This is a genomic window from Niastella caeni (assembly GCF_004834005.1).
Lineage (GTDB): Bacteria > Bacteroidota > Bacteroidia > Chitinophagales > Chitinophagaceae > Niastella > Niastella caeni.
Map to the genome: position 1 here is coordinate 708,718 of NZ_STFF01000001.1, position 115,343 is coordinate 824,060.

Sequence of the window (115,343 nt, forward strand, 5' to 3'; positions counted from 1 at the left end):
ACGAAATGCCATAATGCCTGATCTTACCCTGTTGCTTCAACTGTTCAAACGCTTCAATGGTTTCATCGATGGGATCGTCGATGGTACCGCCATGCAATTGATACAGGTCGATATAATCGGTTTGCAGGCGCTGCAAGCTGCCTTCTACCTGAGAAAGGATGTATGCTTTACGTGGATTCCAGTTCCACCCACTGCCATCAGCCCGCCATTGGTTGCCCACCTTGGAAGCGATGTATACTTTATTGCGGTTTGGTTTAAGCGCTTTGCCTACTGAGATTTCATTCATCCCTTTCGCATACAAGTCGGCAGTATCAAAGAAATTAATCCCGAGGTCAATAGCCCGGTGTAAGATGGTTTCATTAACGGCATCATCATCGCCGAGCGACATACAACCAAAGCCTATGCGGCTGATAAGCAGATCTGATTTTCCTAAAGGCGCATATTCCATGGCCTAAAGTTCGTACAAAAGCATATAAAAAAACCCCGACGGTGTCGTCGGGGTCATCTTATTTAACGTAGTACTATATTACCATCTGAAGTCGAAATAAATGGTACCAGACAACTGTTCGTTCGCGCTTTTCAGGCTTTTGGAAGCCACTTCTTTTTCACCGGGTTTGGTACCTAGGCCGCTGATCTGATGCATGAACCCGATGTTACCATTATCAGGGAATGGCTCTTTGCTGAACTCGTTCAACAGGGCAGCGCCTTGTTTCAATGGGCTGAACATTTGCAGGAACATGTTTTGCTGATCGGTATAGAAAGTAAAGTTACCCATGTTTGTCTGGAACTGGATCCAGTAGATATCGGCATGCCAGCCTTTGAACTCAGCATTGTTGCGGTTGGCTTTCTCCCATACACCCAATTGCTGACCTTTCAGGCGGTTTTTCCAAACCTGGAAGGGACCACGGCCCATCCACTTCATGCCTACGATCTTCTCTTCGGGATATTTGAAAGTAATACCTACATATTCACCGGGAGATTTCATTGAATATTGGTACTCCATCTTAGGCAGGTCGCCTGTGTGGAACGTCCATTTTACCGAAAGGGAGTTCTCTCCTTTGTAGATAGCCTCCACGGTGTGGGTGTTATCTTTTACCAGGTGTTTAAAGTCGGCCAGGGAATAACCATTATTGATACCTGCCAGGAACGGACCGTTGAAAGGCAGATCACGTTTACCTACGTATACCTTGGTTATATTGCCGCTCTTTTTGTCGAAAATATAGTTAATACCATCGCATACCAGCGACAGGAAGGCGTCATCTTCAGTAAGCATGATGGTGGAAATGGAAGCTACTTCAGGGCTGGTTTTAACAACATCTTCCGGTTTGCGGATGGGGAAAGTCCAGGTGAAGATCTCTTTGTCATTTCTATCCACTGCAGTGAGCACCAGGGCATCTGCATGGATAAAAGGATTCTGGAAATTGAACTTCAACTGACCTTTTTCGCCAGGACCTGTATAAGGTGAAGCTACCGTTCCTTCTTCAATGATCAATGGATCCAGTGTTTTCTGGGTTGCTTTAGGAAACAGTGCGAGCTTATAGGTGAATTTTAATCTGCTCAGGTTGGTATACAGGAATTTGTTTTCAACATTCAGCGTACCATTAAAGGAAGAACTGATGCTGCTGATATCAAAACTCATGGGCGCCCATATTTCCTTAATAGTGTAATAGCTTGCCCATTTTTCTTTCGATTTGGGATCGAATCCGCTTACAGATTCAATGCCATTTTCATCTTTGTAAGAAGTCAAGAAGCTACCAGAAAATTTAGACGACTTGCTTGCTTCTGCCCAGAACTCTTCTAAACCGGCCGCGCGACCGCCATTATATATACCGTTGCCTATTTCTGTAGGTATAAATGCCTCTGTACCGTACAGGATCGAATTGGCAACTGAATTGAAATCGGAATTCTTTTTATCACCGCTTTTATTCACGGGGTGCATAACGTAGCGGTTTTGCACATCATAAGTAGCAAATTCTTTATCCAGTTCTTTATTGCTTGCATGTTCAACACCGGTTGACCAGCACACAACGGAAGGATGGTTCAAACCACTGAACACAACATCTTTTATCATCTTCTTTGGATCGGGACCGGTCAACTCGCTGATAACGAACAAGCCGATTGAATCACAAAGGTCGAAGTAATGAGGATCTACCGGATAGTAAGACAACCGAACGGCATTCATGTTCAGGTCCTTCATGGTGTTGATATCAGCCAGGTAAGCTTCTTCAGATGTACGGGCATTACCCAGATCTGCGCTCTTCCGGTTGATACCTTTGAAGATGACCTTTACGCCATTAACATAGATACCGTCAGGCTTTGATTCAACAGTTCTGAATCCGAATTTTTTAGTAAAAGTGTATAATACTTGATGAGATGCGTCTTTTAAGGTTAATACTGCAGTGTATAGGTGCGGGTTCTCCGGGTTCCATGTTCTGATCATGGAAAACTCCTTTTTAACTTCCGCATTGTCTGCGGCTGTTACCGGTACAGGATCAGCCAACGGTTTTCCGTTTGGATCCAATACCTGGAACTCGATGGATTGACCGGATTGTATATTCTTGCTAAACACCTGCATGGTGAAATTACCAGATGCTTTAGCGTCAATAGTTACCCGTTCTATATAAGAATCGAATACTCTATTGTTAGCGACCGTGCCGGCATAATTATTACCAAGCCCCTGCTGTCCCAGCGAGCCAGGCAGCGGTATCTTGGTCTTAAAATTATTATTAGCACGATCATTGGAACCATATAGACCCCACAAACTGGAGTGGTCTTTATCAGTCCCTAAATGTTGGGGAGTTGCACTTCCCTGTGCAAGCGCCTGGGCTAAAATCCCATGCATGATTAAAAAATGCAGGATAGTCTTTTTCATTTCAGGTGTATGGATAAGTAGCTACTAAATAAGATATCAGACCTAACCGTATAAAAACTACTGACCAGATCTATATAACCAGCCGGCAAGTAAGAATACCTCAACGGTTATTCTTCTCTGCGGTTTTTGGTGGCGGGGTTATACGTGCTTCTTGCAGGAGTAATGTGGTTTGCGGTACGGCTTCTTTGAATAGGATTGGTACTTTCCCTTTCAACAAAAGCCACGCACACATTGCTTTACAGGAAACATCTTTAGGTAGTCTTTACGAACGGTGCAATATAATACTAAATTTTGTTTTGTCTAAGCGTTTTAAAGCCTTTCAATGTTCTTATATTTTACTGATCGTATTACTAACAAATGTTGCTTTGTCTTGCCTTTCTTAGCCCTTCAATATCAACTCTATCTCTTCCAGTTCTGCCTTATTGAACTGCGTGTTGCCCAGGCAGGCAAGGTTATTGTCTAACTGTTCTGTTGAACTTACGCCTATCAAAACAGTGGTTACTCTTTTATCTTTCAACAACCAGCTCAGGGCCATTTGCGCCAGCGTTTGATCACGTCGTTTGGCAACCTCATTCAGTTGCTGTATTTTCTGCACCTTCTCAGGTGTAATATCATTGGCCTTTAAAAAACCATGCGCCTTCGATGCTCTTGAATTATCGGGTATGCCTTTCAGATAGCGGTCTGTTAACAACCCCTGAGCCAACGGTGAAAACGGAATACAACCTACACCATATTCTTCCAGCACATCTAACAACCCGTTCTCAACCCACCTTTCAAACATCGAATATTTTGGTTGATGTATGAGGCAAGGTGTTCCCGCCTTTTTCAAGATCTCCAGCGCTTTTTTTGCTTCGGGCGCTTTGTAATTCGATATGCCGGCATACAGTGCTTTTCCGCTTTTCACAATGTCATGTAAGGCCATCATAGTTTCTTCCAGCGGCGTATCAGGATCAGGCCGATGCGAATAAAAAATATCAACATAACTTATTCGCATCCTTTTTAAACTTTGATCGAGGCTCGCCATCAGATATTTCCTCGATCCCCAATTGCCGTATGGTCCCGGCCACATTACATAACCTGCCTTGGTTGAAATGATCAGCTCATCGCGCAGGTTACCGGAAAAATCCTTCTTCAACATGGCCCCGAAGTTCTCTTCAGCCGAACCGGGCGGCGGCCCGTAATTATTGGCCAGGTCGAAGTGCGTGATCCCCTTATCGAAAGCATGTCGTACGATCCGACGTGCGATCTTGAAATCGTCTACACCTCCGAAATTATGCCACAACCCTAACGATAAAGCAGGCAATAATAAACCGCTATTGCCGCAACGATTATACGTCATGGAGTCATAACGGGCCGAAGACGGGGTATATGCCATCTTAAGTTATTGATTAATGCAATTTGAAAAGTTGAAAAGTACTTGATCCTGAAGCCTCATTAGCATTGATTTCTCTGCACATAACCGGTGTGTTCAATGCGTAATATATATAACGCTTATTACTACTAATTAAGTACGTATAGATATAGAATAATACTTAGTTGCCGGGATTTGACAGTATGCCTCCATACAAGATCACGCCCTGGTTTAATGGTTGAATCTATACATATTGTTAAACGCTACATCCCTTATTTAATTATGTAGTTCAACAAACTAACAACTGTTCTTTCTACAATTTATAACAGGCGCAGCAAGCATTTGGCGAGATAACTGATTGCACAACAAGGAATAAGCCACTTACAAAGGAAGGACTTACGAGCCGGGGAGATTGGACCGTAAAATTTGCAGAAAGCTGCAAAAAAATCCAGGTTGCAGACAGGCTGACAACCTGGAAAAAGGAAAAGGCATGGATAGCAATCGTTTTTCAACAAAGGGTTTGCCAAAACACAGCGGAATAAAAATTATATCCCGTATTGCCGGCAATTCCTGTGAACCAGGCGGCTAAAGTACCTTTTGAACTATAATGTGAGGGTAGTGAAATGTTATTTTCAGGGTATTGAAATGTTAACATGCGCAAATAGGTATTGGATAATAAAAAAAATAATATTATAATTGTTTTTTATAAATGCCTCATTTTAAAAAATTCAATAACCTGATAGATGAACTATTTAGTTTATGTGTTGGCAATGATTGTAATATTTGGCAGCAGTTGTCATCGCAAAGTTGTAGTAGTAAAGTCAACACCCAAAACACACCGGCTTCCGCCCGGACAAGCTAAAAAAATTACCGGATCGAAATCAGCCAAAGCATATGCACCGGGGCAGCAAAAGAAACACTAAACACAGGATTCTTTATATACAAAAGGTCGTCGAACAGGCGGCCTTTATTTTACCCCCTAGCCCCTAAAGGGGGAATTTTTAAACTTCAGAACTCGTTATAAAATACAGCTCCCACTACTTTAAAAAATGAAAGGATTTTTTTTTGTCGCTAACTGGCGGACTGTGGGGTATTGCTCCCCCTTCAGGGGGTTGGGGGGTTTGCAGTATACTCCGATGGCAGCACCCCAAATTCCTTCTTGAAAGTACGCGCAAAGTATTTGGGATTGTTAAAGCCCACTTCATAGGCAATTTCTGAAATGGTATACTGGCTTTTTTCCAGCAACTGGACGGCCCTTTTCAGGCGAATGGTCTTAATAAAATCCAACGGCGATTTACCGGTCAATGCCAATAGCTTTTTATACAGGGCCACACGGCTCATATGCAATGCGCGACTCAGGTCTTCAACCGAAAACTCAGGTTCGGAAATATGCTGTTCTACCGTTTCTATCGATTGCCGGATGAATTGCTCATCTACTGAAGTAATGCTTATTTCGGAAGGGTTTACCTCTACCTGTTTTTGAAATAACTTTCGCATGGATTCCTGCTGCGCCAGCAGGTTCCTGATGCGCGATTGCAGCATTTCAAAACTAAACGGCTTGGTCACATAATCGTTGGCGCCTACCTGGAATGCTTCGAGCTTGGGTTCTGCCGCTGACCGCGCCGTTAACAGGATAACAGGGATATGTGATGTATTTTTATCATGCTTTATGGTGCGGCACAGTTTCATGCCATCCATTACCGGCATCATAACATCACTCACGATCAGGTCGGGTTGAACCTGTTTTGTTTTTTCCCAGCCTTCCGCGCCATTCACAGCCTCATACACGGTGTAATTCCGGCGCAGGTTATCTTTCAGGTAGAACCGGATGTCTTCATTATCATCCACAATAAGTATAACCGGTTTCTTACGGCCGCCTTTTCCGGAAAGTTCCGTTTGCTCTTCGGTAGCGGGCGTTACTACTTCCTCACTGACAGCCACAACCGGTTCTGTTGCTGGTGCTGCAACCGGCAACAACACAGTAAAACAAGTTCCCTTACCGGGTTCGCTTGCCACCGAAATAATTCCCTGGTGCAGCCGCACAAACTCTTTGGAAATGGCCAACCCGATACCACTGCCCTGGTTCAGGATGCTGCCGGGTACATCGTGCTGGAAGAACCGTTCGAATATTTTGTCCTGGTCTTCTGCCGGAATACCGATACCACTATCCTTTACCTGGATGGAAACATATTGCGTATTTTGGCTGTCGCCACTACCCTGTTGCAATCCGACCATTACCTCTATGTAACCATGCTCAGGCGTAAACTTAAATGCATTGGAAAGCAGGTTGAATAATATGCGTTCGAGCTTGTCGGAATCAAAAGAGATCTGCAACGACGGTATGTGTGTAGTAAAATTAAAAGTGATGTGCCGGGCGCCAGCCATATCGGTAAAAGAAAAAGCGACCTCTTTTACAAATGATACAACATCGCCCAATGATGGGTACAGCCGCAGTTCCCGCATTTCGAGCTTTCTGAAATCGAGCAGTTGGTTCACCAACGCCAGTAACCGCCGTGCATTGCGATAAATTAACTGGTACTGTTTTTTCTGTTCCGGTTCATTGGAATGTTTCAGCATCTTCTCTACCGGCGCCATGATCAATGATAAAGGCGTTCTGAACTCATGACTTACGTTGGTAAAGAATTTCAGTTTCAACAGGTCAAGTTCATGTACGCGTTCCGCTTCCCTTTTCTGTTGCGCCAGTTGAAAACGCATGTGCGCGCGTTGAATGGTCAACCGGCGGGCGGCAAATAAAATGGCGGCCACCAACAATGCATAGATAATAAAAGCCGGAATGGTTTTCCAGAAGGGCGGCAGAATGGTAACAACCAAAGCTGTGCCTTCTTCATTCCATACCCCATCGCCATTACTGGCCTTCACCCTGAAGGTGTATTTACCGGGATCCAGGTTCGTATACGTTACAGTGCGATGCGTTCCATCAGTTGTTAGCCAGTCATTATTAAATCCTTCCAGTTTGTACGCGTATTGATTTTTTTCAGGGTTCGAATAATTGAGCGCGGCAAATTCCAGCGAGAAAATATTCTCGTGATACTTCAGCGTAATTTCTTTTATTTCTGAAATAGCCGTTGTCAAGAGTACCCGGTTATTGATCACTTCGCCGGGTTGCGGACTTTTATCAAACACCCGCAGATCGGTAAGCACTACATCAGGTACAATGGTATTGTGGGCAATCGCTTCCGGATTGATGATATTGAACCCATTGGCGCCGCCAAATATCAATTCACCCCGCTTTGTTTTTAGCGCTGCATTTTCATTGAACTCGCGGCCCTGTAATCCATCGCGCTCATCATAATTCCTGAACTGCACCACCATGTCGCCTTTTGGTCTTATTTGTATCCAGGCCCTGGAAAGGCCATTGGTGGTGCCTAACCATAAGGCATGACCGTTATCCTCCATCAGCGTGAGGATATTATTTTCCGACAACCCATCTGCCTGGTTAAAATGACGGAAGGAGTTGCTGGCCCTATCAAAATAATTCAATCCATCGCGCGTAGCTACCCACATCTGACCCCTGGCGTCTTTCAGCAAAGCCGTTATGTTACTGTTACTCAGGCTACGGGGATCTTTTGAATCATGCGCATAATACGTAAACCCGCCTGTTTGTTTATTCATTACACTAATGCCTGACTCGGTACCTATCCACAAATTGCCTTCCTGGTCTTCGGCCAATGCAGCAATGTAATTTGAATTCAACCCACGCGGGCTTTTGCGGTAATGATAGAATTTTTTTGAATTAGGGTCAAAGCGGTTCAACCCACCGCTCAGGGTGCCGATCCATAATTGTTGTTGCGCATCTTCATAAATTTCCCAGATGCTGTTATCAGAAATGCTGGTGGTATCGGCCGGATCATTTTTATAGTGAATAAAGTTTTTCCCGTCGTAGCAATCCAGTCCGCCATAATACGACCCGATCCATAGTTTTTTATTATGGTCAATGCATAAACTTACAATTACATCATTGCTGATGCTGTTTACATTGCCCGGGTTGTGTTTATACGTGCGAAAACCGCCGGTGGTGCGATCGTAATAAATAAGCCCGCCTCCATTGGTGCCGATCCACAGGTTGCCTTTATCATCTTCTACAAAACGATTCACATCATCAAAAGGCAAACTATGTTTATCAGTTAACAAGTGCCGGTAAACCGGAAACTTGATGATGTTCTCGTGGTAATAGCTAATGCCCTTTTTATATGTACCGAGCCAGATGATACCGGTATTATCGCGATAAATAGCATTGATGCTGTTCTGGCTAATGCTCTTTATATCTTCCGGTTTATTCTCCAGGTACCAGATTGACCCCGCTTTTTTACTCAGCAGGTTAACGCCACCATGGTCGGTGATGATCCAGATCATACCGTTATTATCCTGTTGAATGCCGGTGACCAGGTTGTTGTTTAACCGGGTGGTTGCTGCTTCGCGCTGATAATGTATAAGGCTGTTATTTTTGTTGCTGTAACAAAAAACTCCCTGCGGATAACCATAGGTATATACCCACAGATCGCTTTCTGCATCGGCAAATAACCGGTATCGCAGGTCGTCACGCGGTTTAAATAAACCGGTTTTACTATAGATCATTTTTGCCGAGGCCGTATTATATGCTTCCAGCAGGCCATCGCTGTAAATGACCCACACATTTCCCGCTTTATCTTCCGCTAAATCGGCAATATCGGGCGTATTCTTTCCTGGCTGGCGTGCGAACCGGTTCACCGTATGTGCCGCCGGGTTATACCGGCTGAGCCCATATCCTGTTTGGGCAAACCAGAAACAACCTTGTTTATCTTTTACAATATCGGTAACAGGCGCGGCAGGCAACAACAATTGCCGGCACCAGGCAAGGGTATTATTGCTGGCTTTTTCTGAAACGGGGTCAAAAATGCTTTGGCCATTCCGGGTGTCGATCCAGAATTTATTATGCGGCCCTTCCTGGATCTTTACGACCAGGTCGTCATTGATAGAGGTGGAATCGTTCTCTTTATGGCGGAAGACTTTAAAGGTATACCCATCATACCGGTTCAACCCCGAAGCGGTGCCAAACCACATAAAACCTTTAGCGTCTTTTATAATGGTGGTAACCTGGTTATGTGACAAACCGTCGGAAACGTCGAGGTGAGAAAAAGGATATTGCGCGGGTTGTGCATATGCAAATACAGGAAAAAGGATTACTAAGCAGGCAATTATTGTTATCAGCAAGCGGTTAGTCATTGTAAAAAGGCAGTCGCAGTCCTAATGATAATAGGTAATTTTAAACAATAAATTTACACAAAAAAGGCAGTCACCGGGTACCAGTTTCCGGTTTCCGGGGCTATAATTCGAAAACTCGGCATAACAGCATACTTCCCTGAGCCGCGGCTGTCACCTGGTAACAGGCACCTGGTAACTATCTTACCTGTCCATTTCCCTGTAACAACCATTTTTCAGTAACCAGCTTTTCCAATGCAAAAGGGCCGCGGGCATGTAACTTCTGGGTTGAAATACCGATCTCGGCGCCTAAGCCCATTTCTTCGCCATCGGTAAAACGGGTAGAGGCATTGGTATATACCGTGGCCGCATCTACTTCCTGTAAAAAGCGGGCGCAGTGTTTTTTATTGTTGGAAACAATGGCTTCAGAGTGTTTGGTTGAATGTTCGCGAATATGTTCCAGGGCCTCATCAATATTCTTTACCACTTTTACAGCACACTTCAGGCTCAGGAATTCGCGGTTGAAGTCTTCCGGTGTTGCTTTCTGCAAGTGCGGATAGCCTTTTAATAATTTATGGGCTTTGGCATCGGCAAACACTTCTACCTGGTGCTCGCTGAACATTGGCTGCAACTGTTTCAGAAATGCAGCCGCCACCGGTTCATCAACCAGTATTGTATCCATAGCATTGCACACAGAAGGACGCGATACTTTGGCGTTCACCACAATATTCACTGCTTTTTTTATCGCCGCTTCTTTTTCTACATACACGTGACAAACGCCCGCTCCTGTTTCAATCACCGGCACCAGGCTGTTCTTTCTTACAAATTGTATCAGCGAATCTGATCCGCGCGGAATCAGCACATCAACGTATTTGGTTGCAGTAAACAATTCCTGCACGGTTTCGCGATCTGCTGGCAACAGGGTTACACAATCCGGATCGATATCGTTTGCCCTCAATACTTTTTTAATGAGGCGAACAGCCACCTGGTTGGTGTTATCGGCTTCGCTGCTTCCTTTCAATACACAACCATTTTGGCTGCGCAAGCAAAGCGCGGCAATATCAAAGGTTACATTTGGTCTTGATTCATAGATAGCGCCCACTACGCCCAATGGCACGGAGACCTTTTCCAGCAACAACCCATTATCGAGGCGGCGCTTTTCCAGCGTTTTACCGGAAGGGTTAGGTAACCTGCTGATCTTACGAATACTGTTGGCAATGCCGGCAATGCGTTGTTTGTTTAACAACAGCCTGTCGACCCGCGGATTATTGGGGTCTTGTTTCTCTACATCCAGTTGATTGGCTTTCAGGATCGCCGCACTGTTCTTTTCCAATGCATCTGCCAGTTGCAATAAGGTTGCTTTGAGTTGTTTATCTGATGCCTGCCGCAGGTTGATAGCGGCTTTCCAGGTTTTAACTATTAATGGTTGTATCGAGCTCATGTTATTCAGGCCTTTTTAGAAAATTACAATATCATCAGCATGCGCTGCCAGTACATTCTTTTGCGAAATGCCGTCGCGGATAGCAGCCGTATCCAGCTTTACTTTGGCAACGCCAATGATGTTCTCTTCCTCATCTTTAATTTGCACTACTTCACCCGCAGCAAATTTTCCCTGCACATTGGTAACGCCTACGGTGAGCAAACTCCGGCGCTGACGCAACGCTTTCACCGCGCCCTTGTCGACCGAAATAGTGCCCAGCGTTATAGAACCACTGGCCAGCCATTTTTGACGGGTCTTTAAATTAGACGCCTGCGATACAAAGGTAGTTCCGTTTTCGCCAGCCAGCGCATCGGCAAAAGGCGCTTTTCCATTCAGTCCGCAAATGATCACCTGTATCCCCAGCGAAGTGGCCAGCCGGGTAAAGGTGAGTTTGGAGGTCATGCCGCCCAAACCCAGACTGCTTTTACCGGTTTGCACATAGCCCATCACTTTGCCATCGATTTTTTCAACGCGGGGAATGATGTTCTTTGCATCATCCATAAATCCGCCAACGGAGGTGCAGATAATGAGCGTTTCTGCATCAAAGCCTACGGCAATGAGGGTCGCCAGTTCATCGTTATCGGAGAACTTCAGCTCCACATTGCTCACCAGGTCATTTTCATTTACAATGGGCAAAATGCCGTTCTGCCAAAAAGCCTCAAAAGTTTCTTTTAACTGAACGAACTGAAAACGGTTGCTGAAGTGATGCCGTTCGCACAAAGCCTGTGCAACGGGTATGTCGTATTTGGAAAAATGTTTCTGGTATAATTGTATCAGTAAGGGGTTGCCCACTGCTGCGGCCGCCTTGCGTTCGGTGATGCTGCCTTTATAATTTTGAATAAATACTTTTCCACTCCCCACGGCGCCACTGGATACCAGCACCACGCGATGACTGGAAAACAATTCGGCAATGCCAGCCGCAACTTTTTTAATAATGGAATGACTAATAACGCCTTCTTCATTGGTTATGACCGCTGTGCCAAGCTTAATTACAATAACCGGTTTTTGCATGCGGCAAAATTAAGGCAACGAGGCATAAAGGCAACGAGGCAACAAGGAAAATGCAGCAAAGCATTACGCTTTAAGCCATAAGCCTTAAGCTGTATTTGCTTACTGCCTGCAGCTTGCAGCTTATAGCTGTATTCAGCATCTTCGGGTAATAAATTCTACACAAAACGCAGAAAACAAAATGAATATCAATATTTTACAACAGGCACATCCTTTTAGATAGTATAGGCAAAACAGGATATATGAAAAAGTATTATGGATTTATCTTCCTGCTGATGACGATATTTTATGGTAGTTGCGCGGCCATTGAAACCATCTTTAAAGCGGGTATGTGGTGGGGGATCATTTTAGTAGTGGGGGTGATTGCCCTGATATTCTTTGTGGTTAGTAAATTGTTTGGGAGAAAGTAAAACCATTGTTACAGGTTACAGGTTGCCAATTACAGGGAAAATCATCTGCCCGGCATGCATGCTGCACTGAGGACCCTGGAACCTGAACCCTGGAACCTGAAACTAATTCCTAAACTCCTGCGAGATCATTAATCCGTACTTTCCGCCATCTACGATGCCGATACCCAGACGGCCAAATTCGGGTCGAAGAATATTGGCGCGGTGACCCGGCGAATGCATCAATCCACTATGTGCAATATCGAGCGTAGGCGCCAGGGCAATATTCTCTCCCGCATTGGTAAACTTCACCCCATCATTATGCATGCGATCGAACGGCCCTTTGCCATCGGGCGAAACATGCGAAAAGTATCCCTGCCTGAACATATCTGTCGAATGCTTGCGGGCAACAAATGTCAACTCCGGATCGGCTTTCAGTATGTTCAACCCCGCTTTTATGCGCTCGGCATTTACCCAGCTTAACATGCGCGCTTCCAGATCGGCCCGCGGCGGTACCACCGTCACCTTAAAAGGAAGTATCACCGTTTCATTTGAACCTGGCTTTACGGTCAACCGGTTCATGGTCCTCTCCACTTCATCAAATATCAGCGATAATTTTGTTTCTATCCATTCGGCAGGCACCGACAACATTACCACAAACTTGCTTTCGCGTGTTTTTTGGGAAATATTATTGCTGATCGGTAATGCCAGTATCAAAGCCGCCCCGATCACCGCATGGGCAACGCCATTAACAAAACCGGGAAGAATACCAAGGAACCTATTATCCCAGCGACCATGGGCATCTACGGGTATGTTGTGCAATGTTCTATTGATAAGCAAATTTGTTAACACCCGCATAAGCACATAGGTGACTATAAATGCAAGGGGCAACGCCCAGGAGCCAAGGTAGGGTATGTATTTGTTGATAAAAACAGTAGGGTATGGATACAATAAAAAAGTTGCTGCAATGCTGACAATCAGTCCCAGCAAATAAAGCAATTCCAGGATAAAACCTTTTTGCCAGCCATCCCAAACGCCGTATGCCACTATTAAAAGTATCAAGATGTCAATCCAGTTCATACCTGCCTTTGCATTTACCAGTAAAAAACCATGCTACCAGAACGAATTGTATTTTCTCGGGTTCTCAGGTAAGATTCACATCGGGCGGGATAGTATTGTTGCTAAAATTCTACACTTTTTGTTGGGAGAGCGTATAAAATGATAAAGGCCCGGATAGAAATCCAGGCCTGTTAAAAATCCAATATCCTATGAAAAACCGATATACTAACGGTGTTCGTGCTTCGTAAATTGTTTTGCGGAGAAAAATATTTTTTCCAGGTAGCAATTTTCGCCTCTTTCAATCTGAAAATGTGTTGTTTATACCTATTAATTTAAATCTCAAAAGCCTACCTGATGTGTGGAAAAATAGCTTTTTCGGGATACCTGCTAAAACGAGGTATTTTACTTCATTATGCCTGAATCAACAACACGTCCTACATATTTATTATCCTGTAAAATCCAGGTCACTTCATATTTACCCATGGCTTCGCTATTCACCATATAGATATACATTCTATGCTTATCTGCCGACAGGTAAACTGCATTGTGAGTACGTACAGTTCCGGAGCCATCTACGTATGTAAAATCAGGATGGAACAAGTCAGCATACGCAGTTGGTGGAATGGCCACGGTATCTTTGTTATTAACAATAACAACAACCGAAGATATGGTTGTTGTAGGTACGGTACCATAATCGCCGTAATAAGGCTTACCATCTATCTTAACTAAATACTTTTTTTCGTAGTAATAGAACAGCTTGTGTTTGGAAGCTTCGAATGTGCCGCTGGTAATAATTACTTTCACATTGGGGGCTTCAAATGTTATTGAACGCAGGTTGTAATCTGTAGCCGGTAATTTTTCGAGTGGTTTTTTCCCGATACGTTCGTCGATGCCGCCTATGGTAAAAGTGGCCAGGTCATCGCGGATCTCGCCTTTGGGATATTTTGCAAAGCTCTCTCTTTTGTTACGTAGATCGGGCAGGACTTCGTCCTGCGCCTGAACGGCAATACTCAGCATCAGCAAACACAGGCCAAAAAAAGATCGCATAGAATGAAGTTGTATGGTTGACAAATTTGCAATTTGATCAGGGCGAAAATAAAGACAAATATTGTTTTTTGAGCCAAAGGTTTGTTAACATGGTGAATGGTCAATGGTGAAAGGCAGGTTGCCAGTTACCAGTCGCCGGGTTATGGGCCGTAAATTCATAACTCAAAATAATATATAAGCCTTCCTGCCTGGCAACTGGAAACCGGTAACTGGTAACTAAAGCAACATAAGTACTATTTAGCTTCTTCCAAAACAGGCTTTAATTTGTCAGGAAATGCAGCACCTCCCTGCAGGTTAAACACAGAGAAACTATCAACGGCGTGCGCTTCTGCGGCATGCGCAAAATATTCAGGCCGGTTACTACCCCATTGCACCGAACAATTCCGAAGCCGGATGTTCTGTGCCTGGTCGATATAAAAAGCAGAAGTACGTCCCTTTACAAAGCCTTCCACATTCGCCGGGCGACGGTCGTATAAACCACCGGGGAAGTTGGTGCTCTTATTGATCATTACATCTACATTATCGAAACTGATATTGGCAATTTTATCGGGCGATTCGCCACTTACATAAATGCCGTTCTCGCTGCTGCATTTAATATTGCTGAAAGAAATATTAAATACCATGCCTACCCTGCCTTCGGTGGCGTCTTTGGGAAACCGCCAGTTGGCATCTTTGTGCGTGATCCTTGCCCGGCGATAAGCAGTTACATAAATAGGTTCTGCTTTCCCCCACCATACATCGGAGAACAAATGACTTTCGATGATCATATTTGAAAAGATCACGTCATGTACCACGCCTTCATCACGATTTTGAATACCCAAACCGCGGTTGCTGTTCCTGATGATGCAATTATTAAAGACCACGTGCCGGATCGTATCCATATTTTCGGAACCGATCTTGATGGCACAGCTTCTCGACGTTATGCTACAGTTACTTACTGTGATGTTCTCACAATTGCCCAAATCTTCGTACTCGCGGCGATTCTTTAAACAGATGCCATCATCTCCGCTTTCAATGTAACAATCGCTGATGCGTACGTTCCTGCTATGGTCAACATCGATGCCATCGCCGTTGCGCACCTTCAGTGAATTCAATATGGTAATACCGGAGATCACCACATCATCGCACCCCACCAGGTGAACGGTCCAGTAGGCAGCGTTACCGATATGCACATCTTTTATTCGGATATTCTTGCCGTTTATGATGGTGAGCACATGCGGACGAGGGTCGAGCACAAAGAATGGCTTTAAAACATAGGAATCGTCCAGCTCCTTTCCCATAAAAGAGACGCCATTGCCGTCAATTTCGCCCAGGCCACTGATCGATACATTCTGAATATTCTCGCCGCCGATCCAGACGGTGCCTTCACCGGGATTTTGCCGGAAAGCACTATTAGAGTAGACATTTTCATTGGGATTGGCGAGCACCTTCGCGCCGGCTTCCACATGCAGGTCGATCCCTGATTTCAGGTTAAACGGACTGGCCATGAAAACGTAGCCTGTGGGAAACAACACCCGACCACTGCCGTTCTTTGAGCAGGCATCGATCGCTTTTTGAATAGCCGGGGCATCATTTGTTTTTCCATCGCCTTTGGCGCCAAATGTCATTACATTATAGATCCGTTGTGCCGAACCGGTTACTGTCATTAACAATGCCATACCGGCAACTATCAATTTTTGTATCATTCCTGAATTGTTTAATTGTTGATTATTTTATAAGGGTTAATCCTGATGGACGCGCTTTAACCGCAGTGCCCCATGCAGAAGGTTGTGACTGTAAATAAATATCAAGCACGCCGCCTTTCATGATATTGGCATAAGGAACAAAGCTCTTTTGATAGGTTTTACCATTCAACCGAACCTGTTGAATGTAGGCATCGCCGGCCGATCTCTTATGACATACAATTTGCAGTTTTTTATTACCTGCCAGTTGCAAGGTTACCTTATCAAAGATGGGCGAACAAAGGAGATGCTCACCCGAAACCGGATCAACGGGATACAACCCGATGGCGGCAAATATGTACCAGGCGCTCATTTGGCCGGCATCGTCATTACCGCTTAATCCGCCGGGGCCGTCGCTGTATTCTTCACTTAAAATATTACGCACCACCTGTTGTGTTTTCCAGGGCGAGGCCGTGTAGTTGTACATAAAGGGGATCTGGTGACCGGGTTCATTCCCATGCCAGTATTCATTTTTGGCAAACAATGTATCCAGCGAATTCTCCAATGCTTTGGCGCCACCCATCAGGCTGGCCAGGCCGGCTACGTCCTGCGGCACATAAAAAGTATATTGGCGTGGGGTTCCTTCCGTTATATAGGGTTCGCGTTTGTCGGGGTTAAACGGTTCATACCAACGGCCATCGCTGTATTTTCCCCGTACCAGGCCCACGGTGGTATCAAATATATTTTTATAATTAAAGGCGCGCTTGTGCAACACCGTATAATCTGCTGTTTTGTTCAAGCCTTTGGCCACAATTGCCAGGGCATAATCATCATACGCATATTCAAGGGTGCGGCTTACCTGTTCTTTTTTATGGAAAGCTTCAGGCACACTGTCTTCCATGGGAATGTAACCATATTGCAGATACGATTGCAGGGCACGACGGCCTTTTCCGTTTACATAATCGTTGTTATTGGGACTATCGAATGCATTCTGGCGCATCAGGCGGTAAGCAGCTTCTATATCATAATTCCGAATGCCCTTTGCCCAGGACGAGGCAATGAAAGCCGTTACATGATCGCCTATCATAGCGGCAGTGAAGCTGTTCCAGCAAGGGAAAATTGGCAGCCAGCCGCCCTGCTCCCCTTTCAGGATCATGGAAGACACAAACTGGTTTACGCGCGCCGGTTGCAGGATCTGTAATAAGGGCAATTGAGCGCGGTAAATATCCCACATCGAAAAATCATCGTAGTACTGCCCATCGGCTAACTTCTTTAAAGGCCAGCCACCGGCAAATGAGGGATATACACCATCCACATCACTAAACAGGCGTGGGTGCTGCAATGCATGGTACATGGCTGTATAAAAGATGCGCTTGTCTTTTTCACTATTGCCCTGCACCTGAACTTGTGAAAGAGCTTCCTCCCAGCTTTGTTTGGCGCTTTCCCAAACCGGGTTAAAATTCCAGGTAGTTATTTCTGCCCGCAGGTTCCTTTTGGCTTCGTTAACACTGCTGAAAGAAGTACCGATGCGGATACGCAGTTGTTCCCCCTTCTTAAAATTAAAACCGGCAAACACACCGATGTTCTTTTGATTGCCGATGCTGTCGGCAGAGAACACGGCCGCTTCGCTGAACGAGCCCGTGCGTACAGGTACTTTTTCAAATTGTATAAAGAAATAACCGCTGAAACCGGCCTTGTTGCCCCAGCCCTGGTAAATACGATGTACCGGGTTATAGCCCCACACTTCGCCTTTGGCAGCATCAATATGAAGGGCGCCTTCGCCGCGGTCGCTGTTAGGCATAACCAGCAGGTATAAACTATCATCCTGTTGCAGGGTGAACTGCATCATACCGCAACGGGCGGTGGAAGTTATTTCTGTAACGCAATGGTAAGCGGGCAACTCCACTTTATAATACGCCGGAGTAGCGATCTCCTGTTGATGCGAAAACGGCGTGGCGAAGTTGGTGGTTCGCAGGGCGCCGGTTACCGGCATAATGGTCACACTGCCGTAATCCTGCATACAGGAACCGCTGATCCAGTGCGTACCGCGAAAACCATTGATCAGGCTGTCTTTATAAAAATAAGGTGGAATGCATTTCGTTTCGGAGGTTCTTGTTTGCGGTGTCCATTGCGTCATGCCGAATGGCAGGCCAACAGCCGGAATGGTATTGGCATTTTTTTCGGAGCCCGCTTCACTGTGTTTTTGTGCGGCGGTGGTTGTTGAGGGGGCGGTTCCTGCCAGCGGCTGCACGTATTGTACCAGGTCCTGGCTGTTTACACGAATGAAACTGCCCGTTAAAATGGTAATAATAGCGTATGGTAAAAACTTTTTCATTTCGAGAGTATGTTCTTTTACATTTTCTGGATCAACACCGGTTAGGCATTGCAAGAAAAAAAAACTCCAGGCTAGAAAGCCCGGAGGTCAGTATTTACTGCTACATGATTATGAAAAAAAAATTATTAGCATTTAAAAAGGGTCTAGGGATCACTGGATTTTAAAAGCGGTATATCTGACATGTTAAAAATACCGGGCCCCAGAGAGCAGGCCCGGCGCTCTAGTCATCGCCTTTCCTAAAACTAAGGTTTATGTATTCGGGCCATTTGCCCTGTAACTTGAACATGAGCATTTAAGGATTTTGGATTAAACGGGGCTTTCATTAATAACCTGGGTTTTGGGTCAATTTGTTATTAGTTGCTAAAGCTCTTGTAGGTATCGGGAAGATCCGGCGGTACGAATCGGAATTGGTTTTAAATCCATACGTACTTTCATATTTACCAAACCGGATCATATCATTCCGTCGCCAGCATTCCCAGGTGAATTCACGGCCTCTTTCGGCATACAGATCATCCAGGGTAACTGCGGTCCACGCCGGGGAAGTAGTACGATTGTTACGCACCATATTTACCAATGATAAAGCAGTTTGGCCGTTGGTGGCATTACCGCCGCGCAGGATCGCTTCCGCTTTCATCAAAAGCACATCTGAATAACGTAACAGGGGCGCATCATTATTCTGGTTACGGGAAGCAGAATTTGCATCAGGAAAGAATTTAACATTCCGGATTCCCATATTCCAGGCTATTTCGTCGTTACCCAGGTCCATGGAAGCAACACTCTGGCGCAGTCTAATGACAGAGTCGATGTATAAATCATAAATATAGCTGGTGCTTCCATCAGATCCGGTGTAAAACTGATCATATCCTTTTTTGGTAGTTGCCACTTTAATAGGATTGCCATCTGGCCAATATTGGGTACCAACCAGCCATTGATCTTTTCGGATATCGTTAGCATCTGTAAAATATGCATTATAGAAGCCGGAAAGTGTAGCGCGGGGGCCGCTGGGTTTGGTATTTACCAAACCACTTCCGCTGGTTTGGTTCATTATGATACTGCTCAAAGTATGACTCCCGGGCGTAGCGCCTGAATAACGATATTTAATACCCAGGTTCCTGTTCAGGTCATAACGTCCATGGAAAAGGTACCCGTTGCTGGTGGTAGGGTCAAAAGGTATGGCAAATATATTCTCCTTGAAAGAAGGACCATTATTCGGATAAAACATGGTTAAATAAGTGCCGCGTGCTTCAATGGCGAACTTTCCGGAAGCAATAATATCGTCGCAAGCCGCAATACACTCGTTGTATTTAGTAGTACCGGCATATACCGGTGCATTGAGGTATAGTTTAGCCAGCAACCCCTGGGCCATCCATCTTGTAACTTTTCCATAAGTAGCGCTACCCGTAGCTGTTTTCAGTAAAGGAAGAGCTGCTTTCAATTCAGATTCCACAAAATTGAATACCTGCGCACGGTCGGCTTTGGCCTGTACACCCGGGCTGGGGTAAATGGTATCTAAAGGTACATTGCCAAACATGTCGAGCAACTCCCAATAGGCCCATGCTCTCAGTGTTTTGATCTCTGCCATGGCGGCATTCTTAGTATCGCCTTCAGGAGCCGTTCTGAATGTATAAATGGTTTGATTACAAAGCCCTATTATGCTATATACATCAGACCAGGCCGTGCCTATCCAGCCATGATCTTTTGTCCAGGTATGCCGGTGCAGGTCAATATATCCGGAGCCATCATACCAGTTACCTCCGTATGCAGGCAGAATAGCTTCATCGGAGGTAAGCTCCTGCGTAAACCAGAAAGTAAGCGGATAATGCCCGCGCAAATTGGTATAAATGGTACCGATAACAGACTGGTATTGCTCATCAGTTTGAGGAAATTGGTCTGCTGTTATCATAGAATTGGGAGTAACCGAAATCTTATGACAGGCAGTAACCGAAGCTGCTACTGTCAGGATCATCGTATATAATCGCAAATGCTTTTTCATAATTCTTGTTTTTATCGTTAGAAACCAACTGAAACGCCTAACAAAATAGTTCTGGTCTTGGGATAGAAATTATTATAATCAATACCCAGCGACGCACCACCCTGATTGATCTCAGGATCTACACCCTTATACTTCGTAATTACAAATGCGTTATTTATAGTTGTATATAACCGCAGTGATTTAATATAAGGGCTGTTTGGTTTAATGTGATAACCGAGTGTAGCATTATCCAACCGGATGTAAGTACCATCTTCCACAAAGCGGGATGAATAGTTATTATTCTTGGCATCGCTCTTAGCATCATTCATTGCATCAGGCGAAATGTTTGTTACACCTGCTGTTGTCACATAAAACAGATCGGCACGGGTAGCATTGAAAATTTTATTACCGGCTACACCACGTATAAACAGATTAAGATCAAAGTTTTTATACCGGAAATTATTTATCCAGCCAAACATCAATTTTGGATGCGGGCTACCCAACGGGTGATAATCGGTTCTTTGAATCGGGTTATCTGTTTCAACACCTTTCCCTGTTATAAACAAAGATTTACCAGTAGCATCTTTTCCTGCATATTTAAAGGAATAGAACTGACCTAAAGGACCTCCTACAATGAACATCTGCAAAGTACTACCTGTAGTTCCCGGGCCATCCAGTTGAGTATAGGTACTGGAATCGGCATTCACGCCGAATCTATCTGGACCTTTTAAATTCAGGATCTCGTTCTTATTGCTGGCCATGTTCAAACTGGTATTCCAGCCGAAATCTTTTGTGTTTACGGCATTTACATTCACACTGAACTCAATTCCGCGGTTCCTGAGCTTACCCACATTCATATTTACAAAACCACTGGGGTCTACCGTATTGGGAACGGCGAAACCGAAGATCATACCGGTGGTCAATTTTTCATACACGTCAATAGAACCAGAGATCCTTCCCTTCAGGAAGCCATAATCAAGGCCTATATTTTTGGTGGACGTTACTTCCCATTTCAAATCGGGGTTGTTGCCCTGTACAGGACTGAATGAAGAGGCAAAAGGACCACCGTTGTAATAGGTACCGGATTTACTGTATAATGCCTGCGCAGTATAAGCTCCTAAACCAAAGGCATTACCGGTCTCCCCATAACTGGCCCTTAATTTCAGGTCACTGATCACTGCTACTTCCCGCAGAAAATCTTCCTGGGAAATACGCCAGGCTACACCCACAGAGGGGAAATAACCCCATTCATTATTTTTTCCAAACACAGAACTACCATCTCTTCTGACAGAAGCCTGCAACAAATACTTTTCGTTATAATCGTAATTAACCCTGGCGAAATCAGAGATAAAATTGGTTTCCTGGTATACTGTACCGCCGAAATCCACAGCAAAGCCATTTACTGTTTGATAGTTACCTAAACCCATGTTATAATAGGTGGTATAATCAGAGATAAAATTGGTTTGGCTGTTTTGCAAACCATCACCGCTGGTATTCTTTTGCCAGCTATAACCCACTACCGCTTTGATATTATGCAGCCCCAGATGTTTAGCCCAGGTTAAATAAGACTCCAGCGTTTTAGAGGTGCTTTGGTAATAAGCCCTGTAAGCCAAACCGCTGGAATAGAAATTACGAAGCGAGCGACCGCCACCTGGGTCTCCGTTGGTATAAAAATTACTACTATTATAATATTGTGAATAATACTTGCCGTAATATTCACCATGCAGCCAGGTACCTCTTTGATAAGCCAGGTTCGAATTAAAGGTAAAACCAAAGGGCAGTTTGGCTTCTATAGTAAATGCACCCTGTAATGATCCGTATTTGGTATCATCCTTGGCATTTTTAATAATAGAAACCGGGTTAAAATAGCCGGTATTGTTCAGGTTCTCAAAAAAAGTACCATTGCTGTTATATACCGGAGAAGTGGGATTGTATTTCACAGCCTGTTGAAAAACCATGTTCTGGAAAGGCACGTTCGATGCTTTACTGTTGCTGCTCATCACATTCAACCCAAAGATCAAATGATCGTTCAAAGCACGATGCTCGGCAGAAACACGGGCAATCACTCTTTCCAAACTACTTTGCATAATAATACCATCCTTCTTCAGGTAGTTCAGGCTGGCGCTGTAGGTACTTTTATCGGTACCGCCGCTAAATGAAATGTTATGATTATGAGAATAAGCCTTATCTTTTTGAATGGCTTTCATCCAATCGGTACTGGCGCCCTTATCATCATTGGGGCTTATTGATGCGCTATTTTTGCGAACATATTCTCTTAATTGTGTGGTATCCATCAGGTCTAAACCGTTTGAAACCGCTTCCATACCCACATAACCATTGTAAGTAGCCTGTAAGCCGCCTTTCTTGCCTCTTTTGGTGGTAACCATAATTACCCCGTTACTGGCTTTATTACCATAAATAGCGGTAGCCGAAGCATCCTTCAGCACATCGATAGAAGCAATATCATCCGGTGCAACGGAATTGATATCGCCGCCAGGAATACCATCTATCACATAGAAAGGGCCCTGCGGGCTGTTAATAGTTGAAGCACCGCGCATAATCACTGCCGCAGGCCGGTTAGGGTCACCGCTTGCTGTAATGTTTAACCCCGGCACTTTACCCTGTAGTAATTGGCCTACATCGCCGATAGCTCCTCTATTGAGGTCATCGGGCTTTACAGAAGTGATAGCGCTCGCCAGGGTTTTGCGCGAACCTTTACCATAACCAACTACCACTACATCGGTCATAACAGTGGCCGATGAGCGCATAAATACATCGAAGCTTGTTTTGCTTCCAACTAAAACTTCCTGGTCTTCGAGTGAAATTCCACTAAATACCAATACATCACCTGTTTGGGCAGGGATGTTGAACGAACCATTTCCCTTAGTAATAGTAACAAGCGTTTTCCCTTTTACAGAAACCGAAACCCCAGCCATTGGGCGACCCGATGAGTCTTTTACTGTTCCGGTAATTTCCTGGGATTGTGCCAGCGTGTAGAGTGGCAATAAGAAAAGCAGCAGCAATAGGCGTTTACCCGCGCCTTTCGGGAGCGACCGACAGAGCAATCTCATAACAAAAGTTTTAGGTTAAAGTGTTAAATCCTTCTGGTTTTTTAAAATCAAAATAAATGAACTCGTTGGATTATATGCATGTTCTAAAAAAACACAACTTACCTGATCATTGCGTTTTCATTGCATAAATACACGGGTTGATACATAAACATAAACTACAGGTAATTACGTAGCTTAGGTTCTCATTTTATATAAAACAAGGAAAGGATAAAGTTTCGAGCAAGCTTTTACGTTACTAAAATTTTATGGTAGATGGTAGATATTTAGCCACCAGGTCTTCATAATAAGGTCGTAGCTGCTTCCAGTCTGGTGGTGTGGGACATTTTGAATACAAGTCGTATGGGTTGAATAATTTAACCCATTTCAACATTTCACGATCGTGATCATCTAACAGGTGGTCATAGGAGCCTTCGCGATGCCAGGCATAAAATGAATGGTACCTTAACATATATAGGCCGGGCTCAGGCAAATAATCTTTCAGCATCTGGTATACATACTCATCGTGCCCCCATGACATGCTCACATTGCGTAATCCACAATTGGGTGCATACACCCCGTATTTAGTACTATAAACGGGATCACTATAGTCTGCATTGTGTTTGAAAAACTCAGGATAAACAATTTTATCGGAATAAGCGCATCCTACCGGGAAAGTATCACCCACCACAGCCCATTGCGGTTCGCCAAATAAACACAGCACTTTACCCATATCATGCATCAGGCCGGTCAACACCATCCAATCAGGATGTCTGTCTGCACGAATTGCTTCTGATGCCTGTAATAAATGTTGAAACTGGTCGAGGTCGGTATCAGGATCAGAATCATCAACTAACTGGTTCAGGAAATTAAAAGCATCCCAAACCGTCATTTCTTTACGGTTGAATTGTAAGAAGTCCTTTCTTTTTTGTTGTACAAACTCGTAGGTCTGGTGTGTATGATTTAAACGATAGAACTCACGTACCGTGTCCCGGGAGGGTTCATCATAATTACGGTATTCTTCTTTCGATTTTTCCTTGGCGATGGTATCGGGATCTGGATAGCGTTGCAGTACATCTTCTTCCCATTCATCTAAACTTACCAGGGGGTTAATTTCCTTCTCAGTGAACTTTCCGGGAGCTGCCATTGCAATCGATTTTAATTAAGGTCTGGTTGTTAAATAAGACTGTTTGGTTGGATTTCCTGAACTAAGTTCTAAAAATTTGCTAAAGATTGTTAGCCATGAATTAACTTTATTTACGAAAACGGTTGCGCTAAAATGCAGCAATTTGCAAGATGAAATAGTCTGTATTACAAACATTTAAGTATTTAAATAAACCTATGAGCAAGGTAAACATAAAGGTTTTAGCAGACCAATTGCAACTGTCCGTTTCAACCATTTCAAAGGCGTTAAGGGATAGTTATGAGATCAGTGACGAGACAAAAAAGAAGGTAATGGAACTCGCTACCCAGTTGAATTACATTCCAAACCCTTATGCCAGCAGCCTTCGCAAAAAGAAAAGCAAGACCATAGCAGTGGTATTGCCTGAAGTAGCCGATAACTTTTTCTCCCTGGCTATCAATGGTATACAATCTATTGCAGAAACAAAAGGGTATCACGTACTTATTTATTTATCCCACGAAAGTTTCGCCAACGAAAAAACTATACTTGAAGATTGTCAAAGCGGCCGGGTCGATGGTGTATTAATTTCTATTTCCAGCGAAACCAATTCGGCAGACCATATCAATAAATTACCAGCCAATAATATTCCGGTTGTGTTTTTCGACCGGGAACAGGAAGGCATTGAAACCGCCCGGGTAACTACCAATGATTTTGACTGCGGTCTTATGGCTACCAATCATTTGTTGGAAAAAGGCGTACGCAAACCCGCCTTTCTTTCCATTTCCCAAAGCCTGCCTATTTGTTTAAACAGGTTGGAAGGTTTTAAGGCAGCGGTTAGGGAAGCCGGTATACCCGAAGAAGACATGCAGATCATTTACTGTACTGATAATGATAGCATGTACAGTCAAATAAAAAAAATACTGCAAAGCGAACACCGGCCAGACGGACTGATCGCTTCGGTTGAAAAAATTGTTACCCCTGTATACCTCGCCTGCCATGAGTTGAATATCAACATCCCCAAAGATGTTAAAGTGATTGCTTTTGCAACGCTCGATACAGCGCCTATTTTAAATCCCCCGCTTACCACCATTACCCAACCTGCGTTCGAGATCGGTAAAGCCGCCGCCACCCTGCTTTTCAAAGGAATTGAGAAAAGTACTTTTGATCTGAAGAAAGAAAGTATGGTGATACCTTCTGTGTTGATCGAGAGAGAGTCTACTTTATAAGAAGAAAGCTACAAGCTTCTAGCCGCAAGCTACAAGCAAAATGCAGCTTTATCTGTATTGCTTGCAGCGTGTAGCTTGTGGCTTACAGCTGTATTCGCAACCGTATTCGTTACTTTTTTTGGTTATTAGCCGGGAAGTGTAATAATAATGAAATGAAAGAAATATATTGTGGTTTACTAAATAATCACACTCTCAACAACGATTGCACATGCGCTTACATTTCGCCGACTACCTGATCATTCTTGTATATTTCATTTTCGTTATAGGTGTTGGATTCCTCATTAAAAAGAAAATTAAATCAAGTAATGATTTCTTAACCAGCAGCCGTAGCATTCCCCTTTGGATCACCAGCCTTGCTTTTATTTCTGCCAACCTCGGCGCACAGGAAGTAATTGGCATGGTTGCCTCGGGCGCCAAGTACGGCATTATGACTGTACACTTCTATTGGGTGGGCGCCATCTTCGCCATGGTATTCCTTGGCGTTTTTATGATGCCGTTCTATTATGGAAGCCGCGCCCGCAGTGTTCCCGAATACCTCTCCTTGCGGTTCGATGAAAAAACAAGAGGCCTGAACGCTATTTCCTTTGCGGTTATGACGGTTTTTTCGTCGGGCATTTCTTTATATGCATTGGCAAAACTCATGGAAACGATCCTGCATTGGGATTTTGATATTTCCATTTGGGTATCTGCCGGCATTGTAATGGTGTATACATTCCTCGGCGGTTTAACCAGCGCCGTATATAATGAAGTATTGCAGTTCTTTTTAATTGTACTCGGCTTGTCGCCATTGGTAATAATTGCGTTGCAAAATGCAGGCGGCTGGGAAAATATAAAAGTAGTATTGCAACCCGAAATGACGCATGCCTGGAAGTACATGGGCAATGCCGATTCAAACCCCATGGGCCTGCACTTTATGTCGCTGATCTTCGGATTGGGTTTTGTAATGTCTTTCGGTTATTGGTGCACCGACTTTTTAGTGGTGCAAAGAGCCATGATAGCCCGAAATATGGGCGATGCGCAACGGACGCCTATTATTGCGGCCATTCCTAAAATGCTTATGCCGCTGATAGTGGTTTTGCCGGGCATTATTGCTATTGCTTTAATGCAGCCCGCACTGGCATCAAAAGGGTACCAGATCCCCACCACGGCTAGCGGTGAGCTGGATTATACCATGACGTTACCTTCGCTCATTGCCCACTACTACCCTACCGGTATTTTGGGCGTAGGCATCACCGCGCTGATCGCTTCGTTTATGAGTGGGATGGCCGGTAACGTAACCGCATTTAATTCGGTATTCACATTTGATATCTACCAATCGTATTTTGTTAAGAACAAAAGCGACCGGCATTACCTGTTGGTAGGTAAAGGCATTACGGTGGTGGGCATACTCATTTCCATTGCCACTGCTTACATTGCCAAGAGCTTTAACAACATCAACGACTTTCTGCAACTGGTATTTGGTTTTGTAAACGGTCCGCTGTTTGCCACATTTTTACTGGGCATGTTCTGGAAACGAACTACCGGCCATGGCGCTTTCTGGGGGCTGGTTGCAGGCACTGCCGCCGCCGCCGTTACGCATGGTGTAACCGTTGCTGAAGGAAAAGGGGGCTGGATAATGCCCTGGTACGAGATCAAAAGCGGCATGGGCCAGGCGTTTATCGTAGCATCTGTTTCCTGGATCTTTAATTTCTTTACTACGATCCTGGTTAGCCTGGTTACCAAACCAAAACCCGATGAAGAATTAAAAGGGTTGGTTTATTCGTTAACAGAAAAACCAAAGTACCATCAGCAAAAGTGGTATTTGAAAGTAGTGCCGCTGGGTTTATTACTGTTGGCGATCACAATCTTATTGAACATTATTTTCTTTTAACAAACAAATGCTTCCATGTATAAAAAATTAAACGACCTGCAATTTGTCATTGGACTGTTCTTTACCATAGTATCTGTGATCTTATTGCTCAATGTAGTGTTGGGCAGCGATGCGGAAAGCAAATTGAACGTATATACCGGCGCCGTGTTCCTGGTGTTTGGTCTTGCCATGATGCTGATCAGGAAAGGCAGCAAGGCATAAAGGCAGCAAGGCAACGAGGGAAGAAGTAAGGAGTAGGAAGTTGGAAGTAAGAAGTGTTCGAAACTCCAAAGCTCAAGGCAGGTTATAAATACAAAGAACTTACGATTTATTTCAATAAAAAAGAGGGGTGGAAACCCCTCTACACTCTGTGTTACATGAACATGTAATGAGAACATTGATCGCTATTCCTTAATAAATTTCTTCGTTACGCTTTTTGAATTGTTGCTCACTTTAATAAAATATACTCCACTGGGTACCTCGCTTAGTGTAAGCACATATTGCTTACCCGACACCGGGAAAGATCTCAATACACGACCTGCTATATCAGATAATGTTACCGTAGCTCCATTTTCAAACTCACTGGCCAGCTTTACAATAAGTTGTGTTACTATCGGATTAGGATAAATGATCACTTCATTGGATGGCATATCCAGGGCCGAAATGGTTGTAGCAGGTTCTGTTGCTATTCTTGTTCCCTGTGAAGCGGATGCAGTAACAGGCACTAACATCCATTGCTGATTATCTGTTCCGTTGTATGTCCATTGGTGAACATTAGCGCCATCGGCCGTTGAAATGCCGCTCACATCAACCGATTTACCACTATGCACGGGCGTTATACGGTAATAACCTTCACTGGTTGGGGTAAAATTGAACCGCTGGTTATCACCGCCGGTTGATTGCCAGATCTGAATGTTAGCGCCATCGGCTGTTGAAATACCAGCTACATCAAGATATTTTCCGCTTGAAAGACCCACAATCGAATATTTACCATTCCCCGTGTGGGTTACCGTCCATTTCTGACACGGGCAATCGTTCCATGTAAATTGTTGAACATTGGAGCCATTGGCAGTACCGTTGTTATATACGTCCAGCACTTTGGCGCTGTGCTTTGCAACGATCTTATATATTCCATTGGGGATAGGCTGTGGTGAACCTGCGGTTAAACTTACATTATCAAAATGAGTGCTGTCTATGGCGCCCGATGAACTGCCTGAACTTGCAGCCAGCCCGATAAAATAACTGGAAGCCATTGTAAAAGTTGTTGTTCCGATCTGGAACCAGGCTGCGCCATCTAATGATTGATAAGCGGTGAATGTATTTCCCGACCGTTGGAGGCGAAACCAAACCGGAGTCCACGTAAACTGGTTGCCTTCATTCCAGCCCATCGAGGCGCCGGTAGCTGTTCTTTTACCGAATTTTGAATAACGCCAGCCTGCATCACCCAATGTTACTGCTACTGCAGATGCATTTGAATTTAATGATTCGCGTATCAGCAATCCGGTTTTGCTGAGCGTTCCGCTTATGGTGTAGATGCGTGCTGTAATAGTAACATCACCGTTGACATTTGTATAAGCATAGCTGTAAGAATCCGCTGTACCGCCAATACCGGTGCCTGAGCCACTAACAATAAAAGTACTGTCGCCTACATTGGCAAAACCGGCGTTACCGGCGGCGCTTACCGTGCCAATATCCTGCCGCAACCAGCCGGCCGGCAATGATGTAGTGGTAACAGGGGTGGCGCTTACCTGCGTTGAATTGGCGCTTGTGCCCGACTGGTTCTTTGACTGCACTACATAATAATACGTGGTTCCGGCTGAAATATTGGCATCCGTGTATTCGGTATACGTGTTCTTCGTCCAACCGGCAATGGTTGTATAAGGACCGCCGCTTGCAGTGGCGCGCAGCACATTATACCCCTGACAGGTTACACCGCTCGACGCCCATTTTAAAAAAACGCGTTGCATACCTGGTGTGGCAGTCAATGCGGTGGGAACGGGAGGAATAGGCGAAGGTGGATATGCCGAGGCATTGGCATCGAGTGTAAATGTAAGTGTTCCGTATCCCAGATGATCTATGTCACCGGTTTCAGGGCGCACCACCTGGGCCGCCGCTTTTACATTAGGTGCAGTTAATCCTTTACGAACAACATAGTGATTATACAGCAGCTCAAAAATGGGTTTATTATCCAACCGTCCATGCCCGTTTAATGAAGGATAAAACAAATTCCATCCATCGCAGTTCACATAAGGTTTATACGGCACCCATTTCCATAAATTATATGCTGCATTATACTCAGCGCCTGCCAGCAGGCGGTTATTACTGTAACTATAAATATCAACCCCCTGGTTGTATGCTACCTGGCAGGCATAGGACAGAAACCCTAATCCCAGCATGGCATGCGGCTGATCGCGGCCACTCTCCTGCCACTGCCCCATGCCATTAGGATGAATATAAGAAACTGCGTTCATGATGCTTCCGTTACCCGCGCCCGACTTATAATAGTTCACACCTTCGTTGAATTTGGCAGTATCATCGAGCAAAACGCCTATGGCTATTATGGCGCCTACATTACACGCATCCCAGTTGGCAAAGTAATGAGTGGCGCAGGTGTTGTTATGATCTGTGAGAAAGTTGTGACACACGGGATACAGGTAATTGTTCATCATGTTCTTAAACCTGGTAAAATCGGCAGCGGCCCAACCGGGATAAATGCGCATTACTTCAGCAGCCAGCGCAAAATCCATAACGGCAATACCCATTAAACCTGGAATATCGGTGCCACTTGGCACCTGGTTTACAGCGGCACTCCAGCCGTTCAGGTTTCGCAAGGCACAGGCAGCATAAGTAGTATCGCCTGAAATGTACCAGCGTATGGCGTTGAGGTAGGCTGCATGCGCATCGGCATCGGCTCGTTGACGGTTCGCTCCCATATTGTCGCGGGGAGCTGCAGAATACGTGTTTTGTGCTTTTGAATCGGTGATCAGCAGGTTCCAGTCTTCGATCCAAGGACTGGCACTGGCAGCTACCTTTGATTTCATCCGGTCAAGATCAGCCTGCGTATGCAAACCACCGGGATGGACAAAGGTTTGTGCTGTGGCAAAATTTTCAATGGCAAATAAAACAATTAGCAGGGCTAATAATTTGTGAAAACGGCAATCGTGCATCTGTTTAATTTTTAGGTCATCGTTGTGGATTATAAAAAATGTCCTCACACTACAAACCGAAGCACACTAATGCTATTCATTTTTCCAGGCTATTCTAAAATTTCAGGTGATCATTCAAGAGAATAGAGTAAAGTGCCAAATCCCAGTTGATCGAACCCGCCACTGTTTGGTCCGTAATCACCGCCACCACCCTCGGGTTGTGCTTTTTGCACGCCTAAAGCGGTGTAAGTGGTATTCAACTGCGGCACCTTTTTAATCTTTGCATAGTGATTGTAGATCATTGCCCACATGGGTCTCATCGTTCCTCTTCCACCTGAACCTATTTCAGGTAGTAAAGTGGTTTTCACTCCACAGCCGTTCCAGGGGTCGCCTTCGTGCCAGCTATACTGATAATAAGGCACACTTAAATTGGCCACATTGTATCTTGCCACATACTCGCTTGCTTTTAAAACAATATTGTTCCTGAAACCCCATAGATCATCTCCCTGGTTCCAGGCAAGCTGACAAATAGTAGTTAATAATGCTAACGATAATGTACAGTGGCCCTGATCTCTTCCGCTTTCCTGCATTTCGGCCATTGTGGAATCAGCGCCTGGAAATACATGAAAAATGGTTTTATAATTATTGCCATTGCCCAGCCCGCGTTGATAATAGTTGATCACATAATTGTAGATGCTGCGGTTATCGGTTAAAATGCCAATGGCCATAGCACTCGCCATGTTACACAGGTCCCAGTTAGACCATGCATGTTCCGGATGACAACCAAAATGACCCGATAAAAAACTATAATTAATGGGGTACCACACATTGAGCATCCATTGCTTGAACTTTGTAAAATCAGCTGCCTGCCATCCAGGGAAGTCTCTCAGCAATTCACCGGCTACGGCAAATGCATACCCGTAGATCCCTGCACCAAGCGCCACATTTGAATTGCCGCTCAACTTTGTACAGGTATTTGCCCAGGCATTCAGAATAGTTACTGCCGTGCGTGCGTAAATAGTATCCGTGGAGATCTTCCATCTCAGCGCCAATTGATAAGCGGCGTGCGCATCGTTCATGGCGCGCGAATAATTATCAGGGTCCGGCTCCTCGGCACTGTTGCCGCCGCGTACAAGCTTTACTGTTGGATTGGCTACATAACTCGTTTGTGCATGGGAATTGGCAACCAACTTTTGCCAGCCGCTAAACCACGGTTCTGCCTGTGCGCTCACCTTTTGCCTGATGCGGGTAAAATCTGCCTGTGTATTCAAACCGCCTTCATGCTTCATAGGGGTAGTCGGCGATAAAGTATCTATATATTTCACAACAACGTTATCATCATCAGTGCTTCCTCCACTATCGCCGTTCTTTTTGCAGCAGACTGCGCAAAACAGGCAGGCCATGATTATAACGGGCAGACAGATACGTTTTAAATGGTTCATACTTTATTTAAAATTGATGAACAATATTTTTCAAAGGATTGAATATAGCCCCGTCAATTCTGAGAAAAGCGGGGCTATATAAATCTGTTTAACAATAATATGCTTAGTTCTTAACCAGTTTTATCCAGTCAACTCTTATATAGCAACCGGGGTTTGCCGTTCCATTACCCCATGCCAGGTTTGCCAAAAATCCTATTGAAACAACCTGTGATGAAGAGACCGTAAAATTGAGCGTTTTGGTTTCAGTAACATTCGGCGTTGTGGCGCCTACATTTGATGGGTTCGCCAACGCTACCGATGCCAAAGCAGAAGACAAATTGGCCAGGGTTGGAATGCCGCTGCTACCAGTTGCCACTGCCAGGTGAACGGTAGAATTTTGCTGAACTTCTGAATAATACTTAACCGATAATGTATAACTGCCGGCAGGTAAAGGCATGGAAGTTGTTTGATAGATGATGCCATCAGTAATGGGGGTATTACTCCATGTTTCCCAACAAATGGTTCCGGCAAGTCCTCCGGAAGGCGCATCTTTGGAATACCCGCCTACACCGCTTTTATTCTTTGTTGCGGTATTGGTGACCCATGGGGCAGCCAGGGTTCCCCACCTGTTCGAAACCAATGCGGTACTGGTAGTAAAGCCACCGCCTTTTGTAGTATCCCCGGTATTGCTTAAAAAGTAAGGCGTAATATTACCGGGTGCATTGGGATTTATTATTGCAGGTGTTGCGGTAAGGGTCAACCCACCAATGGTGAGCGTTACATTGCCTGAGGAAAATCCGGCAGGAGCAATAGCTTTGATCAGCGTATCATTATAAAAAGGAACGTTGGTAGCCGTTGTTCCACTGACTTTTATTACCGCTTTGGTAGCATCTGTTCCAAAACGGAGGCCTTTTAAGTAAAGCGTATCGCCGGGAAATGCAACATTGGTTTGTGCATTTTTCGATGCAACGGAATTGATCACCGGCGCAGCTATCACTGTATACGTTCCAACTGAATCCAATTTTGTTGTCCATACCTGAAGGCTTACTTTGCCCGATACCGCATTCGCCGGTACCTGCACTACTATTTGATTGCCATTAGAGCTAACAATACTGGTTGCCTGTATGCCGCCAAACCAAACTTTTACCGCTCCTGTGAGTGTATCAAAATCACTCCCGGTTATGGTAATATTGGTAGTAGGGTAACCAGATGCCGGGCTTAAACCAGTGGGTTTTGGTGCAGGGTGCGTAAACTCCCTGAATTGCGGCCCCTTTTCGCAACCCGCTATTATAAAGATGGCTATTGCTGTTATGAAGCCAACTGAACAGATCAATTTATTTGTCATAAGCTTTTTTTAAATGAATGGTAAATCCCGGATCACGTGCTCATCAATAGCCGGGATTCTGAAGCAGTTTTGGATTATATGTCATCTGTGTTACAGGAATGGGGAACAGATAATGCTTTTTAGCGATCGTATGATTTGCTTTGCTGTCTATTACAATACATTTCAAATTGCCAGCTGCCGTTTGTACTGTTTCTTCGCCAAACACATACGATGAAGCCTTATACTTTGCAGCAATAACACTGTCGGCCCCGGTAGATGAAGCAGTTTTGAAATCAGTGGTATAACCTGCGCCGCCTACTACCATTCCCAGGCGGGAAGGATTCAGGGCAGCTTCCAGGATACCCCAGCGCTTCAGATCGTCGAAACGTTTACCCTCCCGGTACAGTTCCACTCCTCTCTCCCTTCTTATTTCTTCTTTCATATTCAGGCCATTTGCTGTTGCCAATGCATTGGTAAGCTTTGCCACTCCTGCACGGTCTCTGAGCAAGTTGATAGAAGCATCCAACTGGGCGTCGGAGATGGAACCGTTCAGTTCCACCAACGCTTCAGCATATGTCAAAAACACTTCGGCCAAACGGATAATGGGAAAGTTAGCCGACTCGGTATTATCGGTCCTGCGGGTGCCATAACCATATACGGCAAATTTGGCATTTCCATAGCCGCTGGCGCCAAGGCTGCCATAGTCTAATGATACATTGGTGGGAGCAGCTCCATTGCCGAACAGGTAACTGATCAACCGCAGGTCCCTGTTCTTAAACTCGTCGCCGGCTTTATGATAGCCCTGAAACTGAGTCGACTTATCTATAGGCAAACCATCTTTACAAACAGCCAGATCTACAAATTTGCGGCTGGGATATAATTGCCAGGTTGTCCATGTAATATTCCTATTGGCTTTTTTAAGCGTATAGTCATAGACAGTATATAAAATAAACTCGTTATTGGTAGTTTTATCAAAGCCACCGGGATTGCTTCCTGCATCTTCCAGGTTGAACAGGTACCACGAACTGGCGTTTGCCATACTGGTTACTGCATTCTTGTTCCAGATCGAATAGCCACCGTTCTTCATAACATCTTCGCACATAGCTACGGCATCAGCCAAATACTTATTTATATTGGCAGCATCATATCCGGCTTTTCCTGCGCCTACCGATGTGCCATCACCATCAGGGTCCTGGCCAACATATCTTTCCCATGTTGCTTCATACAGGTCAACCTGGGCTTTAACGGCTTCGGCCGCCCATTTACTTACCCTGCCTTTGTCGGCAGCAGGTATCGTTTGCTCAGAAGGCAGTTTTGCAATGGCCACATCAAGGTCAGCTAAAATTTGCTTTACTACTTCGTAGCGACTGTTACGCGGCACATATAGTTCAGGAGAATTCACGTCCAATACGGTGGTTACAACAGGCACGCCACCGTACGTTTTTAGCAGGTTGAAATAGTTGAAGGCCCTGAAGAAGTACGCCTCACCCATATACTGGCTGATATCGCCCGTGCCGGTATATGCTTCTCCTTTTGAGATCAGGATATTGCAACTGCGAATGCCTGCATAATTCCAGTTTGCACTGGTGCTGGTAGCAATGGTGCCGTGGCCGAGATCGTAGCCATTACCATTAGCATTGGCCGACAGATCGGAATTATTATCCATGGTACCAAAATCCCAGCCGGGTAACTGACCATAAAAGTTAGTTGCGTACGCCTTAAAATCACCGGGCTGCTTAAAGTAAACCGCATCGGTAAACATCGCCGTTGGCTCCAGGTCAATAAAATTCTTTTTACATGAGACGGCGCACAGGGATAAACTGCCAAATATAATATAGTTAAGTACTTTTTTCATGTTCGAATAATTTCAGTTTTTTAAAATCCAACGTTTACGCCAAACGACCAGGTCCTGGCAAAAGGATAACCTGCGTTTTGAGAAGTTTCACCCATTTCAGGATCAAATCCATCTTTGATATGCGCCAGTTCCCACAAATCGTTTCCTGAGAAATAGAATCTCACTTTTTCGAGCTTTGCTTTCTTAATTAAAGATTGCGGCAGGCTATAGCCTACGATCAAAGTTTTCAAACGAACATACCGGTTATTCTGTAACATGAAATCGTTGTTGGCATAGTTCCATCTTGCACGGTTTGGATTCACCGTTAAGCGGGGGAAAATAGCATCGGTATTCTCTGCTGTCCAGGTTTGCCCCAGGAACTTGGGGTTCTGGTTGGTAAAGAGGGCATTGAATGGATAGGCCATATAACCATTGCGCATCATCAATTGCTTTAACTGACCCTGGAAAAATGCGTTCAAATCAAAACCTTTCCAGGAACCGCCCAGATTTATACCGAATGTGTAATGCGGCGTTCCATCACCTGCATATACCAACGAACTCTTTTGGTTGCCGGTGCCTGTAATACTGCCGGAGCCTGCTACATCCACCTTCTTTGTATCGCCAGGACGCAGGGCTACAGCCAGATTGTTTTGCGGATAGGCAGCCAGGTCGCCGCTGGAGCCATATGCTGCATAATAAGCGTCCACTTCTTTCTGATCGGCGAAATAACCATCTGTTTTATAAACAAACCAGGGTTGAAAAGGCAGTCCGTTTACGATACCATTTCTTCCGGCACCGTAGCCATCGGCACCCTGAACACCGGTAACCCTGGTTTTTGTATTGCTCATGTTAATTGCAATATTGTACGACCAGTCTTTCTTCGTTTCATTCCACTTCAGAATTACTTCCCATCCTTTGGTATTGAAATGGCCGCTATTGGTTGGGGGCGCACTGCCACCCAACACAGAAGGATAGTTTACGTTGATCAACATTCCGATGTTATCCTTGGTAAAATATTCTACTGTGGAAGACAGCCGGTTGTTAAAGAAACCCAATTCAAGCGCTACGTTCTTTTGCTCTACTCTTTCCCACGTTCTGGAATAGCTGATCAAACCATTGTTAAGCAAGGAAGAAGAATTCTGCAAAGCTGCAGGCGATCCCAGTACCGTTGTACCCATTCTTACCAATGATAAGTAGTCAAATTCGCCAAGCCCTGCAGCCTGGTTACCCGAACTACCATAGCTTGCTCTTAATTTACCGTAATTAAGTATAGAAGTAATGTTGCTTAAGAAGTCTTCGTTCGTAAATACCCATCCTGCAGAAATGCCACCATATTTCTGGAACTTATGGCCGGCTGCAAAGCGGGAACTTCCATCGATCCTTCCCTGCAATTCTACAAGGTATTTGTCGTCATAACCATAATTCAACCTGGCCAAATAAGCGTAGTTGCCCGTTTGTGAACTAAATCCATCGTTGGTTTGTGTAGCGGTTGAAGCCAGACTGATATTTTGCACGCCCAGGTCGGTAAAACCAATACGGTTAGCCGAAACCCAGTTGTAATTGAATTTTTGCGCATCGATACCGGCAACTGCCGAGAAATTATGTAACCCTTTGAAAGTTTTGTTATATCGCATCACCAACTGATAATACTGAATGGCGCTAGTCCATGCTCTTGTAAAATAGCTGGTTTTGGTAGTGTCAAGAGCCCCGGCCCATCCGGTTTGCCGGCCATACCAATTGTACACAGGTACGGCTAAGAGATACCTTTCCTGGTTAAAGCGTTCATTCTGCAAGGAAGCAAGTCCTTCTATTGACAGGTCTTTATACACCTGGAAAATGGCTTTCACATCAATTCTTCCGGTCAACGAATTTTGATTATCACGGCCGCCATCGCTGGTTCGGGCCGCGGCGTTCCTGTTGGCGCCGCCATCAACCCCATTAAATGTGGCAAACCACTGTCCCGAAGGGTTCTTGGCAGGGAAAAACGGCATATCATAACCGTACAACGTATTATCCAAACCGGCAGATGGCGTGCTGGTTTTAGCATCAACCAGGCTGATAGCGGTTTCCAGTTTCAGTTTTTCAGATAATTTAATATCGTAGTTGAAGCGGGCATTATATTGTTTTTGCCCATCGTAGGCCGTTGCCAGGTTGCCCTTGTTATCAGCAAACCCAAGTGATATGCGGTATGAAGATTTTTCGTTGCCGCCCGAAACGCTTACATTATTTTGATGCGAATACCGGGTGGCAAACATTTCTTTAATGCGGTTGGCATTATAAATAAAATAGTCAACACCGGGCCAGGTAGAGAAACGCCAAACGCCCTCATAACCCTCCTGCATCTTCAACATATTATCCTTGCTTCCCCATACCCACCAGTTAGGATTTGTTTCTTCCTTATTGGCCTCAATCCACATAGTGGCATATTGCTGCATGCTCGGAGAATAGCCCGTAATACCATTTGTGTTGAATCGGAAGTTGCTTGTAAAATCGTATTTGGTTTTTCCTTTTCCCCGTTTGGTGGTAACCAGTATTACCCCATTGGCGGCAGCGCTTCCGTAAATGGTTGCCGATGCGTCTTTCAATACGGAGATGCTTTCGATATCATCGGCATTCATATTTAAAAATGAAAATGAGTTCAGGGCAGGTACCCCGTCAATGATGATCAGGGGAGCGCTTCCGTTCACAGAGCTCAGGCCGCGTATTACCAGGTTAAGCCCTTCATTACCCGGCCTTGGAGAAGAACGGGTAACTACCAAACCCGGTGTAACACCCTGCAAAGCCAGCGCCACATTGGTTACCGCACGGCTTTCGAAAGTTTTACCTGAAACTATTTCTACGGCGCCGGTAAGCGTGGTCTTCTTCTGCTTTCCATAGCCTACCACCACCACTTCTCCCATATCACCGAGCGCAGTCAATTTGATTGTACGAATATTCTCCGACGCCGGTATTTCCATTTCCAGGAATCCGGTGTAGCTCACCATCAGTGTAGTTACACCGACAGGTACACTCAAAGAAAAAATTCCCTTTTCATCGGTTGTCCCTCCCATATTTGTTCCTTTAACAACAATACTGGCGCCAGCGATCGGCTCACCGGAGGCTGCATTCACCACCTTACCGGCTACGGTTTTTTGTTGGGCCATTAACTGCACTTGCAGCAGCAGGGCTAATAAAAGCGAAGTGGCAAATGCCATCGCCCTGATTCCGGCTCTCCGTTTGGTTAAATTTTTGGTTTTGCGCATAAGCAGTTTTTAAATGATAAATGAATCTCTATTATTACGACGTCTTGGTTACCAATGATTCGTTTGTTGTTAGTTAGTTCAGCAGGTAAAATGCCGCCACACGCATATCAGCGAAATGAGGCTTTCGTTTTGGCTGAAAACAATTAATTATTTATAAGATTTCTCTGTGCCAGTAAGGGCTTTTGCTTAATCGATTAACTAATTCCTGTAAAAAAAAGTGGGATCCACTTATCAGTTGCAGATATGCAAAGGAGATGAGGCATAACAATCGTTTTTAGTTTTGAATTAAAATTTGCTGAAAAGGGAACAGACATTATGGCAATTTATCGGCATTAATAAAGATTGTCTGTTTGCATCTTTATTAATCAAAAATATCATACATCATGAAAAATGAGGCGGGGGGCATAGACCAAAAAAAGGGGGTAGTTAGGCATTTTGGTAACCAAAAAGAGGGAGTAATCGCCCCTTTTTGCTAATATGAAATACATATAAAGAAGAAGGCTGCTTACAATATTAAAAAGCTAATAGCAAATGAATACTTGTTTAATTGACACTTTGTCACACAGAGGTGAGATCAAGGCAACGAGGCAATGAGGCATAAAACCGGAGATACCCGAAACCCAAAAGCCCGAGACGGGTTATAATAATAAATACAAAAAACCGGCTGTTCAGTTACTGGCAGCCGGGTTTTTAATTTCAGTTGGTTAATACACGTATTCTGGTGGTTCTATACCATTTGTTCTTAAATACAAAACGGCCTGCCCGCGGTGATGCGTGATGTGATCGATGGTTGCATGCACGCCATTTTTTGACTGATCGTTAAGCGGTTGTTGCCTGAGCGTTTTCTGAAGCGTATCATAGGCCCAGGTGAGATACGCTACAATTTCCTGCTTATTATTTTTAGTTGGTGGCGGGTCCCAACCGGTTTTGTTGCCCGTTACATAATTATCCTGCCACCATTGGATGCCATAGGCTATATGATGCATTAATTCGCCAAAATTCCAGCCGGCCCCGGCCGGTTTAAAATGATACCCTTTTTCAGGCATGGCCCCGGCCACCTGCAAGGTGTAATTCTTTGAATTTTCAACGGTTGACAATAATTGTTCTTTCATGATGCTGTATTTTCAGCAAAGCTATACAGCGGCTTTCCCGAACACTTAAGGAATCCTGCTATTTTCAGGAACCTTAATTCCAGATCCCGTTCATCTCCGTAAGCACAATCGGTATGTCATCGGTAATTACAATCGTGTGCTCGTGTTGCGCCATAAAACCGCCCCTGTTACCAACCATCGTCCAGCCATCCTGCAGGGTGGTGGCAAGAGTAGAGCTGGTAGAAATGAATGTTTCAATGGCAACTACCGAGTTCTTCCTGAATCGCGTATTATTAGAACGGTCACGGTAATTTGCAATCTCCGAAGGCTCTTCATGGAGGCTTCTGCCAACACCGTGGCCGGTCAGGTTCCTGATCACCTTATAGCCCCGCTTTTTCGATTCGGTTTCTATCAGGTGGCCAATGTCTGCGATGCGCACACCGCCTTTTATATGGTTGATGGCTTTTTGAAGAATGGCCCTGGATGCATCGATCAGTTGTTGGTGGTGATGAATGTCATTACCCAATACAAACGAGCCGCCATTGTCTGACCAAAATCCATCCAGCTCTGCCGAAACATCTATATTAATAAGGTCGCCTTCTTTAAGGATGGTTTTATGAGAAGGAATGCCGTGGCAAAATTCGTTGTTGACGCTAATGCAGGTCCAGCCGGGGAATCCATAGGTTAAATAAGGAGCCGACTTTGCACCAAACGCGTTCAGGACCTTTGCGCCATATTCATCCAGTTGTTTTGTGGTCATGCCCGGCGCCGCATATTGGGTCATTTCTTTCAGGGTAAGGGCAACAGCTTCGCTGGCTTTTTTCATGCCGGCCAGTTCAGATTCTTTAGTTATAGACATGGTTGCGATGTAGTTTTTGCATAAAGGTAAGTATAGAAATGCATGAGAAAGCATCATGGTGCTTTCTCATGCATTGAAAATTCATATTCTGTTATTGTTGAGAAATGTATACAGCAAAAGTAACCGGCATGTTAAGGCAGTACAATACCGTAAACAGCGTATTCTACATTGTTATGATCAGGACATTCCTGTTATGTATAATAAGTAGCGGGATATTTCCTAACTAAGTAAGAAAGAGGCACATAGAATCAGAATTCATTCATTTTAGCTGTTGCCTTACAGTTATATTTATTGCCAAAACCCGAGGAGATCAAATCATCTGTATCACATGAAAGTAGTATTCTGATGAAAAAGCAGGGCGGAATGGCTTACCCCAGAGCGGGTGAGGATGAGCTTTATGATCTGAAAGTGCAGGAACCCGGTTTAGGCATTGGGGATACCGAATGATGAGCAAAGAACAAAATAAAGAATTTTTGGAAATTTCAAGCACAATGCGAAACATTCAAATTGAATTAGGAACTTTTCTACGAGTAGAACATGCTAAACATACACATAATGGATTTGACTTTTGTTTATGAGCTAATCCGTGAAAAACCCCATCAGCCTGAAAAAAATTATGAGCTATAATATCAAAATAATTAGCATCCCCCTGATTGTATCTTCGAAATACAGAATAAGCTACGTGATCCGCTAATTGGATTATTCTGGATGCCTTTGAATTAACAAAAAAAGGTGTATCCGCAAGATGTCTTATACTACCCCATTGAGTGCCAATTTTTCGAAAATTATTTGCCAACCCTTGCAAAGTAGTTTCATGGGAACTCTCATCCAAAATCAATAACCCTTTTTGTCTATCCCCTTCCGCATTTATTTTTGATAAATATGTATCAAATCTTTGGCATAAATCTTCGAATGCCAAATTAAGACAATCATTACCTAAAAAAGATTGCTTATGTATAGCACACGCAAAAGCATAAGTTGAATTGGAAGAAGTTGCTAAAACCTTAAGAACAGCCTTAATAATTCCTTGTGCTTCTTCTCGGCTTAGCTTATCCCAGGGAGGTGTTCGACGAGAAAATATTTCTGAAGCATGAAATTCAATATCTCCGTAATTTCTTGGATCAACGCTTTGAGCGATTTTATCCAATTCATTTGAAAGATAAAAACCCTGTGTCTCATAAATTGAGAGCCCACCTAATACTATATATTCTTCATTGGAGTTAAGAACCGATCCAGAATCATCCAAATACAGAAGATGCATAAAATAAAAATGCAGCCGAGTGATTTGCATCAACGAACCGCGTGGGCAGCCCTCTCAACCGCGATATAAAATTAATAGAAATTAATATATATTAAAAGTAAATTTTTCTCATTGCCCTCCCAAGTTAATGATCTCCCTTTTTCACCCTTATAAAATAAATTGATAATAATCAAGTTAGCCTATCTTAGATTGTTAGATCAATCCTCCTCCAATTAAGTGTCAAATCGTTACGATAAGGGTAAAATGCTTTACGCTGGCAGGGACAGAAATGAATTACTAATCAGAACCCACTGCATGCTGATGCCGGTAGGCCGCCGGCGGGCAATCATATTTCTGTTTGAAGGCAGCCGTAAAATGTTCAACGCTGTTAAAACCTGATGAAAAAGCAATATCTGCAACAGGCTGCATGGTGTTGCGCAATAACAACTCTGCATTTTTTAACCGAAGCGTCAACAGGAATTGATGCGGTGATTCGGAAGTGAACGTTTTAAAAAGCCGACTGAAATGGAATGGACTTACATAGCAATAAGCAGCTATCTGCATCAGCGATATATCATCGGTAAAATGATTGGAGAGATAGTCTTTCGCCCTTTCAATGGTGACCAGGTGATTTTGCTTTAACCGGGAATTGATGCGATGGTCGGGTTTGTAATCAGTAATATTCCCCAACACCTTTTCAATCACCTCCATTACCAGGTTATCAATTTGCAGCTTCCCGCCAGAGCGGGTGAGGATGAGCTTTATGATCTGAAAGTGCAGGAACTCGGTTTCGGCATTGGTTTTTATCAGCGTTGAATGCCAGTCGTTATCCTGGAAAAATGGAATGCCACTGTAATGCGCCAACATCTCCTGTAAGAAATCCTCTTTAAATTCAAAGATGGTGCATTCATCGGGAATAGCGTGGGTATGGGTCACCGTGCGTTCGTAACCTGGTTTAGTAACCAGTACGCAACCACTATATGAATCGAGTGACTGTCGAAATACATTAAACAGGAAATTGCCTTTGCGCACAAAACTGATCGAAAAAGCGGTGCAGTATTCCGGTTTAGACGTACGACAATCGGTGCACCGGCATTTGAAATCCATTATGCGGTAGAAATCTGACTCATACAAGGTATGTATGTCGGCATCCATGTATTAAAAGTACGAATTTCCGGGTATGGCCCGGAATGGATGAGATTGATCAGATTCCGCCCATGAAACTGGTTCAATTGTTGGTTCAGGGTTTATCATTAAGAAGGGAAATCCTTTCCTAGGTGTTAAGGTGACTATTTGAGTAAATTCTAGCGCTGAACAAGTTTAAATACCTTGCCTGTAGTACCCTGGAGGCCAGGCATGGAAGAAACGGCAAGATATATTTCACCATCATCATCCTGTCCGAGGCCTCTTAAATAATAACCCACATCATCGGGATTACCAATAAGAGTAACTTCTTCATAAGTCCAGGGAGCAGGTTCTTCGCTCCATTGCGGGGTTGCAATAAATAGTTCTCCATTGGCGGTTGAAGGCGATTGTGAAAAGGTGCCGAAAACATATTTACCATTCCAGCCATTAATTTTATTGCCACGATAAACATAACCGCCGATAATGGTAGTTGCTTTACCACCCAGCGGGTTTTGCCAGTTATTGATCTCTATTACCGGATCAAGTAACCGCTTTCCCCTGTCATCAATTGCAGGGCAGGTTGATAAAACCTTCGAACTGTCAGTTGTATTGAAGCAATGGTTCCCTTCCCGTACATTCCAGCCATAATTTGCGCCTTTTCTTACAATATTTATTTCTTCCCACAAAACCTGACCGGCATCAGAAGTAATTAGCTGGTGCTCACCTCCCATATCAAACGACATGCGGTAGGGATTGCGAAACCCAAATGCAAAGATCTCATCTTTGCCTGGTTTATTTACAAACGGATTTGTGGATGGTACGACATAAGGTGACCCTGAGTCAACATCAATACATAAGATCTTACCTAAAAAATTAGCTTCAATATTCTGCGCATTGCCACCGCCATTAACCAGGTACCAGTCATTAACATGCCCCGGCCCAACATCATTAGCTCCGCCCCCATCCCCTATAGAGATATACAGGTAGTTGTCGGATCCAAAAGCCAGCGACCCGCCGTTGTGATTGAATTGTGGGTCATCGAATTCCAGGATCACCTTTTCAGAGTTCGGGTCTGCCCTGAAAACGTCGGGCACAACCCTGAATTCCGAAATACGGCTTAAGTTATTCCAGGAAGCGCCGGGAACCGGGCCACCGGGGCGAGGTGGTAGCTGATAATAGGCAAAAACGCGGCCATTAGTTTTAAATTCTGGATGAAAAGCAATCCCCAGCAGTCCCCGTTCATCATAATTTGGATTAAGTGCTACCAACTTACTGCTTATATCCAAAAAAGGCGTAGGCCGCTTATATCCATTTCTATCAATGAGCCATACTTTTCCGATCTGGTCAATCACATAACGCCGTTCGCTATGGTGCGTAGAAAGAACCTGTATCGGCGATACAAATCCTTCAGCCAGCAATTCCATATCAATGCCGGTTATTTGGGAACCATTCGATTTCTTACAACTTTGCAAGAGTATGCCGAGCAAACCTATTGTACCCAGTAAGGTAAAGCCAGCAATCAAAAAACGGGCAATGTTTGGTTGAATAGTCTTCATAACGCATTATTTAAGTAACGTAAAATAAATGAGACAAACTAAACCCATGCGCTGTCATATACAGTGCATAAAACTTTCAACAGTGAGACCCATGTAGGATATTGCCCACAACCCCGAAGTTTTTTAAAGGTTATTACATTTTAAGTGGTAATTCAACAGAATTAGCTTCATTGGAACATCAGGAAGAATAACAAAAGAGATAGTCCAGGGGTTACTAAGCATTTAAGGTAATTATGAGCAAAGGTTGTTCCGATCTTATAATAAGGTACGTAAATTCAATATAAAAAAAAAGGGTTTAAAAAGAAGTTGATTGACATCAAATGTTTGACATTGCTATATAAGATGATTTATTCGTAACTTATGTATTAAGTTCAAAAAGTACACCGTCCAATTTTGAATATCCATCCGGTTAGAGTCGAGAGATCCGATCGTTTTGAGATCGGATTTTTCTTTAGTAGGCATTATACAAAATGAAAAAAAGAAGTTAAAATATGATAGGTATTATGTTTTTTGGCCGTTATAAATAAATATTTTAATTTTTACTAACGATTTAAAGTATCCGCATTTAAGGTTTAAATATTTTATTGGTTTCAATGCCCGGATTGTAGCGATCCCCCCCTGTAAAGCTGGAATTTAATAATACATTTTAACCGCTGTAAAAGCCATTAAACGTTAAACCTATATGAAAAAGTCACCAGTAAGTTTTTCTTCATTATTGAACCTGCCTCGCATAAACAAAACGCTCCCCGACGGATTTTTCAAAAATCAAAAGATAACAAAACAAGCTGCATCGCTATCGCAACCTGTTGTACCACCAAGCGAAGCAATGATCAACTACCTCAATCGCATTGGGCATGAGTATCCGTTTTGTGTAAATAATAAGCAGAAAACGCATGATCCACTATAAAACCATTAGGGCCATCAATTGAATTAAAAGCGTGGCAGGGAAATTGAATAAGTAGATGAAGTAAAAACTAATTTATGAAAAACATCTTTTTCGCATTAGTAATCGTCTTGGCAGCCTTTAGTGCCTGCAATCCACCACAATCCACCACTGGTAACTCGTCTGACAGTACAGCCACTAACAATAGTACACGCGATACCACCAATAGTACGAGTGATACCAGCGTATCAACACAAAGAGACACAAGTATGAATAAATAGCATTCTTTGTGCACATTACGAACAAGTATGTAAGTAAGTTTGGTATTCCTGCAGCCAGCTAAAGTTTGTGAGAACAGGTTGGGTAAAAACGGTCGCATTGTATCAAAAAAAAGTCCCCCGATGTATCGAGGGACCTTTTTTACTTTTTCAATTAATTACGCTACTTTAATGGTTTTTAAAACCTGTTTTGCTTTTTCATTTTTAGGAAGCGTTACATATAGTATCCCATTTTCATAACGCGCATTTATACTGTTTGCATCAATAGCGTCATTCAAATGGAAGTTTCGGCTGAATGAGTGTTTCCGGTATTCCTGCCGTACCCATCCTTCTTCTTTGTTCATTTCCTTATTTTCATTCTTTTCTTCAAAAGAAACCGTAAGTATATCACCAGATACATTCAACTGAAAATCTTCCTTCCGTAAACCAGGGGCAACCAGTTCCATTTCATAAGTGGCGTCTGTTTCCCGCAGGTTTACAGGCACCTTAGCACGCTCTATTTCACCGGCATTCAGTCCCCAAAAAGAATCATCGAAAAAACGGGATAAATTATTCTGGAAGATCTGATCAACTACACTTCCAAAAGTTGCCGGTTGACGACTATTTTCTCTTTTCATGATGTTTGCCATAAATTCCTCCTTTTTATAAGTTTGTTAAGAAATAATTTCATAGTAAACAATTAAACAAAATCATAAATAGGAATACAATTCTATTATACCCTTTTCAAGTCATATGCCAGCGCTATTCCGACTTAATTTTTGTCATTTTTTATGCAAAAAATGCAGAAACGCACAAAGATAAATTTGAAAATTTGACAGTACCCCATAGAAGAAGTAATACCCCCTGCCTGCTTGGTATTTTTATTGTTTATAAAAGTATAACCAATAATAAACCCAGACTATGCAAACCAGATTTTATATTATTTGCCATATTAAAACATCAGCCGGGCCTGAGAGCTATGGGCGCTTTGAAATAGGTAATGACCGTGAGACAGCCGCAAAGTTATTCGAAAAACTGAAAGGAGACAAAGAAGTGAACGAACAAAATATGCTGTATATAGAACTGATGGAAACGTCGAATGGACTTCCCATCAATATTAACATCTTGAGTTGTACACTCGATCAATTAACGGAAAATTGCCGCATTGTTACCAAAGAGATCTTTACCCAACATAATCTTGGCAAAGCACTGTTTTGAGTAATCCTTAGGCTGAACAAGTTTGTACTTGCCGGTAGTACCTAGTGGACAAAAGTACTCCATTAGGTGTTGCAGGCGTACCAGCGTTTAATATCCTCGCCATTGTGGATCGTCCCATTCAAGGGATCACTTTTTCTGAGTTCATATCAACGCTTGAAATGTCGGGGGGCCAATGCCTGCTCGCCACTTTTTGCCCACGTACATTTTAAATCCGCATTCATTGTGCTTAATGCATCCAGGATCAATTGTACATCTTCCTCATCATCATCAATGACAAAAAAATGCTTTTTCATAATGACCGTTTAATTAAAAAAAATGACTTTTCCCCCTATTTTTATATCAACCCGCGACAATGGGCTGATTCCTTAACAAAGAGCATTTGTTTCACAGGCTATACTTACATGCAGGCATGTCAACTCATTTTTTTCCGGCATCAGTAATTGATATATAAGCCACACGTGTAGTGGAGTCAATGCAGAACCAGCCAAACTAATTCAAGGGTCAATAAATTAAATTGAAAACTGATAAGCCGGAGAAGTGTATGAACAACGGTGTATTGAATATTTCCGTGTGTAACTAAAATTATGCAGATTATTACAAACAAAAAAATAAACCACCGGTTTTAATGTGCCGATATATTTCCCCATTTTTATTACTGTATTCACTGATGGGTGGTTTCAGGAACAGCCTGTTTGAGGTATTGGCCTCCTGGATATTTCAAGGTTTACGCCCGAAGGCAATGAAATGAAAGATGAATGGAACGAAAGTTGTGCGAAATAGCTAGGGGTGTACCTGAAGCCGCTGAAAATATTCTGGTAAATGGAAAATGTATAATTTTGTTGCGAGAACAACATATGAGGCCTGAAAGCAATCCACCCGATACATTGCCGGAATTATCAAATCCTGGAACATAAACTATCCGTTCGGCACTAAAAATTATCTCCTCTGTTTTTGGAGTTTAAACAATTGCCCTAGATTACCAGGCAGATAAGAACCTCCACCGACCCATGTCTTCTGAAGGTATAATCCCCCCTTTGTATAAATCTATTACAGGCAAATTATTGAACGGCTGATACTGAACCTGGGTTCTGACAAAGCACCCTGCTCGTCTATAATTAAAAAATTGTGTATGCGCTCGATGTGGAATGGTTCGCTCGGCTTCGGACTCGTTAATATTCCGGTTCGAATGTACCTGGCGACGGAAGAAAGCAGAATTTCCTTTGTACAACTAGACAAAAAGGATCATGCCAGAGTTAGGTATAAGAAAGTAAACGAAGTCACAGGCAAAGAATTGCAGCAGGAAGACATTGTACGTGGCTACCCAATGAATAACACGTACGTAATAGTTGATGATGCAGATTTGCAAAAAGCAGCGCCAGAAAAAGTTGATCACATTGACATTGTACAATTCGTTAATGAAAATGAAATAAACGCTTTGTATTATGAAAATCATTATTTTTTAGAACCAGACAAAGTGGGTGCCAAAGCATATATCCTTATACGTGATGCTTTGACATTAGAGGGAAAAGCGGCAATAGGCAGATTGGTTTTCCATGGTAAGGAATGGCTTTGTCTTATCAAACCCCTAAGAAAAGTGCTGGCTCTTCACAAGCTTCGCTTTTCTGATGAAATCAGAAGTGAAGCAGGGTTGGTAATTCCTGATGCAGCGATAAAGAATGATGAACTTAAGATGGCGAGCCTGTTAATTGCACAGCTTTCCAGGCCGTTCAAGGCTGAAGAGTATACAGATACTTACTCAGCAAAGGTGCTCGAAGTAATTGAAGCGAAAGCCAGGGGGAAATCAAAAGGCAAACAACTCAAAATTGTGCACACCGCTACAACTGACGACCTGATGGAAAAACTAAAAGCATCTCTTCATGTAAAACGCAAAAAAGCATCATAATGGTATTGAGGCTTTGATGACATATTTCCTCATAATAACTATTTCAAACTGCAGATTCTTTAGGAATAATTGAAATAGTGCCATCCAGTTCAAGTACAGCATATTTTATTTGATCAAGGCGTTCAAGGCCGTGTATATTACGGGCTGCTTCCAGAACGTCTTCTTCACTTACCCTTGACTTGCGCGACCTGTTCTGTAACAGCTTGCCATCTGCTACTACAATAAGCGGAGAACCTTCTGTTATTTTTTCAAACCCTTTCCATTTATGCTTGATCATGGAGAAAAGCAGATCAACGCCTATCAAAGTGGTAATAAGAATGAGGGAGGTGGTAATGGAATAATCTTCTCCCACAAGCGCCTGCTGGGTCACTTCACTGATAATCAGCAGCAGAACGAGTTCAAAAGGAGTAGTTTGCGCTAACGTTCGCTTTCCGCTAAGCCTGAAGACAAGCATCAGGAACAAGTATATTATTATTCCCCTAATTACCGGATTCATTATGGATAAATTTGGTGACTAATTGTAAAAGGCGTTTCATTTACTTTAATAATTGCCGTTATACTACCGGTTCTTTTGGCCATCAGATGACAATGTATATTGGCCGTACGTAAAGCATGGAAATAATAAGTGGTTACATCATTAACGGTCCTGTTACTATGAGGCAAAGGGGTAATGGAATGCAGGTCGATATACTGCATATATTGCTGGGGTATTTCCAGTGTAATACTGTCTTTTGCATTCTGAATATTAAATGTCATTTCTGCTTCACTTTCATACCGCAGAAAACGTTCATACTTTACACTGTTACCATTTTTGATTAGTGTCTTGTAGCTTAATGGTCCGGAACCAAAAACACCTGCAAGTGCCAGGATCAGCGCGGAATACAGGATCCCCCAACCAATTTTCTGAATAATCCAACCCCTTTTATGTTGTTCCAGGCTTTCGTCCAGTTGAAGTTTGTGCCGAACAGTTTCAACTGATTGTTTATTTTCAGTCATGTATATATAGATATTAAAAATTTGATTCAATTTGCTTGCCAGGCCAATTATAGAGAATGGTGTCTTCAGTTTTCGGTGGTTGTCATTTTTGCTGCGAATTCAACAATAACATTCACTGGCATAATATTTTTACAACTAATAGAAAGATAAAATTATGGCAGACAATCCAATGAAGAAAAAAGCAGATGCCAAACGCATCAGTCAACAAGACCACGAGCAAGCGTATCAGAGAAGCAAGGCGAAAAAAGCAACTGGTAAAAAATCTGCCAGGAAAAAAACAGCCAAAAAGAAAACAGTTTGAAAAAGCAGGTAATATCCATTAGTTTATTTCTTTCGAGTGAAAATCTATTAATTCTCCTTTGAGCCAATAACAGATCCTTTAGAAATTTTATGGGAAAATGAACAAAATGTTTACGTAGTTCGATAAACCACCTTTGCCTTTATTCAATACCGTTCCCGGTGATAGCATCCGATGCTGCATGTTGCAGGACGGAACATTTGATCACCTAAAAAAAATAAAATGAAAAAGTTTGCAAAACCTTTCATTGCGGTAGTATTATGCTGTAGCCTGACCATTGCCACGCCGCTGCTGGCACAAAATGAAACCAACACTTCGGCTGCGCAGACCGCCGATCGGAATGAAGATGACAACACCGGAAAATGGGGGCTTGCAGGATTACTTGGATTGATTGGGCTGGCTGGATTGCGAAGAAGGGATGATGATAACAGAACAAGGGTAAGCAGGAATCCATAGTACGAACCCAATACAGTAACCTGGCTGCTAAGCAGCCAGGTTAACTGCGTTCATGTATTAAGGTATGGCAGACGCTAGGATATAACTAGCGATCATAAAAACGTATGCAATAGTTTAAGAACTATTCAATGTAAAGGCATTTGCAGAGGCTGGAGCATCGGTAGCATTAGCAGAAATGATAAAGATATAGCATAAGCGGTGAAGGATGATGCAAAAATGGTATTGCCGTGTTTGTATGCAATACACATTGCGCCTTCAAAGGTTTTGCTATACATTTCTTTAAACTCACCTCAGTTATTTTTTTCGATGGCGTTTTTACATTATCTTTAATACTCCTGCAATTGATGCTCCTGAATTGGTAAATGGCTCCTCTGATTAGTAAGCTGTAATTTTTTTCAATCATCTTATAATTACTTATTACGCGTACTGTATAAGTGTTCTCTTATTTTTTAATTCCTGCAATCATTAAACCTAACATATGCTCGCAGAAGCAAAAGCGTTTAAAATACCCCATTATCCTTCCCGCAAAATCGCCAGTTACCAAACACTGAGAAGAAGGTTTTTAAGAACGCGCGACTTTTATGATCATCCCAGTTCAGTGGAATGGGACGCCATTTTATATCGTGATGCGCATGAACCGGAACGCCTGGTTTTTTACAAAAGAGATGCACGCCTGGTTATTTACCCCAGTGACCTCGTTGCCATCTATGGAAAATCAGCCCGTACAGCCCGCCGGTACCTGCAGTATATTCGCGAAGAAATAGGTTTACCAAAGGGAGCTCCTGTTACAATCAAAGATTTTTGTGCTCAATCTCATCTTGATTATGAAACCATCCATACGTTCATAATGGAAAGTTAACAACGTTATTCACTTTCAATATGCATGCTATATGAGTTACCAGGAGTTTTGTAGAGTAATATACACCGAAATGGAACCCGACCACCCATGGTACACATTCTATCAAACCAGGGATTGGTACGACATGCCCACCAACATAAGGGATAACGACTGGAGCTATACTGACACTGAAGCCGTTCAGCGTAAGAAATACCGGGAAAGGCCTGGTCGATTTAGTATCTATCCCAAAGACGTTGAATATATGTATGACTGTACTCCGGAAGCAGCCCGTAGCCTGCTGAATGATGTGCGGGAGTCAATTGGCCTATCTGTAAGCGGTCCTGTGACTTACTATGATCTTCAGACGTATACTGAACTCGACCTGCAAACGATACTGGATTTTATTATGGAGAGTTGAATGAAAGACCTGTACCAGGGTAACCAGGCATAAAAAAACGTGGCCCCGATAAATCGGGACCACGTGAGCAAGGATATTGCTATCCTTTGTTGCAATAGGTATCATCATCCCATCACAATGCCACTCAGCAATTACTTACTGAATAAATCGTGATAAAATGGGTGAAAATACCGACTTTTCGCCCCGTCCGATGGCAATTACGCGAAACGAATATTTCACGCCAGACTGAAGGCCCCTGAACGTATATGAGGGCTCCGTAATAGTTCTGGCTATCCATATACTTTCGTTGGTAACCACACCGGTAGTATACTCATAGACATACGCTTTTGCACCCGGTACCCTTTTGATACGAACGGTAGCCTGCTCAGGAGCGTCTGTCCGTACTTCCAAATCACCAATTGGCCTTAGGTCATCGGCTTCTCCCCGATTCTTTGTCAACTTAAAGCCACTGCTTAACAATATTTCCCTGTTGCCATTAGCAACTGAGTTTACATACTCTGCCAGTTGCGTTAACACAGCGCGCAAAACCGTTCGCTTGTTATCCTTAATAGCAACCAGTTTCTGGTCCCGGCCAGATGCATCATACAATGATTGCTGGTATTCCTGGGTAGCCTGCTTTAACACGGCCACGGTAGGATTGGGATTCGGGAAATATGTATTATCTGTCATATTATCTATGACTACATAGCTTTCATTTACCAGGTCGCCATCCCGGCCTCTGTTAAATGAAGTGTTTACTTTGTTACTCATAAAATTATTTTTTAAACATTAATAAATTAAAATACCTGCTACCTGCCTGCCGGCAGGCAGGCTAAAACAAAGCTTCAACTTGTTGGCCAACAAAGCTGATCAATAACTGCTTCCTGAATGTTTAAACGCAACCGATGAGGATCCTTTGTACTGAACCGAAAATCGTTTCTAAATACACCACGGTACGTTCATTCATTTTAGTTGCCGTTATCTGACACAAATGTAGAGGGCACTTTCGAAACCCCTGGCCATTTTGGCCATTGTGGCCATTATGGCCATATTATCCACTTTTGGCGGTGTTTTCGTTGTCTGACAATCTTGACGTAATTGCCAATACCTTTAATTCGATTGACATTAGAAGAAAATTAATTGCCGAAACACGTAAGTTGAATTGCGAGGCTTATAGTTTGAATTACAATAAGCATAGTTTGAAATGCAGTGAGGCTTGTTCGACTACAATCCTGTTTAGCCATTTACAAAATAGCTTTTGCATTTGATTAAAGGCTCCTTGTATTGCAGATGATCTGTCTTGTTATTGAAATTACAGGCCTTGTAGTGCAAAACACACCCATTGCATCGCAAACAATATGCCTTGTACATTGAACAATGCATTTTGTTTTCGATCTATAAGCCCTGCAATCCGGCTTATATGCCTTGCATTCCGAACAATGACCATTGCATTCCAGCTTTTTCATTTAGCCAACCGACATATATGATATTGCAATGGGAATAGATAGATCGTACAACAAACAAGCTATTATGTTTTGCGAACCAGGCAGGCCATCATTCAAACCAAAGGCCTTGCATGATGATTAATATATATAGAAATTAAGAAGTCAGACGCTGTAATCAAACAATAGCTATCGTAAACAAACCCTACAGCATTGCCACGCAACTTACAGGTATTGCAATTCAACTCCGCGGTTATAATTACAAACTATCAGCTTTCCCTGATCAACTTCAACCCCCAATAGATGAGCAAGATCAATAAATTTAACAGCTAAACGGATTTTAAAAAAACTATCTTATTTTAGTATAGGTAAGGCCGCTAGTTAGTAGCGGCCTTTGCTATTTATAATAATCATTAAATTTTTACAAATGGACTACAAAGAACTTATTAAGCCACTTGAAACCGCATTCCTTGATATGGGTTACAAAAAGCACGTGATAATCATTGGATCGTACAAACCCAGGACATATGGCCTCCTTACATTTAGCGGGAACGCTCATTAAAAAATTAAGCATGCACCACGAACAATTACTAAAGATATTATACGCTCCAATGGAAGAATTGGGTTATAAAAATCTTGACAAATATACATGGGTGTTGCCATTCGATGAATTCAGCATTGTTTCAAACATCGTGCGTCGTGAGGAACCTCGTTTCGATATTTTAATGGTCGTGGTATTTGACCTGTTAGAAAAAGAGTTTCCCCTGGAAAAATGCAGACAAGAGAAGTTATTAATTGAAACCACGCTGTACGATCTCTTATTATCATTAGGAGAACCGGAGAAAAACCTGAATAAATTGTTTTATAATAATTTTTATAAAGGGGCTGAGTTTGAATTGGAAAATAACATTCCCGCCATTATGGACCTTTTTAAAACGAAAATAATTCCCTTCTTTGAAAATTGGAATGACTATCTCTGGCTTATAGAGAATTTTGAAAAAAGAATATTCAAGAAACCATTTTATGTAATTGGACCGGATGTTTTTTTAAATTTCTTTTATGAGCAATTAGTATTTAAACAATGGATTAAAGAGAATTGTTGAACCGGTCAACGCACTTCACCGGCTTAATGCCCACCTCCTTCAACCGGCTAACAATAAACGCCCCCACATCCCTACCCTGCTGCTGTCCATTTTCAATGGCATCGCGGTAATGAATGCCGCCATATAGCCGGGAAATGGCTGCTTCCGCTGCCGCTTGCCTGAATGATGTGAAGGACCGGGCGGGAATTTCAAACAGCTCCTCCGAATTATCGATATAAGAAAATTTATCACCGAACAAATAAGTAAGCACTTCTGCCGAAGCAGTGGATACTACACTGTGCCCGCTGGTATACTCAGGGAAGGGCGGCGTTTGCAGTAATGGCTGCCATTTTATATTGATGTAGCGGTTGATGTACGTTTCGGGCCGTATACGGTTACTGCGGTATTTTTCATCCCAGCAACTAATAAAAGCATCCATGATGGTAATGCCTACCAATGTTTGCACCGTGATGGTAGCGGTAAAATCCAGTTGCGCCTTTTGCGCGGCAATGGCGGCAATGTTCATCCAATGCCCGCCCGGACTGATCTTTTTAAACCCGATAGACATATGGCCCGATGTTGCCACCACAAATGGATTGCAATCCCAGAACGATGCAATGTTCAACTGCTCGGGCGTGGCTTTTACAGAAGCATCATACACTTCTTTGGCCAATTTGTAAAAATGGCTGTTGCTGTCTTTACTAAACGCAACCGGCGGCAATGGCGGAAACTGGTTACACGAATCCATCACAAATGGCCGAACGGTTTTCCAGTTGGGTTCAACCGCTTCCATATAGGCCGGCGGCGTAGGATACCAATACCCTTCGCCCTTTACCGGGGTATAGCGTAATTGCGCACTTAACCTGCCATACCGGTCTGTTTTGGAATAATCCACAATACGTGCCGCCAGGTATTTGGCTACCGCTATCGAGCTGTCAATGACCGCTGCGGGTACTTTCAATTTTTGCTGTTCGGCAATAAACTGTTCTTCTTCTTCCTGCAGCCGGTAACCCGAAGGCAGCATAAGCCGGCCGGTTTCTAAAATACAGTATACCGCCGCTATGCGATGATCGTAATTAGTAGTCTTAGTTGTTATAACCGGTTGTTTGTATTGCTTCAGCAACCCGCCCAGGTTGCTTAGCCTGGCATCGTTTTGCGATACGATCTCATAGGCGCCCAACATGCAATAAGCATAATACCGCGCAGCAGCCGGCGGGTTCACCACATCATGCATCATTACTTTCGATAAAGAAAAAACCGCTGGCTGCAGATAACGGGTGAAGGCGGTGGCCTCATTCTTTTTTATTACCGGCTTTTTGCTTACCCTCGTTTGGGCTGAAGCTGCCAGTTGCAGCAAGAGCAATGCCATCAATAGCAGAGTCTTCAACAAGGCATAGGAAAATATACCGACGTCCCGCAAGGCGGGACGCCGGCTTTTTGACATATCAAACAAACGAACTGCGAATTCTGTCATACTACTGTACTTTATAAAATTGCATTGCTTCATTGCAAATGCCCGCTATTATATACCGGGTATTATTGGTCTTCAATGCAACAGCGGCCTTTACATCGCCTTTAATACCAAGCCCCGATTCGGGTTGAGAAACATAATTAAAATTCCCCTTTCCATCGCCGGCAAGCAAACAACCATAGCTGGCATTGATACAACCGATCTTTAACCGGTTATCGGAATGATTGCCCAGCAACAACAGGTCTTTTTTTCCATCGCCGTTATAATCATCTGAAAGGATGTTGGTAACAACAGAGAATTGCGCCTGCATAGGTAATTCAGCCGGTATAAATTTTCCATTGCGGTTTAAAAAAGTAAGGGTACGGGTTTCTGTCACCGTCAGGCGGTTTGCCTTTTCCAATTCCTCCTTTGAAAAAATATCTTTGATGGTTACCTGCGAATAAGCGGCGTATGACGTGAACTTTTTTCGCATGGGATAGATCTGTTCATTCAATTCATCGCGGCTTACAAACGGGTAACTGGCGCCCTGGATGTAATAATTAAAGAAGGGATCGATAGACCCATTGTTATCAAAATCGGCATAATACAATTCACCGGGCTCTTTTTCCGATACCCGTAAACAGGAATTCATTCCCAGGTTGCCGGCAACGATATCATCGTTCCCATCCTGGTCAAGATCGGTTAGGTGCAGCGTAAACCAGAAGCCATTGGGTGCTTTATCGAAATACGCGGTTGTTTTATCAACAAAACCATTGGCTGTATTCATAAAAACACTCACTGGCATAAACTCTCCACATAGCACCAGGTCTTTGCGGCCATCTTTGTCCAGGTCGGCCCATTGCGCATCGGTTACCATCCCTATCTGGGCAAAAGGAATGGTGGTTGTTGTAAAATGCCCTTTGCCATCATTTGTCAATAAGTAAGAAGTTGGTGTTAACGGATACCGGCCCGGAATTACGCGGCCGCCGATGAACAGGTCCATATCCCCATCGCCATCATAATCACAGGGCCGAACACACGATTTGCTGTTGGCGCTAAGGCCGGGCAGCATTCCGGTTGATAATTTAAACTGGCCTTTGCCATCGTTCAGATACAATTCGTCTTGCAAAGCACGGGTACCGGGCTCATATAGCGCATAACCGCCTTTGGCAACATACAGGTCCTGGTCGCCATCCCCATCTGCATCAACAAATGCGGCAGCCGCAATGGAGGAGGTAGTTTCATCCCCGATATACTGATCGGGTTCAACATAAAATTGTCCTTTCGTATTCTGAATGTAAATTTTGCCGGGTTTGTTCTTATCACCGCTCACAAACAAATCTTCCCGCCCGTCTTTGTTCACATCGCCTTTGGTTATAACAGGCCCGGTTTTGGAATACATGAACAACATCAGTAACTGGCGTTTAAAATCGTTTTCACTGAGGTCGGTATGCGTATAGGTAAATAACTTATCAGCGGGTGTAAGGATGGTTTTTGCAGCATATACCGGCTTTTCTTCTATAACAGGATCATGTTGCTCGTAATTTATATTTAACTGCTTATTGGTTTCTACGTTTGTAAGCACCTGCGCCCGTTGATCGGGCCAAACGATCTTTACCGAATCGATCATTTTTGCACTGTCAACACCAAAGTGCAGGCGGGTTGGAACACAGGACAAATAGCCGCGCGCCGGATTCACTTCTGCGTATTGCACCGTTCCATGATCGTACAACCATACTTTGGCGCCAATCGCAAATCCGTTTGGTTTTTTATAATGCAGGTTGAGGGAAAGATAGCCGGCCTTCGTGCTCTCTCTTGCGGTGTTCTTATACACAAACGCATTTTCATTTATGTTATTGATCACCAGGTCCAGATCCCCATCGTTATCCAGGTCTGCGTATACCGCTCCTGATGAGATGGCCGGCTTGTCCATTCCCCAGGGTTTCTGCTGGTTGGTAAAGGTGCAATTACGATTGTTCTTATAAATGTAATTGGGCAGCGCGGTGGAAGGCATGGCGCGTATGAGGTCCATCAGCAGCACGGGCTCGCGGTCCATGGCCTTTTTTACTTTGTAATCGCCCCAATAGCGCAAAAAATCCTTATTGGTATAATCGCGTAAGTAACCGTTGGTAACAAACAGGTCTTTATAGCCGTCGTTGTCATAATCGGCCAGCAGCGGGCACCAGCTCCAGTCGGTATTGGATACGCCGGCCAGTTGACCGATCTCGCTAAAGGTGGCCTCCCCTTTTCCGCCGGGGACGGGCGTAATACCGTTATTCAAATGCAGCATATTACGCATATACTGCGGGTTTAATCCCTGGTTTACCATCAGGGCAAAGGATTCATAGTTTTCCTGTAACTGTAATAATTTCTGCCGCCTGTTATCTTCGGGCAGCATATCGAGCGTTATAATATCGGGCAATGCATCGTTATTGAAATCGGCAATATCAACGCCCATTGAAAACTGCGACAGGTACCGCAGGCTTTTGTCGGCTTCATTGGTGAAAGTGCCGTTGCCATTGTTGATGTACAGGTAATCGGGTTCGTTGTAATCATTGGTAACATATACATCCTGCCAGCCATCTTTATTAATATCGGCAATGGCTATGCCTAAACCAAACGTCAACGGGTTTTGCCGGAGGCCGGCTTTTTTAGACACATCAACAAAATGGTTGTTCTGGTTTTCATATAGTTTATTACCGGCCAGTTCATCTACTTCATCGCGATAACGGGCCAGCTCCATGTTATCAATTTTTTTGGTGCTGTGGTTCAGCAAAAAAAGATCGAGGTCGCCATCATTGTCATAATCAAAAAAGGCGGCCTGCGTTCCATAGCTTTTATCATTCACTCCATAAGCGGCCGCTTCTTCCTTAAATGTAGCATTGCCCTGGTTGATGAACAATTGGTTCCTGCGGGCATCGTCGCTTACTTTTCCGGAATAACATACATAAATATCCAGCCAGCCATCGCCGTTTACATCGGCCATGGTTACACCGGTCTTCCAGCTACCAGGCCGGCCGGCCAGTTCTTTCCCCGCATCTTTGGTAATATCTTTAAACTGCAGGTTACCTGTGTTCTGAAATAATTTGTTTTCGCCCATGTTCGATACCAGGAAGATGTCTTCCAGGCCATCGTTATTGATATCGCCTACGGCTACGCCGCCACCGTTGTAGAAATATTCGTAAGCCAGCACATTCAGGTTCTCTGTTTCGCTGATGCGATTTATAAATTGCAGGTTGGTTTGTTTAGGAGTTAACAGTTCGAATAATGGCCCTTGTGCAAAGCTTGTTAGAACGGAAGTATAAATAAGAATTATAGCTATAATGAGAGGTCGTATCATCATTTGTAACAGTTTGTAGTTTATGGTTTGTGGTTTGTGGTTATTTCCAGTCGAGATTGCCGGATAAAATCGCACCTGCAAAAATTTCAACCTATACAATTTGATCGGCAACTTCAACATTCAGTAACCACAAACCAAAAACAACAAACCATAAACTTATTATTTATCCCACCACATCTTAGAGCTCCAGGTATCACCGCCGGTGAGGCTGCTTACACCTGTTTTATAGTTGGCCGGGTTGGCGGTTGGTTCTGTTGTCGGATATAATTGTCTTCTTGGAATAACACCGCCTGAAAAATTACCGGCATACACAACCGGTGTCAATACGGGATAGCCCGAGCGCTTCCAGTTGTTCCATGCTTCTACAAAATTCATCAGGATGCCGGTAGTAGCCCAGTATTGTTCATTGATCATCTTTAATGATGCAGCCGTGGAAGTTACATTCAACGGATTGGCGGCGGCATATGCATTAGCAACTGTAGCGCTGATAGCGGCACTGCTGCCAAAGGCTGCTAAAGATTGCAATGCGGCTGATACAGCATTTGCATAATGCACGGAAGCCGTAGTGGCGCCCACATTCCAGCCTCTTACTTTTGCTTCTGCCAGTAACAGTTCCGACTCAGCATAAGTTAACACAAATTGCGGACTGTTCAGATCGGTGTAAATAGCTGCCCGGGGACGTGAATACAGGCCAATGGGGTCTGCATCGTTACCGGAGCCTGAGGCGCCGGGATAGCCGGGCGCGTTACTGATATCTGTTGCACCGCCATTGAGGTCCCAGCCATTGGGCAATCCACGCTGGTTGGCAAATGTATTATCGCCAGTCTTGTTGTCGGGATTCATAGCGGCAGCGAGACCGGGAGACGGTAATTCAGCTATAACAGATACGCGTGGATCAGCGGTTGATTTCAGAAAATCCATCAACGTTTTGCTCCATTTTACCTGGTAAAAATCAGCCGCAGTGCCCAAAGAACGGGAGTTTTCGCTGCGATACCCATTGGTATTATCGCCTTTTACATAAGCATCTTCTGAAACGGATGAAAGCGTACCACCGGCCGCTGCTTTTTCAGCATATTGCTGTGCTTTAGCGGCATCAGCTTTTACTAACCGCATGGCAATACGCAGCATCAATGAATAACCGAACTTTTTCCATTTGGCCACATCACCGGCATAAGGGAACAGGTCGGCAATGGGTTTTGCTTTTGATGCATCAAAGGCTGTCAATGCCCCATCCAGGTCGCTCAACATAGCGGAATACACATCCTGTTGTTTATCATATACCGGGTAATTCACATTCGAAGCCCCCTGCAAAGCCTGGGAATAAGGGATATCGCCATACAGGTCGGTAATATAGTGTGCGCACAGTACTTTCATTATGGTAGCAGCACTTACTACATTTACCTTATCGGCATTCCCGCTGTAATTTTTTATAAGTTCCGCGGCCAGTCGCGCGCCCTTATAACCAAGATCGAAGCCACGGCCCGCGTAGTCGTTGGTGTTACCCGATGGAACATATTTATCCATATTGCTATAATAATTGGCGGCCCCTGAGGTCGTGGAAGCAAAGATCTGCACCCATCCGCTCTGGAATAAGATGGCGCCGTTATACCCGGTAATACCATCGAGATAATTTCGCTGGCTGCCCGATAAAAAGTACTCTGAGTTATAATTAGCGGGGGAGGTTTGGGTAGGATCAGTATTTATTTCTTCAAAGTCTTTAGTACATCCCGTTAACCCCAATACCGCCAAACCTGTATATAAAAATATTCTTTTCATTTCGGAAATTTTATTGTTTAAATAATAGCTCGTCAACTGGGTCTACTATTTTTTAAATTTTAAATTCAGGTTAACGCCATAGGTGCGTGTAGAAGGCAGGCTGGTTCCTTCAATACCATAATATCTTACGTTAGAACCGAACTGTGATTCCGGATCGATGTTATCGCTATTCTTCATGATGATCCACAGATTGCGGGCAACAAAAGAAATTTGCGCAGATCTGAAGATCACTGATTTGCTTACTATTGAGGCTGGTATGGTATAGCCTAATTGCACCTGCCGAAGTTTAATAAAATCTCCATCCAGCACGTGTGTTCCGGTAACCTGTTGTGCTAATGCCCTGTAATAACCCTGGGCATCGGCTTTTACAGTATTGGTAGCGCCTGTTGAAGTTACCCCTTTGGTAATACCATCACGACCTTCGAGCGTCATTTTATTCAACCCGCGGAGGATGGAATAATAACTGGTGGCACTGAGTATTTTGTTACCAAAATTGTAATCGATTAGGAAAGAGAAGGTAAGGCCTTTGAAATTAAATTCATTATTTAAACCACCATACAGGGTTGGCAACACACTACCCCAGCCTATCAGGCTATCGCCTCTTACGGGATATCCTGATCCGTCAACCACTATTTCGCCTTTTGAATCGCGCTTGTAATCGTATCCCATGATCTGCGGGCCGGCCAAGCCTTCTACATAAGCAGTAATGGCATTGCCCAGGGTTCCCCGGTTTTGGCCCAGGTTTACGTTGTTACCATTCGCGTCTGTTCTAAGCACTTTATTCTTAACATGCGTAAGATTAAAAGTGGCGGTCCAGCTAAGATCTTTGCTTTTAATTGGCGAGCCGCTGATCATCAACTCCAGTCCTTTGTTCTGGGTTTGACCGTTTGCAATGTAACCGCTGGTATAACCGGTGGCAATGCTAAAGGTGGCGGGCATGATCTCATCCCTTGTTTTCTTGGTGAAATAAGCGATGTCAACATTCAGCCGGTTGCCCAGCAGTCTCAGTTCTGTGCCTATTTCAAACTCCGATACGGTAAATGGTTTTAACAAACCACTGGGCAGTGAGGTACTGAACTGGCCAATAGGTATTCCACTGAAATTATTACCGAGTGAATAATACACCTGGGTTTGATACGCCGCTGTAAGCTCATTGCTGGTAACGGCATAAGAGGCCCTCAGTTTACCGAAATCCAGGTTATTAATATTCGTTAATTCAGAAAAGATCAAACTGGCTGAAACTGATGGAACGAAGATGCTGTTGTTGTCAACCGGCAGCGTTGAATACGCATCGTACCGGCCGGTTGTACCGATGGTTAGGAAGTTCTTATAAGCCAGGTCGAGGGTATAGTAAGCAGAATTTACCTGTGATTTATAAAAACTATAATCCCGGTTAAAATTCTGTACGTTATTAAAACTGTACTGGTAAGGCAGTATGAACGGGCCACCGCCGATCTTTATTCTTTCTTCCTGGTTCTTACGCAGGTTGGCGCCAATGGCCGCATCGAAACTCAGATCTTCTGTTATTTTATGTGAAGCACCGATCAATCCATCTACGTTCAATTCAAAACGTTCTGTGGAGGCCAGGTCATCCAGGCCACCGGCCCTGTTTTGAGAATACGCCGTTCCCCAGGGCGTTACTTTAAACAGCCGGTCGTGCGCCACATCATATCCAACGCGTCCCATGGCATACATCCATTTTGTGAAATTGTACCGAAGGGCAGTAGAAGAGATAAACCGTTTACGGCCCAGGTTATTTACATACTGGTTCACAACAAACCAGGGATTGGAAACATATTCATCATCACTGAACTGGATCTCATACCCGTTTGCAGGATTATAGCCCGGCTTCAGGATATTCTGATCAATATTGGTAGCGAGGAACAGCCCGTTATTGGGGTTCATGGGACCATCGCTCAACTGCGGCCGGTTCGTTGATTTTTCATCAATATAATTGGCCATGATCTTCACAGACAATTTATCGGTGATGTTTTGATCAATATTTAAATTAATGGTCTTTCTATCGAGGCCGCTGTTACGTACGATAGATTCGTTATTCAGGTTCGACAACGATAACCGGAACGAACCACTTTCTCCGCCCTTCGAAACGGCGATCGTGTTAGTAAAAGAAGGACCGGTACGATAGAAATTCTTTATGTTGTCTCTCTGTGCAGAGTAAGCATAGGATTTGCCATCAAACTGAATAACCTGCGAGCCATCCAGTTTGGCGCCCCAACTCATTCTACCAGATTGTTGTGCTGCAGCAACGGTAGTAGGTTTTGCGCCGCCAATGCCTTGTCCGTATTCATACTGAAAATCGGTTAGATCCATTGCTTTATCAACCATGAAATTCATGTTGTAGTCTACAGAAAAATCACCGCGTTTGCCCGATTTGGTCGTAATAAGAATGACACCGTTTGAAGCTCTTGAACCGTACAGGGCCGATGCTGCCTGGCCTTTCAATACGGTCATGGTTTCAATGTCATCGGGGTTGATGTTACCGATACCGTCGCCGTTATCTGAACCACCCCATTCGCCCGAGCTACCTCTCTGGGTATTATCCATCGGCACGCCGTTAATAACAAAAAGCGGCGAGCCCGGGTTGTTCATGCTTGGCAAACCGCGTAATAATAATTTAACTGTACCACCGGGACCGCCATTGGTTCCGGATACTTTTAAACCGGCCACCCGGCCGCTTAATGAATTGGCTACATTGGTTTCCCTTGCCTGGTTCAACTGATCACCCACAACGGTTGACACAGAGTAACCCACTTTTCGGGCTTCCTTTGAAATGCCTAAAGCGGTTACTACTACCTCACCCAGTTGCTGACCATTTCCTTCTTCCAATGTGAACGCCACATTGTCCTGACTGGCATCTACATCGATGGTTCGTGAGCCGTACCCTATGGAAGATGCTTCGAGTTGAATTTTACCGGTTGGTACCTGTAATCTAAAAACACCGGCCATGTCGGTAACAGTCTCAATGTTTTTACCTTTTACTTTAATTGTTACTGAGGGAATCCCAGTACCGGCTTTGTCTTTAACAGACCCTGATATTTGTCGTGTTTGGGCCAGTACTGCCGAATGCAGCAAAATAAATGCAATTAGCAGGCGAACATGTCTCATTAGCAATTGATTTTATAATGATTAAATAACTCCCAATAGAAGATGTTAACAAAATGACATAGCATAGACAGGCAGTCTTTTTACTGACCGCAATCATTTTGAAAAACTCCCTATTAGTGTTAAGGCCCTTTCAATTAAGGGTTCGGTGAAGTGTTATGTTTTAGTTCTGGTTATACTAAACAATGACATGGTATATTCTTACCAAAGTATTTTAGATACATATGGCTGCATCTTTATAGTGTATGCAAATACCATTTTGTAATAAAGAATTAACAATTTCTTTTTTATTAGGCAAACATTTTCAATAATATGATGCAAGCATTAAAAAAAAATATAAAAGATAATTACAGTCAAGCTGAATGTTGACACCTAATATTGATATTGTTGCCGTTAGGGGTTGAAGAAAAGCACCAAAAATCAAATTCCAAAAACAAAAGAATACCAGGAGCCAAATTCCAGGTACCAGTGTTCCATAGTATGCTTTGGGATTTGAATTTTTTATTTGGGTTGTGATTTGATATTTGTTTAAGCTATGGCAACTGCAACCAGGCTAAAGTGAAGCGATAATATAGATTACTACTAATAAGGTGTATCACATTATCAGGGCTTTGGGTTGCTGCCAGGTATCCTTTGGGTTCGGAATGTGTAGTATCCATTGTAAAAGGGCCCGTCCAGGCGCCGCCTTCCAGATGCCGCATTACATTATCAGTAAGCAGTTTTTTTATTGGCCAGGTCTTTCCTTCATCAAATGAGAGGGCGGCATACATGCCATACCCCTTATACTTTGTACCATCGGGTTTAGTGAAGTCCATTCCTTCTATGCCGGATTTACCGGCACTGTGGGTGAATGATACCAATAATAACGGTCCTTCATTCAGGCGGCGTAAAACAAGCCGTTGTCCGCTGCTTATCGGCGGAAATACAGACGGAGCATATTGCCAGGTGGCGCCGCCATCGTTCGAAATACTCATGGGCATCCTTTCGCCCAAACTATCTGACTTGATATTATCATTACGGCCCAGCGCCAGATACCGGCCATCTTTTAGTTGCACTACACTGGCATGGATACCCGCAATTAACCCGCCTACACTGCCATTATTATAAATTGGTGTAATGGGTAATGAATAAGGGGTTGTCCAATGCATGCCCTTGTCTTTGCTAATATGTATAGCTGTTCCGCCGCGCGGACCGGGATCAGCATCACACAGTTGAACCAGCCAGCCTTCGCGCGTGATTATAGAACCGGCAATCACCTGGTGTCGTTTGGTATGTTCGGGTGCTATCAATACAGGTTTCGACCAGGTAGAACCGTTATTGGTGCTGGTGCGCATGATCATCGCCAGGTTCTGCCAGTCGCCCGCAGCTTCCAAACCATTGATATGATATAATATTCCTTTTTGATCGTATATAAGTGAAGTGCCGGTAACATTCCTGTCGGGCACACTGAAAAACATAGATGCCGTATCCCATGCTTTTTTACCAGCGCGTAACCGGCTGGCCAATATAACCATCTCACGCCCCGATTCGGCATTGGTGCTAAACCAGGCAACCAGCAGATCGCCATTGGGGCACCAGGTAATAGCCGGACAATGATTGTGTGCATAAAATGGCGTACCCGAACTGCTGTCGGGTTTTCTTACATATACTATGGGTGCATCAAACAGTGGTTGCGTTACTTTCTTCCATATATATTTTTGTTGCGATACCTGCACACTATTTGCGGGAGCCGGTTCTGCAATGGTTGCTTTAGTACCCGGCATGACGCCCTGCACCACTCTGAATCCGGTGAGCCAGTGTTTGTCTTCCGGCAACATACCCTGCCGGTTAGCCGAGCGTAAGAAGCGTACCGGTGTATTATGGCTGCCGCCTCTTGTTACGCGGCTTAATCCTGATTGCCTGCCCACCGGATCTTTCTGAGTGCCGGCAGTATAAGCCCCATACCAGTCATGGCACCACTCTTCAACATTGCCATGCATATCGTACAAGCCCCAGGAATTGGGAGCGGTTTGGGCTACGCGTAAGGAAACCGGTACGGGAGTTCTGTTGGTATGTTGTAGTTTCTGATAACTGGCCGGCAACTCATCGCCGGTGCTATAATCGGTAGTGGTTCCTGCGCGGCAGGCATATTCCCATTCCGCTTCTGTTGGCAATCGATATGGTTTTCCTTCCCTGCGGGATAACCAGGCACAAAAAGCCACCGCTTCTTCATAATTAACAAAGGTCACCGCTTCATCATCCTGCAATGAAAAACCATTTTTTCCGCGCAGCTTACTATGCGCCGGATCAAACGCTTCATATTGTTTGTTGGTGATCTCTGTGGCCGACATTTTGAAACCATTGGTAATGGTAACTGCATGCACAGGGCTTTCATCCGCATCTTCCTTTCCCCGGTTCGATCCCCTATTAAATGTTCCTGCCGGAACATCAACCAACCGTATACCAATTGAATTGGTTTGTTGGGCAATACTTTTCAATCCGGTTTGTACAAGGAGAAGAAATATAACAGACCACCGGCAATACATATTTGAAGTGATATTTATAAGTTACTGTATCGTTGTAAAATAATAAAAAGCGAGTAGTAAGTGGCGAGTAGCGAGTAGGAAAGCAAATAAAAAATAGCGAGCGATGAGTAAAACGTCCCACTAGCTACTTACCACTAGCTCTATGCACTTTCTACCTCTAACAGCTACAATCACATAGATATCCTAGTTATTAACAGGAATTTCCTGCGAAGATACATTCCACCCTTCTACACTAATAGCAGGTGTTATGGCTCCATCATATTCAACAATGATCTTCTTCTCGCCGCCCGGTACTACGGAGAAATAATTGTCGCTATAAAAAACGGGCAATACCCGGTCTTTCTTTTTAGCATCCAGCAAAGTGACCCGGTTAAAAAAAGCAACGGGATTGTTCGCTGCATTGGCCAGGGTCACTTCAATTTTTCCTTTGCCCATTGGCGTTGCTTTTACTTTTAAAGTAGCCGGCGCCATAGATTGCAACCCGGAATAATTTCCTGTTGCATCGGGCCACCAGTAAAAGTTATCACTGATCACCTGTTTCTTTTCATTTAACAATTGCAAGGAAAGGAATACGCCTTTGTCCTTTGCCAGTTTGTTCATTAATTCTTTTACCGACAGAATGCGTTTTGCAGAGGAGGGTTCTACATAAGTAAATACCTGCGTTACAAAACTATCTTTCCCCGACAGTTCGTAAAAGCGTACCGCCAGCATCATATTTCGCTTTTCTTCAAAACTGTTGTTCACGATCGTTACCATGCCATCTGTTGGGTTACACATTACATGCAGCGGTTCGCTGCCATTACGCAAACCAAATAAACAGGCATTGGGATCGAGGTAATAATCATACATCTGTCCACGCAAAGCCGTCCAGGGATTTTGTGTTTTCCAGATAATAAAACCGGTATACCATTCCCACATCCGGTTACTGAATCCTTCTGCCAGCGCGCGATACTGATCGTAGTTTACCAACTGTGCCTTTTTGGTGAAGTCAGGTACATCTTTAGCGGCGCCATACGGGTCGATGTACTGGTTGTAGCCGATGTATTTATGATAATCCCAAACAGAATCTACTTTGTTAGAAGGATACTGAGGTACCTGCATATTCTCCATAGGCATGAACCGCTTTAAAGAAGCGTAATCCCCTACGCCCACCGATCCTACTTCAGAGTTGAAAGGAAAAGTTCTATGCTCCCAGAAAGTAACCGGGTTTTGAATCCCATACGGTCCATCGCCATTACCGCCCAATGCATTGTACGACATTTCATCGCTGTTTGAATAATCAACAAACCAACGCGTGCCATCCAATGCCGGTAAAATAGAATCTCTCATAGGAACGAGAATATCTTCGGGCGGGGTAATTTCATTACCGCCACACCAGATGGCGAGTGATGGATGATTGCGCACCAGTTTCACCTGGTCGGCAACAGACTGCAGGAACAACGAATGATCATTGGGATAATTTCTGCGCGTCCATTGATCTTCCGATTTCATGGGATCTACCCATCGGCCATTGCAATCGCCCGACATCCAGAAATCCTGCATCACCAGCATACCATACCGATCGCAGGCGTTAAAAAATTCTGGCCGCTCTATCAGCGCGCCACCCCATACCCGGATGAGGTTTAGGTTCATATCGCGATGATAACGTACCTCCGCATCAAAGCGTTGATCTGTAAAACGAAGCATGGCATCGGAGATGATCCAGTTGCCGCCTTTGATGAATATCTTTTGTCCGTTTACTGATACCTGTTTGCTACGCGTAATGGCATTCCATTCGGTTTGAATTTCCCGAACACCAACTGTCACTTTTTCTTCATCAGCAACAGTTTGTCCATCTTCCAGGAATTGAAACCGGGTGGCATATAAATTTTGCGGGCCATAACCACTGGGCCACCACAATTTTGGGTTGTTGAATTGGAACGCGGGCAACGCCACTTCTTTCACGGCGCCTGGTTCCAGAGACACAGCTTGCTTCACAATTTGTCCATCTATTTCATATTGTAAAACGCCATCTTTCTTTGTGGAAGTTGGGTTTTCCAGTTCGGCGCTCGCCACAATTTGTACCGGCAGTTGTGTTCCTTCGGGCTTACGCACACCTGGCACTTGTGTTACCACATGCGGGTTCTTTATATTCACCGCCCCCGTTCTTTCGATATATACTTTATCCCAAATGCCGGTATTACGATCACGCATAGGTTGAATCCAGTCCCACCCCGCTACATACTGATGCGATACGTTACGGGCAATGGTACCATCGCCGCCTTGCCCGCCATTGGGGTTACCAACCGGGTCAATAGGATATACAATAACAGCCAACCGGTTGGGGCCACTGCTATTCAGCAACCGGGTAATATTATAGTTCTGCCGCAGGAACATTCCGTGATGACGGGCGTTGTTCACTTTCTTTCCATTCAAAAATATATCGCAACTGTAGTTAACGCCTCTGAACTGCAACCACACCTGTTCATTGCCCTGGGGGGCTTTTTCTGTAAACTCTTTTACAAACCAATAGGTATAATGGTCGCGACCGGTTCTATAAATGTCAGGGATCTTTTCATTGTTCATTCCATAGAAAGGATCGGGCACTTTTTTATTATCCAGCAAAGTGGTCAACACGGTGCCGGGTACTGTTGCTGGCATCCATCCTTTCACCGACCAGGATGTTGCAGAAACTTTTTCGCCATTTACTTTCACCGAACCAATAGGTGCACATACCCAACCGCTGTTCAATTCGTAGCGGTTCTGGGCTGATGCTATGTTAACTGTTAATATGAGTAGCCAGGTTAGTTTTTTAATACTTTTCATTTTTTATGATTCACTTTTATTAGTAAGGAACTGAAGCAGGACGTAGGAAGAAATTGCTGATTTTGGGATTTCGTGATTTTGGGATTTGCCCAGGTTTGAATTTTTCGAATAAATCTCAAAATCAATAAATCGCGCAATCTCAAAATATCCTACTTCTTACTTCCTACTTCTCACTTCGGCTTTTATAGTAGCAACAATCTTTTTATCAATTGAATTACCACCGGCAAATATGTTATAAGGACCCGGATATAATTTCCAGCTACGTGTAGCGAGATCCCATTTTTGTAAATCGGTAGCCGGAATACTTATCTGCACTTCCGCTTCGCCCCCGGCTTTTACATGCACGCGTTTAAAGGCCTTCAATTCTTTCAATGGCATCCTGTCTATTGGCGGATATTCAACATACACCTGCACTACTTCGTCACCATCCATACTGCCGGTGTTCTTTACTTTTATAGAAAAGGAAATGCTGTCTTTAGCTGTGCGAATATTAACCGGCATTTTCTGCCACTCGTAGGCAAAAGAAGTATAGCTTAATCCATAACCAAACGGATATTGTACTTTACCGTTAAAGTAGCGGTAGGTCCTTCCCTTCATGGCGTAACTGTCGTAGGCGGGTACATCGGCAAATGACTGGTAAAACGTAACCGGTAACCGGCCCGCCGGCGACACGCGACCGAACAATATATCGGCCAGTGCATTACCTCCCTGCTCACCGGGATACCAGGCCAGGATGATGGCATCTGCATAGGGTTCAATAGCAGAAATATCTACCGCGCTACCAGCAGTAATCACGGCAATAATGGGTTTCTTATTCGACTTGCGTAGTTCTTTCATGAAAGCAATGTGCGCGGCAGGCAAACTCATGTCGGGTTTGTCGCCACCCTGTGCTGCGAGGAAAGCATCACCCTCTTCCCCTTCATATACCGGGGTTAAACCAATTACCGCCACGGTAATATCTGCATTGCCTGCGGCCCAGATGCCACCAAAATGAACGGTGTCGGTGTAATCGCTACCCAGGTCGTATTCAACCCGTGTACCGGCATCCACGGCATTGGTGATGCCTTCTAAAAAACTTACGGCGCGGTTGCTTACACCATGATAGTTGCCCAGCAACGCATCCATAGAAGCGGAGTTGCTGCCAATCACCATGATCTGTGGAAATTTCTTTTTATCGATCGGTAATAACTGGTTGTCGTTCTTCAACAGCACCATGCTTTGCTGCGCCATTGTTCTCGCTAAAGAAGCATGCCAGGCATTGGAAACACTGTCGGCGCCATAATTTGAAAATGGAGTAGCGTTTGCGGCATCATAAAAACCCAGCTTGAATTGTGTTCGCAAAATGCCGGCAAGGGCGCTGTCTACATCTTTTTCGGTCAGCAGTTTTTGCTCGATCGCCTTCATTACATCTTTCTGCAAAATGCTGCTGCAATCGAGGTTCACACCGGCTTTGATGGCAGCCGCAGCTACCTCCACACCGGAAGGCATTACCTTGTGCCGCATAAAAATATCATCCAGCGCGCCGCAATCCGTTACTACGTGCCCTTTGAATTTCCATTCATTCCGCAAAATGTTTTGCAATAAAATATTGCCTGTGCAACAGGGCTGATCATTCAACCGGTTATAACCGCACATTACCGATTCAACGCCGGCATCTACCAATGCTTTGAAGGCGTATAGATAGGTTTCACGCAGGTCTTTTTCATCAACCACGGCATTAAAAGTATGCCGGCCTTTTTCCGGGCCACTGTGCACAGCAAAGTGTTTGGCGCAGGCAGACGTTTTTAAATATTTGTTGTCATTGCCTTGCAAGCCTTTTATAAAAGCCGTACCCATTCGGGCTGTTAAGAATGGATCTTCGCCATAGGTTTCCTGTCCGCGGCCCCACCGTGGATCGCGAAAAATATTGATATTGGGCGACCAGAAGGTAAGTCCCATATATTGCAACCGGTTCCCCTGTGCAATAGACAAATTGTATTTGGCGCGGGCTTCTGTAGAGATCACATTGGCAGACTGGTATAACAAGTCATCATTAAAGGTGGCGGCCATCCCAATCGCTTGTGGGAATACCGTTGCCACCCCGGCCCTGGCTACGCCATGCAAAGCTTCATTCCACCAGTTATAAGCAGGTATGCCCAGCCGTTGTACTTCTTTACTGCGATAACCCAGTAAAGAAATTTTTTCAGGCAACGTCAACTGATGCAGCAGGTCGTTCACCCGCGCTTCTATGGGTTGCTGGGAGTTGCGGAATGCAGGTGTGCCGGTTTGCCCATGGGCAGCTATGGCAACACAAATACTTAGTGAGAACAGAATACATTTCATGATAGCAATTATAAGTAGTAAGTTGTTAATAAATGTTCAGGAAGCTGTAAGCTATAAGCGGTAAGCCGTAAGCAGAAAGCCCAAGACCTATCTGTATTTACTTACAGCTTAAAGCTTAAGGCTTAAGGCTTGACTCCTACTTCTCCTTAAGCTCCGTCAACACCGGTGTAGTAACAGTAGATATAACCGGCTTTACCCCTTCATTCAATTGCTCAAATACCACAATGTCATTCACCCCTTTTTTAAGCCAGCAACCGGGTAAATACAAGGTTTGTTGCGGCCCTACCTGCCAGTATCGTCCCAGGTTATGGCCATTTACAAACACAATTCCTTTACCCCATTGGCGCATGTCTAAAAAAACATCACCGGTTTTTGTTACGGTGAAAGTACCACTGTAAATAGCTGCCCTGCCTGCTTTCTGTTTACCCGTTCTTACAACAGGCGCTTGTGTAAATGGCAGTTGATACATATTCCAGCCGCCGGTGATCTCCATATCGTTGATCAGCACCGGTGAAATAATGCCTTTGGTATTATGCACGATCTCACTTCCATAATTAATGCGGCCCATGTTTTCTACCAGGATCTCCAGCATACTGTTAAAAGGAAGATCCACTGTAGCGGTATATTGTTTGTTCACACGATTCAACACCGCCACTTTCCTGCCATCAACATATACCACCGCATAATCGCGTAAGCCTTTTAACTGCAGGGTGCCTTGAACCGGCTGTGTAAACCGTTTGCTGTACAAAACATATCCATGTCCCTGGTTCAACGATTCAAATGATAAAGGTGTATCCGCCACTACCGGTTGTAATGTCTTTTTCAGTTCAAACAGGTCCATTGACTTATTTAGCTGAATGGGCGGCAGTGTCATCACCGGAATTTTCGCCGGAATTTCAGGCACGGGATACTTTACGTATTTTTTCATCAGTTCCCGAACCGCCAGGTACTTGGGCGATGCCCAACCTGCTTCGGTAATGGGCGCATCGTAATCATAACTTGTGAGGTCGGGCTGAATGTCGTGCTCGTTATTGTAATTGGCGCCGGAGGTAAAACCAAAATTGGTACCGCCATGCACCATGTAAAAATTAAAGTTGATCTCGTTCTTTAAGTACTTTTCTACCTGCTGTGTTACCTGTTGAACCGGGATGTTGGGAAACGGTTCCGCCCAATGGTGTAACCAACCGGGATAATATTCCGCCACCATGTAAGGGCCTTCATTGTTATGGTATTTGTTTACCGCTTTCTTCAGGTTCTCAACATTGTCTTCGCCATTGGCAGCAGGCAATACACCGGGTAAAGAACCACCTTCGAACAACCAGGTCCCATCTGATGTAAAGAACGGGCCGGTGAACCCGGCATTGATCAACTGTTGCTGGATGGCCTCATTGTACCTGCGGTGTTCTGCCAGGGGAATATCCTTACGTTGCGACACATAGGAACCAAACTCATTTTCAACCTGTACCATAACAACCGGACCGCCTTTGCCCGCCAGGTAAGGCTTTACCTGTTCGGCCAGTTTGTTAATGTATACTTTGCAGGAATCTAAAAATGGCTGATTATAGGAACGGATCACAAGGCTCGTATCTTTCAATAACCACCAGGGATATCCTCCAAACTCCCATTCGGCACAGGCATAGGGGCCGGGGCGCAGGATCACAAATAAATTCTCTTCTTTGGCGATGCGCAGGAACTCAGCCAGGTTGTGACTACCGGTACTGAAATCCCACACACCCGGTGAAGGATTGTGGTAATTCCAAAACACATACGTTGCCACGGTGTTCAACCCCATGGCCTTTATCATCTTTAACCGGTGCCGCCAGTAAGGCGCCGGAATACGGGCATAATGCATTTCACCCGCGTGTATTTGTACAGGTTTGTTATCGTACAGGAATTGTCCGCCTTTCACTTCAAATGAATGTGCCGTTTGCGCTTTTGAAGTTCCGGCTATTAACACAATATATAATAAGCATTGAATAAACCATTTCCCGTTGTTAGCCGGGCCACGATGCCAAAAAGATCTCATACTATCTTACTACAATTGGGTTTATAATTTTTATTAATAGAGCGCTACGTTAGAAATTACCGGACAGGCTTTGGAAGCGGTTATATTAATGCGCACTTTACCAGCTTTTACCGGAGCCAGTTTCAAAATGCGTTTATAGCCTATTGTTGTACCGGCCGCTACCTGTTGCCAGGCATCGTTATTCCAAACTTCTACCGTAAATGATTTTACGCGTTGTCCCAGTTTAATATATTCCTGCAGCATAACATATTTTATCGTTTGCACTTTGCCGGTGTTTATTTCCAGGGAAGCGGTTGTAACATCATCGTCTGTTGCCCAATAGCTATCGGCGTTATTATCTAACACATTGCCTGGTGCATAAGCACCCGCTTTACCGCGATAATTGGTGGCTGTTGCCGATGCGCCTGCCGCTTTATTTTTACCCAGTTCGCGGTTCAGGATGGAGCGAAACCCATACAGGGACTTTATATCTTTTTCGTGAAAAAGACCGCGCTGATCAGGCGGTATATTCAACAACAATACGGAGCCACGACCTACAGAGGTGAGATAGATATCAAAAAGCTGCTCCGGCGTTTTTACCAGTGAATCTTCTTTTTTGTGATAAAACCAACCCGGCCTTATAGATACATCCACTTCAGCGGGGATCCAGGCAGTACCGTCTTCAGCGCCTGTATTTAATAAGTCTTCAATGCCAGCTTTTCCGGCATACAATGTATCGGGCGATATGGTATTCCAGTTTGTTTCACCGGCTACGCCCCTTTCATTGCCCACCCAACGTACACCCGGACCGGCATCACTAAAGAAAATTACATTGGGTTGCATTTGGCGCACCAGGGCCAGTGTATTTGGCCAATCATAATAGGTCCTTCCATCTATCTTGCGTTTTTCATTCGCACCACCATAATAGCCATCACCACCATTAGCCCCATCGAACCACATTTCTACAACGGGGCCGTAATTGGTGAACAATTCTTTCAACTGGTTACGATAATAGGTAATGTACTCGGGCTTGCCGTAATCGGCGCGGTTCCGGTCCCACGGCGAAAGATATACGCCAAACTTCAATCCGTATTTCTTGCAGGCATCGGATGCTTCTTTTACAATATCACCTTTGCCATTTTTGTACGGACTATTTTTTATTGAATGCCCAGTGTATTTGGTAGGCCACAAACAAAACCCATCGTGGTGTTTGCAGGTAAGGATCATTTGTTTAAAACCGGTTTCTTTCAAAACGCGCGCCCATTGCATGGCATCGGTACCGGCGGGGTTAAACAAGCTTGGACTTTCGCTGCCTACGCCCCATTCGCGATCAGTAAAGGTATTGATCGTAAAATGTACAAACGCATTGGTCTCCATCTGGTGCCAGGCCAATTGGGCCGCTGTGGGAACCGGGCCAACAGGCGCCGGCGGATCAACCGGGTGTGGCAAAAAACCAATAGAAACAAGCGCTCCCATGGCTATTAAAATAAATCCTGTACTAAGTTTCATACTCACTATCGATTAATTTGTTCCAATAAAATGCAAAGTTTATACTTAAGGCTGAATGCTTAAAGCTTAACGCTAAAACCGCGCATACGTATTTGCGTTTAACGTTTTGCCTTGTACCTTGTGCCTTGTGCCTTGTACCTTGTACCTTGTGCCTTGTACCTTGTACCTTTTGCCTTGTACCTTGTGCCTTGTACCTTGTACCTTGTACCTTGTGCCTTGTACCTTGTACCTTGTGCCTTGTACCTTGTACCTTGTGCCTTGTACCTTGTACCTTAATCCCCCGCAACCACAAATTCAAATGCCAGCGCCGGGTAGCTGCTTTGTGCTTTTTGCACAGCGGCCGGTATCGTCACTTTCACTTTATCGCCGGTAACTACATATTTAACAGTAGCGCCGGTTGACAACAATTTCATTTTTGCGCCTTTGGCAGGTGTATTCACCGACCATTCAATGGTTGCAGGTATCGGGGCATTCTCTTCCAGCAAAGCCAATGCATACACCGACCTGGTATTTTTTGATTGCGTGAAATATACGTTGCCGCTTTGGTAACCCTGTATTGGGCGGGTATTGTAAATAGCCGCACCATTCACTTTCAGCCAGGTCCCAATTTCTGAGAGGCGTTGAACAACCGGTTCAGTCAAAGTGCCTTCCGGCGTTGGCCCTACACCCAACAGCAGGCTACCGCCTTTGGCTACCACTTCAATTAATTGATGAATAACTTTTGAAGAAGATTTTAATTTATCGTTGGGCACATAACCCCAGTTATCGCCAAGGGTAATGCAACTTTCCCAGGGATGATCGAGTTGTTTTTCGGGAACGCGTTGCTCGGGCGTTTGGTAATTTTCATACGGGCCATGCACCGTTCTGTCTACGATCAACAAACCCGGTTGTGCTTTGCGGGCCATAGTTGCAATGGCGGGCATATCAATATCCTGGCTCCAGGCGGGAATTGCCGCACCCCAGGCTCGTACTTCATCGGTTACTGTTTCCAATGGGCGCACCCAGCCGCCATCCAGCCACAGAATGTCCATTGAGCCGTAATCATGCATCAGCTCACTGATCTGGTTATACGTGTATTCCTTGAATTTATTCCAGCGCCAGGGATGCTTGCGAATGTCATAATTATTATTCCGATCGGGCGTAGCATACATCGGCCACCAGTAATACGGGCAATGCCAGTCGGGTTTTGAAAAATATGCACCGATCATCAACCCCTGTTTGCGAAATGCATCAAACACATGTTTGGCCACATTGGCTTTTGGGTTACCGGCAAAAGGGCCATTGGTGATCTTGAAATCTGTTTCTTTTGTATCGAACATACAAAAGCCGTCATGGTGCTTGGTAGTAAACACCAGGTAACGCATGCCGGCATCTTTTGCAGCCTTTGCCCATTGGTCGGGGTTAAACTGAACAGGGTTAAAATCTTTTTTCAAACCCCAGTACCATTTTTTAAAATCATCGTAATTACTGGTGCTGTCGCGGGTAATCCAATCTTCTGAACACAATGCCCAGGATTCTATCATACCGGGCACTGCATACAATCCCCAATGGATGATCATCCCAAATTTCTGATCGCGCCAGTTCTCCAGCTTTTCTTTTACGGCTGGTTCGGCAGGCCATTCATATTTGGTTGATTGCGGATGGACCTGTTGTTCCTGCGCCTGCGCCGAGGGCACACTTACTAACAAAAACAACGAAAGAACAAGACAAAGTGAATACTTGTTGAGTTGCTGAAAACTGCAATGGACGGCCTGTGAAACTAAACGTTTTGCAGACCGTGAACGGAAAGAACGGCTGATGATCATGATTCCAAAGCTGATTTTATTATTAATAATCTGCAACCATATCGTTAGACGGCAGCGCTATTTATAAAGATGGCAGCACAAAAAATAAAAGCCCCTTCGACTCCGCTCAGGGCAAGCCTGACTCCGCTCAGGGCAAGCCTGACTCCGCTCAGGGCAAGCCTGACTCCGCTCAGGGCAAGCCTGACTCCGCTCAGGGCAAGCCTGACTTCGCTCAGGGCAAGCCTGCTCAGGGCCTAAACCTCATACTAAACGACATTGGATATTGAATTAATGAATGGAGGCCAAAACTAAGTACTGATAAAGAATTTTCAACGATACATCCCGGATTTTAAAAAGTCCTAAACCTTAGAATTTATTTAACATCCCAAAAGATTTTACCAGTACGCACGTCCTTATCTTTTACGGTTGCGTAGTTAGTATTATATGATGTTTCACTGGAAGGGTATACCAGCCGGGAAGGCGGCCATTCGTAGCCGGGTAAAGTAGAAGGATAAAACTGTAATACCGGGTATTTCGTTCTGCGATATTCAGCCCAGCTTTGCACCGATTGTAAAAAACCAAAGTGCACCCATTTTTGTACCCAGATCTTCGCCAGCCTTTCGTTGATGGTTCCCGCATATTTCATTTGATCACTTTGTAAAAAAGTATCTACAACGTTGGCAGCCGGTTGCGCCAAAGGTGTGCGGAGCGTAGTACTCAGGCTATTTAAATAATAATAGAAACTAACCGATTGCCTGACGGCTGTTTCGTATGCAGCCCTGGCATCGCCCCCACCCCATCGCTCCCAGGCTTCGGCTTTCAAAAAATTCACTTCCGATGAGGTGATCACTATGCCTGGTAACTTACTATTAAATAAAAAGGTGGCAGAATCAAGAATGGCGTAACGGCCCAGGTTTACCTGTTGCTGCTCAGCATTGGCACTTACCGGCAATCCGTTATAATCGGCATTGGGAATGAACTGATCGCCTTCCGTACGTCCATATTTATCAAAGCATACTGGTATACGGGGATCATTACTGGGTTTCATAACCTTATTCAATAAATGATCAGGCGCCGAATAATTGAACACTTCTGAAAGGGCATTGTGCAGGTCTTCGGCATAAGTGGTCAACGGTTGCAATAAAACATCTGTTGTCACAGGCGTATAATTCGAGGCGCCATCGATCAGGGGGTACAATGACGGATTATTAATTATGTTCAACACCTCAGTTTTGACCTTCTCCTCATTCACAAAAGATAAACGCATCAGCAACCGCAACCTGATAGAATTGGCATACCGTTGCCATTTGTCAAACTGACCATTCAGCAAAATATCCTGCTTACTGAACAAAGCATGTGCTGCAGTGGGTAGTTGGGTGGTTGAAAAATAAAGCGCCGCATTTTTCAATCCTTCCAGAATGGCATCATACACTTCAACCGCATTATCAAACTTTGGCATCACAATACTGCCAGAGGTATTAACGCTGCCGGCTTCACTAAAAGGAATATCACCCCACAAATCAACGATCTGCGAAGCCTGATCAAGCATTACTACATTGGCGGCCATCAAAAATACTTCTGCATTGGCTTTTCGCTGGTCATCAGTTATTGACTCATACAACGACTCAATCAACCGGTAATGGGCCATAATGCCGCTATTGCCATTGGCGGCAATACCGGGACGAAAAAAATCATTCCACCGGTCTTGCGTATAACCGGCATTTTGCTGGTAAGCAGTAGTCGTATTTAAATACCCGATAGATTGGGTATAGATACCGGTGTGCATCACTACAAACGTTCGGATGTTCCAATAAGATGGACGCACACGATTGTTGTTCAGCATTTCGGTAAAGAATTTTTCAATAGAAGGTTGCACCGTTTGGTCAGGATCATAGTACAGATCGGCCAGCTTTTTACGGCAGCCGCCTGTTACTACCGATAACAGCATCGCAAATGAAATAATATATATAAACCGTTTGGTCATTTTGTAGCAGTCATTCATGAGCCAGGTTTATCGCCCATCGCGAATGGTGACCTTATTCAATTAAAAATCCATATTTACAGAAAAGCCAAAACTCCGCGTAGCAGCCATAGATCCTTCATCAACACTTTGCCTTATCCAGTTGGAACCAATGGTTGCTTCGGGGTCGAGGTTCTTCAGCGTACGGTAGAAGTAAAACAGGTTTCTACCGATCAGCGAAACACGGATACTATTAAAATGCAACTTGCCGGTTAGTTTGGCCGGCAAGGTATATCCAAATACAACTTCGCGCAATTTAATGTAACTGTTATCAACAACGGCACTTTCATTTACCGCCGAAGCGCCCCAGATATAAGTATTCATATAATAGTAGGCCGCATCAATGATCTGGGTGTTCTCTTTACCTGCGACCGTAACACCCGGCAAAATCACCCCATCGTGGTAAACTTTGCCTCCATTGGGGGCTTGCGCCTGGTGATCGGGCAGTAAGATCTTTTCGCCAACATTATTTATATAATAGGGCAATCCACCATGTTCGGCATCGCGGTACCTGAGCGTACTTTCATACATGCCCGCGCCTGTATTATATTTCAATGGCGGTGATACCAGTTTGCCACCTAGCCGGTAATCGATCGCACAATCCAGCGAAAACTTTTTCCAGTTCAGGGTATTGAACCAACCACCGGTTACGCGAGGCATTACATTGCCTACTTTTTCATACCGGTTATTATCTATCACATACAATCCATTCGATCCAATCACATAATTCCCTTCATCATCTTTCAACCGCGGATAGATATAGATGTTGCCCACCGTTTCGCCTTCTTCGGCAACAATCCGTAAGGCATTTTGCTCTGCTTCATAAAATACAATATTCTTTACTCCGGAAGACAGCTTGCTCACCTTTGATCGTGACATGGAAAAATTCAACTGGCTTGCCCATTTAAACTTTTTGCTTCTTAGCGGATAAGCATGTATTCCTACTTCCAACCCGTTGCTTTCCAACTCGCCGGCATTTACCAGTTTGGTCATAGCACCGGAACTGGCAGGAATACTCAATTGTATAATCTGATCAACCGTACGGCTATTGAACCACGTAACATCGAACCCTACCCTGTTCCTGAACAACATCGTTTCTAACCCAACTTCGAGTTCGTATTTATTTTCGGGACGAATGTTATTGTTGCCGGCATTCATTTGGGCATTCAATGACGCTACCGGTCCATTAAGTGTAGGAAGTGTCGATTGTGTATAGGTAACAGGAGATGTATAGGCAGGCGGCGCATTGCCAACAATACCAAAGGAAGTGCGCAATTTACCGAACGACAACCAGGCTGGTCTATTCATAACCTGACTAAAAATAAATCCGGTGTTTATAGAAGGATAGAAATATTTGTTTTTGCCGGGTGGTAAAGTAGAAGAATATTCCTCGCGGGCAGTTCCTTCCAAAAACAAATAATTTTTGTACGACAGGTTAAAAAAGCCAAGGAAAGCATATTTAAGAATAGCGCTTCTGTCGGTTACGGTCTTAACGGGATGATAAGAATTTTCGAGGCTGAACCAGTTTGCTTCCATGAGGCCATCGGTTGTTTCGGAAGACTGATCGTTGTAATTTTCCTTGCGTGACTGAAAGCCACCGGTTACAGACAAATTCCAATTGTGGTTAAGTTTTTTTGACCAGGTTACCAATCCATCGCCATATAAAATGGAATATCGGCCATTGGCTATCCTATATTGCCCCGTGCTTGCATTATTGGAATTATAAATCGTCGGGTATTCGCTGAACTGGCGGGTTTCTGTTTTGAGATTGGTAAAATCATTTCCCAGCCGGGCCCTGAATTTGAGGTTCTTGTGCATTTCATAGTTCAGGGTAATACTATTCAGGAAACGGTCCTGGTATTCATCTTCACTATTTCTTAATTGCATCCATAGAAAGTCAAGCATTTCGTTCTTTACATTATAACGAAGCGCTTCCGAGGGATTCCGCTGCGATTGATTCCAGGGAACCCATTTGTATCCTTCACTGGTTTTGTATTTATTAAATACCACCGACAAATCTTCTGCCCGGCTATAAAAACCTGCATAAGCAGCAATGATCCTTGCCAACTGGTAAGGCCGGTTGTGCACTTTGCTGGTAAAATAGTTAGCTATTACATCAACATTCAATTTATCGGTAACCTTTACATTGCTGTTGAAATGGATGGTATTCCGTTGCAGGTCGCCACCCTGTTGAATGCCTTTATAATCGTTGCGGGTATAAGATAACCGGTAAGAGAATTTATCGGTTTGGTTAGTCACCGACGCATTTACTATTGAATTAAAGCCGGTGCGGTACAACTGTTTGTAGTTATTTTCATGCGAAGCATAAGGGCGCATTTCTCCATCCCACCAGGGCACCATTTCGTTATTGAATTTAGGCCCGAATTGCGCATAAGCGGTAAAGTTGGGCCGAAGGCGATCGTTTGTGCCGTCGCCATCCAGATCAACCGGAATCCAGCCTTCTTCCGTGGCGCCCTCCGACAGGTTGGTGGCCCTGTCGGCACCCGGGCCATATAAAGTCTGGTATTTAGGCAAATAGGCCGCTTTCTCAATAGTATTGGTATAATTTACAGATACCCCTAACCGCTTTTTAGGTGTGCCTTTCTTAGTGGTGATCACCACTACGCCGGCTGCAGCTTCTGAGCCATACAACGCAGTTGCACTGGCGCCTTTTAAAATGGTGAGGTTATCAATATCTACGGGATTGATGTCGAGAATGCCATTGCCGCGAATGCGGGGATCGACCCAGTAACCTCCATTGTTGAGGCCGGTAATCCCTTTTTCATTGGCATTGCGAATGATGATGCCATCTACTACGTACAATGGCTGGGCATTAAAATTAAGGGAGTTCACGCCGCGAATTTGTACCTGTACTGCACTGGTAGCGCCACCGGGCGCCGTATTGATCAACACGCCTGGTGAACGGCCATATAACGCAGATGCGAAATTGGTGTTAGCGGCAGAGGTAAGGTCTTCGGCTTTAACCGTGCTTAACGAATAGCCTAATGAACGGGAATATTTATTTACGCCCAACGCGGTTACCACCACTTCATTCATCATGCGTTCAATAACAGCCAACTGGGTATTAAGGTAGATGATGGCGTTGTTATTATTCAGCAGTATTTCTTTCTTTTCATAACCCACACTGGTTAACTCCAACACTTCTCCCCTGGAACCTTCCATGTCAAATTCGCCATCGGCATTAGTGGTTGTGCCGCGATTGGTGCCTTTCACCCAAACACTAACATTGGCCAGGGGTTTTCCTTCACTGTTAGTTACCCTGCCCTTTACCAATTGAATTTTTCTTTCATTAACTGGCGTTGCAGGCTTCACTTTATTAAACGAATTATTGTCGGGCACCGGGGCGGCAACAATGACAAACGTTTTGTCATTTATCTTTTTAAACTTCAAACCGGTAAATTGAAGCAGCTCTTCCAGGATCTGCTCCGTTGGCCGGTTTTTATCAGCCACCGGTTTTACCATTATTTCGCCATAAGATTTGTCGGAAAAAAGGAAGTAGATACCTTTTGATTGATTGAGTTGTTTCAGGATGGAAAAAAGGGATTGACGGGCAATAGTAGTGTCTTTTGCCGGGGCAGTCGAAACGTCATGTAAAGATTGCCGGGGAGCTTTTTTCCGGTTTAAAGTAACAGCATCCTGTGCCCAGGCGCTGTAGATGAAAAGCAATGCAACCGTGAAAAAATACCCCCGAAAGAATCTTTCCGAGCCTTTTTTCCTCATACGCAGATTTTAAAACATAAACCTGCCTGAACTTTATTTTTTTCTGATCAGAATCTCTTTTTCCGATTTTACTACATCATATTCAGATAAGGCTTCCAATGCTTGTAAAAAAATATCAAGGTTATCATTGGACATGATGCCAGAGATCGTTGAAGAGGCTACTGCTTCATCAGCCAGGGTAACTTTAATTCCGTAAAATTCGGTTACCAGAGAAGCGACCTCTTTCATAGGAGTGTTTTCAAAATTAAACTTGTGGTCTGTCCATGCCAGCACCTGTGCATTATTTATGTCTTTCTTTTGAACGCCTTTGCCATTGAACTCAACGTATTCGCCTGGCTTCATGCTTACATCCTGTCTATCGCTTGTTATAATAACGCTTCCTTCTTTTAACAACACATTGCTTTTGTTATTACGGTTAATAACATTGAATTGGGTCCCTGTAACTACCACATCAAAATGACCGGTGTGTACAATGAACCTGGTTTTAAGTGTTGTTTTTTTTACGTGGAAAAAGGCTTCGCCTTTAACCCAAACTTCGCGATCAGTCCCTTCTTTCCATTTCTTGTAGTCAAGGGTCGTATTGGCATTGAGCATTACCTCAGATCCGTCGGGTAAAACTTCCTGCCGGGTCTCCCCATAGGCGGTTTGTATTGCGAGCTGGCCGTTTGTGCGGGTATATTGCCAAACGCTTACTGAAGTTAAGAAAATTATTGCAGCCGCAGCCCACCATTTTATAGTACGCGACCTCATGGAAACAACTTTGCCGGCAGGCTGGTTTTCTGCAGAAAGAGTAGCATTGGTTAACCTGGCCTCGGCCTGCATTAATCGTTGTGCATCAACCAGTTGCTCCTTTATGGTGATAGTTTGAAGTAATTGAACGGCCTCGTCAGCCAGTTTTCGTTCTATAGCATTATGGGCCAAACGGTTATCCCATTTTATAATAGCATGTGGATCGGTTTTATAGTACCATGCCAAAAAGCTCTCATCACTAAGTAGTTCTTCAATAGTATTGATCAATAAATCCATATTGTAGGTTTCGCTTCTAAAATTAGTACTGCAAAATCAATTTTTGTAATCATATTTTTGCGCTTTTTTGTGGATTTCGAATAAAACATATCCTAAATTCACATCTGTTTCCGTTTCATACTCACAAAACTAGCGTAGCTGATAATAAATTGATATCCAACCAACCTGATATTATTTTATGGGAGGCCTATCAAAAGGGCGACCACGATTCGTTTGCTTTACTGTTTCGGCGCTATTATGAGCCGCTGGTTCAATATGGTAGTAAGCTCACCAGCAATAATGACGTTCTGGAGGATTGTATTCAGGAATTATTCACCGAATTATGGCAGAACAAGAGTCAGACCCAGGTACAATCGGTAAAAGCTTATTTATTTAAGTCGCTCAAATACAAGCTGTACCGTGCCCACCAGCGGAAAACGGCAACTGTTTTTAATGAAAATCACATCGATGTCTTATTTGAATTAAGCCACGAAACCCTGCTGGTAAGCCGGGAACTGGATGCTGAAAAAACCGCCCGGGTGCTGCAGGCCCTTGGCCAATTGTCGAACCGGCAAAAAGAGATCATTTACCTGAAATTCTACCAGGAGCTGAATTATGAGGAAGTAAGTGAAATTATGAATATTAATTACCAGGCGGCCCGCAACCTGTTGTACCAATCTATTAAATCACTGAAAAAGCTGCTTACCACGCTGACGTTTATCTGGTTCCTGTTTTTTTGAGCAATTATGGGACCCCGGCTATTTCTTTTTCGTTAGCTTTTCTTTTAGCACGCCCCAAACACTTCGTCTTTCATAGGTTCTTTTGTACCAGTCAATATCGTTCTGTAAATGTTCAATATCATTCAATAACTTATTAATGAGCTGGCGGTGGCCTTCTGTATGTTGAGCGCTTTGCTCCAATTGCTGTTCCAGGTTCGAGATCACCGTTGTTCTATGATTGATCGCTTTTTTTAATTCCTCCATTTCCAGCCGCTGCTCTTCAATGGCTTTTTGCTTGCTCTCAATTTCCTGTTCAAGATACCGGGTGATCTGTTCCAGCCTTTCACTGATCTGCTTATATGATGGATCGGTTATGGCATGACCGTTAGTTCCCCTTTTTGCCCCGTCGTTCCTTTCCTTCAAACCATTTACAGAAATACTCATAGTTATTTTATTTATACTTATTTTATTATTCTTTTTATACCCGTTGATACAAGCTGCGGTATAACGAACAGGTAGCATCTACATTAAATTCTTCATTACAAAGCCAGCCCGAATACTCGCCCATTACGCGCAACATAGCCGGATTATTATAAAATTGAAAGATCTTCAAAATAGCTTCCTTCGCATTGGTAAACATATCGCCATTCAATCCTTTTTTCACAATATCCCTGTTGCCGATGCAATCTTTTAACAGCACCGTTTTTCTAAGCGACAATGCTTCCAGCACAGAGAATGACAAACCTTCGTATTGCGAGGTAGATAAATACAAATTGGAACTATTGATCAGTTTCAGCACTTCGGGCTGCGTAAGCCAGCCAGTGATGGTAATATTGGGGGAAGTAAGCAGGTGTCTTTCTTCTCCATCCCCCACCCATACAAACTCAAACTGATCAAAGTCCTTGAAATAGGTTGCAATGGCGTTAAATAATGCCGGGTTCTTCTGTTGCACGATCCTGGCACAGGTTATTATGCGAAACTTTGCTGATGCAGCAGGCGTTTCATTAGAACTGTGGCGGGAAACATTTACAGCAATTCCGTTATTAATGTTCATTGCTTTGATGCCTAATTTACGATAAGCATCCCGCTCAGACAGAGAACTGCAAACGACTTTTCCGCCAAAAGAAGAACCCAGTTTTTCAAACAACTTATATAATATGTTTATGGCATTGATATTACTTAATAAGAACGGCGCGCCATTGGGCGTATAAATCACATTCGTGATATTCATCATACGGCAGGCTAACCGGCCCAGGAAACCACTTTTTGAAGAATGTAAATGAACGGCATCTACCATTTGCTGCGCTTTCAAATTGCGCAATAACCGACAAAGCTCAACAAGTGCTGCGGTATCCTTTACCAGGCTGATACTCCGTTGCGCCGAGCGCCACCTTATAAACTGCACATTATCTTCCGGAAAGTATTTTATTATGTCTGTTGATCGCATCACATACTCCCGCTCTCCATGGATGATGATGTGATAATCATCCCGCAAATTTTGCACGATCGATTGAACAAACGCCGCTATACCAGAAGCAAAAGGCTCTACTACATGTACGATCTTCATATATGTTCAATAAAATCAATAAAAATTAGTACAGTATAATTTGCTCATGGTTATTGTTTAAACTACTATTAGTACGGCTACTTTTCAGGCAACCGTTGGGTGCATAAAAACATTTTTACAATGTATGCTACCTACCATGCATGTATGCATATATGTATAGCTATAACATGGAAGCTACTACAGACCGGGCTAAAAGGCTTTACAAAGCAATGGACGGAAGGGAGGGTAACAATGTCATCAAATTGGCTGATGTAATGGACAGCCATGCAGCTAGCTGCTATTTTTGTGCCTATTGTTCATAAAACTTCCTTTAAAAAGGCAGCTATCGAAAAAAAATGGCAGTAACGTCTTTATATTTAGGCAGTTATTATTTTTATTAAGATATACATTTATTTGATTAAACATCAATAATGCCTTATTGGGGACGTTTTTTTCCCCAATTTAAAAGAAAGCATTTTTGCCTTAAGCCACCACAACTGTTTAATGAAATAATACCATAATTAATCATAGTTTAAACAATATATGCCCCACTCCGGTTACCATACCCGGCGCAGGAATCGTAACCAGTTACCATGCATAATATTCTCGATATCTGCAGGTGCATATCCCCGTTGGGATAATAATACCGGCACCTTTTGCAGATCGGCAATGGTTTCGAGGTCGTAAGGAGATTGTTCTTTACCAAAAGCGCCATCCAGATCGGTACCAATGCCAACATGCAGTGTATTACCCGCCAGTTGACAGATATGATCCAGGTGATCGATCATTTTTTCGAGATTGCATTGCATTCCTTCGGGCGTTGATTGCTGCCGCACCCAGCCTGGCACCATCATCCACGCATCGAGCGCACCGCCGATCACAGCCCCCCGTTCTATCAACACTTTTATCATGTCATCACTGAACTGGCGATTATGATCAACCAGGGCACGGCAATTATTATGACTGGCCCATACCGGTCCGTTGAAGATGCGCATGGCATCCCAGAAGGCATCATCACATAAATGCGTTGCATCAAGGATCATATTGAGTCGCGCCATTTCTTTCAATAGTTCTTTACCGGCAGCCTGTAAGCCACCTGTGGCATCGGTGCCATTGGCATAACGCCCGGGGCCATAATGTGCCGGCCCAACCGCACGGAGCCCATACCCATAGGCAGTTTCAAGGTGTTTCAGGGTAATGAGTGAATCGGCGCCTTCGAGGCTCAGGATATAACCGATAGGTTTATTATCGTTGGGTTCGCCATTTAACCATAAGGAAAGATGAGCTTCAAGCGCTGCTTTATTTTTTATCATTACCATTTCACCGGCGTCTTCCATGGCTTTGTACCAGGCCAGTTGCGCCTGCGTTTGCGCCCATGCCTGTTCGGGTGAATGCCAGCCCGGTAACAAATTGTCCGGTGCTACATAACGGCCGATTTGGGTGGCAACGACAAGACCAATATTTCCCTGCCGTAATTCAGGTAAAGCTACTGTGCCCTTCGCCCTGTCGGGCTTATCTGTTAAACCTGCCTCGCGCTTACGAATGTGCATGACTGATTGCCGCAGATCGCGGTTCCATTCCATGGCATTCATACTTAAATCAAGATGTGCGTCTATGGTGAACATGGGTTAGTTCTTGGTTCTTAGTTTTTGGTTTTTGGTTTTTAGTTCTGGAGTTTTAGCTCCTTTTTTCGTTTGTTACCAGTTACTCCCGGTTATGATTGAATCTTGCAACTGTATTTCACTTCAACATTGAACATTCGATATTCGATATTCAACTGTTTCCTGCCTTTCCTTCTTCACTCCTCTGTTTCTCATTTTTCATTCCTCATTTCACTATCGTATAATCCTTCCCGATGATCCCGTTTGCATAAACTGCTCCACTTCTGATTTCGTGATAATAGCCCAGTCGCCATGAATGCTTTGCTTTAAGGCGCCACAGGCCGTAGCAAATTCAATGATCGATTGCGGTTCATACGCATTCATAATACCATACAACATACCGCCGGTAAAAGCATCGCCACTTCCGATCTGGTCGGTTATAAAAGGCAGTTGACATCCAGCAGAAAAATAATATTTTCCGTGATGCATTAAAGCACCTGTATAAATATGCACAGGCCCTTCTGTTTTACGAAAACTCATGGCCAGTGTTTTCAAACCTGGTATTTGCTTTTGTAATTTTTCAGCACATTGTTTAAACCGGGTTTCCAGGGGCGCATCCGTATCGGTGGTGATGCCATAATATAGAGCCACTGAATCCAGATCGGCCACAACGATGTCGCTATGCTGTAACAGCGCCGGCATAATGGATGCGGCTTTTTTGCCATACTTCCATAACGTACTCCTGTAGTTGAAATCAGCCGAAATGATCAAACCGTTTTGCTTTGCCACTGCCAACGCCTCCCCACACACGTCGGCGGCGCTTTGTGAAACAGCAGCGGCCACGCCCGACCAATGAAAATACTGTGTACCATGCAATGCTTTTTTCCAATCGATCATCCCCGGTTGAAGCTCTGCATATGAGGAACCAGCCCGATCGTAAATAACCCGCGTACCGCGAATATGGTTACCTGGTTCGCTAAAGTATAACCCCAGCTTTTCACCGCCATACAATATATGGTTGGTTGCTACGCCATGGCCTTGCAACTGTTGTATACCAGACAACGCAAGATCATTATCCGGAACCCGGGTAATATACCGGGTAGTCACACCTAAGCGTGACAACAACACACAAGTATTGGCTTCCGCGCCTGCATACCACACTTTGTATTCCTGTGTTTGTAAAAAACGTTGCGACCCGGCACTGTGCAAACGCATTAAAAATTCTCCAAATGCGGTTAACTGAACCGGGCCATTTACGGATGACATCATCATTAAGTGCTTTTAACAATTATAACCCAAAAACTTAATGTGATAAAGTTTAATTGGTGAATCGTGCGTGGTGGGTCAATATAACTCAAACATTGCTTCAATCTCTACGGGTATATTATCAGGGAGGGAACCGAAACCTACTGCGCTGCGAACGCCAATCCCATTTTCCTCACCCCAAACCGCAGCAAACAATTCACTACAGCCATTTATAATGTAAGGATGCCGTTCAAAGTCAGGTGTGCAATTGACCATTCCCAGCACTTTGATGACCCGTTTTATTTTATCGAGGCAGCCAATGTGTGTTTTGATTGTTGCCAGCATGGTTAAGCCCACCTGGCGTGCGGCCAGCTTTCCCTCCTCAATACTCAACTCGCTTCCTATACGGCCAATGATCAACGTTTTATCTTCCCGCACCGGTCCATGGCCTGATAAATAAAGATATTTTCCATCGATCAGAAAAGGTTTGTACACTCCCAGGGGTGTAGGAGCAGGCGGTAATCTCAGTCCCAGTTTGTTGAATCTTTCTTCTGCGTTCATGTTCTTTGGTTTGATATTTATTTTTATCCTATTATCGAGCTCAAAAGTAGTACCCCGGCCAGCCCGGTTACAGCTACAATGGTCTCCATCACCGACCAGGTTTTTATAGTGTCTTTTATGCTTAGATTAAAATACTCTTTAAACATCCAAAAGCCGGCATCGTTTACATGCGAGAACAATAAACTGCCCGCGCCTATTGATAATACCATCAGGTTAGCGTCAACAGTTGATTTAGCCAATAAAGGCGCAATCAGGCCTGCCGTGGTCAATCCTGCTACGGTGGCCGATCCCACACAAATACGTATAATACCTGCCATACACCAGCCCAGGATCAGTGGGTGTACCGGCCAGGTTTGTAATGCCGATGCAATTTGCTGACTTACGCCGCTATCAGTTAACACCTGTTTCAATGCACCGGAGCCGGCAATGATCAGCAGGATCATACCAACATCCTTAACTGCATCTCCATAGATCGTCATCACCGATTTCATAGTTTTACCATTGGCAATTCCCAATGTAAAAGCCGCTATTAAAACAGATACCAACATAATCAGCCCCGGTTCGCTGATTAATGTCAAAACGCCTTTATATGATCCGTTTGCGCTAAAGAAATAATTTAAAACAGTTGTGGCTGTGAGCAGGAACACCGGTAATAATGAAGTAAGAAAACTATTGGCAGTGCCGGGCAATTGTGTTTTGTTCATCGCCTGAGGCCTGAACATTTCCAAAGGTTCTGCTGAAATATTTTTAATAGTTTTTGAAAACAGCGGACCAGCAATGATAATGGCAGGAATTGCAATTATCAATCCGTATAATAAGGTAACCCCCATATTGGCGTTGAATTGCAATACCAATGACGCGGGCGAAGGATGTGGCGGTAAAAAACCATGTGTAACGGATAGCGCTGCCAGCATAGGCAAACCGATGTATACGGCTGGTAATTTATATTGATATACAACAGAAAAAATTAATGGCACCATCAATACAAAACCTACTCCATAAAACAAGGGTATGCCTATAATAAAGCCGGTGATCATTAATGCCCATTGCAGGTAGCGGGCGCCAAATGCATTCATCAACACCGTTGCTATCTTTTGCGCAGCCCCACTTTCCGCCACCAGTTTACCCAGCATAGCGCCCAGGCAAATGATGCTTACCAGTGAACCAAGCGTATCTCCTATTCCACGCTGAACAGCCGTCATAATTTTTTCAGCCGGTAATTGTAGTAACAAACCAGCCAATACCGATATAACCAGAAAAGCCAGGAAAGCATTCAGTTTACCCCACGTTATCAGCAGGATCAATATTATAATACAGATCAAAACGATTATGATAGACATAACTTAATTAATATTGAATGCCGAACGGCGAATACAAATGCCCTAATCTCAAAATTTTTGATTTACACTTCAACATTGGAAATTGAACACCTGCCTGCCGGCAGGCAGGTTCAATATTCAATATTATTCAATGATCACTTCATCGATCAACAACAGCGCATTACCGCCCGCGCCATACTCCCCTGCAGGAATAACGCCTTTGTTGACTCCTATGACTTTTATATATCTTGCCTGTACCGGTTTTACGGGTACATCCAGTTTATTAATTCCATTCATGGGGAAAGAGTTCTGCCGGTGTAATTCTGTAAAATGTTCTCCATCCGTTGATGCCAGCAGTTGTAGTGAAACAGGCGCCCACATACGCTGCCAATGATAGTTCAGTACATTCAGCCCCAGGCGATGAATAGTTTGCACAGATCCTAAATCAATCACCGCATGCAGGTCGCTGCCGCCAAAACCTATCCATTGCCCATCGTTATACCGGTTACTGCCAAACAACCCATTTACCAGGGCCGCAGCGCCGGGGTTGAACCGGTCGATCGGTTTATTTTTTATCACTGCCTGTGCGCCTACAGCCTTATGTATACGAAGATATTGATGGAATAATCTGCCAACCGGTTGTTTACGTTTATCAAATAGCAACGCCTTAATCGTAGATGTATTTTTTATATTTATTGTTCCGGTGTATAACGCGCTCTGCAAAGTGGGCACACTGTTATCAGTTGTATACCTGATCTCACCACCGGGTAAAGCACTTTGCAACGTTACCTGCACCGTATTATTTTGTGCAGGCGTTGCGGTATAAGATATTTCATCAAAAAGATTGGAATAATTAACTCCTTCCTGCTGCTGCAATAATTTTTGATGGCGTAACCGGCTCAGGAAATTATCGTAATTACGCAATGCCACCGGCGTCCATGCCAACTCTGCGAGCGCTAGGGCGCGGGGAAAGATCATGTAAGTTGCCTTTGCTGTACTGGTATAATACTCACTCCATGCCTGTCCTTCAACACCCGCCAGGTAGGTAGCGTTCATACTATCGGTACTACTCGCGAGCGGTTCATATCCATACACTTTTTGCAATGGCGTAAATCCACCTGCCGCCAATGGTTCTTCGGCGTATAACGATTGGTAATAATCAAAATAACAATGACTTTCAGGCGTCATAATTACCCGGTGGTGTTGTGCAATGGCAGCTTTACCACCTTCTTCTCCCCGCCAGCTCATTACCGTAGCATTAGGCGCTAAACCACCTTCCAAAATTTCATCCCAGCCAATGATCTGCCGTCCTTTACTGTTCAGGTATTTCTCCATGCGCTGAATGAAATAACTCTGCAAGGCATGTTCATCCTGCAAGCCCAATGCCTGTTTCCGTTGCTGGCATTTTGTACATGCTTTCCATCTTGTTTTAGGGCATTCATCGCCGCCAATGTGAATGTATATAGAAGGGAAAAGCGCCATCACCTCATCCAACACATTCTGCAAAAAAGAAAATGTGCTGTCATTACCGGCGCAATACACATCATCGAACACGCCCCAAAATGTAGCGGTTTTATAAGGCCCGCCCGTACAGCCTAATGCCGGATAAGCCGCGAGTGCCGCCGTGGCATGACCGGGCATTTCTATTTCGGGAATAATAGAGATCTGCCTGTCTGCGGCATATTGTACTACTTCTTTTATTTGTTCCTGGGTATAGTAACCGCCATACCGCTTGCCATCGAAGCGGTGTGGTAATTCTTTTTTATGCCCGATCAGAGTTTCATTGCGCCAGGCTGCCACCGATTGCAGTTTCGGGTATTTTTTTATTTCTATGCGCCAGCCCTGGTCATCGGTTAAATGCCAATGAAAGGTGTTGAATTTGTATAAGGCCAACAGGTTGATATACTTTTTGATAAAAGAAACCGGGAACAGATGCCGGCTCACATCGAGCGCCATGCTCCTGTATTCAAACCGCGGGTAATCATCGATGGTACAACCCGGCACTTTAATCTTAGTTTTTCCTGCACTCCATAATTGCCGCAAAGTTTGCAGCCCATATAAAACACCACCCGCATCATGGCCGATACAACGAATGGCTTTTTCATCAATAAGCAGCCGGTATCCTTCTTTATTGGGTATCTCCGTTGAATCAATTTCAATTGAAATAAAGTTATTGACTGGGGTGGTAGTAGTTACCATTAATCGCTTTCCCCCTGCGGCTATTACATAATCATTTAATAGTGCAGTTATTTTTTGTAACGCCTTATTGCCAGCAATAATTTTTGTTGCCGGATTGATATAGAAGCTGGCCGCCGATTGTTTTATTGCTACCGGTAAAGGGATCAGGGCAGGCAATGTATTATTCGCAGCCTGCGCCACAACGGCAAAAGGCATTAAAAAAAATATTACAAAACCCGCCAGGTATTTACTGCTGCTCTTCATAATCTACTGCTGCCACAATTTTTTATCTCCTTCCAATTCAATTCCACTGTATACGGCTACCGCCTTGTATTCGTATTGTTGTCCCTTTTTTAAGCCGCTGATGGTAGTTTTAAAAATGCCATTGTTATCAATGGGTACTGTAACCGACATCGTCCAGGGACCAGTATATAGATCTTCGATCTGACCATGGTACGGCCGGTAATAAAATCTTGCTTTCATAGGCTTTGCCGGTTTAAAATTGTGCACTTTACCTGATAATACCAGTGCCGTTCCGGATGAGCGGGCGTCTAACGTTTCCACCTGTACGGGTTCAATAGCCGGCTGTACGTTTTCCACCTTAATTACTACCGGATTTGGCCATTTATGATCGTCGTAAATTCGTTGCGTGCGAAAAACAGATACCACCAACCCGGTATCTGTTTGATGAAAGGAAGGAGTTACATTCTTTCCGGGTTTATATTCCTGCAGAATTCCGTTCTGGCCCAGCACACTGATTCTGGTATTGCCAGTTGACTTCACGGAGTGTAACACAAAACTCTTTTGGTCACCTTCTACCCAACCTGGTAAACCGGTAACAATGGCATACACGGTTTGCTTGTTGTTCGTTGCGGTGAACCAGATATTTTTTTCCCGGCTGATTACCCAGGGCTGCACACTGTCTACTGCTTCTTTATTAATAAAATACCAGGCTGCCAGTTCACGCAACCTGTCTTCCTGTTCACTTGCCATGGCGCCATTTGGTTTGGGACCGGTATTCAACAAAAGAGATCCGCCTTTGCTTCTTGCTTCTATCAGCAGTTCAATCAAAGCCGTGCCTGATTTGTATCTATCGTTGGTTGGTTGAAATTGCCAGGCCGTACCGATGGTGATACAGGAAAGCCAGGGTTTTTGAATAGTTACACCCGGCAACATTTGTTCGGTTGTTTTTAAAGCGCCTCTTGTAATTAAAATATCGGGTTGCAGCTTCCAACAGGTTGCTTTCACTACTTCCTTCGGGTCTCCATCAATAAACAACAGATCTATCTTTCCGTAATTGGTCATCAATTCCTCGCATTGTTTGCGGGTGAATTCATCAAATGCTGTTTTCACCGCATCGCTCATTACTACATTATCCCTGCTGATAAGCATATTGTGGGTATGCAGAAAATGAAAATCTTCGGGAGAAAAATAAAATCCTACCTGCAGCCCTGCCTTGCGGGTAGCATCTACAAAATCTTTCAGCAGGTCTTTGTGATAAGGCGTGTTCATTATGTTGAAACCGGTCGTCTTCGTATCCCACATACAAAAACCTGAGTGGTGTTTTGTAGTGAACATAATGTATTTCATTCCGGCCAGTTTCGCCAGGGTAGCAATCTCTTCCGGATCAAAACGGGCCGGGTTGAAAGTTTTTGGCAGCTCGTTGAAGTAGCGGTTTACATAATCTTCTGATGCGCCAACCAGGGAATGACTGATCACAATGCCTAATTGGGCATCTACATTAAAATGAATAAACAATCCTGCAGGTGCGTTTCGCAACCATTCTTCCCTTTCCGGTTTATTAAGATTATACTCACTGGCCTCGCCATCCTTCACTACATCGTGCTGCCCTTTAGATGTGAACCATTGTACCATGTAAATAAAAACAATCAACCATCTTTTTCCATTCATACCATCAGTTTCTTTAGAGTTTTAAAAAGAGGGCATGGACATGCCCTCCTGTTACACTTAAAACCTACTTGTAATGTGTACGAGAACTTATTTTAATCGTGAAACGGCAGACGGCAAACGTGAAATACTTGAACCGGCGGCATTTCCGACTGGTTTATTTGCCGTTTGCCGTTTCACGTTTTACTTATCCCACCAGATACGGGTTAAAAATTCATCGGAGCCCTGCCGGCTCACGGCAGCCTTATACGATTCAGCATTCAGGTTTTGTTCTGATAACGGATACAATCCACGCCTGAAAAATTTTCCGCCGGTTGCATTGCCCGGGTAGTTATTCGGAACCAATGCAGGATAACCGGTACGGCGGAAAGTAGCAAACACTTCCTGGCCATCCGGAAAAATACTTACCCAAAACTGTGTATATATCTGTTGCATTTGCTGATCGAATGTACCACCTGTATTAAGAGAATTATTTGCAACGTAGTTATTGATATCTGTTGTAGCTATTTCACCGGCGCTACCGGCAATAATTGCCCACTGACGCATGGCGGCTTCAATGCCGTTGCGGTACAACGAACTGGCTGTTGCCCCGGTATACCAACCTCTTAAGGCCGCTTCGGCCAGCAGAAAATAGGACTCGGCTGCAGTATATAACAGCAACGGTGAACCCATCAGTAAAACAGTTTTCGGGTTGGGTTCTGAATAGGTTACAAAATTGGATGGTTTGATATTAATAAATGTGGCCGGCATTCCCTTCTGAATGGCCGTATCGGTACTGGGCGCCCCATTCACCCAAACCACTGAAAAAACCGGTAAGCGCGGATCTTTGGTTGATTTGAGATAATTAATAAATACATCCTGGTACTTGCCTCCTTCTGTATTGGTAGATCCATTCTGGGCAATATAATCGCTGTTCCATAAATTAAATACCAGCGGATTTTTATTAATATCCTGGCCGGTACCGATGTAAGCAATTTTAGCGATATCGCCATCCTGCATAATAACACCACCTGCAATTGCTTTTGTTACCCAGGTTCTTGCCAGGGCAGCGTCTACTTTTGTCATACGCATGCCCAGCCTTAGCATTAAAGAATAAGCGAATTTTTTCCATTTATCAATATTGCCGCCATACATCAGGTCCGATGTTCCAAAAGTAGTTTTTGAAGCATCGAAAATTTGCACAGCCGATTCAAGTTCAGCAAGCAGGTTAGCATAAATGTCTTTTTGCGGGTCATAGGCAGGTTTGTACAAGGTTGAATCGTATCCCAGCCCGGCCTGAAAATAGGGTATGTCGCCATACAGGTCGGTAAGCCGGCTAAAACAGTACACCCGCCATATTTTCGCTGCGGCGAGCATATTTACTTTGCCTGCATCATCCTTTACCGCCTTGATCACAATTCCAATTTCATTAATCTCATTCGGGTAAGCGCGGCTGAAAGCGGCAGCAGTTTGAGAACTTTGGTTGGTAACATACTTCGACCCAAAACCGGCCACATCATTATAGCTGGTAGTGTATTGCATATGCCCCAAAAACAAAGGGAGCATATTGGAAGCACCATCATATTGCGCTTTGGTAAATACAAACTGAGGTACTACCGTTGAAACGGCATTCGGGTTGGTATTGATTTCTTCAAAATTCTTATCGCACGATTGCAGGATAAATACACCAAACATTATAACCAGGCAGGCCGTATATGTTTTTATGAGTTTTGTCATCGTTCGTCAATTTTTTAAGAATTATAATTTGATACCCAGGTTCAGGCCATATGATCTTGTACGCGGCAAGCCAATAGATTCAAATCCCTGGGCATTGCTGTTGGTAAAACTTTGTTCAGGATCAAAATTGTCGGTTTGCCTGTAAAGGATGGCCAGGTTACGGGCAACGAAAGAAAGACTGGCCGCCTGAATTTTCAGGATCTTTATTTTACTTACCGGGATGTTATACGATAAGATCACCTGCCTGAGCTTTACAAAACTGCCATCATGTAAAAACAATTCAGAATAGGTTTTGTAGTTGTCATAGTATGGCCGCAGATTGGCAACCGATACGGTTCTTGAATACGGATTGCCGGCCTGGTCAACCCCCTTTAGCTCAAGTCCGTTTTCACGGCCCGGCAGCGTACTCTTCAATTTACCCATACGGGTAGCATATAATTCGAAGATGGAGAAAACTTTATTGCCGAATTTACCATCGAGCAAAAAGCTGAACGAAAAGTCTTTATACCTGAATTCATTGGTAAGGCCCATGGTAAGCGGCGCCACACTGTTGCCTAATTCCTGCAACGGGCTTACAACCGGCAATCCTGTGGTAGCATTAAAAACCGTATTGCCATCATCATCTTTTACCATTCGGGTACCTACGAGTGTACCAAAAGGTTTTCCTTCGATATGGTTAAGGAAACACCAGTTACCAACAGTGTTGGCTATCTGGATGCTTTTTAGCCCGGGGGCCAATTGAATTACTTCACTGTTATTATAGGCTACATTATAGCTAACGTTCCAGCTAAATTTACCTGCAACCGGTTTACCCGTCAATAACACCTCGATACCCTTGTTACCTAATTCACCTACATTCAGAATTACATTGTTATAACCCGAGGTAGAAGAAATAGCGGTGTTTACAATGTCGTTGGTTGTTTTACGGTTGTAAAAAGTAAAATCAAGGCCCAGCCGGTTTTTCAGCATTTGCAGTTCAATACCGGCTTCGTAGGTAGTTGAAGTATATGGCTTCAGGTTGGGATTTGAGATATTATTACTGGTTACATTCAATAATGCCGGCCCCGAACTGGGCACATTGCTGTAGGTAAGATTGATAGCGTATGGATCGGGCGCTCCGCCGCCCACCTTCGCCCATGAGCCTCTTAGTTTGGCAAAGTTAAAAAAGGAAGGGAGGTTAACTGCATCAGACAGTATAAAGGTTCCGCCTACACTCGGGTAAAAAATATGGTTATTTTTAGCACTGAGGGTCGAGAACCAGTCTTCGCGCCCGGTTAACGTAATAAAAAACAGGTTTTTGTAATCGAAGTCAACTGAACCAAATACCGAATTCGTGGTAATTCGACCGTTATAGGGGGTAGTAGATGCTGTTGACAAATTAGAAAAACTGTAGTAATAAGGTATGGTAAAATTTCTGCCGCTCAGGTTAAGCTGATCATTATTGAATTTGCGGCTATTTGCACCTACCATTGCCGAAACGCCGATTATGCCGGCCAGGGAAGTTTTGTAGGAGGCAGTAATCATGGCATTGGTTTCAGACACATCCGACTTTAAACCTGCATACTCGCCATTCGGCGTATACAGCGTGCCGGTAGGCATTACGTGCATGTAATTATAGTTATAAAAATCCCGGCTTATCGAGCCTTTGAATACCAGGTTTTTTACCAGCTCATACGAAATATCGGCCTGCCCTATAAACCGGTTCTTCCGGTCCTTTTCCTGCCATTTATTACGCACAAAATACCCATTCGAGGCTATGGCTACATCGTTCCATATCGTTTCGTTGCCGTTTGCATCATAACCGGGATCGAGCCAGCGCACATCGGCCGTATTGGCGATTTCAAGAGGCGTCCAGTTCGGATTTCCCAGGGCATCGCCGGCCATTGTGCGATTATTCCCTTCTTCAAGATTATATTGAGCTATTGCTTCAATACTCAGTTTATCGCTTAGTTTACTGTTAACAGAAAGGTTAAAGGTTTTGCGCTTATACGTAGTATTTGGTAAAATACCTTTACTGTTCAGATCGGCAGCGGAGAACCGGAAGTTAAATTTATCGGTACCGCCGGTAAACGCTATGGTATTGGTAAAAGTGGTTCCTGTTTGATAAAAATTCTGCAGGTTCTTTTTTTGTGCTTCATAAGGATGCGTTTTGCCATCAACACCAACATAATCTTTCGAGCCATCAATTTTTGAACCCCACGAAAATCTGCCGCTGGCCTGTGAAGCAGCAAGGGTTGTTGGCTTTACCCCCTGAGCGCCCTGGCCATATTCGTACTGGAAATCGGGAATAACAGCAACGTTCTCCATGGTATAGGTTGAATTATATTCTACACCAATTCCCCGTTGCGTTCTTCCTTTTTTCGTAGTAATAAGAATAACCCCATTCGCCGCCCGCGAGCCGTACAAGGCAGCGGCTGTACCGCCCTTTAACACACTTATTGATTCAATATCATCAGGGTTTATACCGGCTATGCCATCGCCACGGTCAACATTGAAAGTAATACCATTTACAGTAGGCGCACCACCCGGTACCGAATTATCGATCGGCATTCCGTTAATTACATACAGCGGCTGGTTATCGCCATTCAAAGAACCATTACCCCTTATTGTAACCCGGCTTGAGCCGCCGGGCCCCGTTGATAAACCGGCAGCATTAACGCCCGCAATTTTACCCGTAAGCGCATTGGCAATATTATTTTCACGAGCCTGGGTAAACTCACTTCCCTTTACTTCGGTAACGGCATAGGCAACCGCTTTCCGCTCTTTTTTCACCCCCAATGCCGTAACCACTACATTATCCAACACATCGCTGTTACCAGCTTTTAATAAAATGGTTATGGAAGCTTGTCCGGGTTCAATCGTGATCTGCTTTTTTTCAAAGCCTATGGAACTAACAGTAAGTTGAAAAGGTTTGGAACCGATACCGGCGGGAATGTTCAATACGAAATTCCCCCTGAGATCGGTGGTGGTGGATGACTCGCTTCCATTGGAAGCCAGGCTCACCGTGACGTTGGGAATGCCTGCCTGGTCGGCTTCATTTTTTACAACGCCCCTCAATTGGGCAGACTGTGCCAGGCCGGAGAGAGAGAATAACAATTGAAAAAATAGCAGCAAGCTGCCCGAAGCAATTAGTTTGACTCGTTTCATAAGCGTTTTGTGTTGAGTAGAAATGTTATGGTTACTTGCAAAATCTGCCTCAATTTAATAACAAAAAAGAAATAACTGCAAAATATTTGCAATTAAAATAATAATAGTTGCAAATAGTTAGCGTGTTCACATTACATACACTTTGCTGCCTGATGTAAGGATTAACTCAATAATAATTGATTTTCAATCAATAACGCGGATGTCAATAAATTGATCTGATGTTGCGGAATTTAGGGCCAAACTTTGCAAAATATTTGCAAAGTTTGTATTATTGCAAAGATTGCAGAAATAGAAAGTTTAAAATCTTTCTGTTTTAATTAAATGGTCTAAAAAATAAAATGCGGCAACCCTTAGAAGAAGCCATTTTATTTCGAGGTAAATATTGAATTTTGTCTATTGGAGCGAGGAACGACCCGATCCATTAATGTTTGAATAGTTTATGGCAAATAATAACTCAAATACTCCTTCGCCAATTGCTTTGCAAAAGAAGGAAAGAAAGAAGCTGATCACCAAACAGGTGAACATCCATACCCGTTTAATGTTTACCGACCTGGTTAAACTGATAGATGTTTCGGAAGATACCATCCGGCGCGATGTAAATGAACTGGCCGAAGAGGGACATGTGATAAGGATCAAAGGCGGCGTAATGTCGGCTGCTTATCATATTGGCCATGAATCACAAACCTATTCCCAACAAAATAAAGAGATCATTGCCGATAAAACCCTTCAGTTATTGAAAGAGGATATGATCGTACTGATCGGCGGTGGCACCACCATCAGAGAGTTCATTAAAAAAATCCCCTCTACTTTACGCGCTACTTTCATTACAGTCAATGTGCTTACCGCGGTTGAACTGCTCGATAAGCCGATGATCAAAACCATTATGATCGGCGGACAAATTTCTACCTACAGCCAAATGACCGTAAGCGGCGAAGTTTTTCAATACCTCAGTAATATTAAAGCCGATCTGTGCATCCTGGGCATCAATGCCATCGATTCAAACAGCGGGCTTACCGATTCTGACTGGGAAACCATCCAGGTTAAAAAAGCCATGATCAACGCTGCGGAAAAGGTAGCGGTACTTACCATTTCTGAAAAACTCAATTCGGTAATGCAAATGAAAATTGCCGATGTAAATGAAATCAATTATTTGATTACGGAACTGCCGCCCGACAGTCATGAATTGCAGGCTTACAAAGCAAAAAATCTCACCCTTTTATAATTGTAAAATGACGTTGGTCTGTTATTGCCAACTTCTTGCTGTGGGTATATTTAGGGGCTGCTGTTTAAGTCAAAAGGGGTCAGGTTGAAAAGTTGGGGAACTGTAGTGACATAGCTGCAAGTTATTATGATATCTTAATTTCTGTGGATTGGGAGTTTACTATTTCTATCAATTTAACTAAACCTGGGCGAATTGATATAATTCTTTATAAGTGGCGAAATATTCCCTTCCAATGCGTATTTATGCAATTATCCTTGCTAACTCTGAATTAACCCTCGTTCATTAAGAATGATCAATGACGTATTATTTTGCATCGATTCCTGACTATTTTGTATCAATTCTTTTAAATAGATCATCCATGACCAACTTTGGAGCATCAGTACGTAATATTTCAACATAAGTATATAACATGTGCATGTAAGTAATGACTTTACATGATTAATTATTTACTAATGCTCCATAGTTATGAAGTTATTAGTAAATGTTGTAAAGGCTTTTCCATATTTAATTATAATTGCTCCAAAGATTAGTGAGAGTGGTGCAAAGTTTAGTCAGGTTGGTCCAAATTTAGCTACCGATGAGTCATAGTAAGTTACTAATGCGGCATAATGTCTCGTCCTAAAATAGCTACATTAGAGGTGTGACAAAGTTATAAAGATGTTATTTAGTTGACAACCTTGCCCGGAATGTTTCCCAACTTTGTCAAACATTGACAACTTTGCGCGGAATAAACAAGAGAAGTCACCTTATTGTTTGAAGTTAATGCTCTCCCATAATTTGATTTGATCCCCTAATTAAGCCGGTACATTATATTTCATCCCAATATAACAACGGGCTTTTACGATTTTATAATCCCGAATAAAAAGTTCGCATCCAGCAAAACAAAAAGTGGATAACTATTTACGACCAGTTGCAATTGGCAAATGAAATGGGAATATCATTTTAGCGTATATTGCACACTGTTAATACATTAGTGTAGGCATTACACTTTTTTATCAGGATACAACAGTTGTTAGGATTTTTTTCCCAAACCGTAAGGCCGGATCTCATACAACATCCGGCTTTACAATCTCTCCCTTAATCAAAAACCGCAGCATTTATTTATTGTACAGCTATGTTGTTGTATTAAAATCCCCCTTTAAATGCTCCCAACTACTCTACACCGTTATTGGTAATGGCTTTTTATTATCCATTCATACCCAGCGCCTCCTATAATAAAAAAAGTTAACCTAAAAAGTAGCGTTCTTATGAAAAAACTTTTCAGGGAAGAAAGAGTTTATGAATAAGGTGGTTGTGACGGATTAAAGAAATTAAAAATCAGAAATAACAAATGAGAAAGTGCTCTCCGAACTTTTTCATTCCTCATTTTTAATTTTTCATTCTTCATTTCCATTCTCCGGTTCTTCTTCCACGTTTAACGTAGACTTTCCAATCAGGGCAACGGCGTCCTCTTTCGGTAATTCCTGAACGTCGCGCAATCTTCTCTCAATCGCTCTCGTACGCACCCCTGCCTGTTCTATTACATTACTGGCCTCCTGCAATTTCTTCTGCGTTTTCTCCAGTATACCGCCGAAGTTGCCGAACTCCGTTTTTACCGCACCCAGCAATTGCCATACTTCGCCCGACCTTTTTTCAATGGCCAGCGTTCTGAAACCCATTTGCAAACTATTGAGTAAAGCCGACAAAGTAGTAGGCCCCGTGATGATGATCTTATGTTCGCGTTGAATGGATTCAAACAATCCGGGTGTGCGCAACACTTCTGCATACAAACTTTCGAAGGGCAAAAACAAAATGGCGAAGTCTGTTGTATTAGGCGGATCAACATATTTACTGCTGATATCCAGGGCACATTTACGAATGCCTTTTACAAAGCTCTTTCTGATCTCTTCTATCAGCTCGGGCATGGCCTTGTCATATGCATCCATCAACAGTTCAAAATCTTCTTTGGGGAATTTTGAATCGATGGGCAGCCACACCGATTTATCTTTATCACCCCGGCCCGGGAGCTTTATGGCAAACTCCACCAGGGCATTGGACCCTTCTTTGGTTTTTACATTCCGTCCATATTGATCAATAGTTAAGATCTGCTCCAGGATATTCTCCAACTGGTACTCGCCCAACACGCCTCTTGCTTTTACATTGGTGAGCACTCTTTTTAGATCGCCTACCCCGGTTGCCAGTTGTTGCATATCGCCCAGTCCTTTGTGCACTGCTTCCAACCGCTCGCTTACCAGTTTAAACGATTCGCCCAGGCGGGCCTCCAGTGTTTTCTGCAATTTTTCATCAACCGTTGCGCGCATTTCATCGAGCTTGCGTTCATTGCCGGTTTGCATGTCGGCCATCTTTTTTTCCAGCGTTTCGCGCATTTGATCGAGCCGGGCGGAGGTAGCTGTATTTTGCTCGGTCTGTTTATCCAATAAGGCGAAGAAATTATCTTTTTGAACCGTATTGGCATTGGTCATGGTTTGGTTAATGAGCTCACCAAAATTTTTAAGCGAGGCCGCCAGTTCGGCGCGGATGCGTTGGGTATTGTCGCCATTCTCCTGCCGGTTGGTCACCATTTCCTGTTTTACGGCCGCTTCTACCCGCGCAATTTCGGTTAACACATTTTCCATTTTATATTTCATAGCCATGTAGTCGGTATTGTTTTTACCCGCCATGGCTTTCCAGGCAACAACCAGGGTAATGATGCTTACCAACAACAAAATGGTCAGCAGCACTATTAAAATAGTTTCCATGTTAATGGTATTGATGTGTCAATTTAAGGAAATGAGCAGACAATAAAAAGCCCCGATATGAATATCGGGGCTGTTACTCTCAACACTTAATATGTAACTTATTTTACATCCCAGAAAACTTTTGTCGTTACATTATCGCTTGATTTTACTGCTGCATAATTGGTTGTATTAAACGAACTTTCCGTTGAAGGATATAGGAAGCGGGTAGGCGGATTAGGTGATAATACCGAAGACCCGTCGGTTGGGAAAGTTAACGCAGGCAACTTGGTTCTGCGATATTCAGCCCATGCCTGATGTGCCTGTATTACACCGAAATCAATCCACTTTTGTGTAGCGATCTTGGCCAGGTTGTTGGTCCCGTAAGCCACAATGGGATTAGCCAGGTACAAAGCAATGGTTGCATCAGAAGGCATAGCATCTTTTGCACCGGTATAGCTACTGGCGTTATTGATACTTACATAAAATTGTATAGATTGTTTAACACCGGCATCATACGCAGTTTTTGCGGTTCCACCACCCCATCTTTCATACACTTCTGCTTTCAGGAAACTTACTTCTGCCGCGGTAAAAATAATACCGGGGAACAGGTTATTTTCAGTGAACGTGGTTGAATCCCAACGAGAGAAATAGTTAGCCGTTGTAGAATCGCTCACACGGGTTGCATTCCATGTATTGGGAACGCCATGGTATTCACCATTTTTATTGGCAGTAAAGTAAATGGGTAACCGTGGATCATTGGCAGGCCACATGATGTCATCAACCATTTTACCGGGCGCGAACGGATTCACCCCAAAACCATTTCTGATATCATTCAATGAAACCAGCGAACTGGTGGTGCTTGATGGTTGAATTTTTATGCTTTCGCTGGCCGCATCGATCAACGGATACTTTGTTGTATTACCCAGGATAGTTTGTACCAGCGATTTAGCTGTTGTTTCATCCTTATAAGAAATACGCATAGCCAGGCGTAAAATCAGCGAATTACAATACTTTCTCCACATGGTAACGGAACCTTTGTTCACATAATCATATGAAGTAAACTGGTTCAAATAAAACGCATCCGGAGTTGCGGTAGACAGGTAATCGGAGATACGTTTCAACTCAGTTAAAATATTGGTGTAAATGTCGTCCCCTTTATCATATGAAGGCAGAACAACAATACCCTGTGCATTCAATTGACCGGCTGTTGAGAAAGGTATATCGCCATACATATCCACCATTTGCGCGGTTTGATCGTACAGGAAAATTCTGGCCGTTTCAAGGAATAGCAGATTACCGGTCTTTTCTGCATCAGTAGGGAGTTGGTTATAAAGCTTCTCAATTTCACGGTACCGGGCAAGAGTAGTTGTATAATAATAATCCCATCTATCCTTAGTATAGTTCACCGGCTGCTCATAAATCTTATTCCCCTGGGTATAGCCTGCGGTTTGGCTGTAAGTGCCTACTACAGGGATCTGCAATGTGAAAAGGCCCCAATATCTGGGTAATACTCTTTCATTAAACAATAAACCAGCATATAAACTGGGTATAGTAGCCGACACAGACCTATCGGGGTTGTAATAGCTATCTGTAAACTCCGATTTCTTACAACCCGTAACCAGTACGCCTGCTGCTATTATTAAAAGCGGGATTGATATAATAAGTTTTTTCATAATTGTCAATGTTTGATTGATGTGTTAGAATGAAACCCTGATGCTGCCACCAATTGAACGGGTAGCGGCATTACCTTGTCCGGAAGTAGTACCATTAGAAAGCCAGTTGGTACCCACACCTTCTTCAGGATCGAGGTAAGGCAGCGTTTTCTTGATATAAAACAGGTTTCTACCATACACAGTAAAGGTCAGGTTTTGCGCTTTTATAAAGCCGGCCACTTTTTTGGGCAGGTTGTACGATAAAGTAACTTCACGCATTTTGATGAAGTCATTATCAAACACCGCATCGGCATAGCTGATATTGGAACCGGAACCAGGCCATGATCCCCAGCCAAAAGTGCTCAGATAATAGTTGGGCGCATCAACAATAGTGGCATTTTCTTTACCATCGGCTGTTACACCTTTCAGGATCATACCATCATTGTATACTTTTTCACCACCGGGGCCTGCAGAAGTACCTTTGGCAACCTGAATATTCTTTCCGCCGGCAGTGTAATAAGATAAACCACCATGGTCAGCATCACGTCCGGCTAAAGAGTTCTTGTATAATCCTGAACCAGTACCATACAATAATGCCTGTGAAACAACCTGACCGCCAAAACGGAAATCAACCACTACATTCAGATTGAAATTCTTGTAGGTAAAACTGTTGATAAAGCCACCTGTTGCTTTTGGCTGCAGGTTTCCAAGTCTTGCCTGATTATCGAAATCGATCTCATATAAGCCATCGGCGTTAATAACATAATTGCCTTTATCGTCTACTTTTCTTTTATAGCCTAACAACTCACCAGCCGCCTCACCAGGCTTGGATACCACTAACAGGGAGTTGTTATCCAGGCTCATTGAAACCAGTTGTTCCAAACCAGCCTTCAGGGCAACAACCTTGTTGCGATTAAAGGCAATGTTCAACCTTGTATCCCATATGAGGTCTTTGGTTTTAACGGGCGTGCCATACAATCCAAGCTCCACGCCATAATTGCGCATATCACCCACGTTCACCGCTACACTACCTGACCCAATGGTAGCCGGTGTGGTCAAATACATGATCTGGTCAACTATCTTATCATTATAATAAGTAAGATCAAATCCCAGGCGGTTGTTCAGGAATCTGTTTTCCCAACCAAACTCCATTTCTGTCTTTTGCTCGTTCTTCAGTTCTTTATTTCCATATTGAGAGGTTGCAGGATATAGAACCGGAACACCTTGAACATTCGTGGCAGAATATACTACATTACCAAAATAGGCCGGAGGCGGGTTACCTACAATACCCCAGGCAGCACGAAGTTTGCTATAATTAACGAATTCAGGTAACTGGAACGCATTGCTCAATTCAAAAGCGCCACTCACACCAGGATAATAAAAAGTATTAAATCCGGGGGCCAGCGAGGAGGTTACTTCTCTTCTCAATGTTCCTTCTAAAAACAAAAAGTTCTTATACTCCAGGTTAAGGATACCAAATAAACCGTCTTTTACCAGTCTTGAAGAAGAAGCAGATCCGTTTGCATTGTTTTTGGAAGCGGCTAAGCTGAACCAGTTTTCCTGGGCCAAACCACCATTTGTAGAGGCACTGTTTCTACGTACTTCCTCCTTACGGGCCTGGTAACCAACCGAAGCAGTGATATTCAGATCGGGAATAACTTTACCTCCATACGATAATAACGCATCCCCGTAAACGGTAACAAACTGATTGGTGTTTGTTCCATAAACGCCTGTTGCGCCAAATGATATTGGCTGTGTAGTACGTTCCTTGTTCTCAGCAAAATAACCGGTATAATCAGTTCCATAACGACCGCGGAAATTCAACCCTTTGGCAATATTATAATTAACAGTTGCAGAGGTGATGAAGCGATTAGTAGTTTCATCGAAACTATTGGCTAACTGATTCCACAAAAAGTCGAGGAAGTCCTTAGCGCGAATGTTGTATGCCAATCTTTCAGTAGCATCCAAATTCGAGTTCCAGTCAACCCATTTATATCCTTTGGTAGTTTTATATTTATCGAAATACACGTCCATATTATCAACAGGACTGAAGAAACCGCCAAAGTTGTTGGTAACGTAGTAGATCTGGCGTGGCCTGTTGTGCACTTTTTCGTTGGTATAGTTGGCGATCAGGTCTACTGATAACTTTGGAGTAACCTTATACGTGAGGTTGAGGTTGAAGGTGTTCTTCTCCTGTTTACCACCGATCTGAATACCCTTATAATCGTTACGGGTATAAGAGAAACGGTAATTCATTTTGTCAGAAGAATTGTTGATCGCTATATTGGCGATTTCGCTCTGACCGGTTCTGTAAAACTTTTTCCAGGGGTTTCCGTGTGATTGATACGTACGCATCTGGCCATCCCACCAGTACACCTGGCTGCCGTCTACTTTCGGACCAAACTGGCCATACGCTCTGAAAATGGGGCGTTTTACGGATTGACCGTTTACTGTCTGCGTGATCCAGCCCTGGTCATCAGAACCAAAGGCAGACATGTTGGTAGCGCGGTCGTAACCCGGCCCGTACTCAGTTTGAAGATCTGGAAGCAAAGCCGCATTTTCTACATTGGCGCTCAGGTTAACATCAACACCCAGGCCTTTGCGGCCTTTACCATTTTTAGTGGTAATAACAATAACCCCAAAGTTGGCATCAGAACCATACAGGGCAGAAGCAGCAGCACCTTTTAAGATGTTCAGGCTTTCAATATTCTCTGGGTTGATATCCAGCAAACCATTACCATTCAGGCGTTGGTTGCCGCTCCAGTATCCTTCACTGTTAGCGTCGCCATTACGAATGATAACACCATCCACTACTAACAGCGGCTGACCCTGTCCACCAATTGAGTTAATACCCCTGATCTGGATACTTACGGCACTGGTAGCACCACCGGGGTTGGTATTAATGGTAACACCAGGCGCTTTACCATACAATGCTGAAGCAAAGTTGGTAGGAGCTGATTGAATGATGTCTTTAGCTAATACCTGGGTGGTTGCATACCCCAACTTACGTTGTTCTTTTTTAATACCCATCGCAGTAACCACAACGCCTTCGAGGCTGGTAATTTCACTGGCAAGTAAAACAGTAAATGTAGTTTGATCGCCTACAGTAACCTGTTTCGAGTCAAAACCAATGGAAGAAAATACCAGAACCGGTTTAGCAGTTGAAACCGGGATCCTGAACGAACCGTTCATGTCGGTAATAGTATTAGTGGTAGTTCCTTTTTCAGAAACAGATACGCCGGGCAATACGTTGCCGGCACTATCTTTTACCACCCCTGTGATCATCTTTTTTTCCTGCGCTGTACCTGTTAGGCTCCAGATACCCGCAAGTACGATCAGAAGTAATCGAATGGTTGCTTTCGTCATAGCAGTTTGTTTGATTGTCAAAAAAAAAGTTTGGAATCTTTATGTAGCAGATATTGGAATATGGCTTTATTCCGATTTCTCTCAACTTTCAATAGGGTGTAGGTAATGGTTAAAGGATAAGAGGTCAGATATATACGTCAGGTTTATTTTCATAGATGAGGCTTTTTAGATCTTCTTTTTCATAGTTCTCCATCACAAGGGCGGCAGCACCGGTCAATTCTGCTGTATATCCCAGAGCAGATACTTCTATTTCCGTATTCACCGATAATCGCGGAATGCAATGTTCATTCAATGCCTGTTGCATGGGCGCCTGCCATATTTTTCCGGCCGATGATCCACGCCCGCTCAGGATCACTAATTCGGGGTTCAATAAATGGATCAGGATGGCAACGCCTCTTCCAATGTTGTAGCCCGCTTCAGATAAGATCTCCACTGCAAACTTGTCGCCCTTGCCTGCCGCCGCTACTATTATCTGAAATGCTTTTTCGGGATGATCGGCAGAAAGTTCTCTCTCCTTTAACATCGACAGCTTTCCACTCTTCAGTCCTTTGTTAGCTTTTTCGATCACCACCAACAGGGAGGTTTCTGTTTCCAGACAACCGCTCTTACCACAACTGCATAATTTGTTGTTGAGAAAAAGCGGTATATGGCTGAACTCACCGGCAAATCCATCGTGCCCTCTGAACAATTCGCCTTCCAGGATCATTCCTAACCCTACTCCCCAGCCTGCATTGATCACCAGCGCATTCTTCTTATACCGGGCAGCGCCGAATTTTAATTCAGCCAAAGCAATCAGGCGCGAGTCATTATCAATGAACACGGGTAGCTTTACTTTAGCTGAAATGTATTGAGTTATTGTATATCCCTCGGTTTCCAGAAAGGTGTAATTGATCCCTTTTACTGCATTCACAAAACCAGGCATCCCAATACCTACTCCTGCTATCTTGCTTTTCGGAATTCCTGAACGGAAGATTATATCATTAATTTTTTCAGCAAGTGCAGCGGGGGCATTCGGATTCTTTGTCAGCGGAAGTTCAAACAGTTCAATGTCGCTCACGTTCCGGTTCTGCATATCAAGTATGGCTATTTGTGTAACCAACTGATCCATGGCAACCGACACCACATACATTACATCCTGTTTTAATGAATACATCACCGGCCGTCGTCCACCCGTTGAAGCTGCATAACCTGTTTCCGTTACCATCCCCTCTTCCATTAGCTTACCCAATATTTTGGTCGTAAGCGGAATACTTTTATGGATCTTGTCGCTCAAATCGGCGCAGGAAAGCATATTGCCAAAATAAAGATGTTTGATAATCCTCCTTTTATACAATAAGTTCTTTTCCATTGTGCAACAGTAGCAGTAAGTTTTCTCAAATTTAACGGTAAGTTAAAATATCTTTTTAATTTATTTATAAAAGTTTTTAATTTTTTTCGTTACTGCTCATACCTTATTGAATATCAAATTATATTTTTCTGCAAATTGTCTTGCTTTTTTGGGGATTGTTGCCAGGATTTAACGGTAAGAGGGGATTGTTGGAGTGTTTATTACATAATAGGCAGGGGTCGCCTAAAAAGTCTTACTCGTTGGATGGATGGAATAGGTTGCCTTTTTACCAGGCAAAAAAGAGGGAAATATTGCCGATTTCCTGTTTACCTGTTCCTTTTACCATGGGGGTTGCAGTGGTTTGCGTAAAGGAGATGCAAACGCTGCCAAAAGAAGCAACTACGCCATACTCCACTTTTACTGCAATGCGATTTCGTACCCGGGCTTTCATTTCCGGTTCGTCACTGGTAGTACTTGGTTCGGGAATTGGTTCCTTATGGCCATTGAAAATACCGCCATCGATCAATGCATTGGTGAGCATCCATTCAACCGCGGGTCGAATAATTCCATAGATCTGGTGGCGCGGCTTACTCCCCTTCCTGGCCGTAAACTGCGACAGGTAGCCGTTGAAATAGGGTTCCATTTTACCAAAACGGATGAGCGAATACACCGCCGCGCCATTCAGCGCGGTTCCTGCAGATGCCTGCGAACCGCCAATAAACTCTACAACGTTATTAATATGTACCAGCTCTTTTTCCGCAGCTACACTCACGTTTAGCAACGGGTCGGTCTTTAACTGGTAATCCCAACCGCCGGGTTGTATATAGCCCACCAGCCGGTGCGCATACTCCTGGGCTTCCCTGGCAAGTGATGGCGGTCCCATTACGCCCATCATCCATTTTGTTTGCCAGTTGTATTTTTTTATGGGGTTGGAAGAAAATAAGGAGTGTGTTGCAAACAGGGCGCCTGCATATGGATAATCATTTCTGTCTGGAATCTTTTTAAGAATATTTTTAGGCGAGATTATTACCTGCATCAAGCCCCAGCCGTAAGTATTTATGCTGCTGTCGCCGGCCTTTGGTATAAGGCGGTTGAGAAAAAAATGAGATGGCTTGTCCTTTATAAAGAAGTAATCGAACCGGGTGCCATTGGTATAGCCACGATCGGTTCTTCTTCCCGGGCTATTAATATTATCATTGTCTTCATAACCCCGCAGCATATGGCGGTACGTTTTACGCTGCTGCGCCCGTACTGCTCCTGATATACAAATTCCCAGCAATAACCCGAAAATGAATTGCCTGCATTTCATAATTACAGATTAGCCTGTCATTCAAAAAGAGATCGCCGGTAAATCAATCACCCGATCTTTTTTGGGTTGCAAGAGGTAAACGCGTAATTGGCCGCCTGCAATACAGTTTCCGTGCAATTTTTTGCGATTATGAAACATCCGGTTGGCTGTACTCCATATTAATACCAACGCGCAATGCCTTTAAACCGGCCACACCCTGCAATTCTTCCAGGTCAAGGAATTCCAGGTCATCCAATAAGATCTGCTGCTCCTGCAGGTATTGAATATGCGAGATGTATTCATCTGCATCGCGGCGGTTAAAATACACCAGGGCTATCTTGCCCGGCTGGGTTAATCTTTCATTAGTATCAGCTACATGTACTTTATCGATCCGTTTTTTTATCACCTGGTACCGGATGTTGTACCCGCCTTCGGCATCAAAGCGACGTTCATCGTTGCGGAAACTAATATCTATCGTACTGCTGTGAATGAATATAAGTTGAGTGGTTTGCAATGGCTTCAACAAATTGGGCAGCATTTCATGGGTGATCTTTGCTATCGCTGCCATAGAAGAGATCTGCCAAAGCCGCAAATTCTTTAAGTATAAAATATCGAATGGCTTTTGAGGCGCAATAGACTGCCCGATGTAAATATCATACTCAACGCCATCGGTCCTGAAGCGTTCAAAATAGCAGGGGTACGATTGCTGCAACTCATCTTTCATCAGGTCGAGGTAATTGTTCACCGCCGCATTCACCATTTGCATCGACTCTTCCAGTTGCCGCCTGTTCGTCCATGCAATGCCTTTTGTTTCTTCTATGGCGGCAAAATATTTTTCAACGATGCCGGCTGATCCCGGATGAGTTAACTTGAAATGCTTTAAGAAAGAAACCGCTTCTTTTTCCAAAAAGTCGGTCAGCTTCACTTCGCCGTGCGGCGTCAATGACTCATCGAGGGTATTCTTCCATTTGCGGCATTTATAGATCATTTCATCGGTCAAGGCAAGGCTATAATGCTTTTTGACCGATTGTAAAGTTTCGAGCAGAATGGAGAACTGGTGTTGCAGATCGCTGAGCTGGGCCTTATTGCGTTCAATCGTTGAGTTGCGGATGTCAATTGCGCCGTACAGCGGATACACACTGTGGAACCCGATCGTTTCAATTTTGCCCTTTCCATAATTTTCAATGTCCTGCAGGTAATGCCACGCCGCTTCATTGAATTTCCATTGCACGGCCGGTTGTAATGAAGTGAATTTTTCTTTTATAACTCCATCGATGGCGGCATTAAAATCATCTATGGTGATCTGCACCAGTTGCGCCAGTACGGGGTAGGCAGGCTCCAGCATGGCCAGCACTTTCTCATCTAAAATACCAGCCTCGCGGGAATATATTTCCAAAATGCCGGCCAGTTTATTATTTGAGTGAAGCGGCAACACCATGAACGATTGAATGCCTGCTCTGGTACAGCCCGTCAAAAAAGGATATAATTTGGCTTCTTTGGGAGAGATCGTTTTGTAAATCAGCGGCCGCGGATTGCGGATGTATTCTTCAGCAAATGCCTGGTAAGCGTTTCTTGCCGTGCCATCTTCACAATTCTCGCACATCATCACACTTTTCAGATCGTGTATTTGGGGCAATACCAGCTTATCATTAATACGAAATATGGGCGTTACATTAAAATCAATGGCATTACTTTGCACCAATGTTTTCAGCGACTTGGTCACATCTTTATAGCATTCATCTTCACTATTCCGGTTGTGCGTTACAATGGTATTCTTGATTGTTTCTACCGCAATTTTCGCTGTCTCATCGGTTATGGTAACTACCGACATGCCCCTGAACCTGAACATGCTTATCGGCAACATCTTTTCCAGCTTGTCAAAACTATGTTCTTCGTCAAACTTATCGGGGCCGGCAAGCAGGTTTATATCGGGCAATGGTTTGGTAGCCGTTACTTCAATAAATCGCGTATCGATATTTATTTTAAGATGTCGACGCAGTTCCGTTGCTTCATCAACAAACGTATGAATGATCTCATTTTTATGAAAAGGAGAGAAATTATACATCCTTTCCAGGATGAAAGTATAGGCAATGCGCTGGTTACGCTGACGCATCATTTTTTCATCACTATTCTGCACCTCCCTTCTGATCTTACGGTCTCTGTCATCGATCATTAAATTATTAAACGCAGTAGTGCCATATACAAAGAGCGGCCGCATGGGCAAACCTATCGCCCAGGGCAATTTGGTCTCATCTTCTGTAACATTCGACATGCTTACAAATATCAGCTCCAGTATATCGCGGTATTTCTCCAGGTTTTCGATAGGAATATCGTCACCTTCTAATTCCGGAAACTCTGCCAGTTTCTCCAGGATAAATGCGGTGAGTTTATCTTTTAATGAGGAGTCGTTTTTAAGGCTCTTTTTTAAGAAGTTAATAAACGGGCGTAATGATAAAGCCGTATCTAACTGAGGCAGCACAAATTTCTCATTAATATTGATCATCATTGTTTGCATACACAGAGCCTTTTATATCATGAAACGTGAAAAGTGAAACGGGTGTTTACGTTTCACGAATAAGATGCCACAACTGAAAATCAGCAGGAATGTCACTTTCTGCTTTGTTAATCCCGGCAAAAATATCATAGAAATTAGCCTCGGTTAAAACCTGAATCCCATTATAACATATGGAAACCAGCCTTCATTAGAGTAACCGGCCTTTACCTGGATAACTGCCATTTGAGCAGGTGCAAAATATAATCCACCCCCAACACCCTGGTGCCAGGTACTGGAAGATTCGTTCTTTTCCCAAACCCGGCCTACATCATAGAAGCCGGTTATTCCAACCTGACCAGGGAGAATATAATTCACAAAGTTACCCAGCTTTATACGAAATTCAAGATTGTTGTACAGCATATGCTCCCCGGCAAAACGGTACTGGCGAAATCCCAATAAGTTTTCATGACCGCCTAAAAATGCCGATTGATAAAAAGCTGATTTACCGACTGTAACAGCGCCGCCTAGCCGTTCCGCAATTACCACCATCGATTTTTTGCTCAGATTTTTATACAAAGCTATTTCGGAGGTCACCTGCATATATGATTTTGAATCGTTATTCAACCCGCCATATGCCTGCGCCTGCACATTAACAAAATGCCCTGCCGTGGGCAATATGATGTTATTACGTTTGTCGCGCAACCAGCCAATTATTACACCCGCATGTATCTTATCCCTATGCACAGTATTACTATCGTAAGAATGGATCAATGATTCATTGTTGATGAACCGCCCTTTGTTTTCAACACTGTCAGAATGGTAATATTGAATAGCCGGACCGGCACTGAGCGTAGTGCCCTGGCCAACATGCCAGCGAAGGGAAGGATTGGCATGGTACAAATTGTACCGGGTGCGATAATATCTCCTGAAATCACCCACCTTTATGTATTCAGTTTCATTTCCCCGGCCAAAAAAGTTACGGGTATTATTAGGCGCAAAGATGTCGGCCTGTACGGTAATATCGGCTTTGCCCACAGTTTGCAACCATTCGCCTTTATACCGGATACGGAATGCGCTGGTTGAAAAAGAATGCGCCAAACTTATTTGTTGCACACTGGCATAAGGCACTTTTCTAAAACCCTGTTTAATTATCTTAACGCCGCCGCCCAATAGAAAACCATCATCCAGGTTAAACCCGGCAGTGATCAGCGGGCGGGCAATACCGTATGCATTGGTAGGCACAAACGCAGTATTGGCCGAATCGTTCGACAAATGTTTTTTCAACCGGTTTGTTTCGCCGGTAAACATGGCGCCGGTTTCTTTTTCATACACACACACTTTTCTGCCGGCTTGTTGCACATTGTATACTTTGGCGCCATCGCCGCCAACAATGCGCAGTTTTATTTTTTTATTGGTATTGTTGAGCACCACACTATCATTGCCCTTACCAATAAAGAATCGTATTTCTTTGGTTTCTGAAGCAACAAACGTGCGGGCAAATAGTTGTTCTTCGCGGTTACCTTTTTTTGATAGTTTATGAATAACAACCAACAGGCCGCCATTGTTGCCATCGGTTATTTCAACCACTTCATTTTTGTCTGAAACCTGTATATCTACAATATGGTTCAGGAAGTAATAGTAATTCTCCATGGCCTTTGCGATGTTGCCCCGGCGCAATTTCATTTTCTGTAACAACTCATCATGGCGCA

The 115,343-nt window shown here is 43.8% G+C and carries 73 protein-coding genes (2 of these 73 only partly in view); 15 read left to right on the forward strand and 58 right to left on the reverse strand.

Translation table 11 applies throughout. The features are described from left to right. The 3 genes from FAM09_RS02785 to mgrA all read right to left on the reverse strand — a co-directional run. On the reverse strand, positions 1-448 hold the 5' end (the start) of the coding sequence (locus FAM09_RS02785) for an aldo/keto reductase (RefSeq protein WP_136575548.1). The gene continues 449 nt to the left of window position 1, outside the view; only the first 448 of its 897 coding nucleotides appear in the window; its start codon is at positions 446-448; its stop codon lies off the left edge, out of view. A gap of 78 nt (positions 449-526) precedes the next feature. After that, positions 527-2,872: a glycoside hydrolase family 2 TIM barrel-domain containing protein gene (locus tag FAM09_RS02790; protein ID WP_136575549.1), complete on the reverse strand. Its 2,346-nt coding sequence runs from the start codon at positions 2,870-2,872 to the stop codon at positions 527-529. Between the two features lie 379 nt (positions 2,873-3,251). Further along, on the reverse strand, positions 3,252-4,247 hold the full coding sequence (mgrA, locus tag FAM09_RS02795) for an L-glyceraldehyde 3-phosphate reductase (RefSeq protein WP_136575550.1): 996 nt from the start codon (positions 4,245-4,247) through the stop codon (positions 3,252-3,254). A gap of 719 nt (positions 4,248-4,966) precedes the next feature. On the opposite strand from mgrA, the gene FAM09_RS02800 reads away from it, so the two are divergent. After that, positions 4,967-5,146 (forward strand): hypothetical protein, encoded by a 180-nt coding sequence (locus FAM09_RS02800; RefSeq protein WP_136575551.1) that lies wholly within the window; start codon positions 4,967-4,969, stop codon positions 5,144-5,146. Positions 5,147-5,327: 181 nt separating this feature from the next. Here the strand turns inward: FAM09_RS02800 and FAM09_RS02805 are convergent, their stop codons facing one another. From FAM09_RS02805 to proB, 3 genes are all read right to left on the reverse strand, one after another. Next, on the reverse strand, positions 5,328-9,434 hold the full coding sequence (locus tag FAM09_RS02805; RefSeq protein ID WP_243751570.1) for a two-component regulator propeller domain-containing protein: 4,107 nt from the start codon (positions 9,432-9,434) through the stop codon (positions 5,328-5,330). Between the two features lie 187 nt (positions 9,435-9,621). After that, entirely contained in the window at positions 9,622-10,863 is a 1,242-nt protein-coding gene (locus tag FAM09_RS02810) for a glutamate-5-semialdehyde dehydrogenase (RefSeq protein ID WP_136575553.1), read from the reverse strand. 15 nt (positions 10,864-10,878) lie between these two features. Next, the gene (gene proB, locus FAM09_RS02815) at positions 10,879-11,913 is read right to left on the reverse strand and encodes a glutamate 5-kinase (protein ID WP_136575554.1); all 1,035 of its coding nucleotides are present in this window, start codon (positions 11,911-11,913) and stop codon (positions 10,879-10,881) included. 239 nt (positions 11,914-12,152) lie between these two features. Here proB and FAM09_RS30865 point away from each other — a divergent pair, with 239 nt between their 5' ends. Next, entirely contained in the window at positions 12,153-12,320 is a 168-nt protein-coding gene (locus tag FAM09_RS30865; RefSeq protein ID WP_166437007.1) for a hypothetical protein, read from the forward strand. Between the two features lie 102 nt (positions 12,321-12,422). Here the strand turns inward: FAM09_RS30865 and FAM09_RS02820 are convergent, their stop codons facing one another. The 7 genes from FAM09_RS02820 to FAM09_RS02850 form a co-directional block, all read right to left on the reverse strand. Beyond that, a complete protein-coding gene (locus FAM09_RS02820) occupies positions 12,423-13,376 on the reverse strand; it encodes a CvpA family protein (RefSeq protein WP_136575555.1) in 954 nt (317 codons plus the stop codon). Positions 13,377-13,757: 381 nt separating this feature from the next. Then, positions 13,758-14,402, reverse strand: coding sequence for a hypothetical protein (locus FAM09_RS02825; protein WP_136575556.1), 645 nt, complete (start codon positions 14,400-14,402; stop codon positions 13,758-13,760). A gap of 233 nt (positions 14,403-14,635) precedes the next feature. After that, on the reverse strand, positions 14,636-16,087 hold the full coding sequence (locus FAM09_RS02830) for a glycoside hydrolase family 28 protein (RefSeq protein ID WP_136575557.1): 1,452 nt from the start codon (positions 16,085-16,087) through the stop codon (positions 14,636-14,638). 22 nt (positions 16,088-16,109) lie between these two features. Next, positions 16,110-18,398, reverse strand: a complete 2,289-nt coding sequence (locus FAM09_RS02835) for a GH92 family glycosyl hydrolase (protein ID WP_136575558.1) — start codon at positions 18,396-18,398, stop codon at positions 16,110-16,112. Between the two features lie 322 nt (positions 18,399-18,720). Beyond that, positions 18,721-20,391 (reverse strand): RagB/SusD family nutrient uptake outer membrane protein, encoded by a 1,671-nt coding sequence (locus FAM09_RS02840; protein ID WP_136575559.1) that lies wholly within the window; start codon positions 20,389-20,391, stop codon positions 18,721-18,723. A gap of 17 nt (positions 20,392-20,408) precedes the next feature. Further along, positions 20,409-23,441 carry a SusC/RagA family TonB-linked outer membrane protein gene (locus FAM09_RS02845; protein WP_136575560.1) on the reverse strand — a complete coding sequence of 1,011 codons (3,033 nt, stop codon included), beginning with the start codon at positions 23,439-23,441 and terminating at the stop codon, positions 20,409-20,411. Positions 23,442-23,676: 235 nt separating this feature from the next. Continuing rightward, positions 23,677-24,564, reverse strand: coding sequence for an inositol oxygenase family protein (locus FAM09_RS02850; protein WP_136575561.1), 888 nt, complete (start codon positions 24,562-24,564; stop codon positions 23,677-23,679). A gap of 194 nt (positions 24,565-24,758) precedes the next feature. Between FAM09_RS02850 and FAM09_RS02855 the strand changes: the two genes are divergently transcribed. The 3 genes from FAM09_RS02855 to FAM09_RS02865 all read left to right on the forward strand — a co-directional run bounded on the left by FAM09_RS02855 (position 24,759) and on the right by FAM09_RS02865 (position 27,837). Next, positions 24,759-25,766: a LacI family DNA-binding transcriptional regulator gene (locus tag FAM09_RS02855; protein ID WP_136575562.1), complete on the forward strand. Its 1,008-nt coding sequence runs from the start codon at positions 24,759-24,761 to the stop codon at positions 25,764-25,766. Between the two features lie 208 nt (positions 25,767-25,974). Further along, positions 25,975-27,636, forward strand: coding sequence for a sodium:solute symporter family protein (locus FAM09_RS02860; RefSeq protein WP_136575563.1), 1,662 nt, complete (start codon positions 25,975-25,977; stop codon positions 27,634-27,636). A 15-nt stretch (positions 27,637-27,651) separates the two neighbouring features. Beyond that, positions 27,652-27,837 (forward strand): hypothetical protein, encoded by a 186-nt coding sequence (locus FAM09_RS02865; protein ID WP_136575564.1) that lies wholly within the window; start codon positions 27,652-27,654, stop codon positions 27,835-27,837. 182 nt (positions 27,838-28,019) lie between these two features. On the opposite strand, the gene FAM09_RS02870 is transcribed toward FAM09_RS02865, so the two are convergent. The 10 genes from FAM09_RS02870 to FAM09_RS02915 all read right to left on the reverse strand — a co-directional run bounded on the left by FAM09_RS02870 (position 28,020) and on the right by FAM09_RS02915 (position 44,453). After that, complete coding sequence (locus FAM09_RS02870; RefSeq protein WP_136575565.1) at positions 28,020-30,782, reverse strand: RICIN domain-containing protein; 2,763 nt, start codon at positions 30,780-30,782, stop codon at positions 28,020-28,022. A 110-nt stretch (positions 30,783-30,892) separates the two neighbouring features. Then, positions 30,893-32,203 carry an alginate lyase family protein gene (locus tag FAM09_RS02875; RefSeq protein ID WP_136575566.1) on the reverse strand — a complete coding sequence of 437 codons (1,311 nt, stop codon included), beginning with the start codon at positions 32,201-32,203 and terminating at the stop codon, positions 30,893-30,895. Positions 32,204-32,306: 103 nt separating this feature from the next. Continuing rightward, complete coding sequence (locus FAM09_RS02880) at positions 32,307-33,527, reverse strand: DUF5013 domain-containing protein (RefSeq protein WP_136575567.1); 1,221 nt, start codon at positions 33,525-33,527, stop codon at positions 32,307-32,309. Positions 33,528-33,570: 43 nt separating this feature from the next. Continuing rightward, positions 33,571-35,361 (reverse strand): RagB/SusD family nutrient uptake outer membrane protein, encoded by a 1,791-nt coding sequence (locus tag FAM09_RS02885; RefSeq protein ID WP_136575568.1) that lies wholly within the window; start codon positions 35,359-35,361, stop codon positions 33,571-33,573. Between the two features lie 20 nt (positions 35,362-35,381). After that, positions 35,382-38,582, reverse strand: a complete 3,201-nt coding sequence (locus tag FAM09_RS02890) for a SusC/RagA family TonB-linked outer membrane protein (RefSeq protein ID WP_136575569.1) — start codon at positions 38,580-38,582, stop codon at positions 35,382-35,384. Positions 38,583-39,286: 704 nt separating this feature from the next. After that, positions 39,287-39,694, reverse strand: a complete 408-nt coding sequence (locus FAM09_RS02895; RefSeq protein ID WP_136575570.1) for a DinB family protein — start codon at positions 39,692-39,694, stop codon at positions 39,287-39,289. Between the two features lie 73 nt (positions 39,695-39,767). Continuing rightward, positions 39,768-40,532, reverse strand: coding sequence for a type I methionyl aminopeptidase (gene map / locus FAM09_RS02900; RefSeq protein ID WP_136575571.1), 765 nt, complete (start codon positions 40,530-40,532; stop codon positions 39,768-39,770). A gap of 502 nt (positions 40,533-41,034) precedes the next feature. After that, positions 41,035-41,793 carry a DUF3800 domain-containing protein gene (locus FAM09_RS02905; RefSeq protein ID WP_166437008.1) on the reverse strand — a complete coding sequence of 253 codons (759 nt, stop codon included), beginning with the start codon at positions 41,791-41,793 and terminating at the stop codon, positions 41,035-41,037. A gap of 276 nt (positions 41,794-42,069) precedes the next feature. Then, complete coding sequence (locus tag FAM09_RS02910; protein ID WP_136575573.1) at positions 42,070-42,927, reverse strand: helix-turn-helix domain-containing protein; 858 nt, start codon at positions 42,925-42,927, stop codon at positions 42,070-42,072. A gap of 149 nt (positions 42,928-43,076) precedes the next feature. Further along, positions 43,077-44,453 carry a PQQ-dependent sugar dehydrogenase gene (locus tag FAM09_RS02915; protein ID WP_136575574.1) on the reverse strand — a complete coding sequence of 459 codons (1,377 nt, stop codon included), beginning with the start codon at positions 44,451-44,453 and terminating at the stop codon, positions 43,077-43,079. A gap of 682 nt (positions 44,454-45,135) precedes the next feature. On the opposite strand from FAM09_RS02915, the gene FAM09_RS02920 reads away from it, so the two are divergent. After that, positions 45,136-45,360: a hypothetical protein gene (locus tag FAM09_RS02920; protein ID WP_136575575.1), complete on the forward strand. Its 225-nt coding sequence runs from the start codon at positions 45,136-45,138 to the stop codon at positions 45,358-45,360. A gap of 412 nt (positions 45,361-45,772) precedes the next feature. On the opposite strand, the gene FAM09_RS02925 is transcribed toward FAM09_RS02920, so the two are convergent. Next, the gene (locus FAM09_RS02925) at positions 45,773-46,243 is read right to left on the reverse strand and encodes an Hsp20/alpha crystallin family protein (protein ID WP_136575576.1); all 471 of its coding nucleotides are present in this window, start codon (positions 46,241-46,243) and stop codon (positions 45,773-45,775) included. A 271-nt stretch (positions 46,244-46,514) separates the two neighbouring features. Between FAM09_RS02925 and FAM09_RS02930 the strand changes: the two genes are divergently transcribed. Next, a complete protein-coding gene (locus FAM09_RS02930) occupies positions 46,515-46,811 on the forward strand; it encodes a hypothetical protein (protein WP_136575577.1) in 297 nt (98 codons plus the stop codon). A 146-nt stretch (positions 46,812-46,957) separates the two neighbouring features. Here FAM09_RS02930 and FAM09_RS30610 read toward each other — a convergent pair whose 3' ends face one another. Then, entirely contained in the window at positions 46,958-47,104 is a 147-nt protein-coding gene (locus tag FAM09_RS30610; RefSeq protein ID WP_153825438.1) for a response regulator, read from the reverse strand. A gap of 836 nt (positions 47,105-47,940) precedes the next feature. Between FAM09_RS30610 and ku the strand changes: the two genes are divergently transcribed. Beyond that, the gene (ku, locus tag FAM09_RS02935; protein ID WP_136575578.1) at positions 47,941-48,714 is read left to right on the forward strand and encodes a non-homologous end joining protein Ku; all 774 of its coding nucleotides are present in this window, start codon (positions 47,941-47,943) and stop codon (positions 48,712-48,714) included. Between the two features lie 43 nt (positions 48,715-48,757). Here the strand turns inward: ku and FAM09_RS02940 are convergent, their stop codons facing one another. Further along, a complete protein-coding gene (locus tag FAM09_RS02940) occupies positions 48,758-49,210 on the reverse strand; it encodes a DUF421 domain-containing protein (protein WP_136575579.1) in 453 nt (150 codons plus the stop codon). Further along, positions 49,210-49,710, reverse strand: a complete 501-nt coding sequence (locus tag FAM09_RS02945) for a hypothetical protein (RefSeq protein ID WP_136575580.1) — start codon at positions 49,708-49,710, stop codon at positions 49,210-49,212. Before FAM09_RS02945 ends, FAM09_RS02940 begins: the two co-directional genes overlap by 1 nt. A 154-nt stretch (positions 49,711-49,864) precedes the next feature. Here FAM09_RS02945 and FAM09_RS30985 point away from each other — a divergent pair, with 154 nt between their 5' ends. The 4 genes from FAM09_RS30985 to FAM09_RS02960 all read left to right on the forward strand — a co-directional run bounded on the left by FAM09_RS30985 (position 49,865) and on the right by FAM09_RS02960 (position 51,720). Further along, on the forward strand, positions 49,865-50,011 hold the full coding sequence (locus tag FAM09_RS30985; RefSeq protein WP_153825439.1) for a hypothetical protein: 147 nt from the start codon (positions 49,865-49,867) through the stop codon (positions 50,009-50,011). A gap of 219 nt (positions 50,012-50,230) precedes the next feature. After that, positions 50,231-50,464, forward strand: coding sequence for a WGxxGxxG family protein (locus tag FAM09_RS02950; RefSeq protein ID WP_136575581.1), 234 nt, complete (start codon positions 50,231-50,233; stop codon positions 50,462-50,464). A gap of 478 nt (positions 50,465-50,942) precedes the next feature. Beyond that, entirely contained in the window at positions 50,943-51,323 is a 381-nt protein-coding gene (locus FAM09_RS02955) for a hypothetical protein (RefSeq protein ID WP_136575582.1), read from the forward strand. Positions 51,324-51,393: 70 nt separating this feature from the next. Next, complete coding sequence (locus tag FAM09_RS02960; protein ID WP_136575583.1) at positions 51,394-51,720, forward strand: hypothetical protein; 327 nt, start codon at positions 51,394-51,396, stop codon at positions 51,718-51,720. A 135-nt stretch (positions 51,721-51,855) separates the two neighbouring features. Here FAM09_RS02960 and FAM09_RS02965 read toward each other — a convergent pair whose 3' ends face one another. Then, positions 51,856-52,470: a fibronectin type III domain-containing protein gene (locus FAM09_RS02965; protein WP_136575584.1), complete on the reverse strand. Its 615-nt coding sequence runs from the start codon at positions 52,468-52,470 to the stop codon at positions 51,856-51,858. 1,198 nt (positions 52,471-53,668) lie between these two features. Here FAM09_RS02965 and FAM09_RS02970 point away from each other — a divergent pair. Then, positions 53,669-54,244 (forward strand): hypothetical protein, encoded by a 576-nt coding sequence (locus tag FAM09_RS02970; protein WP_136575585.1) that lies wholly within the window; start codon positions 53,669-53,671, stop codon positions 54,242-54,244. Here the strand turns inward: FAM09_RS02970 and FAM09_RS02975 are convergent. The 13 genes from FAM09_RS02975 to FAM09_RS03040 all read right to left on the reverse strand — a co-directional run bounded on the left by FAM09_RS02975 (position 54,228) and on the right by FAM09_RS03040 (position 83,649). Continuing rightward, entirely contained in the window at positions 54,228-55,697 is a 1,470-nt protein-coding gene (locus FAM09_RS02975) for a vanadium-dependent haloperoxidase (RefSeq protein WP_243751571.1), read from the reverse strand. The genes FAM09_RS02970 and FAM09_RS02975 overlap by 17 nt on opposite strands. Position 55,698: 1 nt before the next feature. Beyond that, the gene (locus FAM09_RS02980) at positions 55,699-59,016 is read right to left on the reverse strand and encodes a VCBS repeat-containing protein (protein ID WP_243751572.1); all 3,318 of its coding nucleotides are present in this window, start codon (positions 59,014-59,016) and stop codon (positions 55,699-55,701) included. A 156-nt stretch (positions 59,017-59,172) separates the two neighbouring features. Beyond that, positions 59,173-60,789 (reverse strand): SusD/RagB family nutrient-binding outer membrane lipoprotein, encoded by a 1,617-nt coding sequence (locus tag FAM09_RS02985; protein WP_136575586.1) that lies wholly within the window; start codon positions 60,787-60,789, stop codon positions 59,173-59,175. A gap of 45 nt (positions 60,790-60,834) precedes the next feature. Beyond that, positions 60,835-63,915: a SusC/RagA family TonB-linked outer membrane protein gene (locus tag FAM09_RS02990; protein ID WP_136575587.1), complete on the reverse strand. Its 3,081-nt coding sequence runs from the start codon at positions 63,913-63,915 to the stop codon at positions 60,835-60,837. Between the two features lie 530 nt (positions 63,916-64,445). Then, complete coding sequence (locus FAM09_RS02995) at positions 64,446-66,389, reverse strand: SUMF1/EgtB/PvdO family nonheme iron enzyme (RefSeq protein WP_243751573.1); 1,944 nt, start codon at positions 66,387-66,389, stop codon at positions 64,446-64,448. 231 nt (positions 66,390-66,620) lie between these two features. Continuing rightward, the gene (locus FAM09_RS03000) at positions 66,621-69,242 is read right to left on the reverse strand and encodes a glycoside hydrolase family 2 protein (protein WP_136575589.1); all 2,622 of its coding nucleotides are present in this window, start codon (positions 69,240-69,242) and stop codon (positions 66,621-66,623) included. A gap of 156 nt (positions 69,243-69,398) precedes the next feature. Continuing rightward, on the reverse strand, positions 69,399-71,564 hold the full coding sequence (locus tag FAM09_RS03005; RefSeq protein WP_136575590.1) for a glycoside hydrolase family 3 N-terminal domain-containing protein: 2,166 nt from the start codon (positions 71,562-71,564) through the stop codon (positions 69,399-69,401). 136 nt (positions 71,565-71,700) lie between these two features. Further along, complete coding sequence (locus tag FAM09_RS03010) at positions 71,701-73,590, reverse strand: beta-galactosidase (protein ID WP_136575591.1); 1,890 nt, start codon at positions 73,588-73,590, stop codon at positions 71,701-71,703. 33 nt (positions 73,591-73,623) lie between these two features. Further along, positions 73,624-75,078, reverse strand: a complete 1,455-nt coding sequence (locus FAM09_RS03015; protein WP_136575592.1) for an alpha-L-fucosidase — start codon at positions 75,076-75,078, stop codon at positions 73,624-73,626. Between the two features lie 272 nt (positions 75,079-75,350). Next, positions 75,351-76,883 carry an alpha-L-fucosidase gene (locus FAM09_RS03025; RefSeq protein WP_136575593.1) on the reverse strand — a complete coding sequence of 511 codons (1,533 nt, stop codon included), beginning with the start codon at positions 76,881-76,883 and terminating at the stop codon, positions 75,351-75,353. 352 nt (positions 76,884-77,235) lie between these two features. After that, the gene (locus FAM09_RS03030; protein WP_208025471.1) at positions 77,236-78,864 is read right to left on the reverse strand and encodes a SusD/RagB family nutrient-binding outer membrane lipoprotein; all 1,629 of its coding nucleotides are present in this window, start codon (positions 78,862-78,864) and stop codon (positions 77,236-77,238) included. 42 nt (positions 78,865-78,906) lie between these two features. Continuing rightward, entirely contained in the window at positions 78,907-82,623 is a 3,717-nt protein-coding gene (locus FAM09_RS03035; protein WP_136575594.1) for a SusC/RagA family TonB-linked outer membrane protein, read from the reverse strand. A gap of 33 nt (positions 82,624-82,656) precedes the next feature. Then, complete coding sequence (locus FAM09_RS03040) at positions 82,657-83,649, reverse strand: FecR family protein (RefSeq protein ID WP_136575595.1); 993 nt, start codon at positions 83,647-83,649, stop codon at positions 82,657-82,659. A 149-nt stretch (positions 83,650-83,798) separates the two neighbouring features. Between FAM09_RS03040 and FAM09_RS03045 the strand changes: the two genes are divergently transcribed. Further along, the gene (locus tag FAM09_RS03045) at positions 83,799-84,368 is read left to right on the forward strand and encodes an RNA polymerase sigma factor (protein WP_166437009.1); all 570 of its coding nucleotides are present in this window, start codon (positions 83,799-83,801) and stop codon (positions 84,366-84,368) included. Between the two features lie 18 nt (positions 84,369-84,386). Here FAM09_RS03045 and FAM09_RS03050 read toward each other — a convergent pair whose 3' ends face one another. The 10 genes from FAM09_RS03050 to FAM09_RS03095 form a co-directional block, all read right to left on the reverse strand. Next, positions 84,387-84,791, reverse strand: coding sequence for a hypothetical protein (locus tag FAM09_RS03050; RefSeq protein WP_136575597.1), 405 nt, complete (start codon positions 84,789-84,791; stop codon positions 84,387-84,389). A gap of 34 nt (positions 84,792-84,825) precedes the next feature. After that, the gene (locus FAM09_RS03055; RefSeq protein ID WP_136575598.1) at positions 84,826-85,914 is read right to left on the reverse strand and encodes a glycosyltransferase; all 1,089 of its coding nucleotides are present in this window, start codon (positions 85,912-85,914) and stop codon (positions 84,826-84,828) included. Between the two features lie 536 nt (positions 85,915-86,450). Then, on the reverse strand, positions 86,451-87,518 hold the full coding sequence (locus tag FAM09_RS03060; RefSeq protein WP_136575599.1) for a dipeptidase: 1,068 nt from the start codon (positions 87,516-87,518) through the stop codon (positions 86,451-86,453). 210 nt (positions 87,519-87,728) lie between these two features. Next, positions 87,729-88,766: a sugar kinase gene (locus FAM09_RS03065; protein WP_243751574.1), complete on the reverse strand. Its 1,038-nt coding sequence runs from the start codon at positions 88,764-88,766 to the stop codon at positions 87,729-87,731. Between the two features lie 72 nt (positions 88,767-88,838). Beyond that, a complete protein-coding gene (locus FAM09_RS03070; RefSeq protein WP_136575600.1) occupies positions 88,839-89,300 on the reverse strand; it encodes a RidA family protein in 462 nt (153 codons plus the stop codon). A 23-nt stretch (positions 89,301-89,323) separates the two neighbouring features. Beyond that, positions 89,324-90,640, reverse strand: a complete 1,317-nt coding sequence (locus FAM09_RS03075) for a gluconate:H+ symporter (protein ID WP_136575601.1) — start codon at positions 90,638-90,640, stop codon at positions 89,324-89,326. A gap of 123 nt (positions 90,641-90,763) precedes the next feature. After that, positions 90,764-93,061 (reverse strand): glycoside hydrolase family 20 protein, encoded by a 2,298-nt coding sequence (locus FAM09_RS03080; RefSeq protein ID WP_136575602.1) that lies wholly within the window; start codon positions 93,059-93,061, stop codon positions 90,764-90,766. A 3-nt stretch (positions 93,062-93,064) separates the two neighbouring features. After that, positions 93,065-94,708 (reverse strand): alpha-L-fucosidase, encoded by a 1,644-nt coding sequence (locus FAM09_RS03085; RefSeq protein ID WP_243751575.1) that lies wholly within the window; start codon positions 94,706-94,708, stop codon positions 93,065-93,067. Positions 94,709-94,888: 180 nt separating this feature from the next. Then, on the reverse strand, positions 94,889-96,421 hold the full coding sequence (locus FAM09_RS03090; RefSeq protein ID WP_136575603.1) for a SusD/RagB family nutrient-binding outer membrane lipoprotein: 1,533 nt from the start codon (positions 96,419-96,421) through the stop codon (positions 94,889-94,891). 21 nt (positions 96,422-96,442) lie between these two features. Then, positions 96,443-99,568, reverse strand: a complete 3,126-nt coding sequence (locus tag FAM09_RS03095) for a SusC/RagA family TonB-linked outer membrane protein (RefSeq protein ID WP_136575604.1) — start codon at positions 99,566-99,568, stop codon at positions 96,443-96,445. A 439-nt stretch (positions 99,569-100,007) separates the two neighbouring features. Between FAM09_RS03095 and FAM09_RS03100 the strand changes: the two genes are divergently transcribed. After that, entirely contained in the window at positions 100,008-100,790 is a 783-nt protein-coding gene (locus FAM09_RS03100) for a DeoR/GlpR family DNA-binding transcription regulator (protein ID WP_136575605.1), read from the forward strand. A 1,376-nt stretch (positions 100,791-102,166) separates the two neighbouring features. Here FAM09_RS03100 and FAM09_RS03105 read toward each other — a convergent pair. The 7 genes from FAM09_RS03105 to FAM09_RS03135 form a co-directional block, all read right to left on the reverse strand. Next, on the reverse strand, positions 102,167-103,528 hold the full coding sequence (locus FAM09_RS03105) for a DNA recombination protein RmuC (protein WP_136575606.1): 1,362 nt from the start codon (positions 103,526-103,528) through the stop codon (positions 102,167-102,169). 98 nt (positions 103,529-103,626) lie between these two features. Beyond that, complete coding sequence (locus FAM09_RS03110) at positions 103,627-105,180, reverse strand: SusD/RagB family nutrient-binding outer membrane lipoprotein (RefSeq protein WP_136575607.1); 1,554 nt, start codon at positions 105,178-105,180, stop codon at positions 103,627-103,629. 24 nt (positions 105,181-105,204) lie between these two features. Beyond that, positions 105,205-108,525 (reverse strand): SusC/RagA family TonB-linked outer membrane protein, encoded by a 3,321-nt coding sequence (locus FAM09_RS03115; protein WP_136575608.1) that lies wholly within the window; start codon positions 108,523-108,525, stop codon positions 105,205-105,207. Positions 108,526-108,649: 124 nt separating this feature from the next. Continuing rightward, positions 108,650-109,873, reverse strand: coding sequence for an ROK family protein (locus tag FAM09_RS03120; protein WP_136575609.1), 1,224 nt, complete (start codon positions 109,871-109,873; stop codon positions 108,650-108,652). Between the two features lie 265 nt (positions 109,874-110,138). Then, complete coding sequence (locus tag FAM09_RS03125) at positions 110,139-111,161, reverse strand: lipid A deacylase LpxR family protein (RefSeq protein WP_136575610.1); 1,023 nt, start codon at positions 111,159-111,161, stop codon at positions 110,139-110,141. 127 nt (positions 111,162-111,288) lie between these two features. Then, entirely contained in the window at positions 111,289-113,655 is a 2,367-nt protein-coding gene (locus FAM09_RS03130) for a GAF domain-containing protein (RefSeq protein WP_136575611.1), read from the reverse strand. Positions 113,656-113,799: 144 nt separating this feature from the next. Further along, positions 113,800-115,343, reverse strand: the 3' portion of a protein-coding gene (locus FAM09_RS03135; RefSeq protein ID WP_136575612.1) for a BamA/TamA family outer membrane protein. 994 nt of this gene lie beyond the right edge of the window; the window shows 1,544 of its 2,538 coding nt (coding positions 995-2,538); its start codon lies beyond the right edge, outside the window — the gene reads right to left on this strand; the stop codon is at positions 113,800-113,802.

Excerpts from the sequence above, each read along its gene's own strand:
- FAM09_RS02875 (WP_136575566.1), bottom strand. The coding sequence starts at position 32,203 with ATGAACCATTTAAAACGTATCTGTCTGCCCGTTATAATCATGGCCTGC.
- FAM09_RS03050 (WP_136575597.1), bottom strand. The coding sequence starts at position 84,791 with ATGAGTATTTCTGTAAATGGTTTGAAGGAAAGGAACGACGGGGCAAAA.
- mgrA (WP_136575550.1), bottom strand. The coding sequence starts at position 4,247 with ATGGCATATACCCCGTCTTCGGCCCGTTATGACTCCATGACGTATAAT.
- FAM09_RS03120 (WP_136575609.1), bottom strand. The coding sequence starts at position 109,873 with ATGGAAAAGAACTTATTGTATAAAAGGAGGATTATCAAACATCTTTAT.
- FAM09_RS03060 (WP_136575599.1), bottom strand. The coding sequence starts at position 87,518 with ATGTTCACCATAGACGCACATCTTGATTTAAGTATGAATGCCATGGAA.
- FAM09_RS02920 (WP_136575575.1), top strand. The coding sequence starts at position 45,136 with ATGAAAAAGTCACCAGTAAGTTTTTCTTCATTATTGAACCTGCCTCGC.
- FAM09_RS02830 (WP_136575557.1), bottom strand. The coding sequence starts at position 16,087 with ATGATACAAAAATTGATAGTTGCCGGTATGGCATTGTTAATGACAGTA.
- FAM09_RS02850 (WP_136575561.1), bottom strand. The coding sequence starts at position 24,564 with ATGGCAGCTCCCGGAAAGTTCACTGAGAAGGAAATTAACCCCCTGGTA.
- FAM09_RS02980 (WP_243751572.1), bottom strand. The coding sequence starts at position 59,016 with ATGATGATACGACCTCTCATTATAGCTATAATTCTTATTTATACTTCC.
- FAM09_RS02945 (WP_136575580.1), bottom strand. The coding sequence starts at position 49,710 with ATGACTGAAAATAAACAATCAGTTGAAACTGTTCGGCACAAACTTCAA.
- FAM09_RS02820 (WP_136575555.1), bottom strand. The coding sequence starts at position 13,376 with ATGAACTGGATTGACATCTTGATACTTTTAATAGTGGCATACGGCGTT.
- FAM09_RS30985 (WP_153825439.1), top strand. The coding sequence starts at position 49,865 with ATGGCAGACAATCCAATGAAGAAAAAAGCAGATGCCAAACGCATCAGT.
- map (WP_136575571.1), bottom strand. The coding sequence starts at position 40,532 with ATGTCTATAACTAAAGAATCTGAACTGGCCGGCATGAAAAAAGCCAGC.
- FAM09_RS03055 (WP_136575598.1), bottom strand. The coding sequence starts at position 85,914 with ATGAAGATCGTACATGTAGTAGAGCCTTTTGCTTCTGGTATAGCGGCG.
- FAM09_RS02800 (WP_136575551.1), top strand. The coding sequence starts at position 4,967 with ATGAACTATTTAGTTTATGTGTTGGCAATGATTGTAATATTTGGCAGC.
- FAM09_RS03125 (WP_136575610.1), bottom strand. The coding sequence starts at position 111,161 with ATGAAATGCAGGCAATTCATTTTCGGGTTATTGCTGGGAATTTGTATA.
- FAM09_RS02870 (WP_136575565.1), bottom strand. The coding sequence starts at position 30,782 with ATGCACGATTGCCGTTTTCACAAATTATTAGCCCTGCTAATTGTTTTA.
- FAM09_RS03025 (WP_136575593.1), bottom strand. The coding sequence starts at position 76,883 with ATGATCATCAGCCGTTCTTTCCGTTCACGGTCTGCAAAACGTTTAGTT.
- FAM09_RS03070 (WP_136575600.1), bottom strand. The coding sequence starts at position 89,300 with ATGAACGCAGAAGAAAGATTCAACAAACTGGGACTGAGATTACCGCCT.
- proB (WP_136575554.1), bottom strand. The coding sequence starts at position 11,913 with ATGCAAAAACCGGTTATTGTAATTAAGCTTGGCACAGCGGTCATAACC.
- FAM09_RS02985 (WP_136575586.1), bottom strand. The coding sequence starts at position 60,789 with ATGAAAAGAATATTTTTATATACAGGTTTGGCGGTATTGGGGTTAACG.
- FAM09_RS02965 (WP_136575584.1), bottom strand. The coding sequence starts at position 52,470 with ATGAGTAACAAAGTAAACACTTCATTTAACAGAGGCCGGGATGGCGAC.
- FAM09_RS02860 (WP_136575563.1), top strand. The coding sequence starts at position 25,975 with ATGCGCTTACATTTCGCCGACTACCTGATCATTCTTGTATATTTCATT.
- FAM09_RS02845 (WP_136575560.1), bottom strand. The coding sequence starts at position 23,441 with ATGAGATTGCTCTGTCGGTCGCTCCCGAAAGGCGCGGGTAAACGCCTA.
- FAM09_RS30610 (WP_153825438.1), bottom strand. The coding sequence starts at position 47,104 with ATGAAAAAGCATTTTTTTGTCATTGATGATGATGAGGAAGATGTACAA.
- FAM09_RS02930 (WP_136575577.1), top strand. The coding sequence starts at position 46,515 with ATGCAAACCAGATTTTATATTATTTGCCATATTAAAACATCAGCCGGG.
- FAM09_RS03100 (WP_136575605.1), top strand. The coding sequence starts at position 100,008 with ATGGCAAATAATAACTCAAATACTCCTTCGCCAATTGCTTTGCAAAAG.
- FAM09_RS02790 (WP_136575549.1), bottom strand. The coding sequence starts at position 2,872 with ATGAAAAAGACTATCCTGCATTTTTTAATCATGCATGGGATTTTAGCC.
- FAM09_RS02840 (WP_136575559.1), bottom strand. The coding sequence starts at position 20,391 with ATGAAAAAGCATTTGCGATTATATACGATGATCCTGACAGTAGCAGCT.
- FAM09_RS03015 (WP_136575592.1), bottom strand. The coding sequence starts at position 75,078 with ATGAAACTTAGTACAGGATTTATTTTAATAGCCATGGGAGCGCTTGTT.
- FAM09_RS03000 (WP_136575589.1), bottom strand. The coding sequence starts at position 69,242 with ATGAAAAGTATTAAAAAACTAACCTGGCTACTCATATTAACAGTTAAC.
- FAM09_RS02835 (WP_136575558.1), bottom strand. The coding sequence starts at position 18,398 with ATGAAAAAGTTTTTACCATACGCTATTATTACCATTTTAACGGGCAGT.
- FAM09_RS03105 (WP_136575606.1), bottom strand. The coding sequence starts at position 103,528 with ATGGAAACTATTTTAATAGTGCTGCTGACCATTTTGTTGTTGGTAAGC.
- FAM09_RS02895 (WP_136575570.1), bottom strand. The coding sequence starts at position 39,694 with ATGAAAGAACAATTATTGTCAACCGTTGAAAATTCAAAGAATTACACC.
- FAM09_RS03095 (WP_136575604.1), bottom strand. The coding sequence starts at position 99,568 with ATGAAACGAGTCAAACTAATTGCTTCGGGCAGCTTGCTGCTATTTTTT.
- FAM09_RS30865 (WP_166437007.1), top strand. The coding sequence starts at position 12,153 with ATGAAAAAGTATTATGGATTTATCTTCCTGCTGATGACGATATTTTAT.
- ku (WP_136575578.1), top strand. The coding sequence starts at position 47,941 with ATGCGCTCGATGTGGAATGGTTCGCTCGGCTTCGGACTCGTTAATATT.
- FAM09_RS02855 (WP_136575562.1), top strand. The coding sequence starts at position 24,759 with ATGAGCAAGGTAAACATAAAGGTTTTAGCAGACCAATTGCAACTGTCC.
- FAM09_RS03065 (WP_243751574.1), bottom strand. The coding sequence starts at position 88,766 with ATGATGATGTCATCCGTAAATGGCCCGGTTCAGTTAACCGCATTTGGA.
- FAM09_RS03075 (WP_136575601.1), bottom strand. The coding sequence starts at position 90,640 with ATGTCTATCATAATCGTTTTGATCTGTATTATAATATTGATCCTGCTG.
- FAM09_RS03110 (WP_136575607.1), bottom strand. The coding sequence starts at position 105,180 with ATGAAAAAACTTATTATATCAATCCCGCTTTTAATAATAGCAGCAGGC.
- FAM09_RS02865 (WP_136575564.1), top strand. The coding sequence starts at position 27,652 with ATGTATAAAAAATTAAACGACCTGCAATTTGTCATTGGACTGTTCTTT.
- FAM09_RS02950 (WP_136575581.1), top strand. The coding sequence starts at position 50,231 with ATGAAAAAGTTTGCAAAACCTTTCATTGCGGTAGTATTATGCTGTAGC.
- FAM09_RS03085 (WP_243751575.1), bottom strand. The coding sequence starts at position 94,708 with ATGAATGGAAAAAGATGGTTGATTGTTTTTATTTACATGGTACAATGG.
- FAM09_RS03035 (WP_136575594.1), bottom strand. The coding sequence starts at position 82,623 with ATGAGGAAAAAAGGCTCGGAAAGATTCTTTCGGGGGTATTTTTTCACG.
- FAM09_RS02955 (WP_136575582.1), top strand. The coding sequence starts at position 50,943 with ATGCTCGCAGAAGCAAAAGCGTTTAAAATACCCCATTATCCTTCCCGC.
- FAM09_RS02970 (WP_136575585.1), top strand. The coding sequence starts at position 53,669 with ATGGCCTCCTTACATTTAGCGGGAACGCTCATTAAAAAATTAAGCATG.
- FAM09_RS02975 (WP_243751571.1), bottom strand. The coding sequence starts at position 55,697 with ATGACAGAATTCGCAGTTCGTTTGTTTGATATGTCAAAAAGCCGGCGT.
- FAM09_RS02905 (WP_166437008.1), bottom strand. The coding sequence starts at position 41,793 with ATGCATCTTCTGTATTTGGATGATTCTGGATCGGTTCTTAACTCCAAT.
- FAM09_RS03090 (WP_136575603.1), bottom strand. The coding sequence starts at position 96,421 with ATGACAAAACTCATAAAAACATATACGGCCTGCCTGGTTATAATGTTT.
- FAM09_RS03010 (WP_136575591.1), bottom strand. The coding sequence starts at position 73,590 with ATGAGATCTTTTTGGCATCGTGGCCCGGCTAACAACGGGAAATGGTTT.
- FAM09_RS02825 (WP_136575556.1), bottom strand. The coding sequence starts at position 14,402 with ATGCGATCTTTTTTTGGCCTGTGTTTGCTGATGCTGAGTATTGCCGTT.
- FAM09_RS02810 (WP_136575553.1), bottom strand. The coding sequence starts at position 10,863 with ATGAGCTCGATACAACCATTAATAGTTAAAACCTGGAAAGCCGCTATC.
- FAM09_RS03040 (WP_136575595.1), bottom strand. The coding sequence starts at position 83,649 with ATGGATTTATTGATCAATACTATTGAAGAACTACTTAGTGATGAGAGC.
- FAM09_RS02915 (WP_136575574.1), bottom strand. The coding sequence starts at position 44,453 with ATGAAGACTATTCAACCAAACATTGCCCGTTTTTTGATTGCTGGCTTT.
- FAM09_RS03130 (WP_136575611.1), bottom strand. The coding sequence starts at position 113,655 with ATGCAAACAATGATGATCAATATTAATGAGAAATTTGTGCTGCCTCAG.
- FAM09_RS02880 (WP_136575567.1), bottom strand. The coding sequence starts at position 33,527 with ATGACAAATAAATTGATCTGTTCAGTTGGCTTCATAACAGCAATAGCC.
- FAM09_RS02910 (WP_136575573.1), bottom strand. The coding sequence starts at position 42,927 with ATGGATGCCGACATACATACCTTGTATGAGTCAGATTTCTACCGCATA.
- FAM09_RS02960 (WP_136575583.1), top strand. The coding sequence starts at position 51,394 with ATGGAACCCGACCACCCATGGTACACATTCTATCAAACCAGGGATTGG.
- FAM09_RS02990 (WP_136575587.1), bottom strand. The coding sequence starts at position 63,915 with ATGAGACATGTTCGCCTGCTAATTGCATTTATTTTGCTGCATTCGGCA.
- FAM09_RS02890 (WP_136575569.1), bottom strand. The coding sequence starts at position 38,582 with ATGCGCAAAACCAAAAATTTAACCAAACGGAGAGCCGGAATCAGGGCG.
- FAM09_RS03080 (WP_136575602.1), bottom strand. The coding sequence starts at position 93,061 with ATGAAGAGCAGCAGTAAATACCTGGCGGGTTTTGTAATATTTTTTTTA.
- FAM09_RS02925 (WP_136575576.1), bottom strand. The coding sequence starts at position 46,243 with ATGGCAAACATCATGAAAAGAGAAAATAGTCGTCAACCGGCAACTTTT.
- FAM09_RS03030 (WP_208025471.1), bottom strand. The coding sequence starts at position 78,864 with ATGAATGACTGCTACAAAATGACCAAACGGTTTATATATATTATTTCA.
- FAM09_RS02940 (WP_136575579.1), bottom strand. The coding sequence starts at position 49,210 with ATGAATCCGGTAATTAGGGGAATAATAATATACTTGTTCCTGATGCTT.
- FAM09_RS02885 (WP_136575568.1), bottom strand. The coding sequence starts at position 35,361 with ATGAAAAAAGTACTTAACTATATTATATTTGGCAGTTTATCCCTGTGC.
- FAM09_RS03115 (WP_136575608.1), bottom strand. The coding sequence starts at position 108,525 with ATGACGAAAGCAACCATTCGATTACTTCTGATCGTACTTGCGGGTATC.
- FAM09_RS03005 (WP_136575590.1), bottom strand. The coding sequence starts at position 71,564 with ATGAAATGTATTCTGTTCTCACTAAGTATTTGTGTTGCCATAGCTGCC.